General features: G+C 70.5%; 99 protein-coding genes, 4 tRNA genes and 3 pseudogenes (1 of these 106 cut by a window edge). 66 read left to right on the forward strand and 40 right to left on the reverse strand.

Annotation, left to right across the window (positions count from 1 at the left end):
• The first annotated feature begins 241 nt into the window (after nucleotides 1-241).
• Nucleotides 242-1093 carry a hypothetical protein gene (locus tag ACJX2R_RS27885; protein WP_413102389.1) on the forward strand — a complete coding sequence of 284 codons (852 nt, stop codon included), beginning with the start codon at nucleotides 242-244 and terminating at the stop codon, nucleotides 1091-1093.
• Between the two features lie 154 nt (nucleotides 1094-1247).
• Complete coding sequence (locus ACJX2R_RS27890) at nucleotides 1248-1661, forward strand: SsgA family sporulation/cell division regulator (protein ID WP_413102390.1); 414 nt, start codon at nucleotides 1248-1250, stop codon at nucleotides 1659-1661.
• A gap of 96 nt (nucleotides 1662-1757) precedes the next feature.
• Here ACJX2R_RS27890 and ACJX2R_RS27895 read toward each other — a convergent pair whose 3' ends face one another.
• Nucleotides 1758-2480, reverse strand: a complete 723-nt coding sequence (locus tag ACJX2R_RS27895; RefSeq protein ID WP_413102391.1) for a LuxR C-terminal-related transcriptional regulator — start codon at nucleotides 2478-2480, stop codon at nucleotides 1758-1760.
• Nucleotides 2481-2887: 407 nt separating this feature from the next.
• Between ACJX2R_RS27895 and ACJX2R_RS27900 the strand changes: the two are divergent.
• Nucleotides 2888-3061: pseudogene (locus ACJX2R_RS27900) on the forward strand (IS1380 family transposase); the annotation flags it as partial.
• Between the two features lie 97 nt (nucleotides 3062-3158).
• Here the strand turns inward: ACJX2R_RS27900 and ACJX2R_RS27905 are convergent.
• Complete coding sequence (locus tag ACJX2R_RS27905; RefSeq protein ID WP_413102392.1) at nucleotides 3159-3854, reverse strand: glycoside hydrolase family 11 protein; 696 nt, start codon at nucleotides 3852-3854, stop codon at nucleotides 3159-3161.
• A gap of 485 nt (nucleotides 3855-4339) precedes the next feature.
• On the opposite strand from ACJX2R_RS27905, the gene ACJX2R_RS27910 reads away from it, so the two are divergent.
• The 4 genes from ACJX2R_RS27910 (at nucleotide 4340) to ACJX2R_RS27925 (ending at nucleotide 8711) form a co-directional block, all read left to right on the forward strand.
• A complete protein-coding gene (locus ACJX2R_RS27910) occupies nucleotides 4340-5005 on the forward strand; it encodes a DUF4232 domain-containing protein (protein WP_413102393.1) in 666 nt (221 codons plus the stop codon).
• A gap of 191 nt (nucleotides 5006-5196) precedes the next feature.
• On the forward strand, nucleotides 5197-5922 hold the full coding sequence (locus ACJX2R_RS27915) for a DUF899 domain-containing protein (protein WP_262705230.1): 726 nt from the start codon (nucleotides 5197-5199) through the stop codon (nucleotides 5920-5922).
• Nucleotides 5923-6082: 160 nt separating this feature from the next.
• Complete coding sequence (locus ACJX2R_RS27920; protein ID WP_413102394.1) at nucleotides 6083-6550, forward strand: GNAT family N-acetyltransferase; 468 nt, start codon at nucleotides 6083-6085, stop codon at nucleotides 6548-6550.
• Between the two features lie 973 nt (nucleotides 6551-7523).
• Nucleotides 7524-8711 (forward strand): response regulator transcription factor, encoded by a 1188-nt coding sequence (locus ACJX2R_RS27925; RefSeq protein WP_413102395.1) that lies wholly within the window; start codon nucleotides 7524-7526, stop codon nucleotides 8709-8711.
• A 72-nt stretch (nucleotides 8712-8783) separates the two neighbouring features.
• On the opposite strand, the gene ACJX2R_RS27930 is transcribed toward ACJX2R_RS27925, so the two are convergent.
• The 7 genes from ACJX2R_RS27930 to ACJX2R_RS27960 form a co-directional block, all read right to left on the reverse strand.
• On the reverse strand, nucleotides 8784-9530 hold the full coding sequence (locus tag ACJX2R_RS27930) for an FG-GAP repeat domain-containing protein (protein ID WP_413102396.1): 747 nt from the start codon (nucleotides 9528-9530) through the stop codon (nucleotides 8784-8786).
• A 71-nt stretch (nucleotides 9531-9601) separates the two neighbouring features.
• A complete protein-coding gene (locus tag ACJX2R_RS27935; RefSeq protein WP_413102397.1) occupies nucleotides 9602-10291 on the reverse strand; it encodes a DUF4232 domain-containing protein in 690 nt (229 codons plus the stop codon).
• A gap of 183 nt (nucleotides 10292-10474) precedes the next feature.
• Nucleotides 10475-11458, reverse strand: a complete 984-nt coding sequence (locus ACJX2R_RS27940) for a cyclase family protein (RefSeq protein ID WP_413102398.1) — start codon at nucleotides 11456-11458, stop codon at nucleotides 10475-10477.
• A gap of 38 nt (nucleotides 11459-11496) precedes the next feature.
• Nucleotides 11497-12246, reverse strand: a complete 750-nt coding sequence (locus ACJX2R_RS27945) for an IclR family transcriptional regulator (protein ID WP_413102399.1) — start codon at nucleotides 12244-12246, stop codon at nucleotides 11497-11499.
• Between the two features lie 114 nt (nucleotides 12247-12360).
• The gene (locus ACJX2R_RS27950; RefSeq protein WP_413102400.1) at nucleotides 12361-12678 is read right to left on the reverse strand and encodes a hypothetical protein; all 318 of its coding nucleotides are present in this window, start codon (nucleotides 12676-12678) and stop codon (nucleotides 12361-12363) included.
• 26 nt (nucleotides 12679-12704) lie between these two features.
• Nucleotides 12705-14042 (reverse strand): TRAP transporter large permease subunit, encoded by a 1338-nt coding sequence (locus tag ACJX2R_RS27955; protein ID WP_413102401.1) that lies wholly within the window; start codon nucleotides 14040-14042, stop codon nucleotides 12705-12707.
• Nucleotides 14039-15580, reverse strand: a complete 1542-nt coding sequence (locus ACJX2R_RS27960) for a DUF1932 domain-containing protein (protein ID WP_413102402.1) — start codon at nucleotides 15578-15580, stop codon at nucleotides 14039-14041. The genes ACJX2R_RS27955 and ACJX2R_RS27960 overlap by 4 nt, the downstream gene beginning before the upstream one ends.
• A 183-nt stretch (nucleotides 15581-15763) precedes the next feature.
• Between ACJX2R_RS27960 and ACJX2R_RS27965 the strand changes: the two genes are divergently transcribed.
• From ACJX2R_RS27965 to ACJX2R_RS28010, 10 genes are all read left to right on the forward strand, one after another.
• Nucleotides 15764-16024, forward strand: coding sequence for a CopG family transcriptional regulator (locus tag ACJX2R_RS27965; protein ID WP_413102403.1), 261 nt, complete (start codon nucleotides 15764-15766; stop codon nucleotides 16022-16024).
• Entirely contained in the window at nucleotides 16021-16464 is a 444-nt protein-coding gene (locus ACJX2R_RS27970) for a PIN domain-containing protein (protein ID WP_413102404.1), read from the forward strand. Before ACJX2R_RS27965 ends, ACJX2R_RS27970 begins: the two co-directional genes overlap by 4 nt.
• A gap of 439 nt (nucleotides 16465-16903) precedes the next feature.
• Nucleotides 16904-18190: a cation:proton antiporter gene (locus ACJX2R_RS27975; protein ID WP_413102405.1), complete on the forward strand. Its 1287-nt coding sequence runs from the start codon at nucleotides 16904-16906 to the stop codon at nucleotides 18188-18190.
• On the forward strand, nucleotides 18177-18647 hold the full coding sequence (locus ACJX2R_RS27980) for a CBS domain-containing protein (protein ID WP_413102406.1): 471 nt from the start codon (nucleotides 18177-18179) through the stop codon (nucleotides 18645-18647). Before ACJX2R_RS27975 ends, ACJX2R_RS27980 begins: the two co-directional genes overlap by 14 nt.
• Nucleotides 18640-19938: an ArsB/NhaD family transporter gene (locus ACJX2R_RS27985; protein WP_413102407.1), complete on the forward strand. Its 1299-nt coding sequence runs from the start codon at nucleotides 18640-18642 to the stop codon at nucleotides 19936-19938. Before ACJX2R_RS27980 ends, ACJX2R_RS27985 begins: the two co-directional genes overlap by 8 nt.
• A 44-nt stretch (nucleotides 19939-19982) precedes the next feature.
• Nucleotides 19983-21095 carry a PucR family transcriptional regulator gene (locus tag ACJX2R_RS27990; RefSeq protein ID WP_413102408.1) on the forward strand — a complete coding sequence of 371 codons (1113 nt, stop codon included), beginning with the start codon at nucleotides 19983-19985 and terminating at the stop codon, nucleotides 21093-21095.
• A gap of 141 nt (nucleotides 21096-21236) precedes the next feature.
• A complete protein-coding gene (locus ACJX2R_RS27995; protein WP_413102409.1) occupies nucleotides 21237-21671 on the forward strand; it encodes a hypothetical protein in 435 nt (144 codons plus the stop codon).
• A 377-nt stretch (nucleotides 21672-22048) separates the two neighbouring features.
• Nucleotides 22049-23263: a hypothetical protein gene (locus tag ACJX2R_RS28000; protein ID WP_413102410.1), complete on the forward strand. Its 1215-nt coding sequence runs from the start codon at nucleotides 22049-22051 to the stop codon at nucleotides 23261-23263.
• On the forward strand, nucleotides 23260-23847 hold the full coding sequence (locus ACJX2R_RS28005; RefSeq protein ID WP_413102411.1) for a hemerythrin domain-containing protein: 588 nt from the start codon (nucleotides 23260-23262) through the stop codon (nucleotides 23845-23847). The genes ACJX2R_RS28000 and ACJX2R_RS28005 overlap by 4 nt, the downstream gene beginning before the upstream one ends.
• Before the next feature lie 57 nt (nucleotides 23848-23904).
• On the forward strand, nucleotides 23905-24813 hold the full coding sequence (locus ACJX2R_RS28010; protein WP_413102412.1) for an antibiotic biosynthesis monooxygenase: 909 nt from the start codon (nucleotides 23905-23907) through the stop codon (nucleotides 24811-24813).
• Here ACJX2R_RS28010 and ACJX2R_RS28015 read toward each other — a convergent pair.
• From ACJX2R_RS28015 to ACJX2R_RS28025, 3 genes are all read right to left on the reverse strand, one after another.
• Nucleotides 24701-25972, reverse strand: coding sequence for a multidrug effflux MFS transporter (locus ACJX2R_RS28015; RefSeq protein ID WP_413102413.1), 1272 nt, complete (start codon nucleotides 25970-25972; stop codon nucleotides 24701-24703). The two genes, ACJX2R_RS28010 and ACJX2R_RS28015, sit on opposite strands and share 113 nt — an antisense overlap.
• Nucleotides 25973-26022: 50 nt before the next feature.
• The gene (locus ACJX2R_RS28020) at nucleotides 26023-26550 is read right to left on the reverse strand and encodes a MarR family winged helix-turn-helix transcriptional regulator (RefSeq protein ID WP_413102414.1); all 528 of its coding nucleotides are present in this window, start codon (nucleotides 26548-26550) and stop codon (nucleotides 26023-26025) included.
• A gap of 88 nt (nucleotides 26551-26638) precedes the next feature.
• Nucleotides 26639-28072, reverse strand: a complete 1434-nt coding sequence (locus ACJX2R_RS28025; protein ID WP_413102415.1) for an MFS transporter — start codon at nucleotides 28070-28072, stop codon at nucleotides 26639-26641.
• Between the two features lie 74 nt (nucleotides 28073-28146).
• Here ACJX2R_RS28025 and ACJX2R_RS28030 point away from each other — a divergent pair, with 74 nt between their 5' ends.
• Nucleotides 28147-28761, forward strand: coding sequence for a TetR/AcrR family transcriptional regulator (locus tag ACJX2R_RS28030; RefSeq protein WP_413102416.1), 615 nt, complete (start codon nucleotides 28147-28149; stop codon nucleotides 28759-28761).
• Between the two features lie 44 nt (nucleotides 28762-28805).
• Here the strand turns inward: ACJX2R_RS28030 and ACJX2R_RS28035 are convergent, their stop codons facing one another.
• Nucleotides 28806-28961: a hypothetical protein gene (locus ACJX2R_RS28035; protein ID WP_413102417.1), complete on the reverse strand. Its 156-nt coding sequence runs from the start codon at nucleotides 28959-28961 to the stop codon at nucleotides 28806-28808.
• An 83-nt stretch (nucleotides 28962-29044) separates the two neighbouring features.
• On the opposite strand from ACJX2R_RS28035, the gene ACJX2R_RS28040 reads away from it, so the two are divergent.
• Complete coding sequence (locus ACJX2R_RS28040) at nucleotides 29045-29260, forward strand: hypothetical protein (protein WP_413102418.1); 216 nt, start codon at nucleotides 29045-29047, stop codon at nucleotides 29258-29260.
• 97 nt (nucleotides 29261-29357) lie between these two features.
• Here ACJX2R_RS28040 and ACJX2R_RS28045 read toward each other — a convergent pair whose 3' ends face one another.
• Both ACJX2R_RS28045 and ACJX2R_RS28050 read right to left on the reverse strand, forming a co-directional pair.
• Nucleotides 29358-30014, reverse strand: a complete 657-nt coding sequence (locus ACJX2R_RS28045; protein WP_413102419.1) for a hypothetical protein — start codon at nucleotides 30012-30014, stop codon at nucleotides 29358-29360.
• Nucleotides 30015-30190: 176 nt separating this feature from the next.
• Nucleotides 30191-31048 carry a LysR family transcriptional regulator gene (locus ACJX2R_RS28050; protein ID WP_413102420.1) on the reverse strand — a complete coding sequence of 286 codons (858 nt, stop codon included), beginning with the start codon at nucleotides 31046-31048 and terminating at the stop codon, nucleotides 30191-30193.
• A 70-nt stretch (nucleotides 31049-31118) separates the two neighbouring features.
• Between ACJX2R_RS28050 and ACJX2R_RS28055 the strand changes: the two genes are divergently transcribed.
• Nucleotides 31119-31850 carry an SDR family oxidoreductase gene (locus ACJX2R_RS28055; RefSeq protein ID WP_413102421.1) on the forward strand — a complete coding sequence of 244 codons (732 nt, stop codon included), beginning with the start codon at nucleotides 31119-31121 and terminating at the stop codon, nucleotides 31848-31850.
• A gap of 151 nt (nucleotides 31851-32001) precedes the next feature.
• On the opposite strand, the gene ACJX2R_RS28060 is transcribed toward ACJX2R_RS28055, so the two are convergent.
• The 6 genes from ACJX2R_RS28060 to ACJX2R_RS28085 form a co-directional block, all read right to left on the reverse strand.
• A complete protein-coding gene (locus ACJX2R_RS28060; protein WP_413102422.1) occupies nucleotides 32002-32514 on the reverse strand; it encodes a transposase in 513 nt (170 codons plus the stop codon).
• Nucleotides 32433-32837: a hypothetical protein gene (locus ACJX2R_RS28065; RefSeq protein WP_413102423.1), complete on the reverse strand. Its 405-nt coding sequence runs from the start codon at nucleotides 32835-32837 to the stop codon at nucleotides 32433-32435. The genes ACJX2R_RS28060 and ACJX2R_RS28065 overlap by 82 nt, the downstream gene beginning before the upstream one ends.
• Nucleotides 32815-33093 (reverse strand): hypothetical protein, encoded by a 279-nt coding sequence (locus ACJX2R_RS28070; RefSeq protein WP_413102424.1) that lies wholly within the window; start codon nucleotides 33091-33093, stop codon nucleotides 32815-32817. Before ACJX2R_RS28070 ends, ACJX2R_RS28065 begins: the two co-directional genes overlap by 23 nt.
• A gap of 426 nt (nucleotides 33094-33519) precedes the next feature.
• Nucleotides 33520-33783: a hypothetical protein gene (locus ACJX2R_RS28075; protein WP_413102425.1), complete on the reverse strand. Its 264-nt coding sequence runs from the start codon at nucleotides 33781-33783 to the stop codon at nucleotides 33520-33522.
• Entirely contained in the window at nucleotides 33780-34133 is a 354-nt protein-coding gene (locus ACJX2R_RS28080) for a DUF6247 family protein (RefSeq protein ID WP_413102426.1), read from the reverse strand. Before ACJX2R_RS28080 ends, ACJX2R_RS28075 begins: the two co-directional genes overlap by 4 nt.
• A gap of 490 nt (nucleotides 34134-34623) precedes the next feature.
• Nucleotides 34624-36834, reverse strand: coding sequence for a tetratricopeptide repeat protein (locus ACJX2R_RS28085; protein WP_413102427.1), 2211 nt, complete (start codon nucleotides 36832-36834; stop codon nucleotides 34624-34626).
• Nucleotides 36835-37432: 598 nt separating this feature from the next.
• On the opposite strand from ACJX2R_RS28085, the pseudogene ACJX2R_RS28090 reads away from it, so the two are divergent.
• Nucleotides 37433-37930 (forward strand): annotated as a pseudogene (locus ACJX2R_RS28090) (tyrosine-type recombinase/integrase); the annotation flags it as partial.
• 51 nt (nucleotides 37931-37981) lie between these two features.
• On the opposite strand, the gene ACJX2R_RS28095 reads toward ACJX2R_RS28090, so the two are convergent.
• Nucleotides 37982-38055 (reverse strand) — tRNA-Gly (locus ACJX2R_RS28095).
• A gap of 598 nt (nucleotides 38056-38653) precedes the next feature.
• Between ACJX2R_RS28095 and dcd the strand changes: the two genes are divergently transcribed.
• Both dcd and ACJX2R_RS28105 read left to right on the forward strand, forming a co-directional pair.
• Nucleotides 38654-39229: a dCTP deaminase gene (gene dcd, locus ACJX2R_RS28100; RefSeq protein ID WP_037954192.1), complete on the forward strand. Its 576-nt coding sequence runs from the start codon at nucleotides 38654-38656 to the stop codon at nucleotides 39227-39229.
• Nucleotides 39230-39234: 5 nt separating this feature from the next.
• Nucleotides 39235-39732, forward strand: a complete 498-nt coding sequence (locus ACJX2R_RS28105; protein ID WP_413102428.1) for a phosphoribosyltransferase — start codon at nucleotides 39235-39237, stop codon at nucleotides 39730-39732.
• Nucleotides 39733-39851: 119 nt separating this feature from the next.
• On the opposite strand, the gene ACJX2R_RS28110 is transcribed toward ACJX2R_RS28105, so the two are convergent.
• The gene (locus ACJX2R_RS28110) at nucleotides 39852-40808 is read right to left on the reverse strand and encodes a Yip1 family protein (protein ID WP_413102429.1); all 957 of its coding nucleotides are present in this window, start codon (nucleotides 40806-40808) and stop codon (nucleotides 39852-39854) included.
• Between the two features lie 199 nt (nucleotides 40809-41007).
• Complete coding sequence (locus tag ACJX2R_RS28115) at nucleotides 41008-42576, reverse strand: VCBS repeat-containing protein (RefSeq protein WP_413102430.1); 1569 nt, start codon at nucleotides 42574-42576, stop codon at nucleotides 41008-41010.
• A gap of 782 nt (nucleotides 42577-43358) precedes the next feature.
• On the opposite strand from ACJX2R_RS28115, the gene ACJX2R_RS28120 reads away from it, so the two are divergent.
• On the forward strand, nucleotides 43359-46232 hold the full coding sequence (locus ACJX2R_RS28120) for a SpoIIE family protein phosphatase (protein WP_413102431.1): 2874 nt from the start codon (nucleotides 43359-43361) through the stop codon (nucleotides 46230-46232).
• 65 nt (nucleotides 46233-46297) lie between these two features.
• On the opposite strand, the gene ACJX2R_RS28125 is transcribed toward ACJX2R_RS28120, so the two are convergent.
• Nucleotides 46298-48565 carry a (Fe-S)-binding protein gene (locus ACJX2R_RS28125; RefSeq protein WP_413102432.1) on the reverse strand — a complete coding sequence of 756 codons (2268 nt, stop codon included), beginning with the start codon at nucleotides 48563-48565 and terminating at the stop codon, nucleotides 46298-46300.
• 311 nt (nucleotides 48566-48876) lie between these two features.
• Between ACJX2R_RS28125 and dnaK the strand changes: the two genes are divergently transcribed.
• The 6 genes from dnaK (at nucleotide 48877) to proP (ending at nucleotide 55323) form a co-directional block, all read left to right on the forward strand.
• Nucleotides 48877-50745, forward strand: a complete 1869-nt coding sequence (gene dnaK, locus ACJX2R_RS28130) for a molecular chaperone DnaK (RefSeq protein WP_138914664.1) — start codon at nucleotides 48877-48879, stop codon at nucleotides 50743-50745.
• Entirely contained in the window at nucleotides 50742-51395 is a 654-nt protein-coding gene (gene grpE / locus ACJX2R_RS28135) for a nucleotide exchange factor GrpE (protein WP_413102433.1), read from the forward strand. The genes dnaK and grpE overlap by 4 nt, the downstream gene beginning before the upstream one ends.
• A gap of 45 nt (nucleotides 51396-51440) precedes the next feature.
• Complete coding sequence (gene dnaJ / locus ACJX2R_RS28140) at nucleotides 51441-52625, forward strand: molecular chaperone DnaJ (protein WP_086883960.1); 1185 nt, start codon at nucleotides 51441-51443, stop codon at nucleotides 52623-52625.
• 1 nt (nucleotide 52626) lies between these two features.
• A complete protein-coding gene (locus ACJX2R_RS28145) occupies nucleotides 52627-53100 on the forward strand; it encodes a heat shock protein transcriptional repressor HspR (protein WP_044572246.1) in 474 nt (157 codons plus the stop codon).
• A gap of 186 nt (nucleotides 53101-53286) precedes the next feature.
• The gene (locus ACJX2R_RS28150; RefSeq protein ID WP_413102434.1) at nucleotides 53287-53658 is read left to right on the forward strand and encodes a cupin domain-containing protein; all 372 of its coding nucleotides are present in this window, start codon (nucleotides 53287-53289) and stop codon (nucleotides 53656-53658) included.
• A gap of 129 nt (nucleotides 53659-53787) precedes the next feature.
• Nucleotides 53788-55323: a glycine betaine/L-proline transporter ProP gene (gene proP, locus ACJX2R_RS28155; RefSeq protein ID WP_413105959.1), complete on the forward strand. Its 1536-nt coding sequence runs from the start codon at nucleotides 53788-53790 to the stop codon at nucleotides 55321-55323.
• Nucleotides 55324-55377: 54 nt separating this feature from the next.
• Here the strand turns inward: proP and ACJX2R_RS28160 are convergent, their stop codons facing one another.
• Nucleotides 55378-55782: a pyridoxamine 5'-phosphate oxidase family protein gene (locus ACJX2R_RS28160; RefSeq protein ID WP_413102435.1), complete on the reverse strand. Its 405-nt coding sequence runs from the start codon at nucleotides 55780-55782 to the stop codon at nucleotides 55378-55380.
• A gap of 138 nt (nucleotides 55783-55920) precedes the next feature.
• On the opposite strand from ACJX2R_RS28160, the gene clpB reads away from it, so the two are divergent.
• Both clpB and ACJX2R_RS28170 read left to right on the forward strand, forming a co-directional pair.
• Complete coding sequence (gene clpB / locus ACJX2R_RS28165; RefSeq protein ID WP_262703492.1) at nucleotides 55921-58512, forward strand: ATP-dependent chaperone ClpB; 2592 nt, start codon at nucleotides 55921-55923, stop codon at nucleotides 58510-58512.
• 180 nt (nucleotides 58513-58692) lie between these two features.
• The gene (locus tag ACJX2R_RS28170; RefSeq protein WP_020869726.1) at nucleotides 58693-59229 is read left to right on the forward strand and encodes a YbjN domain-containing protein; all 537 of its coding nucleotides are present in this window, start codon (nucleotides 58693-58695) and stop codon (nucleotides 59227-59229) included.
• 39 nt (nucleotides 59230-59268) lie between these two features.
• Here the strand turns inward: ACJX2R_RS28170 and ACJX2R_RS28175 are convergent, their stop codons facing one another.
• The 3 genes from ACJX2R_RS28175 to ACJX2R_RS28185 form a co-directional block, all read right to left on the reverse strand.
• Nucleotides 59269-60498 carry a hypothetical protein gene (locus ACJX2R_RS28175; protein WP_413102436.1) on the reverse strand — a complete coding sequence of 410 codons (1230 nt, stop codon included), beginning with the start codon at nucleotides 60496-60498 and terminating at the stop codon, nucleotides 59269-59271.
• A 190-nt stretch (nucleotides 60499-60688) separates the two neighbouring features.
• Nucleotides 60689-61870: a pyridoxal phosphate-dependent aminotransferase gene (locus ACJX2R_RS28180; RefSeq protein WP_413105960.1), complete on the reverse strand. Its 1182-nt coding sequence runs from the start codon at nucleotides 61868-61870 to the stop codon at nucleotides 60689-60691.
• Nucleotides 61871-61933: 63 nt separating this feature from the next.
• Nucleotides 61934-62314, reverse strand: a complete 381-nt coding sequence (locus tag ACJX2R_RS28185; RefSeq protein ID WP_413102437.1) for a VOC family protein — start codon at nucleotides 62312-62314, stop codon at nucleotides 61934-61936.
• 195 nt (nucleotides 62315-62509) lie between these two features.
• Here ACJX2R_RS28185 and ACJX2R_RS28190 point away from each other — a divergent pair, with 195 nt between their 5' ends.
• From ACJX2R_RS28190 to ACJX2R_RS28295, 22 genes are all read left to right on the forward strand, one after another.
• Nucleotides 62510-63454, forward strand: a complete 945-nt coding sequence (locus ACJX2R_RS28190) for a DUF5996 family protein (protein ID WP_413102438.1) — start codon at nucleotides 62510-62512, stop codon at nucleotides 63452-63454.
• Between the two features lie 137 nt (nucleotides 63455-63591).
• Nucleotides 63592-64437: an SGNH hydrolase domain-containing protein gene (locus tag ACJX2R_RS28195; RefSeq protein WP_413102439.1), complete on the forward strand. Its 846-nt coding sequence runs from the start codon at nucleotides 63592-63594 to the stop codon at nucleotides 64435-64437.
• Between the two features lie 16 nt (nucleotides 64438-64453).
• Nucleotides 64454-65632 carry an acyltransferase family protein gene (locus ACJX2R_RS28200; protein ID WP_413102440.1) on the forward strand — a complete coding sequence of 393 codons (1179 nt, stop codon included), beginning with the start codon at nucleotides 64454-64456 and terminating at the stop codon, nucleotides 65630-65632.
• A 135-nt stretch (nucleotides 65633-65767) separates the two neighbouring features.
• Nucleotides 65768-66466 (forward strand): response regulator transcription factor, encoded by a 699-nt coding sequence (locus ACJX2R_RS28205; protein WP_413102441.1) that lies wholly within the window; start codon nucleotides 65768-65770, stop codon nucleotides 66464-66466.
• Nucleotides 66463-67914 (forward strand): ATP-binding protein, encoded by a 1452-nt coding sequence (locus ACJX2R_RS28210; RefSeq protein ID WP_413102442.1) that lies wholly within the window; start codon nucleotides 66463-66465, stop codon nucleotides 67912-67914. The genes ACJX2R_RS28205 and ACJX2R_RS28210 overlap by 4 nt, the downstream gene beginning before the upstream one ends.
• Nucleotides 67911-68444, forward strand: a complete 534-nt coding sequence (locus tag ACJX2R_RS28215; RefSeq protein ID WP_413102443.1) for a hypothetical protein — start codon at nucleotides 67911-67913, stop codon at nucleotides 68442-68444. The genes ACJX2R_RS28210 and ACJX2R_RS28215 overlap by 4 nt, the downstream gene beginning before the upstream one ends.
• A gap of 191 nt (nucleotides 68445-68635) precedes the next feature.
• Nucleotides 68636-69556, forward strand: a complete 921-nt coding sequence (locus ACJX2R_RS28220; RefSeq protein WP_413102444.1) for an alpha/beta fold hydrolase — start codon at nucleotides 68636-68638, stop codon at nucleotides 69554-69556.
• A gap of 121 nt (nucleotides 69557-69677) precedes the next feature.
• Complete coding sequence (locus tag ACJX2R_RS28225) at nucleotides 69678-69959, forward strand: hypothetical protein (protein WP_413102445.1); 282 nt, start codon at nucleotides 69678-69680, stop codon at nucleotides 69957-69959.
• Between the two features lie 381 nt (nucleotides 69960-70340).
• Complete coding sequence (locus tag ACJX2R_RS28230) at nucleotides 70341-70967, forward strand: DUF2617 family protein (RefSeq protein ID WP_413102446.1); 627 nt, start codon at nucleotides 70341-70343, stop codon at nucleotides 70965-70967.
• A gap of 120 nt (nucleotides 70968-71087) precedes the next feature.
• Nucleotides 71088-72662 carry a polyamine aminopropyltransferase gene (locus tag ACJX2R_RS28235; RefSeq protein WP_413105961.1) on the forward strand — a complete coding sequence of 525 codons (1575 nt, stop codon included), beginning with the start codon at nucleotides 71088-71090 and terminating at the stop codon, nucleotides 72660-72662.
• A 330-nt stretch (nucleotides 72663-72992) separates the two neighbouring features.
• Complete coding sequence (locus tag ACJX2R_RS28240) at nucleotides 72993-73904, forward strand: SRPBCC domain-containing protein (protein WP_413102447.1); 912 nt, start codon at nucleotides 72993-72995, stop codon at nucleotides 73902-73904.
• A gap of 25 nt (nucleotides 73905-73929) precedes the next feature.
• The gene (locus tag ACJX2R_RS28245; RefSeq protein ID WP_413102448.1) at nucleotides 73930-74763 is read left to right on the forward strand and encodes an aldose 1-epimerase; all 834 of its coding nucleotides are present in this window, start codon (nucleotides 73930-73932) and stop codon (nucleotides 74761-74763) included.
• Between the two features lie 43 nt (nucleotides 74764-74806).
• Entirely contained in the window at nucleotides 74807-75346 is a 540-nt protein-coding gene (pyrE, locus tag ACJX2R_RS28250) for an orotate phosphoribosyltransferase (protein ID WP_413102449.1), read from the forward strand.
• Between the two features lie 213 nt (nucleotides 75347-75559).
• Nucleotides 75560-76582 (forward strand): class II fructose-bisphosphate aldolase, encoded by a 1023-nt coding sequence (gene fbaA, locus ACJX2R_RS28255; protein WP_164433204.1) that lies wholly within the window; start codon nucleotides 75560-75562, stop codon nucleotides 76580-76582.
• A 109-nt stretch (nucleotides 76583-76691) separates the two neighbouring features.
• Nucleotides 76692-78269: an MFS transporter gene (locus ACJX2R_RS28260; RefSeq protein ID WP_413102450.1), complete on the forward strand. Its 1578-nt coding sequence runs from the start codon at nucleotides 76692-76694 to the stop codon at nucleotides 78267-78269.
• 48 nt (nucleotides 78270-78317) lie between these two features.
• A complete protein-coding gene (locus tag ACJX2R_RS28265) occupies nucleotides 78318-78731 on the forward strand; it encodes a DUF3151 domain-containing protein (protein WP_385208100.1) in 414 nt (137 codons plus the stop codon).
• A 288-nt stretch (nucleotides 78732-79019) separates the two neighbouring features.
• A complete protein-coding gene (locus tag ACJX2R_RS28270) occupies nucleotides 79020-79862 on the forward strand; it encodes a tryptophan 2,3-dioxygenase family protein (RefSeq protein ID WP_413102451.1) in 843 nt (280 codons plus the stop codon).
• Nucleotides 79863-79917: 55 nt separating this feature from the next.
• The gene (gene kynU, locus ACJX2R_RS28275) at nucleotides 79918-81141 is read left to right on the forward strand and encodes a kynureninase (protein WP_413105962.1); all 1224 of its coding nucleotides are present in this window, start codon (nucleotides 79918-79920) and stop codon (nucleotides 81139-81141) included.
• A gap of 3 nt (nucleotides 81142-81144) precedes the next feature.
• A complete protein-coding gene (locus tag ACJX2R_RS28280) occupies nucleotides 81145-82083 on the forward strand; it encodes an alpha/beta hydrolase (protein ID WP_413102452.1) in 939 nt (312 codons plus the stop codon).
• 124 nt (nucleotides 82084-82207) lie between these two features.
• Nucleotides 82208-83635: a sensor histidine kinase gene (locus tag ACJX2R_RS28285; protein ID WP_413102453.1), complete on the forward strand. Its 1428-nt coding sequence runs from the start codon at nucleotides 82208-82210 to the stop codon at nucleotides 83633-83635.
• Nucleotides 83632-84336 (forward strand): response regulator, encoded by a 705-nt coding sequence (locus ACJX2R_RS28290; RefSeq protein ID WP_413102454.1) that lies wholly within the window; start codon nucleotides 83632-83634, stop codon nucleotides 84334-84336. The genes ACJX2R_RS28285 and ACJX2R_RS28290 overlap by 4 nt, the downstream gene beginning before the upstream one ends.
• A gap of 171 nt (nucleotides 84337-84507) precedes the next feature.
• On the forward strand, nucleotides 84508-85731 hold the full coding sequence (locus tag ACJX2R_RS28295; protein WP_413102455.1) for a cytochrome P450: 1224 nt from the start codon (nucleotides 84508-84510) through the stop codon (nucleotides 85729-85731).
• A gap of 97 nt (nucleotides 85732-85828) precedes the next feature.
• On the opposite strand, the gene ACJX2R_RS28300 is transcribed toward ACJX2R_RS28295, so the two are convergent.
• The gene (locus tag ACJX2R_RS28300; RefSeq protein WP_413102456.1) at nucleotides 85829-87481 is read right to left on the reverse strand and encodes an ABC transporter permease; all 1653 of its coding nucleotides are present in this window, start codon (nucleotides 87479-87481) and stop codon (nucleotides 85829-85831) included.
• Complete coding sequence (locus ACJX2R_RS28305) at nucleotides 87478-88395, reverse strand: ABC transporter ATP-binding protein (protein ID WP_044572200.1); 918 nt, start codon at nucleotides 88393-88395, stop codon at nucleotides 87478-87480. The genes ACJX2R_RS28300 and ACJX2R_RS28305 overlap by 4 nt, the downstream gene beginning before the upstream one ends.
• Before the next feature lie 92 nt (nucleotides 88396-88487).
• Here ACJX2R_RS28305 and ACJX2R_RS28310 point away from each other — a divergent pair, with 92 nt between their 5' ends.
• Complete coding sequence (locus tag ACJX2R_RS28310; protein ID WP_413102457.1) at nucleotides 88488-89042, forward strand: GbsR/MarR family transcriptional regulator; 555 nt, start codon at nucleotides 88488-88490, stop codon at nucleotides 89040-89042.
• Nucleotides 89043-89100: 58 nt separating this feature from the next.
• On the opposite strand, the gene ACJX2R_RS28315 is transcribed toward ACJX2R_RS28310, so the two are convergent.
• On the reverse strand, nucleotides 89101-90159 hold the full coding sequence (locus ACJX2R_RS28315) for a hypothetical protein (RefSeq protein ID WP_413105963.1): 1059 nt from the start codon (nucleotides 90157-90159) through the stop codon (nucleotides 89101-89103).
• 214 nt (nucleotides 90160-90373) lie between these two features.
• Between ACJX2R_RS28315 and ACJX2R_RS28320 the strand changes: the two genes are divergently transcribed.
• Entirely contained in the window at nucleotides 90374-91657 is a 1284-nt protein-coding gene (locus ACJX2R_RS28320; protein ID WP_044572196.1) for an adenylosuccinate synthase, read from the forward strand.
• A 66-nt stretch (nucleotides 91658-91723) separates the two neighbouring features.
• Here the strand turns inward: ACJX2R_RS28320 and ACJX2R_RS28325 are convergent, their stop codons facing one another.
• Entirely contained in the window at nucleotides 91724-93535 is a 1812-nt protein-coding gene (locus tag ACJX2R_RS28325; RefSeq protein ID WP_413102458.1) for a protein kinase domain-containing protein, read from the reverse strand.
• A 1926-nt stretch (nucleotides 93536-95461) separates the two neighbouring features.
• Nucleotides 95462-96823, reverse strand: a pseudogene (locus ACJX2R_RS28330) (serine/threonine-protein kinase); the annotation flags it as partial.
• Between the two features lie 391 nt (nucleotides 96824-97214).
• On the opposite strand from ACJX2R_RS28330, the gene ACJX2R_RS28335 reads away from it, so the two are divergent.
• From ACJX2R_RS28335 to ACJX2R_RS28345, 3 genes are all read left to right on the forward strand, one after another.
• Nucleotides 97215-98576, forward strand: coding sequence for an aspartate aminotransferase family protein (locus ACJX2R_RS28335; RefSeq protein WP_413102459.1), 1362 nt, complete (start codon nucleotides 97215-97217; stop codon nucleotides 98574-98576).
• Nucleotides 98577-98763: 187 nt separating this feature from the next.
• A complete protein-coding gene (locus ACJX2R_RS28340; protein ID WP_413102460.1) occupies nucleotides 98764-99498 on the forward strand; it encodes a GntR family transcriptional regulator in 735 nt (244 codons plus the stop codon).
• A 140-nt stretch (nucleotides 99499-99638) separates the two neighbouring features.
• The gene (locus ACJX2R_RS28345; RefSeq protein ID WP_014053817.1) at nucleotides 99639-100289 is read left to right on the forward strand and encodes a hypothetical protein; all 651 of its coding nucleotides are present in this window, start codon (nucleotides 99639-99641) and stop codon (nucleotides 100287-100289) included.
• Nucleotides 100290-100421: 132 nt separating this feature from the next.
• Here ACJX2R_RS28345 and ACJX2R_RS28350 read toward each other — a convergent pair whose 3' ends face one another.
• On the reverse strand, nucleotides 100422-101156 hold the full coding sequence (locus ACJX2R_RS28350) for an SLATT domain-containing protein (protein ID WP_413102461.1): 735 nt from the start codon (nucleotides 101154-101156) through the stop codon (nucleotides 100422-100424).
• Nucleotides 101157-101451: 295 nt separating this feature from the next.
• Here ACJX2R_RS28350 and purD point away from each other — a divergent pair, with 295 nt between their 5' ends.
• The 3 genes from purD to ACJX2R_RS28365 all read left to right on the forward strand — a co-directional run bounded on the left by purD (nucleotide 101452) and on the right by ACJX2R_RS28365 (nucleotide 106746).
• Nucleotides 101452-102717 carry a phosphoribosylamine--glycine ligase gene (gene purD, locus ACJX2R_RS28355; protein ID WP_413102462.1) on the forward strand — a complete coding sequence of 422 codons (1266 nt, stop codon included), beginning with the start codon at nucleotides 101452-101454 and terminating at the stop codon, nucleotides 102715-102717.
• Nucleotides 102718-103094: 377 nt separating this feature from the next.
• Entirely contained in the window at nucleotides 103095-104972 is a 1878-nt protein-coding gene (locus ACJX2R_RS28360; RefSeq protein WP_413102463.1) for a hypothetical protein, read from the forward strand.
• A gap of 274 nt (nucleotides 104973-105246) precedes the next feature.
• Entirely contained in the window at nucleotides 105247-106746 is a 1500-nt protein-coding gene (locus tag ACJX2R_RS28365; RefSeq protein ID WP_413102464.1) for a N,N-dimethylformamidase beta subunit family domain-containing protein, read from the forward strand.
• Between the two features lie 601 nt (nucleotides 106747-107347).
• On the opposite strand, the gene ACJX2R_RS28370 is transcribed toward ACJX2R_RS28365, so the two are convergent.
• The gene (locus ACJX2R_RS28370; protein ID WP_413102465.1) at nucleotides 107348-108799 is read right to left on the reverse strand and encodes a phytoene desaturase family protein; all 1452 of its coding nucleotides are present in this window, start codon (nucleotides 108797-108799) and stop codon (nucleotides 107348-107350) included.
• Between the two features lie 216 nt (nucleotides 108800-109015).
• On the opposite strand from ACJX2R_RS28370, the gene ACJX2R_RS28375 reads away from it, so the two are divergent.
• Complete coding sequence (locus ACJX2R_RS28375) at nucleotides 109016-109936, forward strand: phosphoribosylaminoimidazolesuccinocarboxamide synthase (RefSeq protein WP_262703463.1); 921 nt, start codon at nucleotides 109016-109018, stop codon at nucleotides 109934-109936.
• 119 nt (nucleotides 109937-110055) lie between these two features.
• On the opposite strand, the gene ACJX2R_RS28380 is transcribed toward ACJX2R_RS28375, so the two are convergent.
• From ACJX2R_RS28380 to ACJX2R_RS28395, 4 genes are all read right to left on the reverse strand, one after another.
• A tRNA-Gly gene (locus ACJX2R_RS28380) sits at nucleotides 110056-110128 on the reverse strand.
• 161 nt (nucleotides 110129-110289) lie between these two features.
• A tRNA-Gly gene (locus ACJX2R_RS28385) sits at nucleotides 110290-110365 on the reverse strand.
• Nucleotides 110366-110446: 81 nt separating this feature from the next.
• Nucleotides 110447-110518 (reverse strand) — tRNA-Gly (locus ACJX2R_RS28390).
• A 126-nt stretch (nucleotides 110519-110644) separates the two neighbouring features.
• Complete coding sequence (locus ACJX2R_RS28395) at nucleotides 110645-110962, reverse strand: histone-like nucleoid-structuring protein Lsr2 (RefSeq protein WP_037953281.1); 318 nt, start codon at nucleotides 110960-110962, stop codon at nucleotides 110645-110647.
• Between the two features lie 296 nt (nucleotides 110963-111258).
• On the opposite strand from ACJX2R_RS28395, the gene purS reads away from it, so the two are divergent.
• The 3 genes in view from purS to purL are tightly spaced (each overlapping or abutting the next) and all read left to right on the forward strand, a layout consistent with a single transcriptional unit that may run on beyond the window.
• Nucleotides 111259-111549, forward strand: a complete 291-nt coding sequence (gene purS, locus ACJX2R_RS28400; RefSeq protein ID WP_370467175.1) for a phosphoribosylformylglycinamidine synthase subunit PurS — start codon at nucleotides 111259-111261, stop codon at nucleotides 111547-111549.
• Complete coding sequence (gene purQ / locus ACJX2R_RS28405) at nucleotides 111546-112226, forward strand: phosphoribosylformylglycinamidine synthase subunit PurQ (RefSeq protein WP_262703462.1); 681 nt, start codon at nucleotides 111546-111548, stop codon at nucleotides 112224-112226. Before purS ends, purQ begins: the two co-directional genes overlap by 4 nt.
• Nucleotides 112223-113846: the 5' portion of a phosphoribosylformylglycinamidine synthase subunit PurL gene (purL, locus tag ACJX2R_RS28410; protein ID WP_413102466.1), read on the forward strand. The gene runs 626 nt beyond the window's last position; the window shows 1624 of its 2250 coding nt (coding positions 1-1624); it begins with the start codon at nucleotides 112223-112225; its stop codon lies off the right edge, out of view. Before purQ ends, purL begins: the two co-directional genes overlap by 4 nt.

The raw sequence follows: 113846 nt of genomic DNA on the forward strand, positions 1-113846 counted from the left end.
GGCCCGTCACGAAAGATCGAGGTTAAGACGCTTACCGACGCTTACCCCTGGCATCGATGCCCGCCCAGGAGAGCCGCCCCCTTCTTCATGGCCGCGTTGGGCCCGTGGGCCCTGTTCCGGGCTCCGCACTTCCGAGAGTCTCTTACCAGTCGCTCGCGCTGAGCGGCAGCGCAGCTCAGTAGAAGGCAAGAGCCGCGGGATGACACGGGCCAAGCCAAAGGCAGACCAGGAGGAGTTTTCGGTGGCACTCACGGAATTTGTCGAGCGTACCGAGGCGCCCTCACCGGTTCAGCCCGTTTCCGTACGCCCCGAGACCAGGCGCCCTGTATCGTTGCCTCGTAGTCTTCCTCAGCGTGAGAAGACGAACTGGATCCGGGTTGGGGTGCTGATGGCCGCGGGAGCCCTGCCGGTATTGGCAATCCCGCTTTACATCCTCGGCGTTCTGCCTATGAGCTGGGCGGCGCTCCTGGTGATTCCTCTGATGGCAGCAAAGGCCGTCCTCATCAAGCGGGGTTCATCGGAAGGCCGGTGGGCCGGCCAGGGAATGGTTGCCGGCCTTGTCGCGGTGACCGCCTACGATGGGCTGCGGCTTCCGATGGCTTATCTCTCAGGCCTCTGGCCCGACTTCATCCCGCGCCTCGGCGGCTGGATCACGGAAACCCATTCCGGGAACGTGCCGGTCGGGTATCTCTGGCGCTATATCGGTGACGGTGGTGGAATCGCGGTTGCCTTCTTCGTCTTCTGTGGTGCGCTGATGAACATCTGGCCCTCCCTGGTCTGCCGCCGCCCGGTCACTCTGGCCGTTGGTTACGGAGTATTCATATGGCTCGGGCTGATAGCCACCGTCGTCCTCCTGCCCCGCGGCGAGGAATTCCTGTTCGTCCCAACGGCGCCGATTCTCGTGCTCAGTCTCCTGGGCCACCTCATCTACGGCGCGGTACTGGGCGTCTTCCTCTCCCGGAGCGTGCGGCACATGGATATGGCCAAGCACGCCAAGACCACCACTGCCCGGCGTACCCTGCCGACTCAGCGCACCGGTTCGGACCGGACAGTGGGTGCCTCCGCCACTTCCGCCGCATCCGAACAGAAGTAGGACTCCTATGAAGCTCTTCCGGAAAACCAACGCCCCTCAAGTGGCTCTGCGAGCGGCACGGCCTGGCGATTGGGGCCGCCTCCTGAGGCAAGCACGACGCAGATCACTTGCACAACTCCGGGTCAGTCACCACTACCAAGATGGAGCCACAGTCATGGGAAAGCCTCACACGCAGGTGTGCGCCGAGACGGTTTTCGAAATCGTCGAGCCGGACGGAACCGCACCGGTGGACGTGGGACTGGTGTATGACACCAGGGACCCTTATGCGGTGGCTATGGAACTGGAAATCCGGGACAGCCGCCATCCGTCGGTTTGGGTATTGAGCCGCAGCATGCTGGCAGAAGGGCTGCTGGTGCCAGCGGGCCTGGGGAATGTGCAGATCACTCCAGCCACACCGGAGTTCGTTCTGCTCCAGTTGGGATCCGATGCCGAGCAGGCGTCCATGTGGATGCCTCTGCCGGAGATCGAGGAGTTCCTTGAGAGCACCTACGATGCGGTTCCGGTAGGCGAAGAGGAGTTGTGGCTGGAGGTCGACGCCACCTTGCAACAGATCCTCGATGCGGCATGAGGCAGGTGTATGACGACCGGCCCAACCCGCCGTACATCGTATCCATGAACAAGACCTCTGCGACCACTCAGAAGAATGGCTACAACACCTGGGTACTCAATGGTCAGTTCCCGAAGTCCATGCCAGCACGGCCTGGACGCGTGTCTGCACATTGAGCTTCGAGAAGATGCGGTTGATGTGATTCTTGACCGTCTTCTCCGTAAGCCCCAGAGAAGCAGCTACCTCGCCATTGGTTTGCCCACCGGCAATCAGGTTCATCACTTCGCTTTCCCTCTGCGACAAGGTCGCCCGCACACCGGACGCCCTGTCGGGCGGATCACCCACCAGATGCAATCGATGAGCGCGCGCGCCGGCATTGCGTTGCGGTCCAGTAGCCCGTTTCGGCAGGCTCGGCAGTGTGCCACCAATGTTCCGCGCATATGATGGCAACGGGCTTGGAATGGAAGCGATCTCCCCCGTCGAGGATGTGCTTGCGGCGGCAATCCGTACAGCACGCACAACATGAACATCCGACGACTCGTCGTACACGAGGACCTCAGCCGCTCCCCGATGTCGCGCAAGCCGTGCGAAGTTCGCATCGTGGCGCCTGGAGATCAGCACAACCTGGCTGTACTGGGTGAGAGCAGGCAGATGGGCAAAGCACTGTGCCGGAGTTCGCCCCATATCCAGAACGACGACCCTCGGGTGGTTTTTCGTAGTCGCCGCAACTGCCTCGGTGAGCGTAGTGGCTTCGGTCACGCTTATTGAGGAATCGCTCCACAGCTGGTGCTCAACCATCCAATGCAGGCCGCGCACCACGAAGATGTCCGCGCTGCTCACGACGACGTTGAAGCTATGCACGGGCCGCGCCGTCAGACTCCTGTCCGACAGATCGCGCTCGTTCGCCTGCGTTTCCGGGCGGGACGGAACGCGACCTCCTTCTTGTACTGCGTCATCGTTGCTGGATCGCCGTCCGACCGGCCCCGGACCGCCAAGATCGCTGACAGTACGTCGCGTCCGAAGCTGCTCGGGGGTTCCGGCAGCCCGCTCGTCCTCCACTGTGTGTGCCCACTCTCGTTCCCAAACTCTGTACTGCTGACCTCCAACGAACCCTGATCGCGAACGGTTCACCCATCGCCACGCACCCGTAGGGCAGCACAAGGTCCTCATCCGGACCGGAGAACCGATCGCCAAGGGCGGGAGGGCGCTGAAAAGTCCCGATGGTCATGCGGTGCTCGGCCGGACAGCTGCTGTGGCCCGGCAATGCGGGCTCCGACACCGCCGCCGACCACATCGAGGCCACGAAACTGGCCTTGGCCCAGCTGCCGTAACGTCTCCGGCGGGGGCGTCAGACACTGATCCAGCCCGACTCCGGCGGTGGCACCCATGAGTTCGTGGCCTGGCTCGCCCAGCATCCGCGACGGCGCCTGGACCGCCGAGATCAGAAGCCCCAGGCCGCCTGCCTGGGGCTTCCGGAGGAGCGGGCCAAGCGAATTGGCCCGTGTCTGGTCAGGACGTTCAGCCGCTCACGGTGAGATTCGAATTCCCGCTGCTCTGATATCCCTCAGTCGCGAGCATCATGTAGTACTTGAAGGTGCCCAGACCCATTCCGGAACGGGCCCATGCGTCGAAGTGATTGCCCGTGGTGATGGTTCCGCCCGTTTTCTTCGACTGCCGGACGCTCCAGTACTGGTTGAAGGTCCGGATGCCCTCGACCGAAGGGGCGTTGTACCGCGTCGTCTGGTAGATGTCGTACGTGCCGCCATCGCTGGTGACGGTGCCCTTGTAGGTCCCCGTGGGCCGGTATGTACCCCAGTTGTCGACGACGTAGTATTCCACGAGCGGGTTTGAGGTCCACCCGTAGAGACACAGATATCCGTTGCCGGACGGGTTGAAGCTGCCCGAGTACTGCACGTTCCTGCGGCCGCCGTTGCTCCAGCCCTTACCGCACACGAAATTGCCGCAGTTGGTCCATGAGGTCCGGTAACTGCCGCCCGACGAAAGCGTCATGGCGACCGACCCGCCGCCGTCGGTCCAGAACGAATAGTAGAAGCCGTTGTTGGTGCCGGTTTGGTTCGTGGTGATGGTGGTGTCGGCGCTCGCGGTTCCGATACTGGGCAGCGTCAGCCCGGACGTGACCAGCGTCAGGGCGCCGGCCCGGCCGATTAAGTTCCTGCGGCTGATCGGCCGGGCGGGGGTGTCGTCCCGGTGCATGCTTCCTCCTCCTCGGTTGTGGTGGGTGCCTGTTGGTGCGTCAGTGTTGGACTGGCGCGGTGGGGTGTCAACAGTTTCCGCAAGGATTACGGAAACTCCGCTAGGGCGGGTGATCTCTTGGAGGCGAGTATTTCCTGTTCAAGGCCTCTCCTTGTTGATCGAATCCGAGAGTGATCGATGTGGGGAAGGAGCGTGAGATCATTTCTGAGGTTATCTTCATCGAAAGTTTTCGGAACCCTTCCGGATCAATTAAGCGCCCGTGCGTCCGGCCGGACGAAGCGGACGATGCCGTATATGGCATAACTCGCGCTCATATTGAGCGGGTTCGTTCCACAAGCCGGTCGGGACGACGAAGTACCTGGTCAGAGCATTGCCAACCTGTTATCGGGGCGTTAGTGCCACGGCAGTAGATCGTCAGTGTCGACTGACAGTCTTGTTGTCATGACCCCGGGGGACGGGGTCGAGGCCCACGACAAAGAGGACTCATGTCACACCGCACCACCACTCTTCGCCATGCACGCAAGGCCGCCGCCGTGGCGGTCGTCGCTGTCGCCGCGTTCGGTCTGACCGCGTGCCAGGACAACGCGGACGCCAGCGGAAGCTCGTCCTCCTCGGCCGCGAGCGACTCCTCGGACTCGGGCTCCTCGGGCTCCTCGGGCTCCGGTTCGTCCGGTTCCGGCTCCTCGGACGGAGGCTCCTCGGGCTCCGCCGGAGGCGACCAGGGCAATGGCGGTGCGGGAGGCGGTGGCGGCGCCGGTGCGGGCGCCTGCAAGACCTCGCAGCTGGGGTTCAGGAGCTCGCACGGCATGGGTGAGGGCACTCTGATCGTCGACCTCAAGAACAACGGCTCCGCCCCCTGCACCCTCCAGGGCTTCCCCGGCGTGGACCTCAAGAGCAAGAACGGCTCGCTCAGCGCCGAGCGCAGCGACCTCGCGGCGCCGAAGACCAAGGTCAAGCCGGGCGAGGAGACCCGCTTCACGCTGTACTACCCGCCGAACAACTCCGGCGGCAGCGGCGAGACCTTCACCACCCTCGTCGTCACCCCGCCCAACGAGACCCACTCCCACTCGCTCCCCGTGAGCATCAACGTCCCCGTCACCGATGGCTCCGCCTCCGCCATCAAGGTGGACCCGGTCGGCACCGGCAAGTAGGGCGACGCAGCATGGCATCCTCAGGCTTCTGGCCTGGGGATTTGCTATGAGCAACGAGCACGGGCAACAAGACTGCCTGATCGATCGAACGTTCGACTTCCGGCGCACCGGCGTGCGCCCTCGCCCACGACGGCCGACCCTGGATGGCGGGGGCGGCGGAGCGTGGACCGGACTGGAAGGTGAACGTCACGATGGAGACACCCCCGATCGTTTCGGCGCAGGAGTGGGAGGCCGCGCGTCAGCGGCTGCTCGGCGAGGAGAAGCGGCTGACCCGCGCCCGTGACGCACTGGCCGCCAAGCGGCGGCGGATGCCGTGGCTGGCGGTGGAGAAGGCGTACGCGTTCGACGGACCCGAGGGCAGGGTGAGCCTGCTCGACCTGTTCGCGGGGCGTCGTCAGCTGATCCTCTACCGCGCCTTCTTCGAGCCCATCGTCTACGGCTGGCCCGAGCACGCCTGCCGCGGCTGCTCCATGGTCGCCGACCACGTCGGCCACCTCGCCCACCTCAACGCCCGCGACACCACCCTCGTCTTCGCCTCGCGCGCCCCGCAGCCGGAGATCGAGCAGGTGAAGGCGCGGATGGGCTGGACGATGCCCTGGTACACGATCACCGACGACTTCGACGCCGACTTCGACGTGGACGAGTGGCACGGCACGAACGCGTTCATCCGCGACGGCGACCGCGTGTTCCGCACCTACTTCATCAACGCGCGCGGCGACGAGGCGCTGGGCAGCACCTGGAGCTACCTCGACATGACCGCGCTCGGGCGGCAAGAGACCTGGGAGGACTCGCCCGAGGGCTACCCGCAGACCCCGCCGTACGAGTGGTGGAACTGGCACGACGCGTACGGCGACCCCGAACCGGCCCCGGAATGGCTGGCCCAAACCCGCCGGGGCCCCCGAGGCCAGCCCGCCTGACCGACGCCGTACCCCCAGGCCCCGCGACCAGCCGCCTGACCGACGCCGCCCCCGCGATCAGCCGTCTGCCCCCCGACCAGCCCGCCTGACCCCCCGACCAGGCCACCCGGCCCCCGCGACCAGCACACCTCGACGTCCGTATGCCGCACACTGTGGAGCCATGGACCACCCCATCCGCCCCGCGACGCCCGCCGAAGCCGACGCAGTGAAGGCCGTAGTCGACGCGGCATACCGCCCCTACGTCGCCCGGATCGGACTCCGCCCGGCCCCCATGGACGCCGACCACGCGGCCGACATCGCGGCGGGCCGCGTCTTCGTCACCGGCGACCCGGTCGTGGGCGTGCTGGTCCTGGTGGCCGAGCCCGACCACCTCGTCCTGGAGAGCATCGCCGTACACCCCGACGCCCACCGCCAGGGCGTGGGCAGGCATCTGCTCACCTTCGCCGAAACCCACGCACGCACCCTCGGCCTGCCGGAGATCCGGCTCTACACCAACGCCCTCATGTGGGAGAACCAGGAGATCTACCCGAGGTACGGATACGAGGTGACGGAGCGCCGCCAGGACGGCCAGTACGACCGCGTCCACTACCGCAAGCGCGTGACCGGGCCGACGTCCGACGAGCGGTGAAGGGGCAGCAACGGGGTCGCCGCCGTGGTGGCAAGCAGTACGACGACGGTGATGACCAGGCCCAATCGCCGCGACGGCCAGCGCGACGACGACCCGCCGTGCGGTGAACCCGTCGGCGCCGGCCTCGATCACGCCATAGGTCAGCCCGCCCATCGCCGCGACAGCGGCAATCACCTTGCTGGGCAGCCGACTTGGCCGACAGAGGTACCCGGTTGAACTTCCCGTCCACCGATCGGTGGACGGCACGGCCACTCGGGCAGCCCGCCGGTCGTGGACGACATGCTTCACGACGAGGGCGGAGGTCAGCCGCTGGACGCGGGCGCCGGAGCTACGTTGATTGCGGTGCCTTGCGGGGGCGCGCCGGCAGGCCGCACTGTGAGCGCATCACCCTGGGTGAGGGGGAGGACACGCCGATCGGCTTCCGACGCGGCATGGCCACCGCGTGCGGGTCGCGACAGCTCGCGATGGTCGCGGTCGCTGTCGAGAGGAGGTCGCCCGATGTGCCGAACCCCCGAGCCGGACAGCCCCGACACGGACACGGAGGAGAACGGGGGAGGGACGGAACGGAACCCCGCCCGCGCCCTCGGGACCGAGTCGTCGGCTGGGAGGTGGTACCTGCGGGAGAGCGCCTCGTGGGGGGTGGGACTGTGCATTGTGTCCGGTGTTCTGGACGCGGTCGCCGTCCTGACCCAGCATGAGGCCCTCGCCATAGTGGCGAGGGCTCTCCGCGCGATGGGGGATCGGATCGTCGACGCCGGACAGCACAGGCGATCGTGACTCCCCGGGCCCGGCTGTCGCGAGGCGGCCGGGCCGCACAATTCCAGGGAACCGCACACGTGGGGAAGAACCAAGAGACGCTAACTCTTTCGCACCCGAGCCGCGGCACGAAACGGATTACGTGCTCAACGTGCGTCACATGCCTGACGTGCCGGGGGCGACGGAGGTCGAGGACGGTTGAGGAGGAGGGCCGCACGTGGACGACGCCGCCGCGGACCGCTGCGAGGAGTGCGGATCGCCGCTGCCCACCCCCGCCAAGGTGGGGCGCCGCCGCCGCTACTGCTCCGACACCTGCCGTTCGGCCGCCCGCCGGGGCCGACGCCGGGCGGAGAACGTCTCCGCTCTCACGGCGGGCCCGTGCGCGACGGACATCGCCGGGCACTCCTGCGGCCGTACGGCGCGCTTCGCCATCGTGCTGAACCGCCGCGAGACCCGGCTGTGCGACACGTGCTACGAGACGGCTCTGGACTTCCTGGTCAGTCAGGGAGTGTCGGCCAGTGATGTCAGAACGGTCCGACTGACCGACCGGGACACCGCACAGCCACAGCCACCGGCACAGACACAGCAGCAAACAGAGGCACTGGTGCGGCCGCCGACACGTCGCCGTCCCCGTGTGCTGATGATCGAGGACGACGAGACCGTGGCCACCGCCATGGGGATATTGCTGCCCCGGCGCGGCGGCTACGAGTTCAGCCACGCGCGCGACGGATCCACCGGCCTCCGCGAGGCCTATGCGCAACGCCCGGACCTGGTCCTGCTCGACATCATGCTGCCGGGCATCGACGGAATCGAGGTACTACGTCGCCTGCGCAGCGTCAGTGACGTCCCGGTGATCTTCCTGACGGCGAGATCCGACGACCAGGACCTCGTGATCGGCCTCGCCGCGGGCGCCGACGACTACATCGTCAAGCCGATCAGCGTCACGGAGCTTCTGGCACGCATGGCGCGGGTGCTGCGCCGCCACGGCAGCACGGAGAGCCAGGAACCGGTCTACGAGGACGGGCTGCTGCGCCTGAACTCCCTCAGCGCGGAGGTCCACGTCGTGGGCAAACCGTTGCAACTGACGCCCATCGAGTTCCGCTTGCTGAACTGCCTGGTGCGCAACGCCGGCAAGGTACAGCCCTTCGAGCACCTCCTGGCCACGGCGTGGAGCGACCCCGGCGGACAGGCCTCCACCCGGGTGAAGTTCGCCGTCTCACGGCTACGGCGCAAGCTCGACGCCACGCCGCTGGGCGGTGACGCGATCGTCTCGGCCCGCGGCATCGGCTACGTCTACCGCGCCCCGTCCACCGCCCGGCCTACGGCCGACACGGAGACTCCCCGCCTGGGCCACGGCCACGCGGGCCGGATCCTGGACATCCTCAACAACCGCGAAAACACCTGAGACCGGGCGCCGAAACGACGCCGGGCGCCGCCGGTGCCCAAAGGAACCGGCGGCGCCCAGTCGCGGTAAGGATCAGGAGCAGGGCTCGTAGAACTGCTTCCAACCGTCGCTGGGCATGGCCGGCGGCTCGGCCTTGGACCCGAACTCGCCGTACTTCTCCTTCAGCGCGTAGTCGAAGTCCCCGGGGCCGCTGCCCGCGTACGACAGACGCACATCCCGGTCCAGCTGCCCGTCACCGGAGTTGTTGAGGATCGCGAGGTCCGGGTACGGGTCGTCGCCGTAGTTGGCGATCCGGAGCTGCTGGACCTCGCCGTGGTCGCCGATGTCGGAGTGCCGGGCGTCGGCGGAGCCCAGGTTCGACCGCTTGAGCGGGCCGGGGCGGTACTCCGCGACGCGCGCCGTCGAGGGGTCGTCCCCGCCGGACGGCTCGACGATGTTGACGATCATGTCCAGGGTGCCGTCGTTCTGGAAGTCGGCGACCGCGGCGGTCGCGACCTCCCCCTTCTTCGCGCCGAGAAGTTCGCTGACGGACTGCTTCGCGCCGAACGAGCCGTCCGCGTTGCCCCACTGGATCGTCATCTTGGTGCCGGTGTGCCCAGGATTCGCGATCTTGTCCGGGTTGCCGTCACCGTCGAGATCGCCGACCAGCGTCGTGGCATCGGCCAGACACGCGCCCGCCGCCTTGGTGACCTTCCCCGACCGCTCCGCGCCGCCCGAGGGCGACGACCCGGCCGCACTGGCGTGGTAACCCGCGACAGTCAGGGTCAGGGCGACAGCCGCGATCGGCGCGGCGATCAGACGTGACCGTTTGCGAAGCATCTACGAACTCCTCATGTTGTTGCTGCGTGAGATCCGCGGCGCGGAGCCGACCCTCTTACGGGGCTTACGGGCTACTGGTCCGTTCCTCCATCGAAGGGGACGGCGTCCGCGGCGGAGGTGTGCCAGTTGGTGACGATGGGCTCTTCCACGGTGGTGGTGCCGACCGGCAGGGAGACCGGGTTGGGGTCCTCATTACCGATCCCGACGATGATGCTGTCCAGCTCCTTGCCACCGTTTTCCTTGGTGGTCTTCGGGTTCACCCCGGCGTAGGCGGTCGTCCCCTTGCCCAGCGTGATCGCGGGCCCGACGGCCTGTTCCGCGGGACCCGCCTGGGTGCCGTCCGACCCGAAGGCGACGGTGGGGAGCGCGGCGGGCAGAGTGCAGGTGATCCCCGGCTTGGCCTTGGCGATGACCAGGATGTATCCACCGGCCTGCGTCTCCATCCTGGTGCTCCAGGAGATGTCATTGGCACCGCACGTCTGCCCGACCTTGCCCCGCTCACCATCCCCGGTGTCGGCGCCGGAACCATCCTGGGTCCCCTTGTCCTTCCCATCGGAGGACCCGGCCTCCGCCCCAGAGGCGTTGTCCTTGCCGTCCTCCGCCCCGGTCGAGCCCTTGGCCGGGGCCTCGGCGGAGGCGGAGGAGTCACCGGAGCTACTGCTCGTGTCGTCGGAGTTCTGGCAAGCGGTGGCGAACATCGCGGCCGTCACCAGCAGACTCGCACCGGCGAACGTACGGATCCGGGAGCGGTTGATAAGCATGGAATGACCCTCTTCGTCATCAGCGGAATCAGCGGAGTACTGCGCCCGGCGACGTTTCGCTCGGTGTGCCACCCACTCTGCCGCTGACCGCTACCGTTCCATTACCGCCCCGCTAACGATTCGCTGACGCGCCATCAACCGACCTGCCCGCCTTGCCGTTGGGCTGTGGCGGCGTCGTGTTCGTCAGCGCAGGGCGGTGGCGTTGGCGGGTGAGCCGACGCCGCCGGTGAGGTTGAGCGGCTTGACGGTCAGGAGGCTGGTCCAGCGCCCGGTGGCCCGGCAGTCAGCGGTCAGGGCAGTCAGGTTCCACAGCTCACCCAGCGGCAGACCGAGCTTGGCGATCAGTTCCTGGTGCATCATGCCGCCGTCCTCGGGCGCGCTGGCGTGGAAGTCGCTCTCGGGCACCACGGGGAGGACTTCGACGGCGAAGGTGTCCGTGGCCAGCAGCGCGATGCGGTGGTCCCAGCACCAGGCGACGAAGTCCCGGGACTGGACGAACCCGGTGGCGCGTCGCTCGGCGCGGACCGCGGCTCGTGCCCCGGGTTCGGCGGTGAGGTACCAGTGGGCCCAGCCGGTGTGGACGAGAACCAGATCGCCGGGTTCGACACGGCAACGCTGTGCCTCGAGTGCCGCGTCGAGCAGCTCGGGGCCGAGGGCGGGGCCCGCCGCGTGGTCGAGCGGTGTGCCACGGCCGCGGAGGAGGCCGTCGATGTCGATGAGGAGTGCGCGCCCGGCCAGCGGGGTCTCGGCCCACAACTGCACGCCCAGGCGTGGGCTTCGCGGCGCGATCTCATCGTCGGGCACGGCGTTGTAGAAGCCGTGCCCGGAGGCGCGGCGGTGGCGCAAGCCGTCGATCTGACTGCTGGCCTGGAGGAAGAAGTCCTCCAGGACGTCGTCGCGGGCCTGCTCGTGTTTGGCGGTGATGCGGTGGTGGGGGATGGAGCGGGCCCGGGACATGGGCGGGTCGAAGGCGTCGAGGGCGTGGTCGAGGTTGAAGGCGCGTCCGTCGTGGACCTCTTGCGCCGCCCGCCGGATCTGTCGCGGGCCCGCGAAGTTGGCCATGCCGCGTTCGGGCTGGTCGGCGAAGAGGTACCAGCTGGAGCCGGGTGGGGCGTCGGTGCGTCGCAGCAGCTCGTCATAGGTGAGGTACGGCAAGGGGTGGGGCAAGGGAAGGGCGCTTTCTGCTCAGGGACAGCGGGTTCTGCTCAGGGACAGCGGGCGGCGATGGCGGCGGCCGCCCGGCGTACTTCGGTGATGACGCGTGGGTGGTCGGCGGTGGGCAGGTCGCCGCTGGGCCCGGCGACGCTGAGCGCGCCGAGGACCTGTTCGTCCCGGTGGATGGCGGCGCTGATGGCGGTGACGTCCAGGACCCGTTCACTGAGGGAGACGGCGTGGCCGTTGTCCTTGGTGCGCTGGAGCTCGTCGCGCAGGTCTTCGGCGTTGACACGTTCGCCGGAGATCCGGGTGAAGGGGGTGACGCTGTCGACGTAGCCGCCGAGTTCCTCCTCGGGCAGCCAGGCGGCCAGGGATTTCCCGGCGCCCAGGTGCAGCGGGAGCTTTTCGCCGATGGGCAGTTGGTAGCGGAGGGGGTTGAGGCCCTCGACGCGGGCGATCAGCACGCGGGAGAGGCCGACGCGTACGTACAGGGTGGACGTCATGCCGGTGGTCGCGGCCAGTTCTTGCAGTACGGGCCGGGCGACCTGGCTGAGCCGGTTGTTGACCAGGAAGGCGTGGGCGGTGGCCACGGACGCCGGTCCCGCCACGTAACCGGGTTCTTCCTTGACGGCGTAGCCGCGGTCGACGAGGACGTTCAGGATGCGCTGAGCGGTGGCCACGTGGAGCTCGGAGCGGCGCGCGATCTCGCTCAGGCGCAGCGGGTGGCGGGCGTCCTCCAGCACGGACAGCACGTCGAAGGCTCGGTCGACCGAGCGCATCGGAGAGGCGGGGGTGGCCATGGGTCGGCTCCTGGGTGGTCTGCTCGGCTGCGGAATTTCCTGATAAGCGTTATCAGCATGCGAGCAGTGGCGTGGTGCGCACAAGATCCACCCGGAGACCAGGAGCGGTACGTCCTATTCCGGCTGCGGCGCGGTTTCGGCGGGCCGGGGCTCGGGTGTGGCTGTGCCCGTGGCTGTGCCCGCCGTGATCGTGTTCGTAGTCGTGGCCGGTTCCGGGTCGCCGGGACGGGCGTACGACAGGACGTAGGCGAGCAGGCCGGTGATACCGGCGGTGATGAAGGTCGGGGGCCCGGCGGTGGTCGCGACACCGTTGACCCAGGCGGCGTCGCCGAGAGCCAGCCCCAGCGTCTGGCCCGCGACGATGCACAGGCCGCCGAGCAGAAAGCCGAGGACGCCGAGGCGGAAGAGGATTTTGATCAGGTGGGTGGGCATGGCACGACCTCGTGTGGAAGGGCGGATCAGACGGGCAGCACGCCGGTGGCCACCGCGGCGCCGATCAGGAGGATCGGCAGGCAGTAGTAGCCGACGAGGGGAGCGAAGGTGCGGGCCGGGTTGACCCCGGCGATGCCGCTGGCCACGTAGATCGGGGCGCCGGACGGCGGCGAGGCGCCCTCGGTCGACGCGAAGATCAGCACGGCGACGCAGGCGGTGGCGGCCGGCACCCCGGCCTCGGCCAGGGACGAGACCGCGACCGGGCCGATGGCGGCCATGGTGGCACTGGCGGTGAGCGGGATGGCGACGGCGACGACGATCATCCCCACGATCAAGGTCATGGCCCACTTCGGTGCGTGCAACTGCGTCAGCACGTCGGTCAGCTGTTGCGGCAGGCCCAGGTCGCCGAGGACGTTCGAGGCGGAGAACGCGGCCACGATCGTGACGCCGATGACACCGAATTGCGGTACGGCCCCCTCCAGCAGCTGCCACCACCCGCGGCCGGCGCGGGGAAGATGGCGGCGGCCCAGGAACAGCACGATCGCGATGAGCAGGACCGGTATCCAGGTGATCAGGCTGATCGCGTCCGACATCGTGACACCGACGTAACGGCCCAGCTCACCGCCGGTCGGTCCGCGGGTCAGCAACAAGGGAACGATCATCCCGGCGAACAGGAACAGGCTGGTCCACCCCGCGCCCAGGCTGACCCGGAGCGGCAGCAGATCGGCCCGGTCCATGGGCTGGATCTTGTGGCGGCGGATCATCCAGAACGCCGCCAGCAGGCGGTAGCCCAGACACCACAGCCCACCCATGAACAGCGGCAGCACGATCTCGTCCTTGGAGACCAGCGCCGCCACCCCGGCCGAGCCCATCAGGATGAACATGGTGGAGCTGAACGGGAAGGTGACGCCCATACCCGCGCCACCGGCGGCGACGGTGGCGGCGAGTTCACCGCTGACCTTGGAGCGCTTCATCCACGGGATGGTCACCGAGCCGACGGCGGCGGTGACGGCCGCTCCGACGTGGGCGATGGCGCCGAAGACGCCCGCGGCGACGGTCGAGGTGTACACCGGTCCGCCCCGCGCCCGGCCGAGCAGGGAGTTGAGGATGTTCAGCAACTGATCCAGGACCGGCGTACGGCTCAGCAAGTAGCTCATGAACACGAAGGCCAGGGCGGCGAAGGTGACCTCCTCCTGCATCGCTTCGGCGAATCCGTCCCACATGACGTGAGCGATGTCGCCGCCCGCGAACAGGCCGGTCACCACGAATCCGACGAGGAGGGCCTCGCCGATGTTCCTCTTCAGTACGGCGTTCCAGACGATGATGGCCGTCATGTAGGAGACCAGGGCCCATATCGCGATCATGCTGCTTCTCCTGCCGGTGCTCCCGCGGCTCCCGCGGATTCTCCTGCCGGCCCGCCCGCGGCCTGTCCGGTCTGTCCAGCGCGTCCAGTCTGCCCGGTCCGTCCAGCCTCTTCGGCCCGCCCGGCCCCTTCGGCCCCTTCGGCCCCTCCGGCCCGTCCAGCCCGGATGCTGCTGCGGCGGCGCGCCTCGTCGGCCTCGATCTCGCGCGCCGCGACCAGTGTCGACTCCGCCTCTTCGGCGGGAAGGACGGCGACTCCATCGCCGTCCGCGACGACCAGGTCGCCCGGCCCGCACACCGCGCCGCCCACGGCGACGGCGACGTTCACCCTGCCGGGGCCGTCCTTGTAGGGGCCGGCGGGGGTGACCGCACGTGCCCAGACCGGGAAGCCGATCTCTTCAAGAACCTCCACATCGCGGGCGGCGCCGTCGAGCACCATACCGACCACCCCGCGAGCCTTGGCGCGCTCGGCGATCAGCTCGCCGATCAGGGCGCGGGAAGTGTCACCCTGACCGTCGACCACGATCAGGTCACCGGGCCCGGCGATCCGCAGCGCATCGTGGATGGCCTGGTTGTCCCCGGCCCGTGTCAACACCGTCAGGGCGCGGCCCACCGCGCGGGCACCGGTCCACAGCGGACTGATGCCGGAGTCGACCAGGCCCAGCCGGTCGCGCGCATCGCCGATGTTGGCGGTCGGCAGCCCCTCATACGCTGCCAGCAATGCCTCGGTCACCAGCGGTGTGGCACGCAGCCCATCCTGGCGGGCGGCCAGGGTGTGCAGCCTGCTGATGCCGCGGGCCAAGGCCGCGTCCAGGCCGAGATCCGCCATCAGGTCGGCCGCGGCGGCCACCTCTCCGGCCCGCCGCACCCCATGCTTGAACGTTCCTGCGTACAGGCGTTCCAATGTGGCCTCGCCATCGGCGAGCTCCCGTATGACCTGCTGACGCACCCACTGCTCATCACCGGCGGCACGACCGGCTTCCACCGTCTGCACGATGACGGCGGCCAGCCCCTTCATGAAGAGGCTGCGCAGCAGCTTGCGGGCCGACGCCGCCCCCGGCTCCCCGCCCAGGTCCTCCACGGGCGCACCCAGCGCTCGGAAGTGTTCCGCCACCGCCGAGGCCCCGCGGCCGCTGGCCACCAGGGCCGTACGGTGGCGGTACTTGGGAACCGAACCGATCACGGACACATCCGCGAAGATCGCCCGCCCGCCTTCGCTGACGACGGCGTCGATCGTCCGCTTGAGATCGGGCGCTCCGGCGTTCATGTCCGCGAAGACGACGTCGTCCCGCAGATGCGGCGCCGCCTCCACCGCCACCGCCGCGGCCGCTTTGGCCCCCGTCAGCCCCAGCACGAGATCGGCCCCGCCAACCGCTTCCGCCACACTGCCCGCCCGCATGACGCCGACCGGAGTCGGCACGTCACCGGGGTCGTACCCCGCCACGGACCAGCCGTTTTCCGCGAAACCTACGGCGTACAACGCCCCGGCCTCGCCCAGCCCAAGGATCCCCACACGCATCGACGCCCTCGCGTTTCTCATAGAGTGATAACTTCTCTCACAGAAGGTGGGAGGATGTTGCCCACGTGTGAATCGCGAGTCAAGGGCTGAGCACGGACCACTTGAACTTCGGGCAACCGTCAGGAGCGGTGGAATAGGCAGCGCAGACGGTGGAACAGGCAGCGCAGGCATACATCAATCTGGTACATGTGTTACTCTAGGTACATGTCCATGAAGCGCACCAACGTCTACGCCGACCCGGAAGACCTCGCCATCATCAAGGAGGCGGCCAAGCGCCGCGGCATCAGTGAGGCCGAGATCATCCGGCAGGGCATCCATCTCGCCGCGATGGCCAATCGCGTATGGGATGAGCCGTTGTTCTCCCGCACCTTCGCAGGCTCCGGGCGCACGCTTGCCAAGGACGAGGTCCGTGATGTCGTCGCTGACGCCGCCCAGCGAGAAACCGATTCAGGAACCGCTGCGTGATCATCGTCATCGCCGACACCTCCGGCCTGCTGGCCGCGCTCGATTCCACGCACCCGGAGCACGAAGCGGCCCAAGAGGCGATCATGGCTGCGGGTCTGCTCATCATGTCGCCACTGCTACTCGCCGAACTCGACCACGTGGCCACCCGCGAACTGGGCCGCGAGGCCGCGGTGAGCGCCCTCGACGACATCCGGGCCTGGATGCGTCGCGGCCGGGTCTCCGTACCCGAAATCACCGAAGGTCACCTCGGCATCGCTCAGACCGTCCGCTCCCGCTACCTGGCGCTCGACCTCGATCTCACCGACGTGGTGAACGTCGCCCTGGCGGCCGACTACGACACCGACGCGATCCTCACCCTGGACCGCCGGGACTTCCGCGCCGTACGCCCCCTCGGCCACCACAAGGCGTTCCGCGTCCTGCCTGACGATCTACCCCTCTGAATCCCCCACCCGCACCCGCACTCCGGAAGACCTCAAGGCCGGTCCCCCGCCATTCACGCGGAGTTGCCGACACGGGCTGGGTCGGTTTGTCCAGCGGTCCCGTACGTCGGTCTCCCGCAGCACCGTACGCGGCTCTCCGGCCAGCGCTTTGAGGTCCTCGGCGGCGGCGTCGCCCATCACGGCGAGTATTGCGTTCTGGCTGCTCTTCGGTGCGCTCGCCACCGGCCTCGGGGCCGCCTTCGGTCGGCGTGCCGTCGTCCTCGCCGCGACCGCGGTGATCGCGACCGCGGTGATCGGGGGCGCGTGGCGGGGCGGGCCATGACCGTCAATTCTCCGTAGGGATCGCATCAGGTTCCTGTAAGGTGCCTGGCGGAGTGCCGGGAAGTCTGGTCGGCGGACAGAGGATCATTCTCTTTGCCGATCGGGGGCGGAACGACCTATGGTGCTCATCGCGGTCTTCGGCGTGGCACTTCTCATCGCGGTTCTCGTCTCGGGGCTCGCGGCCCGTTCGGTGCTCTCCACCTCACTGCTCTTTCTCGTCGCGGGCGCGCTCGTCGGTGACGGGGCGCTCGACCTGATCCACATCACCGCGGACAGTCCGATCGTGGCGGTCACGGCCGATCTGGCCCTGTTCGCGGTGCTGTTCACCGACGGCATGCATGTCTCGTTCCCAGCGCTGCGCGGTGCCTGGCGGAATCCTGCGCGTGCGCTGGGTCTTGGCATGCCGCTGGCGTTCGTGGGGATGGCGCTGATCACCCACTTCCTGGTGGGGCTGGACTGGACGACGTCGTTCGTGGTCGGTGCGGTGCTGGCGCCGACCGACCCGGTGTTCGCGTCGGCGATCGTGGGCCGTAAGGAGGTCCCGGCGCGGCTGCGGCAGCTTTTGAACGTGGAGAGCGGGATCAACGACGGGCTGGCGCTGCCGGTCGTCCTGTTGCTGATCGCCGCTGCCGGTCCGACCTCCGGGGAGGCGCAGGCGTCGCCGTCGGTGATCGCCGCGGAGCTGGTCGGGGGCCTGGCACTGGGCGCCGCACTGCCGCTGCTGGTGAACGGGCTGGTGCGGATCCCGGTGCTCGGTGCCGAGCCGAAGTTGCAGCCGCTGCTGCCGCTGGCGACCGGTGTGATCCTCTACTCCACCTGCCATCTGACCCATGCCAACCCCTATCTGGCCGCTTTCTCGGCGGGAGCGGTGCTCTCCTCCGTCTCCCCGGACTCCGGCCGCGCGTTCGAGCCGCTGGGCGAGGCGGTGGCGGAGCTGAGCAAGTTCGCGGCGCTGCTGGTCTTCGGCGCGCTGCTGACGCCTCGGTTGTTCGGGGACCTGTCGGTCGGCGGGTACGTGGCCGTGGTGCTCGCCATCGTGCTGGTCCGCCCGGCGTCGCTGCTGGTCTCGCTGATCGGCACCCGCTTCGCCCGGCGGGAGAAGCTGGCGGCGGCCTGGTTCGGCCCCAAGGGCTTCGCCTCCGTCGTCTACGGCCTCCTCGTGCTCCAGTCCGGCATCCCGCAGGGGGAGGAGGCGTACACCCTGATCGCGGTGTGCATCGCGTTCTCCATCGCCGCGCACAGCAGTACGGACGTGCCGGTCGCCCGCCTCTTCGACGTCGAGGACCTCGTCGGCATCCCCGATGGCGATGCCGACGACCGTCACGATGAGGGCAGGGAGAAGCAGACCGCCGGGGTGGCCCGGCCGGTGCCCGGAGTGGAGGAGGACGGCGATGCGCGCACGTGATCTGGCCGTGGAGTACGAGTCGGTCCGCGTCGACGACGAGGCGCTGGAGGCGGCCCGCCTCATGGCCGAGCACCAACTGCCGGGGCTGCTGGTCCTGGACCGCGACGGGGAGCCGAAGGCGATCCTGCCCGCCTCCCAGGTGATCAAGGCGTTGGTCCCGGCCTATGTGATCGAGGACCCCGCGCTGGCGGCGGTCATCGACGAGAAACACGCCGACCGGCTCTGCGAGGCGCTGCGCGGCCGCCGCGTCGGCGACCTGCTGTCCGACAAGGCGGCCCGGCCGCCGATCGCCGCCCCCGACGACACGGCCCTGGAGGTGGCCGCGTTGATGGCGCAGGCGCGCAGCCCGCTGGTGGCGGTGGCCGACCGGGACAAGGCGGGCCTGAATCTGCTCGGGGTGATCACCGCCTCGCAGCTCCTCCATCGACTCCTCGGACATGCGGAGCCCTATGAGTGACTGGCACAGCTGGGCGGCGATCGCCGTCTTCGTCGTCGCCTACGTGGCGATCATCAGCGAACGTGTCCACCGGACGGCCGCCGCCCTGGCAGGGGCGGCGGCCATGCTCACGATCGGGGCGACCGACGACAAGGCCGCCTTCTTCGACGAACGCTCCGGGATCGACTGGAACGTCGTCTTCCTGCTGCTGGGGATGATGGCGATCGTCGGGGTGCTGCGGCAGACGGGGCTGTTCGAGTATCTGGCGATCTGGGCGGTCAAACGCGCCCACGGCAAGCCCTTCCGCGTGATGACCATGCTGATAGTCATCACCGCCTCCGCCTCCGCGCTGCTGGACAACGTCACCACGGTGCTGCTGGTCGCCCCGGTCACGCTGCTGGTGTGCGAACGCCTCGCGCTGCCTGCGGCGCCCTTCCTGATCGCCGAGGTGCTGGCGTCCAACATCGGTGGCACAGCGACGCTCGTCGGCGATCCGCCGAACATCATCATCGCCAGCCGGGGCGGACTGACCTTCAACGACTTCCTGATCCACCTCGCCCCGATCGCCGTGGTCCTGACCGCCGTACTGGTGGTGCTGTGCCGGGTGATGTTCCGCAAGGCGCTGGTGTACGACGAGGACCGGGCGGCTGAGGTGATGGCGCTGGAGGAGCGCGAGGCCATCCGCGATCACCGGCTGCTGTACCAGGGCCTGGCCGTCCTGGCCCTGGTGGTCGTCGGGTTCGTGGCGCACCCGGTCTTGCACTACGCGCCGAGCGTGGTCGCCCTGCTCGGCGCCGGGCTGCTCATCGCCATCTCCAAGGTGGAGACCGGTCAGGCGCTGAGCGAGGTGGAGTGGCCGACACTGGCGTTCTTCGCGGGGCTGTTCATCATGGTCGGGTCGCTCATCGAGACCGGGGTCATCGGGGAGATCTCCCGCGCGCTGGCGGACGCCACCGGCGGCAGCGAACTCGGTGCGGTGATGCTGCTGCTGTTCGGCTCGGCCGTGCTGTCGGGGGTCGTCGACAACATTCCGTACGTCGCGACCATGGCCCCCATCACCGCCGACCTGGCCCACGGCTTCGGCGGCGGCGGTGTCCATGTGCTGTGGTGGGCCCTCGCACTGGGCGCCGACCTGGGCGGCAATGCCACGGCCATCGGCGCCTCGGCCAACGTCGTCGTCCTCGGCATCGCCGAACGCAACCGCCAGCCCATCTCCTTCTGGCAGTTCACCCGGTACGGCCTGGTCGTCACCGCCGTGACGGTGACACTGTGCGCCGGATACCTGTGGCTGCGGTACTTCGCCCTGAGCTGACCGCCGAACTCCACGACGATCGACGATCACAGGGAGCGGACCGAATGAGACAGCCTCGGATACCTGAGGACTTCCTCGGCGGGTACGAGCGGATGCTCACCGACGTCGCCGAGACCGGCCGGCTGCTGCGCCGCCCCGAGCTGGACGAACTGCGCGATCTGGGGGAGCGGGCGGCCGAGGCGGGACACGGTCTCCGGCAACTGATCGCGCTGTACCTGGGTGAGACCCGCAGGCTGTGGGGCTCGCTGCCCGGCACCGTCCGGCCACCCGACGCGTCGGCGGCGGCCCGCACCGCCGACGCGCTGCTCGGCGCGGTGGACACCGCCGTGGCCGCTCTCGGCGAGGGGCACGAGCGGGCTCAGCGCCTGGCGGTGCGGCAGGAGGAGGCGGCACGAAGGGAGTTCGTGGACGACCTGTTGTACGGGCGCAGTGACGTGGGACGGCTGGCCGAGCGGGCGGAGCGGTTCGGGCTGCGGCTGGCGCGGAGCCACGCGGTGGCGGTCGCGGAGGGAGAAGAGCCGTACGACGACGTGCATCCGGTCGTACGGCGGGTCGAGCGGGAGCTGATCGCCCGGTTCGGGGAGCACGACGTGCTGCTGTCCACGAAGGGCGGGCGGCTGGTCTGTATCGCGGCCGGCGGTGAACGTGAGCGCGCGATCCTGGACGCCTTCGTGAGCTGGGTGCACGATCCCGGCAGCGGGTACGCGGGAGCGCGGCGGGTGGCCGTCGGCCGTGAGCACTCGGGCGCCGGCGGCGTGGTGAGCAGTTACGAGGAGGCTCTGGGCGCCCTGGAGCTCGCCGATCGTCTGGAGCTGCCCGGTCCTGTTCTGCGCTCCGCCGAGCTGCTGGTCTTTCCGGTGCTCCTCCGCGACCGGGCGGCCATGGCCGACTTGGTGCGTACGGTGCTCGGCCCGCTCACGCGGACCCGGGGCGGGGCCGGGCCGCTCCTGGAGACGCTCACCGCGTGCGCGGCGGCGGGGTACGTCAACGCCGAGGCGGCCAGGCGGCTGAACATCGGGGTCCGCACGCTCTCCTACCGGCTGGAGCGCATCAAGGCCCTGACGGGTTACGACCCGGGCGACGCGTTGCAGCGCTTCACCTTGGAGACGGCCGCCATGGGGGCGCGGCTGCTCGGCTGGCCGGGGATCCCGTTGTAGGCGCGCCGCTCCGCCGTCCGGTTCCGGTGTCACCAAGCCATCAGGAACGCGTAAAGATTGCCGGGATCCGGCAATGCGCGGCTCGTTGTCCCGGTGTCACGATGTGCCCGGCACCGAGACGGGGGAAGCGGGGGAAGCGCTGTGGCTGAGTTCCCGCGGGGCGCGCCGGAGCGTCCGGCGATCCCGCCCGGCCTGACGCTCCTCGTCGCGGCCGGGCATCGGCTGGCGGTGCGGATCGGCGGGGCCGGCGGCCGGGCTCACGGGGGAGACGGAGTCCGCGTCGGCACCGTCGGCACTGTCGGTACCGTCGGCACACGGCGCACCGCCGTGGTCGTGATCGGAATCGCGCTGGCCTGGTTCGTGGCGCTCGCCGGGGACGCGCTGACGGATCGGCACTGGCTGCGTATCGCCGTGCTGCCGGCCGTGGCGGGAGCGGGCTGGGCGGGTGTCAGGCTGCAACGACGGCTGAACCATCGCCTCCCGCCCGCTGAGCACGTACGGAAACGGAGCCTCGGACCGTCCGAGAGTCATCCGCGCCCCGCGGGCGGGCGCCGAGCTGGCCGACGTGGTCCTTGAGAACGGACCGGCAGCCGCCGTCGAGGTGCGGACCCACGGCACCGGGCTGGTCCGTGACAGCCGGGCGTTCGGTGTCGATCGCGTCGTGTCCGTGATGTGACGCACAACCACCCCCGGACCACGCCCCGGGTGGATCGCCGAAAGACTGGCCGCGCTCCGTTCCCGCGAAGGACGCGGAGAAAGCCAGGTGTGGCGCGCGGTGCGTAGCCGTTCGTCCGCTCGTGTGTGTCACTCGAACAGCCGTAGGCCCCAGATATGCGCGTGCGGTGCCGTGGCCCCCGGGTTACAGCTGGAGGGAAGCCGCAATCACGACACGTGCCGTGTCCCGCTTGGGGTACCTGGGCGGCGCACCGAACCCACGGGAGCTGGGAGTCGTCATGTCGTTCAACCCCTTGGAACAGCGGGGCATTCCGCTGGACCGGCAGATCCGCAACTGGCGTGAGCTGGACGTCGCCCCCATCGACCCGGACCACTGCGATCCGTACACGCGGTGCCGCATCATCACGATGAACGGGATCGAGGTCGAGGCGATCCTGTTCAGTCACCAGCTCGCCCGGCACTGCCCGGACATGGAGGTCAAGCGGCAGCTGGCGCGGACCCGTTACATCGAGGCGCAGCAGCAGAAGGCGGTCAACTGGCTGCTGCCCGGCGTGTCGTCCGTCCTGGAGACGACGATCGCCTACGAGCAGGTGGCGGTGGACCTCACGGCGTGGGTCGCCCGCATGGAGCCCGATCCGTACCTGACGCAGGCGTACCAGTTCGGTGTGCTGGAGGACTTCGACCACCTCTACCGGTACGCGAACCTGTACGAGGTGATCGAGCACCGCAAGGCGGAGAAGATCGTCGACGGGCTCACCGAGGTCATGCCCGGCCGCCCCACACCGATGCACCACCGCGACCCGGTGGACAACGTGCGCGAGCCGTACGACCGCGCCACCGTCGACCCGCTGTCGAGGCTGCACGCGCTGACCATCATGTCGGCCGAGCAGCAGACCATGAACTTCTACATGAACGTCGGCCCCACCTACATGGAGCCGATCGCCCGCCGGCTCTACCAGGAGATCGGGCTCATCGAGGAGGAGCACGTCACCCACTACGAGTCGCTGGTCGACCCGGGTGAGACGTGGTGGGAGCAGCTGGTCAACCACGAGTACAACGAGTGCTACCTGTACCACTCCTTCATGGAGCAGGAGAGCGACCCGAAGGTGAAGGCCATCTGGGAGCTGCACCTGAACATGGAGCTGGAGCACCTGCACATCGCCTGCGACCTGATGCGCCGGCACGACGGTCGGGACCCGGCCGAGATCCTGGCGCCCGAGCTGCCCAACGTGCTCACCTTCGAGCCCAACAAGGGCTACCTGAGGGAGCTGATCGCGGGCCAGCTCGACCTCACCACCCTCGGCACGGGTTACGTCCGCGAGGCCCATGAGCGGTTCGAGGCCATGCAGAACTCCCTGAACGGCGGCGAGCCGGTGCCCAGCGACGAGGTCCTCGTCCAGCACGACCACAAGATGGGCGGCGACTACCGCCTGGAGACCGAGGGCGAGCATCCCGTCGCAGCCCTTCGCTCGTCCAAAGGAGGACAGGCATGAGCAAGTACAGGCCCAGGCCGCAGGACCCCGCGGGCGAGGACGATGTCGTCGCTCTGCTCACGCACCAGCACGGCCAGATCCGCAACCTCTTCGACGAGGTCGAAGCCGCCACCGGCGCGGACCGGCGGGATGCGTTCCATCGCCTGGTGCGCATGCTCGCCATCCACGAAACGGCGGAGGAAGAGGTCGTACACCCCTTCGCCCGCCGCGCCTTCGGCGACGCGAGCGAGGTCGTCGCCGAGCGGCTGGAGGAAGAGCGCCAGGCCAAGGAACAGCTCAAAGCCCTGGAGGACATGGGCCCCGAGGACCCCGCCTTCCTGCCCGCGCTCCGCACCCTGCGCGAGGCCGTCACCCGGCACGCCCGAGCGGAGGAACGCTACGAGTTCGCTGCACTGCGCCGCACCGCCGACCCACAACGACTCGCCCGTATGGCCACCGCGGTCAGGGCCGCGGAAGCCACCGCGCCCACCCACCCCCACCCGGGCGTGGAATCGGGCGCGAAGAACCTCGCCCTGGGCCCCCTGGCCGCCGTGGTGGACCGCACCCGCGACGCCCTCCGCAAGGGCAATCGCGGCGACGGTTGACCTCACTCGCTCACCGGCCCGACCTGCTCGTGGTGTCTTACGGCGCACCCGCTGCGCATGATGCTCAAGACGCCCCCAGGGGCGTACGCGCCGCAGGACGGTACTGCGGCCGATCTCCGCGTGGGCGGTGAGTTCTTCGAGGGGGACGCGGTCGAAGCCGCGTTCGCTGAACAGGTTCAGCGCGGTGTTGACAGTCTTGGACTGAGTCTCATTTTCTTTCTGGTGGGCGGGTGCCCCGCTCGCTTCCGGTCCGTGGGGAGAGCTGTCGTGATCCGCCGTATCGAGACCCCGCCCGAAATCACCCGAACTGACGTCCAGGCTGTGGTGATCACTGTTCGGCACACGGGTGACGACACGAAGCAGCAGGCGACCGCCACTGCGGCGACCACCGCCCGGAGCGAGGCGTTTTGGCCGGGCGGGCTGTTGAGTTGGTCATTGTTCAGCAGCACCGATGGGCGGGCGTTGCTGGCGTACGAGCAGTGGGAAGGTGACGACGCCCTGGATGCGGCTCTGGCATTGCCGGTGCCGTATGTGCCAGGAATCCCCGGTACCGAGTCGTCAGCGCCGGTCCGCTACCGGCTGCACCGTTCCCACCTGGGCAGCACCGGAGAAGTGCCGGTGGGGTGTGTGGTGACTCCGGTATTCGATGTGGACGGGCCGGAGCGTCAACGGCACTTCATCGACGAGGTCTTCGCGATGACCCAGGACGTGGCACCGATGGCGGGTTCGATCGCCGCGCACTTCCACACCAGCACGGACGGCACCCGGGTGTTCAACTACGCGGAGTGGAGTGACGAGCAGGCGCACATCGACGCGGTTACCGCTGACGACCCGCAAGGTGTACGGCGCCGGATCACCGGGGAGATCGATGGGGTGCGGCCGTGCGGTTACCGCCGCTGGCACTTGCACACTTCCCTGGTGCCCACAGGACGGGAGGACGTCCGGCCCGGTGGGTCAGCCTGGTGACAGTGGCAGCGAGGGTGGCCAGAGCGAGGCAGACAGCCATGGCCGCTGCCATCGGCGCTGGGCTTTGGGTGCCGAACAGCCCGACCAGCGGGGAGACGGCGGCGCCGAAGAGGAACTGGCCGCCGCCCAGAAGGGCGGAGGTCGCTCCAGGCGCTGTGCGCCCGCGGCTTTGGGCGATGGTGACCACGGCGGGAAAGAAGACCCCGAACGCGGTGAGGGAGAGTAGAAGGCACAGCCACGTCACGGACAAGCTGCTGCCGACCGTCACCTGGAACAGCAACAGGGCTGCTGGGCCCGCCATCGCCAGCATGGCGCTGGCGACGAGGAGGGTTTCGGCGGATGAGCGTCTGGCCAGCCGTCCGTAGGCCAGGCTCCCGGCCATGTTGCCGACGGCGTTGACGCCGTAGATGAGACTGGTAAGCGTCGGGGCGAGGTGGTAGATGTCCTGGAAGACGAAGGTGGTCCCGGCGATGTAGGCGAAGACCGCTGCCCCGCCGAAGGCCAGCGTCAGCACCGGGGCGATAACGGCGGGCCGGGTGGCAACCTGTCCGATGACGCGGAGGCTGCCGGACAGACCCCCGGTCAGGCGGGCGTGCGGTGGATGGGATTCCGGTATCCACCGCAGTACACCCAGCGTGAGGAGCAGGCCGATGAGGGCGAGGACCGCGAAGACGTAACGCCAGGAAACCACCAGCAGCAGAGCTCCTCCTGCCAGTGGTGCCAGGACCGGGGCCGTGGCGCTGATCGCTCCTAACCGGGAAAAGATCGTGGCGAGTTCATCGTCGTCGAAGAGATCGGTGACGACCGCGCGGGCGATGACGATCCCGGCCGCTCCCGAGAAGCCCTGCCCGACCCGCGCCACATTCAGTACGGCCAGGCTGGGGGCCAGCGCGCACACAACGGAGAAGAGGGCGAACAGCATGGTCCCCGAGACGAGGACCGGACGGCGCCCTACCGCGTCACTGAGCGGGCCCAGGATGAGCTGTCCGGCGATGATGCCCGCCAGGAAGCCGGTCAGGGACATCTGTGCGCCGGAGGCGTCCGCCCTCAATGAATGTGCCAGGTCCGGAAGGCCGGGAACGTACATGTCGGTCGCCAGTGGGCTGGCTGCGCTCAGCCCGGCCAGCACCACCAGCAGCTGTGCCCGTTGCCGGGGCACGACGCGAGGGAGAAACGGCCGGGCCGCCTTCTCAGTTCGGTGAGGAGCGGTCATAGTGGCGGAGCCGCCCCTTCCGCATCCGCGGATCCGGGTGCCGGATTGCCTCGTGCCGTCGTGGAGTACTCCGTTGCGGCCACCTGTTCCAGCAGTCCGGCGGCGATCTGCAACACGCCGCGCTCGGCAGGCGACAGCGTCTGGCGCAGCGCCTCCGCCAGCCACATATTGCCGCCTTGGACATGCTCCCGCAGTGCGCCCTGCCCCGCGTCCGTGATCGCGATGTCCTGGCGGCGTGCGTCCACCGCACTGCGCGAACGGCGGATATGTCCCTGCTCCTCCAGCTCGTTGAGCACGCGGGTCAGGGACTGCACTTGAAGCCCTTCGATGGCGGCCAGTTCGGACGGAGTCAACGCGCCGCTGTGCCGAAGGTTCGCCAGCACCGAAGCAGCCAGCCGCGTCAGGGCCCGGCCGCTCCCCGGCTGCTCGGCCCGGAGCCGGGAAGCCAGTCGGGACACTCCCCACCGCAACGACTCGGCCAACAGCAGATCCGCCTGCGCTTGACTGTCTGTGTCACGATCCATATGTGCAAAGCTAAGGCTTGGTAATCATGGGCATCAAGCCCCATAGCGGCTCTATTTTAAGAAGCAAAAGCTTGCTTTTTAGGTGCCCTCACCGCTTGTCCTGCCCGGGTGGGGAAGGCAGCGCCAAGGCCAGGGCGGCAACGCCCGCGCACACGGCTGCGATGGTCAGGAACACCGCCCGGTAGGAGGTGGGCGCACTCGACGTGGCTGCTGCGACGGTGACCAGGGTGGCCAGGCCGAGGGCGCCGCCGATCTGCCGGGTGGCGTTCATCAGGCCCGAGGCCGCGCCGGCCTCCTGGGCGGGGATGCCGGAGGTGACCGTTGCCGTGATCGGGGTGATCAGCAGGCCCATCCCGGCGGACATGACGACCGCGGGCCCGAGCAGGCCCTCCAAGTAGCCGCTGTCCACCCCGATACGGCTCTGCCACGCGAATCCGGCGGCGGACAGCAGTGCGCTGCCCACGATCAGGGTTCGGGTGCCGGTGTGACGCATGGCGGCCGGTGCCAGGCGGGCGGCGGCGATTCCGGCCAGGGTGTGCGGCAGGAAGCCCACCCCTGTGGCCAGCGCCCCGTAGTGCAACTCGTCCTGCATGTAGAGCGACAGGAAGTACCACATGGGGATGAAGCAGCCCCCGGCCAGCAGCATCACCGCGTTGCCCGCCCAGACCGGGCGCATCCGGACCAGGCTCGGCGGCAGCAGCGGCGCCGTTGCGTACCGGGCTTCCACCACCGCGAACCCGGCCAGCGCGACAACGCCGAGGGCGAGGCCGGTCAGGGCTGTCGGTGCGCGCCAGCCGAGCGTACCGGCCTGGGTGACACCGTGGACGAGGGCGCTCACGCCGAGCGTCGCCAGCGCAGCCCCGGGCAGGTCGAGCTTCCCGGTCTTGCGTCGGGCGCTGTCGGCGGGCAGCAGCCGCGCGGCGGCGAGTACGGCTGCCGCGCCGATGGGGAGGTTGATCAGCAGGATCGATCGCCAGGTGAGGGTGTCGGTGAGGACGCCGCCGATCAGGTTGCCCGCGGCTCCTCCGGCGGAGCTGACCGCGGTCCAGGTGGCCAGGGCCCGGGTGCGGCCCGGCCCCTCGGCGAAGGTGGTGGTCAGGATCGTCAGCGTGGCCGGGGCCAGCACCGCCGCACCCAGCCCCTGCGCGGCCCGCATGGCGATCAGCAACCCCGGTGTGGTGGCCAGTCCGCCTGCCAGGCTGGAGCAGGCGAACAGCACCAGCCCCCACTGGAAGGCCCGGCGGCGGCCGTATAGGTCCGCCAGGCGTCCGCCGAGCAGCAGGAATCCGGCGAAGGCTAGCGCGTAGCCGCCGACGACCCATTGCAGGCCCACGGCGTCGAAACCCAGGGCGGTCTGGATCGAGGGGAGGGCGACGTTCACCACCGAGACGTCCAGCACCACCATGAACTGCGCGGCACACGCCGGCCACAGCACCCCTGATACCTGGCCTCTCGATGTGCCAGTCGGCTGGGTCGTGGTGTCCGGTGTGCCGCTGCCCTGATGCGCTCCGCGGAATTCCATGTCCCTCCCGTCGTCACCCCAGCTTTATCGTACAGCGGTACTATGAAACTGGTTGCGGACGGACGGGAGGCCGAGTGCCGAAGCGGGTCGATCACGCACAGCGACGTGCGCACATCACCGATGCGCTGGTCCACGTGGCCGCGGCCGAGGGGCTGCACGCGGTGACGATGCGCGGAGTCGCGGCGGAGGCGGGTATGTCGCTGAACCTGGTGCAGTACTACTTCGACTCCAAGGCGAAGCTGATGCACGCGGCGTTGGAGCGGCTGGAGCAGCAGAGTCATGAGCGATGGTCGTCCAGGTTGGCGGGCCTGCCGCAGCCGCCGACCGCGCACGCCTTCATCGAGGCTTTTTGCGCCGAGGCGCTGCCCAACGACGAGCCCAGCCGTGCTTTTCACCTGGTATGGACCTCGTACGCGGTGCTGGCGATGACTGATCCGGAACTGGCCGCACAGCCGTTCGTCGAAGGTCCCAATCGCCTGGAGAGGCAGCTCACGGACGTGCTGCGGCAAGCCCAGGCCGATGGTGAGCTGGCCGTTGACCTTGACGTGACGGTTGAGGCTGCGCATCTGCTGGCCATGAGCCACGGTTTGGGCACCAGCGTGCTGGTCGGCCAGCGCACCGCGGAGGCGGCAGAAGCCGTGATGCGCCATCACCTCACCGGGCTGTTCGGCTTGCCCGTCGAGATATGAGAACGAGGGCGGTGTCACCTGTCGGCCGGGCCTGTTGTAGTCGCTCAGATGGCCGTGAGCCGGGTGTTGTGGACAGTGCAGATCCACCACGCACCGTTCTTCTTGGTCAGTACCCAGGTGCCGGCGTTGACGCCGCGCTCCTGCGCCGTGACCCAGAGCTGCCGGGCGGACGCCACGGCGACATCGGCGGCCGGAAACACGATGTCGGGCGGGCATGCTCTGGGCCCAGGGGTGGTCGACCACGCGAACTCCTTGGATCAGCCGCCGCGAGTACGACCAGTACATGAGCGGAGCCACACAGGCGTCAGGCATCACGTTGAAGGAACCGGTGACCTTCGACGAGCCTGTACCGCTTGCAGCCCTGCGGGCTGCTGGCACCTTCCATCCACCCCAGAGCTACCGGTACCTGAAGGCCGACGACTTGCGCCAGGTTACGGCAGCGGCACCTATCGCCGACGCTGCGCTCAGCAAGGTGCTGAGCGACTTGGTGCCCGTCTAGGACTGCGTGCTTCGGCCCCCAAAAAGCCCTATGGCGCTATTCACCCGGAGCGCTCGGGCCCTTTCGGTTGTGGTCCGCCACCGGGCTGCCCTCAGGCTCAGAAGGGGCTGAGGTGCGGTGCGAGTGTGGCCTCCAACCGTCGCACCGCGTCTTCGTGGCCTCGTAGGCGTGGCTTCATGACCCACAGATCCTCGCGAAACGGTTCGAAGCCCAACGATTCCCATGTGCGTTGAACCGCGGCCTTCTCCCGAAGTACCCGAGCCTCGTCGTCGCGTTCGTCAACGGGGATGTCGATGGGGAAAGGGTGGGTTGCCACGATGGCGGCGTCCACTGATGTCCAGCGGAGCATACGAGCAATCAGCAGGCGTCCGACTCCACCGAGGCCGCGCCACGCCGATGCGATCCGGGCTCGGTCGATCCGGGCTCGGTCGATGATGACGACGTGTGTGCCTGTGACCAAGCAGTCGTCCAGATCCGGGTGGAGACCCAGATCCCCTGACGAGTCGAAGAGCCGGGCGAAATGCTCATAGTCGGAGTCGCGTGAGTCCAGCGAATCGTAGATGCGGCCGATGCGCGAAAGTTCCAAGGTAAGGCCGGACATGGAGAAGATGGTCAACTCCGTGCTGTCGTCGTGAGCAGTACGAGACAACGAGACGTCCTGAGCCAGAAGCTGCGAGGCGCTGGATTCGAAACGCAGTTGCAGACGATGGAGGACGGGCAGGAGGGCGGCTCCGGCTGGTGCGGCGGCGGTCATGGACCGTCACGCTAGTGGCTTGGCTCGGATTGTCGACCGCGTAATTGGTTCGCCGTCCGGTGCCCGTCATTCTGCCTCCAGGTGTGATCTCGACGGTGGCCGTGAGGGCGTCCTGGAGTGTTCGCACGCCGGCGAGCATGGGCGAGGGCGCCTCCCACCCCGCGTGTCTCCCCGCTCTACCCGCCGTGGCCCGTCGCCTTGCCCGCCACGGCGGCGGCCGCGCGGACGAAGGCGGCCAGGGCTGGGGAGGTGGCGTGCTCGGGCCAGGCGAGGACGAGCGTGGTGGGCTCGGCGTCATCGACTGGGACAGCGACCAGGTCGTCGCGGAGCTGGTCGCGGATGGAGGAGGGGAGGACGGCGACCATGCGGCGCAAGGCGATGAGGTGGAGAAGCTGCCCAAGGTCGTGGACCTCGGGTCCGTGTGAGCCACCCTCAGATGCGCCCGGCCAGCGCGGCAGGGGCTCCCCGGCGAGGTCGTTCAGGCAGACCCGGGTACGGCCCGCGAGGCGATGCGAACTCGGCATCACGAGAAGTTGAGTCTCGGTCAGGAGGTCCTGGGTGTCCAGGCCGGTGAGGTCGTGGTGGGGGCGGTGAAGCAGGGCGGCGTCGGCACGACCCTCCCGCAGGAGGATCTCACGCTCGCCGAAGCTGCACACCAGCTCGACCGGCAGCGCACCCGGCTCAGCCTGATAGGCGTCGAGGATCGCGGGCAGCAGGCCACCGTCGCCGCCCGGCTTGATGACCAGGACCAGACGCGGGTCGGCGCGGCCGGCCCGCCGGGTGCGGCGCGCCGCGGCCGACGCGGCGTCGAGCACCGTACGGCTCTCGCGGAGCAGGACGGCCCCCGCCTCGGTCAGTGCGACCCGGCGACTGCCACGTTCCAACAGGGCTACGCCCAGCCGTCGTTCGAGCTGCTGAATGGCGCGGGAGAGCGGCGGTTGGGTCATCCCTAGCCGGGCGGCCGCCCGACCGAAGTGCAGTTCTTCGGCGACAGCGGTGAAGTAGACGAGCTCGCGGACCTCCGGTCTTTCCATACCCGCACGGTATCGCTGCGTACCTGGTCGGTGTTGGAACTCCCGGCCGCCCCCGTGGTTGGCTGAACGCATGACAGAGACCACGATTGCCCTGGTCACCGGTGCCAACAAGGGCATCGGGCGCGAGGTCGCAGCCCGGCTCGCCTCGCTCGGCACGAGCGTCCTGCTGGCCTCGCGCGACCCGCACCGCGGTGCGGCAGCCGCAGCCGACCTGGGCCCGCGGGTGTACCCGGTCACCCTGGACGTCACCGACCGCGCCAGCGTCCTATCCGCCGCCCGCTGGATCGAGGAGCGCTTTGGCCGGCTGGACATCCTGGTCAACAACGCCGGCATCTCTGGCGACCTCGCCGCCCAGAGCCCTGGCAGTGTCGAACTGCCCGCTGTACGCGAGGTGTTCGAGACCAACGTGTTCGGCGTGATCAGCGTGACCACCACGATGCTGCCGCTGCTCGCCCGCTCCCCCGCCGCCCGGATCGTCAATGTCAGCAGTGGACTGGGCTCCATCGCCCGGATGACCGATCCCGAGGACTACTTCACAACCCGGCCCCCGTTGGCCGCGTACGTCCCGTCCAAGACCGCACTCAACTCGCTGACCGTGCAGTACGCCAAGGAACTGCGCAGCCGCAACATCCTGGTCAACGCCGCCGATCCGGGGCCGTGTGCGACCGACTTCACCACCGCGTTCCCCGGCCTCACCCGCACCGCGGCCGACGGCGCGGCCGTGGTCGTCCGGCTCGCCACGCTGCCCGATGACGGGCCGACCGGCGGCTTCTTCGACGAGCACGGCCCGGTTCCATGGTGAGCTGCCTGTCAGGGAACCGAGGGACGGCGTGGTGGGGGTCAGCCCGGACGGGATGGGCGAGCCGGAGACCGCGCCGGCGCCCGACGGGCCGCAGCGCCCGGGTTACCCGCCGGACCGCCCCGGCAACAGCCGACGGAAGGGTAGCGGACCGTCAGGCAGCCTTGGCCGGGTACTCGGTCCAGGTGCGGATGGGTGAGTCGGGGGCAAAGCTGGTCTTCGGTTCGGCGCGGGCATCTCGCCAGCGCACGTAGGCGCCGATGGCGGCGTTCTGTTCGCCATGGCTGCGGTGGTCGGTGCCGTTGAGGGCGAAGTAGCGCAGGGCGGCGAACTCGGACTCGATCCAGTTCAGCCACGATCCGTAGGTCGGCAGGAAGACCAGCTCGATGTCGTTCGCCGCGGCCCACGCGCGGACGTTCGGGTGCTTGTGAGGGGAGAAGTTGTCCAGGACGACGTAGAGCTTCTCGCCGGGCCAGCGGATGCGCAGGGACTTGAGTGGGGACAGGAACTCGCACCACCGTTTGCGGGGCCGGATGCGGTAGTACATCTTGCCGGTGGCCAGGTCGAGGACGGCAAGCATGTGCATCACGCCGTCGTAGCGGCTGTAGGTGGCCCGCAGACGACGTGGTGAGCGGTGCGGGCGCCATGCCTTGCCTTTGCGGGGCATGAGGTTGAGCGGCCCGAACTCGTCCACACAGACCACCCGGCCGTCGGTCGGCGGGAGTCGTAGAGCGCCAGGATCCGATGCATCTTGGCGATGAAGTCTGGGTCGTTCGAGGACTTCCAGGTCGTGCTGGTCTGCCAGGAGACCCTGCCCTCGCGCAGTATCCGTCGCAGTGTCTCGCGGCTGACGGCGGGGACCACGTTCTGCTTGACCAGGTGTTCGGCGAGCTTGGTCAGGCTCCTGGTGGAGAACGCGGAGATCTTCCAGTCGGCGGGGGACGTCCGGGCGATCAGGCAGATGTGCTCACGCACCTGGCTGCTGATCATCCTGGAGCGGCCCCCGCTCCATTTTGGGTCCAGCGCCTCGATCAGCATCGGCCTCGCCGAGCTCCTCGCGAGCGATGTCCTTGGCGCGAGCTCCAAGGTTGTCCGACGGCCCGTCGAAGCTTCGCAGGACGCGGAAGCGGCTCGGCGGAGGCGTCTTCACCAGGCGCAGGGCGTGCCGACGCAGCTCCTCGACCTGCTCGGGCTCAAGTCGCCCGATGATGTCGTACAGATCGCTGTAGTCATGGGCGGCAGTCATCGCGGCTCTCCCTCTTGGCCGTCTCTACCGCCACGATAGCCCTCGACCACGGAGTCCGCCGAAGGCTTCACACAGGGCACGCAACGGGCACGGGAGGCGCGGAGTGGAGCAGGCAACAAACAAGCCCCGGGCCGCTGGCCTGGGGCTTCTGTCTGGAGCGGGTGACGGGAATCGAACCCGCGCTCTGAGCTTGGGAATCACGTGTTGATCGGGCTGACTAGGCTGCTGACCAGCGCAAAAGAGGGCTTGCGGCAAGTCACCGGCCTTTCGCAGTTCCCGGCATTGACCGTTGTTGACCGCCGTATCTGGTGCGCTTCTGGTGCGGCGGACGCCACCGTGGCCGAACTGGTCCCAGGTGCGCCTAGCCGGGCTCGCCTCGCGGCAGCCAAGGGCCGATCGTGTGCGGGCTTGCGCCGTAGCGACTGATCAGCCGAGCCACGTGACGCGAGTGATCACGACCAGCTCGAGGCGTTCCAGCGCCATGAACATAAAGAAGCCTCGCCCTCCGAAGATGTCCTGTGTCCGCAAACCTCCGCCGTGCGCATTTCCGCGGCCGACATCGACCGCGTCGCAACCCAGCACCGTCAGCTGCTCAGCCAAGCGCTCTACCTCGGCCACGACTTCGTGGGGCAGGCCGCCTACGACGTGCTCGGCGTCGGGGTCGTAGTCCCAGGTCCAGGTATCGCTCACGAGGAGATCTCGTGGTGGGCCAGCTCGGTGATCTGCCGGATCTCGGAGAGTGCGGAGCGAAGGGTCTCGCGGTCGGTGGCCTCTTCCGCCAGGATCTCCAGCTCGCGCAGGCGTGCGGCGCGGGCCGGGTAGCGCTGGATGGCGACGAACTCGCCCCACCATTGCAAGAAGGTGCGCAGCGGAGTGATGGTGCTCTGGGTGGCGGCTTGTTCGACCGCGCGGTCGAGGTGCTCGACGAAAGATGGCAGCTGGGCGGGGGCGATCTGGGCGACCGCTGCACGGAGTGCTGCCGGAGTGAGTGCCGGCATGGGGATCAGGGGCCCGTCGGGGGCAGAAGGCTGTTCGGTCATCGACGTCTCCTGGGCGGCGGTCTACGAGATCATCATGCGCCTGGCCGTTGGTGCGATCGCTGGGCTGAGCCTACGCCCGCGCCTCGTCCACCACACAACACCCGCCGCGTCTCGATCGCTTTGGCCCAAGGCTGATCGCGTTGTGCTGGATCTTGGTGCGGTATCGCGGGTTGAGGGAGAGGCTAGGCACCACGCAACAAAGAAGCCCCGGGCCGTTGGCCTGGGGCTTTGTGGTGGAGCGGGTGACGGGAATCGAACCCGCTCTGAGCTTGGGTATCACGAGGCATGGAGAGCCAAACCTGCTCTCACCTGCTGGAACGGGCCTACGTGGGGGTTCGGGGGTTCGTCGAAGACTCTGATTGACCGTGGATCACCGCCCGATCGGGCACGCTTGTCCACGTCACGAGGCACCGATCTTGCATGGTCAGCTGGCCATCGCCGCTTTTCTCATGGGCTTATGCATGTTAGTGACAGATATCCAGTGCACGGCTTATTCTTCTTCAAGAATTGCAGACTTCAGCAACAGAAGCGCCGCCTCCGAGTCCCCGGATTCAGCGGCTCGATAGAGCCATCGCCGTGCCCGATCAGGGCGCCCCTCCTCGATGAAAACCATACCCAGGTTTCTGGCAGCTTCGACGTCCCCGGCTTCGGCGGCACGGTAGTACCATTGCTTGGATTCCGACAGGTGCCCTGTTTTGGCGAATATTGCACCGAGGTTATATGCGGCGTCAGGGTAATCGGCTTCTGCTGCTATCTTCAAATAGGGAACGGCTTGATCGAGCTTATCTAGTGTAGGGAGTAGTTCCCCTAGTGCGTTAGCCGCATCGGTGTCGCCCATATCTGCGGCTTTGCGTAGCCATTCCTCTGCTTCAGCGGGTCGTTCATTCACGGCCAGGAAGAGACCGAGTCGCCGGATGCTGTCCAGGCACCCAGCGTGAGCGCCACGGCGATACCAGCTCTCAGCATCGTCCGATCGCCCGGAACGCTCGAGAAGCATACCCAGGTTATACGCTGCGGCTGAATAACCTTCAACGAAGGACTTGCTGTACCATTCCTCAGCCTCCGATGTCCGGCCGCAGCGGGAGAATCGGCAGCCTAGATTGAACGCCGCCCAGGCCGATCCTTTCTCGGCGGCGAAGCGAAACCAGTGTTCTGATTCGTCGTCATGGTTGGAATTTGAAAAATGAACGCCTAGATTGAATGCCGCATGGTGGTCCCCAGCTTCTGCCGCGACGCGATACCATCGCAGTGCCTCGTCAAATCTTCCCGCATTATTCAGAAGATTCCCAAGGTTGCATGCGGCCTTGCTGTTGCCCGCTTCTGCGGCCCGGCGATACCATTCCTCAGCTTCGTCGTTTCGCCCTTCCTTCGACAGGTCAAGCCCTAGGTGAAATTGAGCTCGCGCAAAACCTCGCTCTGCAGCCTGGCGATTCCACTGCTGAGATTCTTCTTTGTTCCCTTCCTGCTCAAAAAGTACACCAAGATTAAATGAGGCGGCAGCGTCTCCCGATTCTGCTGCATTACGGAAAACTTCTTTTGCCTCGACAACGCGATCTGTCTCTACGTACAACACGCCTAGGTTGTACGCCGCCATAGGTGCACTGTCTGCGATCAGTGACTTGAAGGCGCGCTCAGCGACAGCATGTGACTCGATCGTTGCCGACTCTGCTGCATTTATTGCGACGCTCATCAGTGCGACTTTATCTTTGACGTTACTTAGAGCATAAGGCCATATGAAGTCGGGAATGGTGGCGTGCGGCGCCGCATTGTCGACCTGATCGATAATGTAATCAAATACGTGCACGGTGTTTTCTGGTGCGGGGATAAGAAGGCTAGTCACGCCTAGCCGAACTTGCGTTGCCCACTGCATTGCGTCCTCGACGCTCTCAGGTCGTACAGCCGGGCCACCCAATGCGCTTAGATAGTGCTCATGCAGTTCGAGCAGTAATCGCTGCTCATACGGAGATGGTAACCCTGTGCGGGCCAAGTCGACGGCAGCAGCCACGAGCGCGAATCCTCGCGGATGTCCGTCGATGCCGGCCGATCTTTGCCATTCTGACCAAAGAGCTGGACCGGCGGCCAGGTACTCGGCTACACCATAGGGGCCATGATGCGCTACAGCCTCAGAGATCCGTGAGTCGCCGTGGGCTCGCGCACGTTGCAGTTCAGACTCACTCCACGTTCTTGACAGAAGTATGGGCTCGGCGCGACTGAGGATTCGGGCCCCAACGCGCACTGTCATCCGTGTGTGGATATCTAGGTGTTGAGCGGGTTCTGGCTGGATGCGCGAACTAAAGATCTCGAATTGCCGTGTGCGCATTGTGGCAAGAATCGGCACACCCAAGCGTTCAAATTCCGATAATGTTTCCTCGTCTAATGCTCCGGGGCTGAGAAATGCTTCGAGGTCGTCTAGCCATACCAGGCAGCGGACTTTAGCGTGCGTGATTGTTTCGATTGCCAATGGTAAGTGGCTGCCGGAGCTTGGTGCTAAGACACGATGCTCTGGGAATATGGTGACCATCGCCTCGAAAGCCGCTCGAGATTTGCCTGCTGTGGAATCGCCAATGATCAGGACAAGCCCGCCATTGTTAGCGGCAATTGTTAGCCGGGCGCGTAGTTGTTCGTCGATGTCGCGCGCGATGTAGGGCGGCACGCTACTGCCATCGTCACCCGGCCGGGCGCGATGCGCTCCAGCAGCCAAGGCGTTCCATGTGCTCGCAGTGGGCCATCGCTCGGCATTACTTAGGTAGGGAGGGGTCGGCTGCCCATCAGTCACTAACGTGACGGGCCCGTTGATCTGACCAGCCTGTACTACTGGTCCGGAGTGTGATCCGCCACGGATCTGGTTGGTGATGTCTAGCTCAGACATCAGCTGGCCGGTTGTGTAACGCGCCTCCACCCCGAAGCTGCTTCCCCGCAGCCTCATCCGGGAACGGCAAGCGCGTCTCCACTGCAACCTTCAACCCAGGGCCCCCTCGTCCACGCTCAGGGATCTGTTTTGACTCAAGTTTGCCTTATAAGAGTCTACTTGCGACCTCTTCCCCGAAAGGTCGGCGGAGCGGGTTTGGGCGGTGGCCTGCCCGACGCGGGACCCGGACCGGGGAGGTGCCTAAAGCCGTGGAGCCGACCGCCCCAGCCACGATGTACCCCATTCTCTGACATCAGGCGGCTGCCTGCTGTGAGCGCGGTACGGACACCGGCCGGGCTGGAGCGGGGCGGAGACAGGAGCGCAGGCCCGGCCGGGGGCCGGGCCGCGCGCGGTGAGCGGAGCGAGCCGCCTCGAAACGGTCGGTGTGTGGGTGCGCCGTGCGGCTCCCGAGCTGACAACCGGCCGGCGGGTGGTGGGCGATACGAAGTCCGAGGCGGGGAAGCGGTTCATCGTGTTGCCCGGCTTCATGCGGAAGGACCTGGAGCGGCATGTGAAGTGGTTCGCCGAGAAGGAGCCGAACGGGCTGCTCTTTGTTGGCGAGAAGGGCGCCCCGTTCCGGCGGTCGACGTTCGGGTGGAAGTGGCGGAAGGCTCGGACCAAGGTCGGGCTCCCGGAGAACTTCCGTTTCTACGATCTTCGTCACACCGGGCACACCCTCTCGACTCAGTCCGGCGCGACGCTCAAGGACACCATGGTGCGCGCCGGGCAGTCGTCCACGCGGGCCGCGCTCATCTATCAGCACTCGCCTCTGGAGCGACAGAAGGAGGTGGCGGCCGGGATCGACGCTCTGGTGCGTGCCGACCGGCAGAAGGGCGCTGAGCAGGGCGGCGCCAAGCCTTCTGGTGCGGATCTGGTGCAGGACGCCTAGAGAGGTCTAGACAACAAACAAGCCCCGGGCTGCTGGCCTGGGGCTTTGTGCTGGAGCGGGTGACGGGAATCGAACCCGCGCTCTGAGCTTGGGAAGCTCATGTTCTACCATTAAACTACACCCGCGAGAGGCGCCTGATCTCGGCGCCGCATCGTCGGACACTTTACCCCATGGCTGACCCCCGGCGCATTCGTCGTGGGGTCTTCGTGCTGTTCGGGGTCCGGTCGGGGTCGAGACGGGGCCGAGGCGGGGGGTGAGGTGGGGTGGGTTCGGGGGTGTTTTGAGGGGGGCTTGGGGTGGTTTTGGGGTGGATTTTCGGGGGTGTCCATGGGGTGGAAGCGGCTGTTGGGGTGCGGGAGTTGGGCGTACGGTGGGGGTGCGGAGTGCCGCGTGGAGTGGTGGGTGGTTGATCCCCTAATGTGGCTTTTGTCGTCCACGCCGTCCACGTTCTTGGGGAAGGGACTCAATGGAGCGCACCGTCGTCCGTTGTGCTGAAGGGCATGTGTTCAGCACCTCCTCGTTCCCGATGCAGCACCTCACCGTCGATCGCATCGGCCCCGGCCGGTTGCTGCGGTGTCCGCGTTGCGCTCGGCTTCGGCACGCGGTGCCGGTGGGAGCCGATAAGCGGTGAGCGGTAGCTGATGAAGTCGCAGGGTGCGGGCCCGGTCCGGTGGGACCGGGCCTGTGCCGTGGGGGTACCTGTGATGTGCGTATCCTCTTCAGGTGCTTCTCTCAGACAAGGACATCCGGGCCGAGATCGACGCCGGGCGGGTGCGGATTGATCCGTACGATCCGGCGATGGTGCAGCCGTCGAGTATCGATGTAAGGCTGGACCGGTTCTTCCGGGTGTTCGAGAACCACCGCTATCCGCATATCGACCCGGCGGTGGAGCAGCCCGATCTGACGCGGCTGGTGGAGCCTGAGGGTGAGGACGCGTTCATCCTGCATCCGGGGGAGTTCGTGCTCGCCTCGACGTACGAGGTCGTGACGTTGCCGGATGACATCGCATCGAGGCTCGAGGGGAAGTCGAGCCTCGGGCGGCTGGGGCTGCTGACGCACTCCACGGCGGGGTTCATCGACCCGGGGTTCTCCGGGCATGTCACGCTCGAGCTGTCGAATGTCGCGACGTTGCCGATCAAGCTCTGGCCGGGGATGAAGATCGGGCAGCTGTGCATGTTCCGGCTGACGTCGCCCGCGGAGCATCCTTACGGTTCCGCCCGTTACGGCTCCCGCTATCAGGGGCAGCGCGGGCCGACGCCCTCGCGGTCGTTCCAGAGCTTCCACCGGACGAAGGTGTGAGCGGCGTGGGTGAGGAGCGCGAGAACCTTACGTATGAGCGGTTCGGGGGCGCGGTCCGTGAGCTGGCGGAGAAGGTCGCCGGTGACGGCTATGAGCCCGACGTCGTGCTCTCCATAGCCCGCGGCGGGGTCTTCGTGGCCGGTGGGCTGGCCTACGCGCTCGACTGCAAGAACATCCACCTGGTGAACGTGGAGTTCTACACGGGCGTGGGGACCACCCTCGACATGCCCGTGATGCTCGCGCCCGTGCCCAACGTGATCGACTTCTCCGACAAGAAGGTGCTGATCGCCGATGACGTGGCGGACACCGGCAAGACGCTGAAGCTGGTCCGGGACTTCTGCCTCGGCACGGTCGCCGAGGTGCGCAGCGCGGTGATCTACGAGAAGTCGCAGTCGCTGGTGAAGTGCGAGTACGTCTGGCAGCGCACCGATCAGTGGATCAACTTCCCGTGGAGCGTGGAACCGCCCGTCGTGCGGCGGGAGGGGCAAGTGCGGGACGCCTGATACCGGTGGCGATGGCGCGTGGATGCGCTGATGGCGCGTAGATGAGGGGCCCGCCTGTGCGGGCCCCTTGGTCGTGCGGGCTGTGGGGCTGTGGTGCGGGCTTTACGGCGTTCTCCGCTTCACAGCGTTCCCAGCTTCAGCAGGCTCAGCAGCGCGATCAGCTGGAGCGCCGACGCGCCCAGTGCCTTCTGCCACGGCAGGTCGTGCGACTTGCTCACCATCGAGGTGAAGAGCGCGCCCGCCGCCAGCCAGGTCACCCAGCCCAGCACCTTCACCAGCGAGCTGTCCCCGCCCAGGAAGAGCGCGAACACCAGCCGCGGCGCGTCCGTGATCGACATGATCAGCATCGACAGGCCGATGGTCGGCGCCCAGGTGCCGTCGCCGCCCAGCTGGCGGGCGAGGGTGTGGGTGACGGCGCCCAGGATCAGTCCACTGATCAGCATGGCGACGCCCGCGGTGAGCACCCACGGGATGCTGTTGGACATGGGGGCGTTGAGGACGTCCTTACGGGCGTCATCGAAGCTGAAGACCGCCAGCAGACCGTAGACGAAGGTCACGATCAGCGCCGGGCCCCACACCGCGTAGTCCCGCATCTGCCAGAAGGTGGCCGACGGGCGCAGCACGATGCCGCTCAGCAGCTGTTGCCAGTGCAGCCGGGGGCCGGCGGGCGGGGCCGTGGAGGAGCCGGTGCGGTATGTCTGCCCGCCGTAGCCGTCGTCGTACGAACCGGGGCCCTGGCCGTACGGGTCGTACGCGTCGGGCGCCTCGCCGACGCTGAACTGCTGTGTATGGCCCGAGTTGTTGTCGGCGTAGTTGCCGCCGCCCGGTCCGTACGGTCTCTGCCCCTGGCCGTAGCCTCCGGGGCCGGGGCCCTGCCCGGGCCCGGGGCCGTAGTGCGGGTCCTGGCCGCCGAAATACTCCGGCTCTCCCTGTGAGGAGGGCTGCTGCCACTGCGGCTGCTGCTGACCGCCGTACGGGTCGTTCTGTCCGTACGGCGGCTGCGGCGGCCGCTGCCGCTGCCCTTGTTGCGCGGAGTGGGAGTCCCGTCCGCGTCCGATCCTGAATCCAGCCACCATTCGAACGTACCCGGTCGTCGCGGGCCGGGTGCGGGAGCTGTGTGGGCGGACCGGGCATTGCGGCCGAGCTGTGACATCCCCTAGGGGGTCCCTTATGGGTTTTCCCCCGGTGATGGGTGGGGGCGGCTGGTTTGACCCCGGCGTTGGCCCTGCGTTCGCCCGTCCTGTCCGCGTTCTAGTTCGCCTCCTGGGCCGCGTCCTAGTTCGTGTCCGCCGCGAACGGCTTGCTGCTGAAGGCCGTCTTGTCGGCCGTGCCGTCCGTGATCCACCACCACTCGGGACGTTCGCCGTACCGCGAGAAGGCCAGACCGGGGCCCCACGCCAGGACGACCTCGTCCTTACCGTCGTGATCGAAGTCCGCGACGCCGTAGAGCCGGGCCGCGCGCTCGCCCTTACGGATGGTCTTGCCGTCCACGACGGCTGGTGCCGCGCGGGTCAGCAGATGGCGCCCGGCGACCCGGGTCGTGGTGGGGTGGGAGCCCCGCAGGGTGAGCAGCTCGACGCCGCCCCGCCCGAGCGAGACGGCCAGTTCATCGGTGCCGTCGCCATTCGTATCGGCGGCGGCCAGGGTGCCCGACATGCCGGGCACCCTGAGGGGGCGCGGAACCGAACCGGACGTCCGCGCCGCCCCCTTGTGGTAGACGCTCACCGTCTTGCCGATGTCCGGCCGCTCCGTCTCCACGCCCGGCTCGTCGTTACGGGTGCCGCTGTCGCCGACCGCGACATCGCGGCGGCCGTCGCCGTCGAAGTCGCCGAAGGCGATCGAGTTGCCCTCGCGCAGTCTGCGGCCCGTGTGGCCGAGGCCGTGGGACCCGGCGGCGAGGAGGGTGGAGCCGGACTGGTCGTTGTCGTTGAGCGCGTGCACCACCAGATCGGTGGCGCGGTGGCCGTCGGCGGTGTCCGCGATCGTGTCGGCGATGAGATCGCCGATCTCGCCGTGCCCCTCCAGCGGGCTCGCGTACGGCACGGTCCGGGCGGCCTTGCCCGCCCGGTTGAACGGTCCGTACAGCACCAGCAGCGAGTGCCGGTCCGCGCGGACCAGGGCCAGGTCGTGGTGGCCGTCGCCGTTGAAGTCGCCGACGGTGGGGCGCTGGGCGTCCACGCCGTCGTCCGGGCCGGTCAGCTGGACGCGGGCGGCGGAGCGGGTGCCCTGGGGGCCGCCGGGGCCGCCCCAGGAGATGTAGGGGACGGTACGGACGGTGGCCTGGGTGCGTTCGGTCTCCTGCTTGCCGAGCGCCTCGCCCGCCGTGGTGGTGACGTCGGCGTAGCCGTCGCCGTCGAGGTCCGCCGTCGCCACCTCGGTCGCGCCCGCGACGGTGACGTCCTGGGACGGCAGGCCGAGGTCGCGGTGGCGGAGCACGGTGCGGGTGGCGGGATTCAGGCCGTGGGACGAGCCGTGGACGAAGGCGATCCGGCTGGGCAGCCCCCCTTTGGCGGACGGGACGGGGACGCGCAGATCGGGGTAGCCGTCGCCGTTGACGTCGTCCGGCAGCCGGCTGCCCTTGCCGTGGGGGACGGGTGCGGTCGCGGTGGGGGTGATGACGGACCCGGTGGCGGAGCCGTCGCGCTCGCCCCGTGCGCCGTCGTCGGGGCCGCAGGCGGTGAGCAGCAGCGCCAGACAGGCCGTACCGGCGGCGACGGCGGTGGTGAGGGAAGTGACGGCAGAGGCGGCTGAGGCGGGGGAGACGCGGGGGATGCGGGGGAGGGAGCGGCGGTGGGGGCCCGGGACGCGGCCGGGTGGTGCTGTGGGGGGAGGTGCTGGCGTCATCGGGCCACCTCAACCCATCAGGGCGGCTGAGGCCATGGGGCACGGCACTTCGTTACGAGGGTGATGCCTGGCGCTCCGGCGGGCCGTGCCTCGGTGATCTTTCCGGCGGATGCGGGATCGATCAGTCCGCTTGACTGTAAAGATGACCTTTGGAGCACAAGGGCCGTCCAGGACATTTACGGATGTCGCGTTGGGCATGATCCTGTAGGGAATTCGCAACGTCGTTGTGAGAAGGGATACTTCACGGCCAGTATCGGTACGTCCGGCGGGGAACTTCGATGCGGAAAAACGGGGGCAACCATGTGCTTAACGCACGGTGTGCGGATGACGGGTGAGGCGACGAGACCGGTGGAAGAGGGCGCGGGCGGGGTGTAGTCGCGATGTCGGACGGGAGTGCTCGGCCAGCGGCGGAGGACGCCGCTCGCCTGCCGCTGAGCGAGGGTGCTAAAAATAGCGACATGGCCGGACTTTTCGGTCGACCACGGGTTCCGCTGGCCCGCACGATGACCGACTGGCGCCCACGCGGTCGGCGTGAGGGGCCCCGCTCGGCATGGGAGCGACGTGGGCGGCGCGTTCAGCAGGACACGCGGGACCGACAGGACCGACAGGACCAGCGAGGCCAGCGAGACGAGCGAGACCGGCGAGGTCAGCGCGATCAGCGGGATCAGCGAGGTCAGCGCGACCAAGCCGATCCGCAGGGCCCGCCGGGCCCCCATGACCGCTGGGGTCCGCAGGGTCGGCAGAGCGCGTACGCCCGGCTGAGCCCGTCTGGGAGGCCGCCGGTGCGCACCAGCTGGAGCGGCCGTGGACCGGGCCCCGGCTCCGGCCCCGGCGGCGGTCCCGGCGATCCCCACGGCCGCGGTCCCAACGGCCGCGGTCCCCACGGCCGCGGCTATGGGCGGCGGCCCCGCTGGAGCCCGGTGCGCGGCGTGCGCACCGTGGCCGGGCAGGTCTTCGTCCTCCAGGTCGGCGTCGTGCTGCTGCTGGTCGTCGCCGCCGTCGTGGCGCTCGTTCTCCAGTCCCGCTACGACAGCGAGCGGGAGGCCCGTAACCGGTCCATGGCGGTCGCCGAGAGCTTCGCGAACGCGCCGGGCATGGTGAGCGCGCTGCGCGGCCACGATCCCAGCGCCGTGCTCCAGCCGCTCGCCGAGCGGGCCCGTAAGGGCTCCGGGGTCGATTTCGTCGTGGCCATGACGCCGCAGGGGATCCGCTACACCCACCCCAACCCGGCCCGGATCGGCAAGCACTTCATGGGCAGCATCCGCCCGGCGGCCGAGGGCCGGACGGTCCAGGAGACCTTCACCGGCACGCTCGGCCTGTCGGTACGGTCCGTGGTGCCCGTCAAGGACGCCCAGGGGAAGGTCGTCGGCCTGGTCGCGGCCGGTATCACGATCAAGAAGGTGAGCGGCGCCGCCGACCACCAGCTGCCGTTGCTGTTCGGCGCGGCCGCGGCCGCCATGGCGCTCGCCACGGCGGGCACGGCCCTGGTCAGCAGGCGGCTGCGGCGCCAGACCCACGGGCTGGACCCGTCCGAGATGACGCGGATGTACGAGCACCATGACGCGGTGCTGCACTCGGTCCGCGAGGGCGTGCTGATCGTGGGCGGCGACGGACGCCTGGTGCTGGCCAACGATGAGGCGCGCCGGCTCTTCGACCTCCCGCCGGACGCCGAGGGCCGCCTGGTGTCCGAGCTCGGCTTCGATCCGCACACCGCCGCGCTGCTGGCGTCCGGGCGCCCCGCCACCGACGAGGTCCATACGGCGGGTGAGCGGCTGCTGTCCGTCAGCCACCGCCCCACCGACCGCGACGGCGGCCCGCCCGGCAGCGTCGCCACCCTGCGCGACACCACGGAGCTGCGCGCGCTGTCCGGCAAGGTCGACCTCGCGCGCAACCGCCTCAAGCTGCTCTACGACGCGGGCGTCTCCATCGGCACCACGCTGGACGTGGTGCGCACCGCCCAGGAGCTGGCGGAGTACGCGGTGGCCCGGTTCGCCGACTACGTCTCGGTGGACCTCGCGGACTCGGTGCTGCGCGGCGAGGAGCCCCCGGACGGGGTCTCGGGCCTCGGCGGCCCGGATGCGGGCTCGTGGGCCGCCGTGGCGGCCGCGGACGGCGGCCGTACGGTCCTGCGCCGTACGGCCCTCAGCGGCATCCGCGACGACGGCCCGCTCTACCCGCTCGGCATGCTGATCGAGTTCGGTCCGAGCGCGCCCCAGGCCCGGGGCTTCCGCAGCGGGGCGGTCACGGTCGAGCCGGTCCTGGGCGACTTCGGCGGCTGGCAGGAGCAGGACCCCGAGCACGCCCGCCGGATCGTGGACTACGGCATCCATTCGATGATCACGGTCCCGCTGCGGGCCCGGGGCGTCGTCCTTGGCGTGGCCAGCTTCATGCGCGCGGAGAAGCCGGAACCCTTCGAGGAGGACGACGTCTCCCTCGCGGAGGAGCTGGTCACCCGGGCCGCCGTCAGCATCGACAACGCCCGTCGCTACACCCGCGAGCACACCATGGCGGTGACCCTCCAGCGCAGCCTGCTGCCCCGGATGCTGCCGGAGCAGAACGCGCTGGATGTGGCGTACCGCTATCTCCCGGCGGAGTCCGGCGTCGGGGGTGACTGGTTTGACGTCATTCCGCTGCCGGGGGCGCGGGTGGCGCTGGTGGTGGGGGATGTGGTGGGTCACGGCTTGCACGCGGCGGCGACGATGGGGCGGTTGCGGACGGCGGTGCACAACTTCTCCACGCTCGACCTTCCGCCCGATGAGATCCTCTCTCACCTGGACGATTTGATCGCCCGGATTGACCAGGACGAGGGTCCTGGTGGGCCGGACGGCGACGGCAGCGCCGGCGGGGGTGGCAGTGAGGGGATCACCGGGGCGACGTGTCTGTACGCGATCTACGATCCGGTGACGCGGCGTTGCACGATGGCGCGGGCCGGTCATCCGCCGCCCGCGCTGGTGCGTCCGGACGGCTCGGTGGAGTTCCTGGACCTGCCCGCGGGGCCGCCGCTGGGCCTGGGCGGGTTGCCGTTCGAGACGGCGCAGCTGGAGCTGCCCGAGGGCAGCCATCTGGTGCTCTATACGGACGGGCTGATCGAGAAGCGCGACCGGGACATCGACACCGGTCTGGAGATGTTGCGCGGCGCCCTCGCCCACCCCGGCCGGACGCCTGAGGACGCCTGTACGGCGGTGCTGGACGCGCTGCTGCCCGATCGCCCGAGCGATGACATCGCGCTCATCGTGGCCCGTACGAGGGTGCTGGAGCCCGGTCTGACCGCTGACTGGGAGGTGCCGTCCGATCCGGCGCGGGTGGCCGGGGTGCGTGCCGCGGTGGCCCGGAAGCTCGCGGAGTGGGACCTGGGCGATGTCGCGTTCACGACCGAGCTCATCCTCAGCGAGCTGATCACCAACGCGATCCGCTACGCGACCGGCCCGATCCGGGTACGGCTGCTCTGCGACCGCAGCCTGATCTGCGAGGTCTTCGACTCCAGCAGCACCTCCCCGCATCTGCGGTACGCGGGGACGACGGACGAGGGCGGCCGGGGGCTCTTCCTGGTCTCGCAGTTCGCCGACCGCTGGGGCACCCGCTACACCGCTGACGGCAAGGTCATCTGGACCGAGCAGGCGCTGCCGCTGTCGAAGAACGGCAAGCCGCGACCGTAGACGTACGAAGCGAGGCCCGCCCGCGCAGTGCGCGGGCGGGCCTCGTCATGGCCGACGCGGGGGCGTCACTTCACCGGCGCGGGCTCCGGGGCCTCGGTCGACTCGCCGTCGCCCTCCGGCTCGGCGGGGGTCTTCACCGAGTCCAGGAGCAGCTGCGCCACGTCCACGACCTGGAGCGCCTCGCTGACCTTGCCGTCGTTCTTCTTGCCGTTGACGGAGTCGGTCAGCATCACCAGGCAGAACGGGCAGGCGGTGGAGACGATGTCCGGGTTGAGGGACAGCGCCTCGTCCACGCGCTCGTTGTTGATGCGCTTGCCGATCCGCTCCTCCATCCACATCCGGGCGCCGCCCGCGCCACAGCAGAAGCCGCGCTCCTTGTGGCGGTGCATCTCCTCGTTCCGCAGCCCCGGCACCTTGGCGATGATCTCGCGCGGCGGGGTGTAGACCTTGTTGTGGCGGCCGAGGTAGCAGGGGTCGTGGTAGGTGATCAGACCCTCGACCGGGGTGACCGGGACCAGCTTGCCCTCGTCGATGAGGTGCTGGAGCAGCTGGGTGTGGTGGATGACCTCGAACTCGCCGCCCAGCTGCGGGTATTCGTTGGCGATCGTGTTGAAGCAGTGCGGGCAGGTCGCGACGATCTTCTTCGATGACTTCGGCTTCTTCGACGATTCGTCTTCGTCGTCCTCGCCGAAGGCCATGTTCAGCATCTCGACGTTCTGCTGGCCGAGCTGCTGGAAGAGGAACTCATTGCCCAGGCGGCGGGCGGAGTCACCGGTGCACGCCTCGTCGCCGCCCATGATCGCGAACTTGACGCCCGCGATGTGCAGCAGCTCCGCGAAGGCCTTGGTGGTCTTCTTGGCCCGGTCCTCCAGGGCGCCCGCGCAGCCGACCCAGTACAGGTAGTCGACCTCGGTGAGGTCCTCGATGTCCTTGCCGACGACCGGCACCTCGAAGTCGACTTCCTTGGTCCACGCCAGCCGCTGCTTCTTGGCCAGCCCCCAGGGGTTGCCCTTCTTCTCCAGGTTCTTGAGCATCGTGCCCGCCTCGGACGGGAACGAGGACTCGATCATCACCTGGTAGCGGCGCATGTCCACGATGTGGTCGACGTGCTCGATGTCCACCGGGCACTGCTCGACACACGCACCGCAGGTGGTGCAGGACCACAGCACATCGGGATCGATGACGCCGTTCTCTTCCAGCGTCCCGATCAGCGGGCGCTCGGCCTCCGCCAGCGCGGCCGCGGGCACCTCGGCGAGCTGCTCCTCGCTCGCCTTCTCCTCGCCCTCCGCCGTCTTGCCGCCACCGGCGAGCAGATACGGGGCCTTGGCGTGGCTGTGGTCGCGCAGCGCCATGATCAGCAGCTTGGGCGAGAGCGGCTTGCCGGTGTTCCACGCGGGGCACTGCGACTGGCAGCGGCCGCATTCGGTGCAGGTGGAGAAGTCGAGGATGCCCTTCCAGGAGAAGTGCTCGATCTGCGAGACACCGAACTGGGCGTCCTCGTCCGGGTCCTCGAAGTCGATCGGCTTGCCCTCGCTCACCATCGGCTGGAGCGCGCCGAGCGCGACCTCGCCGTCCGCGTTCCGCTTGAACCAGATGTTGGGGAAGGCGAGGAAGCGGTGCCAGGCGATGCTCATGTCGAGGTTGGTGCTGACCGTGATCATCCAGATCATGGTCGTGCCCAGCTTGATCATCGCGAAGAAGTAGGTCAGGTTCTGCACCGTGTCCACGCTGAGCCCGTCGAAGAGCTGGACCAGCGGATACGAGGCGAAGTACGCGGGCTCGTAATGGTCGACGTGGTGCAGTGCGCCCTCGGTGCCGCGCAGCGCCATGATCGCCAGACCGATGATGAGGATGACGTACTCGACGAAGTACGCCTGCCAGGCGGTGGATCCCGCGAACCGGGACTTGCGGCCGGCCCGGCTGGGCAGGTTCAGCAGCCGGATCGCCATCAGCGTCAGGATGCCCAGCGTGGTCATCGTGCCGATGAACTCGATATACAGCTCGTAGGGGAGGAAGCCGCCGAGGACCGGCAGCGTCCAGTCCGCCTGGAAGAGCTGGCCATAGGCGTTGATGATGGTCGGTGGCAGGGTCAGGAAGCCGATCGCCACGAACCAGTGGGCGACGCCGATGACGCCCCACTTGTTCATGCGCGTGTGCGCGAGGAACTCCCTGACCAGGGTCACGCTGCGCTGCCAGGGATTGTCGGTCCTGGCCCCTGCCGGGACCGGCGCGCCGAGCTTGAAGAAGCGCACGAACTGTGCGACGGCCCGGCCGAGCAGGGCAACGCCGACCGCGGTGAGGACCAGCGACACGATGATCGCGGCGAGTTGCATAAGGGGCTCCTCGAACCTGCGAGAGCTGGATTACTAAGCAGTACTCGATTACTAAGCAGTAACTTAATGTGGCTTGACCGAGATTACCCGCCCGGACGGGCACCCATGTAGTCGACGAGCTGGTGATCTGTGTCGCTCACTTGGCCCCTCCCCTCCTTCACTTGGTCCCTCCTCCGCCTCTTCCGTGACCGCTTGGGCGTAAGCCTCATATAAAACTTGAGCCCTGTCGACTCAGGTCTGTTGACAGCGACAGATCGGGTGATGCACGCTTGAGCCTGTTCCACTCAATGCTGTAGCTGGAGGATCCCGAAATGGCACGTGCGGTCGGCATCGACCTGGGTACGACGAACTCCGTCGTCAGTGTTCTCGAAGGCGGTGAGCCCACCGTCATCACCAACGCCGAGGGCGCCAGGACCACGCCGTCCGTTGTGGCGTTCGCGAAGAACGGCGAGGTGCTGGTCGGCGAGGTCGCCAAGCGCCAGGCGGTGACCAACGTGGACCGCACCGTCCGCTCGGTCAAGCGCCACATGGGCACGGACTGGAAGATCAACCTCGACGGCAAGGACTTCAACCCGCAGCAGATGAGCGCCTTCATCCTGCAAAAGCTCAAGCGGGATGCGGAGTCGTACCTCGGCGAGAAGGTCACGGACGCGGTCATCACCGTCCCGGCGTACTTCAACGACGCCGAGCGCCAGGCGACCAAGGAAGCCGGTGAGATCGCGGGCCTCAACGTCCTGCGTATCGTCAACGAGCCTACTGCCGCCGCGCTCGCCTACGGGCTGGAGAAGGACGACCAGACCATTCTGGTCTTCGACCTCGGCGGCGGCACCTTCGACGTCTCGCTGCTGGAGATCGGCGACGGCGTGGTGGAGGTCAAGGCCACCAACGGTGACAACCACCTCGGTGGTGACGACTGGGACCAGCGCGTCGTCGACTACCTGGTCAAGCAGTTCAACAACGGCCACGGCGTCGACCTGTCCAAGGACAAGATGGCCCTCCAGCGCCTCCGCGAGGCCGCTGAGAAGGCGAAGATCGAGCTCTCCAGCTCGTCCGAGACCACCATCAACCTGCCCTACATCACGGCGTCCGCCGAGGGCCCGCTGCACCTGGACGAGAAGCTCACCCGCGCCCAGTTCCAGCAGCTCACCTCCGACCTGCTGGAGCGCTGCAAGACCCCGTTCCACAACGTCATCAAGGACGCGGGCATCTCGCTGTCCGAGATCGACCACGTGGTCCTGGTCGGTGGCTCGACCCGTATGCCCGCCGTCGCCGAGCTCGTCAAGGAGCTGACCGGCGGCAAGGAGGCCAACAAGGGCGTCAACCCGGACGAGGTCGTCGCCATCGGCGCCTCCCTCCAGGCCGGTGTCCTCAAGGGCGAGGTCAAGGACGTCCTGCTGCTGGACGTCACCCCGCTGTCCCTCGGCATCGAGACCAAGGGCGGCATCATGACCAAGCTGATCGAGCGCAACACGACCATTCCGACCAAGCGCTCGGAGATCTTCACCACGGCCGAGGACAACCAGCCGTCCGTGCAGATCCAGGTCTACCAGGGCGAGCGCGAGATCGCGGCGTACAACAAGAAGCTCGGGATGTTCGAGCTGACCGGGCTGCCGCCCGCGCCGCGCGGGGTGCCGCAGATCGAGGTCACCTTCGACATCGACGCCAACGGCATCATGCACGTCGGCGCGAAGGACCTCGGCACCGGCAAGGAGCAGAAGATGACCGTCACCGGCGGCTCCGCGCTGCCGAAGGACGACATCGACCGCATGATGCGCGAGGCCGAGCAGTACGCGGAGGAGGACCACAAGCGCCGCGAGGCCGCCGAGACCCGCAACCAGGCCGAGCAGCTGGTCTACCAGACGGACAAGTTCCTCAAGGACAACGAGGACAAGGTCCCGGGCGAGGTCAAGACCGAGGTCGAGGAGGCCCTCACCGAGCTGAAGGAGAAGCTCAAGGGCGAGGACACCGCCGAGATCCGCACCGCGACCGAGAAGGTCGCCGCGGTCAGCCAGAAGCTGGGCCAGGCCATGTACGCCAACACCGAGGCGGGCGCGGCCGACGCCGGTGCCGCCGGTGCGGCGGGTGCCGAGGGCGGCCAGGCCAAGGCCGATGACGATGTGGTGGACGCCGAGATCGTCGACGACGACAAGGCCGACAAGGGTCAGGGTGGTGCCGCGTGACGGAGGAGACCCCGGGCTTCGAGGAGCAGCCCGACGTCCCCTCCGAAGCCGCGCAGACCCCCGACGACGCGGCGAAGGGCGCCGGGTCCGCCGACAAGGCGGGCCCGGCGGCCCCGGCCGGGGACCTCGAGCAGGTAGCCCTTCAGGCACAGCTGGACCAGGTCCGTACCGCGCTCAACGAGCGGACGACCGACCTCCAGCGGCTCCAGGCGGAGTACCAGAACTATCGGCGCCGGGTCGAGCGGGACCGGGTGACGGTCAAGGAGATCGCGGTGGCGAGCCTCCTGTCCGAGCTGCTGCCCGTGCTCGACGACATCGGCCGCGCCCGTGACCACGGCGAGCTCGTCGGCGGCTTCAAGTCGGTGGGCGACTCCGTGGAGGCGGTGGTGGCCAAGCTGGGCCTCCAGCAGTTCGGCAAGGAGGGCGAGCCCTTCGACCCGCTGATCCACGAGGCCCTGATGCACTCGTACGCGCCGGATGTCACCGAGACCACGTGCGTGCAGATTCTCCAGCCGGGGTATCGAATCGGCGAGCGTACGATCCGCCCGGCGCGGGTCGCCGTCGCCGAGCCCCAGCCGGGAGCCGCCTCCGGCAAGGAAGGCGAGAGCGCGGCGTCGGACGAGGAGAGCGGTGGCCCGGAAGAGGGCTGACGTGACGGTGACCGCGAGAGCAGCAGGAGAGGAGGGACGTCGGGGATGAGCACCAAGGACTTCGTGGAGAAGGACTACTACAAAGTCCTCGGCGTCCCCAAGGACGCCACCGAGGCGGAGATCAAGAAGGCGTACCGGAAGCTCGCCCGCGAGTACCACCCGGACGCCAACAAGGGCGACGCCAAGGCGGAGGACCGGTTCAAGGAGATCTCCGAGGCCAATGACATCCTCGGGGACCCCAAGCGGCGCAAGGAGTACGACGAGGCCCGCGCGCTGTTCGGCAACGGGGGCTTCCGCCCCGGGCCGGGCGGACCGGGCGGCACCGGCAGCTTCAACTTCGACCTGGGCGACCTCTTCGGCGGTGGCGCGCAGGGCGGTGGAGGTGGCGGCGCCGGCGGCTTCGGCGGCGGGCTCGGGGATGTCTTCGGCGGGCTGTTCGGCCGCGGCGGCACCACCCGTGCCCAGCCGCGCCGGGGCCAGGACATCGAGTCCGAGGTGACGCTCAGCTTCACCGAGGCCGTCGAGGGGGCCACCGTCCCGCTGCGGATGTCCAGCCAGGCCCCGTGCAAGGCCTGCTCGGGCACCGGCGACCGTGACGGCACCCCGCGGGTCTGCCCGACCTGCGTCGGCACCGGCCAGGTCAGCCGGGGCGGCGGGGGCGGCTTCTCGCTCACCGACCCGTGCGTGGAATGCCGCGGCCGCGGGCTGATCGCGCAGAACCCGTGCGAGACCTGCAAGGGCAGCGGACGGGCCCGTTCCGCCCGCACCATGCAGGTCCGTATCCCCGCGGGGGTCAGCGACGGCCAGCGGATCAGGCTGCGCGGCAAGGGCGCTCCGGGCGAGACCGGCGGCCCGGCCGGCGATCTGTACGTGGTCGTGCACGTCGACCCGCATCCGGTCTTCGGCCGCAAGGACGACAACCTGACCGTCACCGTGCCCGTCACCCTTCCCGAGGCGGCGCTCGGCGGCGAGATCAAGGTCCCGACCCTGGGCGGCCCGCCGGTCACCCTGAAGCTGCCGCCCGGCACGCCCAACGGACGGACCATGCGCGCCCGGGGCAAGGGCGCGGTACGCAAGGACGGCACCCGCGGGGACCTGCTGGTCACCGTCGAGGTCACGGTGCCGAAGGACCTGAGCGACCCGGCGCGTGACGCACTGGAGTCGTATCGCGAGGCGACCGTGGGAGAGGACCCACGGGCGGAGCTGTTCAAGGCCGCGAAGGGAGCTTGAGATGGACGGCCGAGGAGGAATCGGAGGCAGGGCCGCTGGCCGACCCCGCAACCCCTATGAGCTGACCGAGGATTCGCCGGTCTACGTCATCTCGGTGGCCGCCCAGCTCTCCGGGCTGCACCCGCAGACCCTGCGTCAGTACGACCGCCTCGGCCTGGTCTCCCCGGACCGTACCGCCGGCCGCGGCCGGCGGTACTCCGCGCGCGACATCCAGCTGCTCCGCCAGGTCCAGCAGCTGTCCCAGGACGAGGGCATCAACCTCGCCGGGATCAAGCGCATCATCGAACTGGAGCACCAGGTCGCGGCCCTCCAGGCCCGGGTCGCCGAGCTCCAGGCCGCGGTCGAGGGTGCCGCGACGGCCATGCAGCAGCGCGAGGCCCAGGTCCACGCCTCCTACCGCCGCGACCTGGTCCGCTACCAGGACGTCCAGCAGAGCAGCGCCCTGGTGGTCTGGCGCCCCAAGCGCCCGGAGTAGAACCCGGCGCAGCGCCCGGAGCAGCGCCCCGGCGCGCGGCTCGATCGCGACATGAGCGCGGGCCCGGTGACCGTCCTTACGGTCAGCGGGCCTTCCGCATGCCCGGGACATGCCCGGGACCCCTTGGCCGGGCGCGCCGATGGCGCGACCCGGGCGCACCATGGAGATATGGGAGGAGGTATCCCAATGGTGGAAGTCAAGACGATCGAGAAGCCGGACGAACGGCGTGACTTTCCCGGAGGCCATATCGAGGCCCTGCATCTGACCGGGCTGGATTTCGCCGTGGGCACCTTCGAGCCCGGATGGCGCTGGCGGGAGTCGGTGCGGCCGATCGTGGGGACCGATCTGTGCGAGGTGCACCACAGGGGGATCGTGGTCCAGGGCCGGATGCGGCTGCGTACGGCCGATGGCGCGGAGGCCGAGGTGGGGCCCGGGGACGCGTATGTGGTGCCGCCCGGCCATGACGCCTGGGTGATCGGCGATGAGCAGGTCGTGGTGTACGACGTCGGCGGGCAGATGGCGGAGACCTACGCGAAGTCCAGCGATGCCGGGGCGTGAGCCCGGGGGCGGGAGCGGCGTCGGGTAGCGGTTCAGCCGGCGGCAGGGGACGAGATGACTACCGGTCCGAGACCACCGCGCGGCCCCCGCCGCGGAGGATGGCCGCACGGCAGTGCCCGTACCGACCAGCTGATCCGGACGCTGCTGCGCCGCCGCAAGGAGTCGCTGGCGATCGAGGACGTCACCGTCGTCGACAAGCCGGGGATGCGCCGCGCCGTCGCGGCGACGGCCATCGGCAACACCATGGAGTGGTTCGACTTCGGCGTCTACGCGTATGTCGCGGTCACCCTCGGCCATGTCTTCTTCCCCGCCGACGACCCCGCCACCCAGGTGGTCTCCACGTTCGCCACCTTCGCCGTGGCGTTCCTGGTGCGGCCGCTGGGCGGGCTGGTTTTCGGGCCGCTGGGCGACCGGATCGGGCGGCGGCGAGTCTTGTCCACCACCATGATCATGATGGCGGCGGGCACCTTCGGGGTGGGCCTGCTGCCCGGTTACGACGCGATCGGCTTCGCCGCCCCGCTGCTGCTCCTGGCCTGCCGGGTGGTGCAGGGCTTCTCGACCGGCGGTGAGTACGCGGGGGCGACCACGTACATCGCCGAGTTCGCGCCCGATCAGCGCCGTGGCTTCCTCGGCAGCTGGCTCGACTTCGGCACCTTCATCGGCTATTCGCTGGGCTCCGGCCTGGTCACCGTGCTCACCGCGGCCATCGGTGAGACCGGGATGGTGGACTGGGGCTGGCGGGTGCCGTTCCTGGTGGCGGGGCCGCTGGGACTGATCGGTCTGTATATGCGGCTGCGTCTTGAGGAGACCCCGGCGTTCCAGCAGGAGGCCGAGCGGGCGGCCGAGGCGGCGGAGGCGGCGGCGGCCCATGGCGAGCCCCGGCCGGTGGAGGAGGCGCGCCAGTCCGGGCGGGGGCGGCTGAAGGAGATCTTCACCCGGCACTGGCAGGCGGTGCTGATCTGCATGGGGCTGGTGCTGATGTACAACGTCACCAACTACATGGTGACGTCGTACCTGCCGACGTTCATGACCTCCACGCTCGGCGACGACGCCACCAAGGCCCAGGTGCTGGTGCTGGGCACCATGCTGTTCGTGGTGCTGGCGATCACGGTGGTCGGTCGCACGTCCGACCGCTGGGGGCGGCGGCCGCTGTTCCTGTTCGGCAGCGTGGGCATGATCGTGCTGGCCGTTCCGGCGGTGGTGCTGATCCGGGAGGGCGGCGTTCTGCTGCCCGTGATCGGCTGTCTGATCCTGGGCGCGATGCTGGTCACCTTCGCGGGGACGAGCGCCGCGACGCTCCCGGCGCTGTTCCCGACCCGGCTGCGCTACGGTGCGCTGTCGATCTCGTACAACCTCTCGGTGTCGCTGTTCGGCGGGACGACACCGCTGCTGGCCTCGTGGCTGGTGGCCACCACGCACAACACGCTGGTGCCCGCCTTCTACCTGATGGTGGCGGGCGTCATCGGGCTGATCTCCACGGTGTTCCTGCACGAGACGGCGGGGAAGCCGCTGCGCGGTTCGGGGCCCATGGTGGAGACCGAGGAGGAGGCGCGTACGGCGGTGGCCGAGAGCCGCACGGCGGCCGGGCGGCGCGCCCGCGACGTCTGGATCCGGCTGCGCCACCCCTGGGCGGGGGCGGGTCACCGGAAGGAGGACGAGGAGTGAGAGACCTCAGGCCAGAAGGGGTGGCGGCCCTCGCGCCAGGAGGAGTGAGAGACCTCAGGCCCTTCCCATGGCCCGGGTGAGGGCGATCTCGATGACGACGCGGTCCGGGTTGGGGCGGGGGGTGCGCTGGTAGCGCTCGGCGTAGCGGCGTTCGGCGTCCGCGATCAGCTCGGGCTCCTCCCGTATCACCGCGAGCCCCTCCAGCGTGGCCCACCGCCTGCCCGCCAGCTGGCAGACCGCGACCCGCGCACCGCCCTCGCCCGCCGCCCGGACATGGGCGACCTTACGGCTGTGACGGTTCGCGATGACGCGGGCGAGCCCGGCCTCGGGGTCGTAGGTGACGCCGACCGGGACCACATGCGGGGTGCCGTCCGGGCGTGGGGTGGTCAGGGTGCACACATGGCGTTCGCGCCAGAAAGCGAGGTACTCGGGATCGGGGTTGCGGGGATCGACGGACATGGCCCAGAACCTAAGGCATGGTCCGGAACCCAAGGCCAGAGGGGATGGCGTTCGCGAGGTTGAGTGGAATAGACTCAACTTTACGGAGGTTGGGTAGGGCAGGGATGGGAAGATCGGAGCGAGGAGGAGCACAGGGACGTGGATGCCGAGCTGACCAACAAGAGCCGGGCGGCGCTGAGCGCCGCCAATGACCGGGCGGTGTCCTCCGGGCATGCGGACATGACGCCCGCGCACCTTCTGCTCGCCCTGCTACAGGGCCAGGACAACGAGAACGTGATGGATCTGCTGGCCGCCGTAGAGGCCGACGCGGCCCTGGTGCGCGACGGCGCCGAGCGGCTGCTCGCCGCCCTGCCCAGCGTCCAGGGCTCCACCGTGGCCCCACCGCAGGCCAGCCGCGACCTGCTGGCCGTCATCGCGGACGCCACCCAGCGGGCCAGGGAACTCGGGGACGACTACGTCTCCACCGAGCACCTCCTCATCGGCATCGCCGCCAAGGGCGGCCAGGCCGGGGAGCTGCTCGACCAGCAGGGGGCGGGCGCCAAGAAGCTGCTCGCCGCGTTCGAGAAGGTCAGGGGTGGACAGCGGGTGACGACGCCCGATCCGGAGGGCACGTACAAGGCGCTGGAGAAGTTCGGCACGGACTTCACCGCCGCCGCGCGCGAGGGCAAGCTGGACCCGGTCATCGGCCGGGACCAGGAGATCCGCCGGGTGGTGCAGGTGCTCTCCCGGCGCACCAAGAACAACCCGGTGCTGATCGGCGACCCGGGCGTCGGCAAGACGGCCGTCGTCGAAGGGCTCGCCCAGCGCATCGTCAAGGGCGATGTGCCCGAGAGCCTGCGCGACAAGCGCCTGGTCGCCCTCGACCTCGGCGCGATGGTCGCGGGCGCGAAGTACCGCGGTGAGTTCGAGGAGCGGCTGAAGACCGTCCTGGCCGAGATCAAGTCCAGCGACGGCCAGATCATCACCTTCATCGACGAGCTCCACACCGTGGTCGGCGCGGGCGCCGGCGGCGACTCCGCGATGGACGCGGGCAATATGCTCAAGCCGATGCTGGCCCGCGGTGAGCTGCGCATGGTCGGCGCCACCACCCTCGACGAGTACCGCGAGCGGATCGAGAAGGACGCCGCGCTCGAGCGCCGCTTCCAGCAGGTGCTGGTGGCCGAGCCGACCGTCGAGGACACCGTCGCCATCCTGCGCGGGCTCAAGGGCCGCTACGAGGCCCACCACAAGGTGCAGATCGCCGATGGCGCGCTGGTGGCCGCCGCCGCCCTCTCCGACCGGTACATCACCTCCCGCTTCCTGCCGGACAAGGCCATCGACCTGGTGGACGAGGCGGCCTCCCGGCTCCGGATGGAGATCGACTCCTCGCCCGTGGAGATCGACGAGCTCCAGCGGTCGGTGGACCGGATGCGGATGGAGGAGATGGCCCTCGCCCGGGAGACCGACGAGGCCAGCAAGCAGCGGCTGGAGAAGCTGCGCCGCGACCTCGCCGACAAGGAGGAGGAGCTGCGCGGCCTCACCGCCCGCTGGGAGAAGGAGAAGCAGGGCCTCAACCGGGTCGGTGAGCTGAAGGAGAAGCTGGACGAGCTGCGCGGCCAGGCCGAGCGCGCCCAGCGCGACGGCGACTTCGACACCGCCTCCAAGCTGCTGTACGGGGAGATCCCGGCGGTCGAGCGGGAGCTGGCCGAGGCGTCGGAGGCCGAGGCCGAGGTCCAGGGGGACCGCCCGACGATGGTCAAGGAGGAGGTCGGCCCGGACGACGTGGCCGATGTGGTCGCCTCCTGGACCGGCATCCCCGCGGGCCGGCTGCTGGAGGGCGAGACCCAGAAGCTGCTGCGCATGGAGGACGAGCTGGGCAAGCGGCTGATCGGCCAGACCGAGGCCGTACGGGCCGTCTCGGACGCCGTGCGCAGGACCCGGGCGGGCATCGCCGACCCGGACCGGCCCACCGGTTCGTTCCTCTTCCTCGGCCCCACCGGCGTCGGCAAGACCGAGCTGGCCAAGGCGCTCGCCGACTTCCTCTTCGACGACGAGCGGGCCATGGTCCGCATCGACATGAGCGAGTACGGCGAGAAGCACAGCGTGGCCCGGCTGGTCGGCGCCCCGCCCGGATACGTCGGCTACGAGGAGGGCGGCCAGCTCACCGAGGCGGTGCGCCGCCGCCCGTACAGCGTGGTGCTGCTGGACGAGGTGGAGAAGGCCCACCCCGAGGTCTTCGACATCCTGCTCCAGGTCCTGGACGACGGGCGGCTCACCGACGGCCAGGGCCGGACGGTGGACTTCCGCAACACCATCCTGGTGCTCACCTCCAACCTGGGCAGCCAGTACCTGATGGATCCGCTGCTCGGTGAGGAGGAGAAGAAGCAAAGCGTGCTGGAGACCGTGCGGACCTCCTTCAAGCCGGAGTTCCTCAACCGCCTGGACGACCTCGTGGTCTTCTCCGCGCTCAGCGGCCCGGAGCTGGCCCGGATCGCCGAGCTCCAGATCGCCATGCTGGCCCGCCGCCTCGCCGACCGCAGGCTCACCCTCGACGTCACCCCGGCCGCGCTGGAGTGGCTCGCCGAGGAGGGCAACGACCCGGCGTACGGGGCGCGCCCGCTGCGCCGGCTGATCCAGACCGCGATCGGCGACCGGCTGGCCAAGGAGATCCTCGCCGGGGAGGTCCGGGACGGCGACAAGGTCCGGGTGGACCGGATCGGCGACGATCTGCTGGTGGGCCCCGCGCAATAGGGGCCCGGGGCCGCTCGGCACCCCCGGTCCGGCCGGTCCTCGCGGCCGTCGTTCGGGCTGTCGTTTCGCCTGGCGTCTCGGCTGTCGTTTCGGCCGGATCGGGCAATGTACGGCCGGGGTTGCACGGCGGGGGCGGGTGTGAGGGAGGATGGCGGTATTCCATACGAAGGGAAATCCACGGTGAGCATCGACCCGTCCTCGATTCCGAATTTCGGGGGTCAGCCCGAGCCCGAACCGACGGGTCCGAGCGGCCCCGTGCTGCCAGACCAGGACCTGGTCAAGCAGCTGCTGGAGCAGATGGAGCTGAAGTACGTCGTCGACGAGGAGGGGGACCTCGCCGCGCCGTGGGAGCAGTTCCGCACCTACTTCATGTTCCGCGGTGAGGAGGAGCAGCAGGTCTTCTCCGTCCGCACGTTCTACGACCGTCCGCACGGCATCGATGAGAAGCCGCGGCTGCTCGAGGCGATCGACGACTGGAACCGCCGCACCCTGTGGCCGAAGGTCTACAGCCACACCAATGACGACGGCACGGTCCGGTTGATCGGCGAGGCGCAGATGCTGATCGGCACCGGCGTCAGCCTGGAGCACTTCGTGTCCTCCACGGTCAGCTGGGTGCGGGCTTCGATCGAGTTCGACCGCTGGCTGGTCGAACAGCTCGGTCTGGAGGCCGACATCGAGTCGGACGGCGACGACAAGCCGGGCGACGACGAGGCCTGAGCGGCCGAGCCGCACATCGGCCGGAAAGGCCGTTCGCGGTCAGACCGGGCTGGTCGCCATGGTCAGCAGATACGTCCCGTAGAGACAGGAGAGCCCGGCCAGCGCGCCGCCCACCAGGACGGCGGTGCGCGGCCGGGCTCTTGCCATCGCCAGCGCCGCCGGGAGCAGCAGCGGGAAGGCGGGCAGCAGGAAGCGCGGCTTGGACGCGAAGTAGTTGGCGCCGGCGAGGGCGATGAACACCACGACGAGGGTGTAGACGGCCAGCGGCAGGGGCGGTGGCCGCAGCGCGAGCCCGACCAGGGAGATCAGCGAGGCGCCGACGACGAGCAGCGCCATGTAGTGCGCCAGATGGCCGCTCCCCATGATGTGCGGCGGATGGCCGTTCCCCATGATCAGGGAGCGGGCGGAGCGGAAGCCGCTCGCACCGAGGTCGAGATACGTGCCCCAGTCGGCCTGGACGTCCAGATAGCCGCGCCAGGTGCCGCGCCGCACCCCGACCCACGCGGCGTAGCCGAGCCAGCCCAGCGGTGACAGCGCGGCCCCCGCCCACACCCGCCAGGACGTACGCCCGCCGCGGCGCCGGATCTCGGCGGCCGCGCAGACGCACACGGCCGCCGCGACCGCGATCCCGTTGGGCCGGGTGGCCCCCGCGCACAGCGCGAACGCCCCGGCCGACACCCAGCGCCCGGTCAGCAGCGCGTATAGCGACCAGGCCTCCAGCGCCGTCAGCAGCGACTCGGTGTACGCCATGGACTCGACGACCGCATGCGGCAGCAGCCCCCACAGCGCGACCAGCGCCAAGGCCACCCGCCGTCCGTATAGCCGCTCCCCGACCGCGTGGATCCCCCAGGCCGCCAGCCCGGCCGCGGCCCAGGCGATCAGCAGCCCGGCCGTCACCGCGCTCATGGGGACGATGTCGGCGACGGCCCGGATCAGCGCCGGGTAGAGCGGGAAGAACGCGAGATCGCTGAAGCTCAGGCCGGGGTGGGTGACGGAGGGGCGGCTGGTGCCGTAGCCGTGCTGGGCGATGCCCACGTACCAGAGGCTGTCCCAGTAGTGCCCGAGCCGCGTCCGCGGATGCTCCCCGGCGTGCCGGGCGCCCAGCGCCACGCAGCCGATCCCGGCGGCCCGCACCGTCGCGTACACCGCGAGCGCGAGCCACGCCCGCCCCAGTGACGCCCCGATCCGCCCCAGTACCCGCCGCCGTTCCGCCGCCTGCCGCCGGGGCGGCTCCGGGGTCCGTGTGGACGCGGCGGTGTCGACGGACACGGAGACCTCCGGTGCGGGCACACGACGGGCACGCGATGGGCGCGCTACGAGCACTCGACGGACCTGCGCCGAGCCCCCGGGAGGGGACGGACCAGGGGGCTCGGCGGACACACCGACCATCCGCCAGGCCGCGGACGCCCGCGACCGGGGGAAGTCCAACCGGGGGAGCGGGGCGACCGGCGGTGGCGCGTCAGCCCTGGGCGAGGGTCTTGAGGCGGGCCACGGCGTCCGTAAGGACCTCTTCACGCTTGCAGAAGGCGAACCGGACGAAGGGGGAGCCCTGGTCCTGGTGGTCGTAGAAGACCGCGTTCGGGACCGCGACCACACCGCAGCGCTCGGGGAGGGAACGGCAGAAGGCGAAGCCGTCGGTCTCGCCGAGGGGGCGGATGTCGGTGGTGATGAAGTAGGTGCCCGAGGGGCGGAAGACGTGGAAGCCCGCGTCGGTCAGGCCGTAGGCCAGCAGATCGCGCTTGGCGCGCAGATCGTCCCGGATGCCGTGGAAATAGGCGTCGGGGAGGGCCAGCGCCTCGGCCACCGCGTACTGGAAGGGGCCCGCCGAGACATAGGTGAGGTACTGCTTGGCCGAGCGCACCGCCGTGACCAGCTCGGGGGCGCCGGTCACCCAGCCGACCTTCCAGCCCGTGAACGAAAAGGTCTTTCCACTGCTGCTGATGGTGACCGTCCGCTCGCGCATCCCGGGGAAGGAGACGAGCGGGGTGTGCCCGGCGCCGAAGACGAGGTGCTCGTAGACCTCGTCGGTGACCACCAGCAGATCGCGCTCGACGGCGAGCTCGGCGACCGCGGCCAGCTCATCGCGGGTGAGCACGGTGCCGGTGGGGTTGTGCGGGGTGTTGAGCAGGATGAGCCGGGTGCGGTCGGTGACGGCGGCGCGCAGCTCGTCCAGGTCCAGCCGGAAGGCGTCCCCGTCCGGGCGCAGGGTGACGGGCACGCGGACGCCGCCCGCCATGGCGACACAGGCGGCGTACGAGTCGTAGTACGGCTCCAGCGCGATCACCTCGTCGCCCGGCTCCACCAGTGCCAGCAGCGACGCCGCGATGGCCTCGGTGGCGCCCGCGGTGACCAGCACCTCGGTGTCGGGATCGAAGCCCAGGCCGTACCAGCGCCGCTGGTGCTCGGCGACGGCGTTACGCAGCTCGGGCACGCCGGGGCCGGGCGGATACTGATTCCCCCGCCCGTCCCGCAGCGCACGGACGGCGGCCTCGCGCACCTCCTCGGGGCCGTCGGTGTCCGGAAAGCCCTGCCCGAGGTTGATCGCGCCGGTGCGCACGGCGAGGGCGGACATCTCCGCGAAGATCGTGGTGCCGAAGGCGGCCAGTCGGCGGTTGAGCGGCGGTCGTCCCATGGCGCCCATACTCCGCCGAACCATCGGCCTCCATCAACTCTGCCCCTGCCCGGCGTGGGGTAAAGGGCGACGTCAGGGCCAGACGTTGGCCTGTGCCCGAAATGCCTCGGGGTCGCTTTCCACGGGCAGCACGCACACCAGGTGGCCACCGGGAACTCGTAGCACCCGGCACTCCTGCCACCGCGAGATCTGCTCGGCACCCAGGGCGAGCAAGCGCGTGGTTTCCGCCTCGACGTCGTCGGTCTCGATGTCCAGGTGGATACGGGGTGCGTCGTCGACCGCTTGGACGGCGGTGACCAGCCCCGGCAGTGCCTCATGAAGCGTGGTGAACTGCGGCTCCGGCGCAAACGGCTCAGCGGTGACGCCAAGAGCCGCCGACCAGAAGGCGATCGCCCGGGCGGCCTCGGCTTCGGGCGTGTCGAGCAGGACGGCGTACACACGGCTCCGATGCATGTACGGCAACTACCCCCATGAGCCGAAAGCCAGTCGCGGCGCGCTCACCGCATAGCGCGGTCGGCTGACGGTGGCGGGGCGCACTCGCTAGTTTTCTGCGGTCGTTTTTGGCCTCGAGGAATGCGGGTACTCGGCCGGGCCGGAATCCAACGACCGCGCGTTGTCGCCAGAGCGGTGAGTTCCGCGGGAGGCGAGATGGCCGAGCAGAGGACACAGCAGGTCGGCGCCTGGCCGCGGCTTCGGCTGGAGGACTGGGCCGAGACCCGGGACACGCTGCACATGTGGACCCAGATCGTCGGCAAGATCCGGCTGGACCACGCGCCACCGGCCAATCAGTGGTGGCAGGTGACCTTGTATGTCACCCCGCGCGGGCTGAGCACGTCCACGGTGCCGTACGGGACCGGGGCGTTCGATATCGAGTTCGATTTTATCGAGCACCGGCTGGGGATCCGGGTCAGCGACGGAAGCCGGCGCGAGCTGGCGCTGGAGTCCAAACCGGTGTCCCAGTTCTACTCGGAGATCATGGGCTTGTTGGGGGACCTGGGCATCCAGACCCGGATGTATCCCCGGCCGAACGAGGTGCCCGTGGCGATCCCGTTCCCGGAGGACCACCGGCACGCTGCGTACGACCCGTACGCCGCACGGCTCTTCTGGGGGCAATTGCTGAACGCGCACCGGGTGTTCGGGGAATTCCGGTCCCATTTCGTCGGCAAGGCCAGCCCCGTGCATTTCTTCTGGGGGGCGATGGACCTGGCCGTCACCCGTTTCTCCGGCCGCACCGCGCCGCCGCATCCCCCCGGCGGGGTGCCGAACCTGCCGGACCGGGTGACGCGGGAGGCGTACTCCGTCGAGCTGTCCAGTTGCGGCTTCTGGCCCGGCGGCGGGGAGGAGGGCGGCTTCTACTCCTACGCCTACCCCGAGCCCGCCGGTTTCGCCGACCAGCCGGTCCGGCCCGCGACGGCCTCGTACCGGCGGGATGTCGGCGAATTCGTGCTGCCCTACGAGGCGGTGGCCACCGCGCCCGACCCGGACCGGACGCTGAGCGAATTCCTGCACAGCACCTATGAGGCGACCGCCGAACTGGCCGACTGGGACCGCGCGGTCCTGGAAGCCGACCCCGTTCACTGGGAGCACCGCTAGGCCCGGTCCGGCCCGGCTCGGGGCGAGCTCGCTGACACGCTTCCGGCTTCGCGCGCTTCATGAGCGTCTGTTGCCCGCTGTATGAGCAAATGATGACGGCGGGCAGAAGGCGCCATCCGAGCTGTTCTGCTGGGCGCATGAACAGCAACCACACATCCCGTTTCGGGTATCGGTGTACGTACTCCCGGCGCCCCTCCCGCCACGTCCTGACCACGGTGGCCGCGGCCGCGCTCGGTGCCGCCCTGGTCGGGTGCGGCGGCGGCCCGGACACCGGTGCTCGGGCGGAGGGGAAGAGCACGACGACGGACGAGGTGAGGCGGACCGGTACGAAGGTGCTGTGGATGGGCGACTCCATTGCGGGCGCCGAAGGCCCTGCCCTGGGCGCGGCCCTGAAGGCCGGCGGCGTGGAGTTCAAGGACGCCTCGTCCGACGGCGGGGGCACGATTGTCGCCAGCCACGAGAAGATCACGAAGATGATCGCTGCCGACACCTGGCGGCGACTGGCCAAGGACGCCGAGTCGTTCCGGCCCACCGTGGTGGCCTACCAGGTCACCACGTACGACTGGGGAAGCCGGGATCAGCAGCGCGCCGCCTACGAAAAGCTCGTCAGGACGGCCAAGGACGCCGGGGCCAAGACGGTGTTCGTGCCGACCCCGCCCATCAAGATCGACGGGTTCTACAAGAAGTACGCGTCGCAGATGCGTACCGCTTCCCCGGTAGCCAAGGAGGTCGCCGACAACAGCGGCGGCGCGGCGGGGTTTCTCGATGCCGCGCGGCTGTGGGGCACCGATGCCTCGGTGAAGAAGGCTCAGCGCGCTTCCGACGGGATCCACAACTGCCAGCAGGGAGCGGCTTCCTTCGCAGCCTGGTTCACCACGGAGCTCGGCAAGAAGGAGGGCTTCACACCCGCGGCCGTGGAGACATGGGCCAACGGTTCGTGGACCGGTGATGACCGGTTCGCCAGGCTCAAGTGCGACGGCTGAGGAAGCGGCGCATCGTATGAGTGAGCGTCGTGCGCACATCGCCGCCCTCGACGGGTTGCGCGGGTTCGCGGTCGCGGCCGTGTTGCTCTTCCACGCCGGGCTTCTGCGCGGCGGCTTCCTCGGGGTCGATCTGTTCTTCGTGCTGTCCGGGTTCCTGATCACCGGGCTGCTCCTCGGTGAGGCGGCGGGGCGCGGCCGGATCGCCCTGGGCGCGTTCTGGGGCCGCCGTGCCCGTCGGCTGCTGCCCGCCCTGGTCTGCGTGGTGGTCGTGACCATGGTGGCGATGTGGGCCTGGGGCGCCCCGGCCCAACTGCGGTTCGCACTCGACGACGTGCCGTGGGTCGGGGCCCAGGCCGTCAACTGGCACTACATCGCCGAGCAGATCGGTTACTGGAATGACTCCGACAGCCGGGCCTTCGCCCATCTGTGGAGCATCGGCGTGGAGTGGCAGTTCTATCTGGCCTGGCCGCTGGTGGTGACGGTGGCGGCCCGGGGCCGGTACGGCGAGCGGATCGTGGCCCTGCTCGCCGGGTCGGGTGCCCTGGTCTCCCTCGCCCTCACCGTCTCGCTCGGCGCCGCGGTGGACACCACCCGCGCCTACGAGGGCACGGACACCCGCGCGGCCGCGCTGCTGCTCGGGGCGCTGGTGGCCACCGCGCCGGTACGCGATCTCGTGCGCCAGGTGCCGCGCCGCACGGCCGACCTGGTCTGCCTGGCCTTGGCCGGCGCGCTCGCGGTGGCGTGGGCGATGACCGGGGGTGAGAAGGCACCGCTGCTCTTCCAGGGCGGCCTCTTCCTGCACTCCCTGGCCGCGGCGGTGCTGATCGTCCTCATGGCCCGGATACCGGGCAGCCGCGCGGCCCGGATCGCCGGCGGCCGCCTGCCCCGCCGCATGGGTGAGGTCTCCTACAGCCTGTACCTGTGGCACTGGCCGGTGTATCTGCTGCTGTTGCCCCGGCTCTCCGGGCTCGGGGACTGGGGCGCCGCCGCCGTGGCGATCGGGGTGTCGCTGGTGGCCGCCGCGGTGACGAAGCGGCTGATCGAGGATCCGGTACGGTTCCGCTCGGGTTGGGCATGCGGCCGGCGCGGCCAGGCCGCGGTGGCGGCACTGGCCCTCGCAGGGGTCGCGCTGTGGATGGCGATCCCGGTACCGGTGCTGGGCGCGGGTACCGTCGACATCAGCCGGCTGCGGTGATGATCCACGCGAACGGGCGGCGGCAACGGGCGGCGGCTTGGCCGCACCATGGGCGACTGCCCGATACCTCCTCGATGCCGGATCGCCGCACGCTGATGCCGGTTTTCCGCACGCTCTGTGGAAGGAGCCCTGTCCATGCCCCGCGTCCTGTTGATCGAGGACGATCCGGCCGTGCGCCGCGGTGTCGTCCTGGGCCTGTCCCGCAACGGGCATGAGACCGAGGCGGTCGGCACCGGCGAGGACGGTCTGGAGGCGCTGGCCGCCTTCAAGCCCGACCTCGTGCTCCTCGATCTGATGCTGCCCGGCATGAGCGGCCTGGAGCTGTGCGGCCGTATCCGCGAGACCAGCCGCCTGCCGATCGTGATCCTGTCCGCGCGCGGCGACGACATGGACGTCGTGATCGGCCTGGAGGCAGGCGCCGACGACTATGTCGTCAAGCCCGCGAGCGCCGCGGTCATCGAGGCCCGTATGCGCGCGGTGCTGCGTCGCGTCGCGCCCGCCCAGGCCGACACCGGCGCGGCTGCCGGCTGCACCGTCGTGGGCGATCTGGAGATCGACCGCGACGCGCTGATCGCCCGCAAGCGCGGTGCGGAACTCCCACTCGCCCCATCCGAACTGAAGCTGCTGCTCTTTCTCAGCGCCGCGCCGAAGCGGACCTTCAGCCGCCAGCAGTTGCTCGAAGACATCTGGGAGCACAGCTACTACGGGGACGCCCGTCTGGTCGACGCCTGCGTGATGCGGCTGCGCGCCAAGATCGAGGAGGACCCACGCCACCCGGTGTACGTCCAGACCGTGCGCGGCTTCGGCTACCGCTTCGGCCCGCTGCCCGCATGAGACTCGCGCTCCCGCGCGGCCTGCGCTCGCGCACGGTCGTCGCATTCCTCCTGGTCGCCGCGCTCAGCGCGCTCATCACCGCCGCGCTCACCTTCCGCCAGGCCCGCAGCGCGATCCTGGACCGCACCCAGAACAGCGCCGTCCACGACCTGCGCCTCCAAGTCGACTCGCTCGTGCCCAATCTGCCGCCCGACCCCACCCCCACAGACCTGCGCACCTTCGCCCGCCAACTGGACCGCGCCTCGGGATCGCGCGGCTGGCACACGGCCGTCTCCCGCGACGGCGGCCCGCCCATCGGCACCGCGGACGAGATCAGCGGCGCCCTGCGCGCCGCGACAAAGCGCGGCGACACCACCTTCTACGAGCGCGTGGCACCCTCCGGTGATCCCCGGCTGCTCATCGGCATGCCGGTGACCTACACGAGCCGGGGGGATGGAGCGGGACAGCCGTCAGGGCTCGTCGTCTACGCGGTTCTCTCGTTGCACGGCGAACGGGCCGATATCTCCGCGCTGATCACCGCGGCCTGGGCGGGAGCCCTCCCCACCCTCGCCTTCGCCGTCGTCCCCGCCCTGTTCGCGGTCCGCCGCGTACTGCGTCCGGTACGACAGCTGCGTACCGCCGCCCAGAAGATCACGTCGGGGGCCCTTGACACCCGCCTGGACGTCGTCGGCAAGGACGAACTCGCCGCGCTGACCAGCACGTTCAACACGATGGCCGCCACGTTGGAACGAGACGATGCCGAACTACGGCGTATGGAAGCCAACGCCCGCCGATTCGCCGCCGACGTCTCGCACGAGCTGCGCACCCCGCTCGCCGCGATGGCTGCCGTCACCGACGCCCTCGACGAGGACGCCCGCTCCGGCACGCTCCCCCCGGATACCGCCGACGCGGTCCTCCTCATCAGCGACGAGACCCGCAAGCTGGCCGTCATGGTGGAGGACCTGATGGAGATATCCCGCTTCGACGCGGGCTCGGCGGTTCTGCACCTGGACGACGTGAGCCTGCGCACCCTCATCCACAAGACACTTCAGCTGCGCGGCTGGCGGGAACCGGACGAGGTGATCGCCGAGCTTCCCGAGGACGATCCGCGCATCCGGGTCGACGCACGCCGCATCGACGTCGTCCTCGCCAATCTGATCGGCAACGCGCTGCGGCATGGCACCGCGCCCGTCACCGTCCGGGCGACCTCCGCACAGGAGGCTGTCGTGATCGAGGTCGCCGACCACGGCCCCGGCATCCCGGATGATGTCCTGCCCCGCGTCTTCGACCGCTTCTACAAGGCGGATGCCGCGCGGACCCGCTCTGAAGGCAGCGGCCTCGGACTCGCCATCGCGACGGAGAACGTCCGGCTGCACCACGGCACCCTCACCGCCGCCAACCTCCCGGATGGTGGCGCCGTCTTCACCGTGACCCTCCCGCACAGGCCCACACCGGAGGACCCGTCATGAAACGTCAACTGGCGAACGTCGCTGTGCTGTTGGCCTTCTGCTCGGCCGGGTGCGGGGTCGGTTCCGCCGGCCCGGCCCCGGCCGGCGCCCCGGCCTCCGGTCTGCACAAGGGTTCCGTGTCCCCCTACGCCCGCCTCTACTTCGTCGGCCCGTACGGCCTGCGGGCCGCAATCCGTGAAGTGGACGCCCCCGTGACCCCGCAACAGGCCCTCGACCTCCTCCTCAAGGGCCCCGACACGGCCGAGCGGGCCCGTGGCCTGAGCTCCGAGGTGTCCCCGGATCACGGGCGCCTGATCGCGCGGGCCGCCGACGGCGCCGTGGACCTGTACCTCCCGGTGACCGTGGCGGACATGACCGGAGGCGGCAGCCTCGGCCTCAGCCAGATCATCTGCACGATGGCCAACGCCGACCTACCCGGCGGCAAGCGGCCCCCCGACGTGGACGTACGGGTCCATGAGCCGAGCTACGCGACGGCATGGACAGTGCGATGCGACGCGGCGGGCAATGTCGTCCCCCTGCCGAGAAGCTGAGCTGCTCAGATGGCTAGGCGTATGGCTAGGTGCGCTGACCGGAGAGGTTGGGGACGCGGCGGGCGGGCTGTCCCCCGGGCGAGCTACGGGCGGGTGCGCTCTGTGCGGTGACGATTCCGGGGCTCCGGGTCCATAGCGTCTGAGAGGCCCGCGGGGAGCGGGTGACCCAGACTCTCTCAGGGGGAAGAACGATGATCCGCAGTGCCCGGGTGCCCGCCGTGATCGCGCTGTCCTGTGCCGTGGCCGGTGTGGGGCTCGTCGGCTGTGAGGATTCCAAGAAGGCGGATTCCGAGACGTCCGCCACCACGTCCGCCACCGCTTCGGAGAAGGCGGGCGAGCAGGACCTGCTCACTGGCACCAAGAAGATCGAGGTCGGCGGCCAGTTGGTGAACGTGTCCTGTTCGGGGACTTCGGCGGACGGCGGGCCGGTCATCATGCTGCTGGCCGGGGGTGGCGACGGGCTGGACAAGGTGGCCGGGATCCAGAAGACCCTGAGCAAGAAGAACCGGGTCTGCTCCTACGACCGGCTCGGCGAGGGCGCCAGCGACAAGCCCAACGGGCCGCAGACCCTCAAGAGCACGGGGAAGGTGCTGACCGCGGTGCTCGACCAGGTCGCCGGTGACGCTCCGGTCGTCCTGGCCGGGCATTCGCTGGGTGGGCTGATCGCCGCCCGGTACGCCCCCGACCACCAGGACAGGATCAAGGGGCTGGTCCTGATGGACGCCACCTCGCCGACCCAGACCGCCGATCTCAACAAGGGGATCCCCGAATCCGCCACCGGCCCGGCGGTCGAACTGCGTGAGCAGACGCTGGCGATCCTGCACGGAGGGGAGCCGGAAAAGCTCACGGTGCCCGACGGGGAGGTCCGTTCCGCCGGGGACATCCCTGTGGAGGTGATCCACCACGGGAAGCAGTACCTCGCGGAGGTGCCCGACTACGGGCCGGGCCTGGAGCGGGCGTGGACCAAGGGCCAGCGCAAGTGGCTCGCGGTCTCCAGCCGCTCCAAGCTGAGCACCGCCAAGACCAGCGCCCACTACATCTACGTCGACCAGCCGGATGTCGCCGTGCGGGCGATCGAGCGCGTCACCTCCCAGGCCGCGGACCGCGCATAGGGCGCACGCTGAACCTCTGGACTTCCTCAACTCCGCTTTGACCCCGCATGAGGTCGGGCATGGGACCCGGCAGGTACGAAGCGGTACCTCGCTACGGGGGATTGGAAGGAGAGTGAGGACCATGGGTCCTGTTGTCATCTTTGTCGTGCTGGCATTCACGTTCGCGGCGCTCGCCGCGCTGGGCGCCGGTCGGTCGAAGGGGTACAGCGGGCGGCGCAAGCGGTCCTGGGGGGCCGGTTCCAGCGGGGCCGCCGGTGGCGGCTGGTGGGCCGGTGGCGACGGCGGCGGTGGCGGTGGTCACCACGGCGGCGGTGGCTGCGGCGGTGGGAGCGGCTGCGGTGGCGGGGGTGGCTGCGGTGGCGGCGGTGGTGGCGGTGGTGGCGGCTGCGGCGGGGGTGGCTGACCCGCGGTTTCCGCGGCCTTTACGGTCGCCGCGCGGCCTTACGGTCGTCATGCCGTTCTTACGGTTGCCATGTCGGTTGGCATTTCCTTCTTACGGTTGCCACGCCGTCCTTACGGCAGTGAAGCGATGAGCCAGCGCCCGGCGCGCCAACGTGCGCCGGGCGCTGGCTTGTTGAACACTTGCCCTAAGGAGCGCCCTAGGGGGTGGAAACCCGGCGAAGGTGGGTAAAAACGATGTGGCGCCCAGCATTTCATGATTCCGTATACCACCAATCGACCTTACGGCCCCACGTGGGCACGAGCCGCCGTATGCGCATGCCCCTGGTCCCCCGCGGGGCGAGCTGGCCCAACTTTTTCCACTGCGTGCTTGCGGAGCCGATCCATGCTCACGACCCTCAAGACTGCCTACACCGATACCCGCGCCGCTGACCTCGCCTGGGGCCTGGGACGGGAACCGCTTCCCGCCCTCGCTGTGCTCGATCTTCAACTTCATGACTTCGCCGTCCAGTTGAGGCTTCTGGGAGCCTCCCACCAGGTCCTCCTCGAGGGGGAGGGCAGCCGTTGCTCGGAGACCGTGGCCTGTATGTCCGGCAACAGCACCCCGCTTCCGCTGGGGGTTTCCACCCTCGTCGACGGCCGCGAGTACGAATTCGCGGCGCGCGTCGAGGAGTTGTCGCAAGGGGCCTTCGCCGGGCGCGCGCAGGAGCTGCTCGCGCTGGTGGCCGACCATCCGCACGGTCTGGCCGGTACGTTCCCCGGCAGCCCGAACGCCTTCACGGCGCTGCTCGCGCAGTGGAACGAGGGCGCGGTGGGCTGGCGGACCTGGCATGCCTACCCCCAGGAGGGGCGGTTGGTCACCACCCGCACCTGTGTCGGGGCCCGGGTGCCGGCCGCGCTCCGGCCGCCGGGCGCGGGTGGACTCGATATGAGTGGCCTGCCCGGTGGCCTGCCGGACGGGCTGTCGGGCGGGCTGTCGGGTGGGGTGCCGCCCCAAGTCCCCTGCGTCTGAAGGGGATCGCGTGTGGCCGAGAGGTCATCAATGCCAGATGTGCGAACGGCAATGCACCCGTGTGGGGGACGAGACGTAAGCGATATGTGACGTAGCGTTCCCTTTGTGATCGATTCGCCCATGTCCGCCGTCTCGGATGCGCCGTCGTCGCCGGAATCCGGCCCTCCGGCGCGGCTGCCCGTGCGGGCGGGGCTCGGCCGCTTTCTCGTGCTCGGCACGGTCTTCGTCTGCGCCGCCTGCGGGCTCGTCTACGAGCTCGAACTCGTCGCCCTCGCCTCGTACTTGGCGGGTGACTCGGTCACCCAGGCATCCGTGGTGCTGTCCGTGATGGTCTTCGCCATGGGCGTCGGCTCGCTGCTGGCCAAGCGGCTGCGCTGCCGGGCCGCCGTGGGCTTCGGCGCCATCGAGGCGGTGCTCGCGCTCGTCGGCGGCTGCTCGGCGATGGCGCTGTACGCGTGCTTCGCGTGGGGCGGTCACTCGCGCTCCGCGCTGGTCGGCTTCTCGTTCGCCATCGGTGTGCTCATCGGGGCCGAGGTGCCGCTGCTGATGACCCTCATCCAGCGGGTGCGCCGGCAGGACGCGGGCGGCGCGGTGGCCGATCTGTTCGCGGCGGACTACGTGGGCGCACTGGTCGGCGGGCTCGCCTTCCCCTTTCTGCTGCTGCCCGCGTTCGGCCAGCTGACCGGCGCGCTGGTCACCGGCGCGGTCAACGCGGTCGCGGGCGGCGCGCTGGTGCTCTGGCTGTTCCGCCGCGATCTGAGCGTACGGGCGCGGTGGACGCTGATCGTCGCCAATGGGCTGGTGCTCGTCGCGCTGGCCGTCGGTGCCGTGCTGACCCCCTCCTTCGAGCGGGCCGCCCGACAGGCCGTCTACGGACCGGGGGTGCGGGTCGCGCTGCGCACCGGCGAGCAGGAGATCGTGCTGGTGGGCGGGGGGACGAGCGGGCGGCCGCTGTCGCTGTTCCTCAACGGGCGGCTGCGGGTCAGCGGGCGCGACGAGGTCCGCTACCACGAGGCGCTGATCCACCCGGCGATGGCCGCCGGACCGCACGGCCGGGTGCTGGTGCTGGGCGGGGGCGACGGGCTCGCGGTGCGCGAGATCCTGCGGTACGCGGGGGTCCGCTCGGTGACCGTCGTGGAGCGGGACGCTGAGGTGGTGCGGCTGGCCCGGCGCGATCCCGGGCTGTCCGCGCTCAACGGCGGCGCCTACCGCGATCCGCGGGTGCGGGCGGTGACGGCGGACGCCTTCGACTGGCTGCGCCGGTCCATGGCGTACGACGTGGTGGTGTGCGATCTGCCCGCCCCCGAGCTCACCCCGAGCACCAAGTACTACTCCCAGGAGTTCTACGGCCTGGCCGAGCGGGTGCTGGCGCCCGGCGGTCGGCTGGTGGTCCACGCCGGGCCGCTGCGGCCCGATCCGCGGGCGTTCTGGACGGTGGACGCGACGATGCGCTCGGTCGGGCTGCGGACCACTCCGTATGTGATCGGCGCCCCGCGCCCCGGGCGCGGCAGCCCGCACGACTGGGGGTTCGTCCTGGCGGCGCGCTCCCCGGTCGGGCTGCGGCTGGCCCCGCACCGGCCGCGGCCGCGCTCGCTGACGGAGGAGGGGCTGCGGGCGGCCCGCCGCACGGCAGAGCGCGCTCGGGAGAGGGGCCTGTCCCCGTCGACGCTCATGCGTCCGCGCTATGGGGAGTGACGCCCCGGCCTGTGGGGTGTGTCCGACGGATCGTGACGCCTGTGGTGGATCTTTCCCCTACCCGCTCCTTCCCGCTATCAGGGGCTTCGCCCCTGGACCCGGCCCCCGGGGTCTGGGGCAGAGCCCCAGTTCCGGGGAGGGGCGGGTAGGGGAAAGCCTCGAGACGCCACGGCGGGTCCGGTAGTGGGGCGGGCATGGCGGCGGGTGCCCGCCCGCGTGCGGGGCGTGTCCGCGCGCCGGGGGCTCGCGTCGGCGGCGTACGTCAGCGGCGCGCGGAAAGTTGCGCGGGAACGGGTCTCAGCGAACGTGCGATGGGTACTGTCTTGAGCTATGGAGCATGAGGTGTTCGTTCCGTTTCCCGTCGACACCGTCCGGCTGGCGCTCGCGGAGCCCGCCCGCGTCGCTCGTTGCGTTCCCGGGCTCCAGCAGGACGCCGATGAGGCCGCCGGTCCGCTCGCCGGCCGGCTGCGGCTGCGCATCGGCGGGTCCACCATCACCTATCGCGGCGCGCTGCGCGTCGTCCGGCGCGCCGATGCCTTCGAGGTCGAGGGCGAGGGCGGCGAGGCGCGGGGCAGCGGCTCGGTGAAACTCGCGCTGACCATCACGCCGAAGCCCATCGAGGGCGGTACGCGGCTGAACTGCTCCGGGACGGTCCACAGCGACGGACGGCTGGCCGAGTTCGACGACGAGGCGGTCACCACCGTGGCCCGCCGGATGCTGGACCGGTTCGCCGCGGCGCTCACGGCCGGGCTGGAGACGTCCCCGATCGGCGCGCCCACGGAGGACGAGGCTCCCGGCCAGGCCGCTGACGAGGGCACTGACGAGGCCGTCGGCGAGGGCACCGACGCGGCGGCTGACGCGGGTGCGGCCGCCGCCGCGGACGAGACCGGCCTGCCGACCGAGGCCGAGCTTCCGCTGTCGGCCGACGACATGGACATCGAGGACGTCGGCGACCTCGAGGATCTGGACGAGGTGGACGGCGTCGAGGAGCCGGTCGGCTTCGGCGATCTCGACGACCTCGACGAGGAGCCCCCGGCCGAGGCCGCCCACGCCCGCCGCACGATGATCGGCCGCTCCACCGAGGAGGTCGACCACGCCCCGCCGCGCGGCCGCTACGCCCCGGTACCCGCGCCCGAGACCGTCTCCACCAGCGCCACACTGCGCTGGGCCGCGCCCGCCGCGGCCGTCGTGCTCGCCTCGGTCGTCGTCGTGGGCCGTCGCGTACTTCGCCGCCGCCGATGACCCCGGGCGCATAGGCTCGGTGTTTGTGACCACCGAAGACACAACGGAGACCAAGGGCGTACGGCTGACCGCCGGGGACGCCGAGCTGACCGTCTCGCCCGAGAACGGCTGCCGCATCGGTTCATTGCGCATCGGCGGTACGGAGGTGCTGCGACAGGGCCCGCGGTTCGGGTCGTTCCCGATGGTGCCGTGGTGCGGCCGTACCGGTCTCGGCCGGTTCCGCAACGGCGGGCGGATCCACCAACTGCCCATCAACTCCCCGCCGCACGCGATCCACGGGACCGGCCGGAACGTCGAATGGGCCCCCGTCAGCACGGGCCAGTCCAGCGCGGCCTTCACATACGACCTCGCCGACCCCTGGCCGTACGAGGGCCGGGTCACCCAGAACTTCGAGCTCTCCCCGGACAGCCTGACCGTCACCATGAGCGTGGAGACCGAGGGCGATTCCTTCCCGGCGCAGGCGGGCTGGCATCCATGGTTCCTGCGGAACCTGGGCGACGGCGGCCCCGATGACGAGGTCGGCCCCGATGTCGAGATCGCCTTCGATGCCGCATGGCAGGAGGAGCGCGGCGAGGACCACCTCCCCACCGGCCGCCGGATCGCACCGAAGCCCGGCCCCTGGGACGACTGCTTCGGGATGCCGCAGGGGGTGGATGTCACGCTCACCTGGCCCGGCCGACTGGAGCTGAAGGTCACCAGCCGGACGGAGTGGGTGGTCGTCTACGACGAACAGGCGGAGGCGGTGTGCGTCGAACCGCAGTCCGGCCCGCCCAACGGACTCAACCTCCTGCCGCGCCTGGTCACCCCCATCGAGCCGCTGGAGATCGCCATGACCTGGAGCTGGCGCACCCTGGCCTGACGCGGTCGGGATGACGCGGTCGGTCTCGCATAAGCTCAAGCGCATGAGCGATGCGCGTGACGCCCTGCTTCAGCAGATCAAGGACAAGGCCGTGGTCCACGGCAAGGTGACCCTCTCCTCCGGGCGTGAGGCCGACTACTACATCGACCTGCGCCGGATCACTCTGGACGCCGATGCCGCGCCGCTGGTCGGGCAGGTCATGCTCGAGACCACGGCCGATCTGGAGTACGACGCGGTCGGCGGGCTGACGCTGGGCGCCGACCCGGTGGCCACGTCCATGCTGCACGCCGCCGCCGCGCGCGGGCGCCGGCTCGACGCCTTCGTGGTCCGCAAGGCCCAGAAGACGCACGGTATGCAGCGGCGGATCGAGGGCCCGGACATCGCGGGCCGCCGGGTGCTGGTGGTCGAGGACACCTCCACCACCGGCGGTTCCCCGCTGACCGCGGTGGAGGCGGCACGGGAGGCGGGTGCGGAGGTTGTCGCGGTCGCGACGATCGTCGAGCGCGGCGCCGCGCCCGCGATCGCGGACGCCGGGCTGCCGTACCTCCCGGCGTACTCGCTCACCGACCTCGGGCTGAGCTGAATCAGGAGCTGAACCAGAAGCTGAACCAGGAGCTGAGTCATGCAGGCTGGGGAGGTGGGAGGTTTCACGTGAAACCACCCACCCCCGTCCGTGTGGTCTCGGCGTGCGCCGTGTGGAGCAATCGGCGGAGTCTGGGATTATGGCCCCCGACGATGACGTCGCCCCTAGGTCAGGGCCATGTACGACTAACCCGCACATACAAGGAGCGGTCAGATGCCCATCGCATCCCCTGAGATCTACAACGAGATGCTCGACCGGGCGAAGGCGGGCAAGTTCGCCTACCCGGCGATCAACGTGACCTCGACGCAGACTCTGCACGCCGCCCTGCGCGGTTTCGCCGAGGCGGAGAGCGACGGCATCGTCCAGATCTCCACCGGTGGTGCCGAGTTCCTGGGTGGCCAGTACAAGAAGGACATGGTGACCGGTGCGGTCGGCCTCGCCGAGCTCGCGCATGTCGTGGCCGAGAAGTACCCGGTCAACATCGCCCTCCACACCGACCACTGCCCGAAGGACAAGCTGGACGGCTATGTCCGTCCGCTGCTCAAGGTCTCGCAGGAGCGCGTCGCCAAGGGTCAGAACCCGCTGTTCCAGTCCCATATGTGGGACGGTTCCGCCGAGACCCTCGCCGACAACCTCGACATCGCGCAGGAGCTGCTGGCCGAGGCGGTCAAGGCGAAGATCATCCTCGAGGTCGAGATCACCCCGACCGGTGGCGAGGAGGACGGCGTCACCCACGAGATCAACGACAAGCTGTATACGACGGTGGACGACGCCCTGCGCACCGCCGAGGCCCTGGGCCTGGGCGACAAGGGCCGCTACCTGCTGGCCGCCTCCTTCGGCAACGTCCACGGCGTCTACAAGCCGGGCAATGTCGTCCTCCGCCCGGAGCTGCTGCGTGACCTCCAGGACGGTGTCGGCGCGAAGTACGGCAAGCAGGACCCGTTCTTCTTCGTCTTCCACGGCGGCTCCGGCTCCACGGAGCAGGAGATCCGCACCGCGCTGGAGAACGGCGTGGTGAAGATGAACCTCGACACGGACACCCAGTACGCCTTCAGCCGTCCGATCGCGGACCACATGTTCCGCAACTACGACGGGGTGCTGAAGGTGGATGGCGAGGTCGGCAACAAGAAGACGTATGACCCGCGGAGCTGGGGGAAGCTGGCCGAGACGGGGATGGCTGAGCGGGTCACCAAGGCCTGTGCGGATCTTCGGTCTACCGGGACGAAGCTGAAGTAGTTCTTCGGCTCGCCCCTTCGGGCCCGGCTTCTCGCCTTGCGGCGAGTTTGCCGGGCCCGTTCGCGTTCTGGGCTGGCCCCGGGGGCGCCGCCCGGGGCATGATCCAGGTATGGCAGGTGTGCGACTGTCCGTGCCGGCCGGGCGGTGGTTGGTGTTCACCACCGTGCTGGGGTCCGCCATGGCCCTGCTCGACAGCACCGTCGTCAATGTCGCCCTGCCGCGCATCGGCCTCGACCTGGGCGCAGATCTCCCCGTACTCCAGTGGACCGTCAACGCCTACATGCTCACCCTCGCCGGGCTGATCCTGCTCGGCGGGGCGCTGGGGGACCGGTTCGGGCGGCGGCGGGTGTTCGTCATCGGGGTGGTGTGGTTCGCGCTGGCCTCGCTGGTGTGCGGGCTTGCGCCGAACGCCGGGGTGCTCATCGCAGCGCGGGCGTTCCAGGGCATCGGCGGGGCGCTGCTCACCCCCGGGTCGCTGGCGCTGATCCAGTCCGTGATCCACCCCGATGACCGGGCGCGGGCGATCGGGCTGTGGTCCGGCTTCGGCGGTATCGGGGCGGCGATCGGGCCGTTCCTCGGCGGCTGGCTGGTGGACGGGCCCGGCTGGCGCTGGGTGTTCTTCATCAATGTGCCGCTGGCGGCGGTGTGCGTGCCGGTGGCTTTGCGCCACGTACCGGAGACCCGTGATCCGCGGCCGCGCGGCCGGTTCGACGTCCTCGGCGCCGTGCTGGGGGCGGCGGCCCTCGCCCTGGTCACCTATGCGCTGATCGCCGCGCCGCAGAAGGGCGCCTCGCCCGCCGTGGTGGTTCCGGGCGTCGCCGGGCTGGCGCTGGGGGCGGTCTTCATCGTCGTGGAGCGGAGGCTGCGCGAGCCGATGCTGCCGCTGTCCATCTTCGCCTCCCGCCAGTTCAGCGCCGTCAATGTGGTGACCCTGTGTGTCTACGCGGCCTTCGGCGGCTTCTTCTTCCTCTCGGTGCTCGACCTCCAGGTGGTGGTGGGCTACTCCGCCCTCGCCGCCGGTACCGCGCTGCTGCCCACGACCACGCTGATGCTGCTGCTGTCGGCCCGTTCGGGGGAGCTGGGCAAGCGCATCGGCCCGCGGATCCCGCTGACCCTCGGCCCGCTGCTGTGCGCGGCGGGGATGCTGCTGATGACCCGGGCCGGGGTGGGGGCGGTGTACTGGCGGGACATCCTGCCCGCGCTGTTGGTGCTGGGCCTGGGCATGGTCGTGGTGGTCGCCCCGCTCACCGCGACCGTCCTGGCCTCGGTGGACGTCGCCCGCGCGGGCCTGGCCAGCGGGGTGAACAACGCGGCGGCGCGGGCGGCCGGGCTGGTCGCGGTGGCGGCGCTGCCGCTGCTCGCGGGGATGGGCCCGGAGGCGTACCGATCGGCGGACGCCTTCTCGAGCACCTTCCGGCGGGCGATGCCGATCTGTGCCGGGGTGCTGGTGCTGGGGGCGCTCCTCGCCTGGCGCACGGTGCGCTCGGACGCGCTGGAGCAGGCGGGCGCGGAGGTGGCGGCGGAGCCGGAGCGGGCCGGGGCCGCGGTGCCGGCGGAGGGCGCCGAGGGCGCCGCGCGGGCGGCCGGGCCGCCGTGCCGCCCCGAGTGCGCCTACCACTGCGGGGTGTCCGCGCCGCCCCTGGACCCGGGCGAACGAAGCCCCCGTACCCGACCCGCGTCCTCCTGATGGCTTGAGCGTGTCGGGTGGGGCCCCGGACCAGGCAGACTGGAACCCATGGCCATTCACGAGAACCTGCTCGGGGGACCGCCCCCGACCCATCTGCCCGACGACCCGGAGCCGCGCGAGCTGCTCGCCTCCGGCGCGGCCCCGGCCGAGGTCGCCGCGAAGTACCCGGCCTCCTCGCTCGCCTGGGCGCAGCTCGCCGACGAGGCGTTCGAGGCCGGCCGGGTGGTCGAGTCCTACGCGTACGCCCGCACCGGCTACCACCGCGGGCTCGACGCCCTGCGCCGCAGCGGCTGGAAGGGCCACGGTCCGGTGCCCTTCGAGCACGAGCCCAACCGGGGCTTCCTGCGCGCCCTGCACGCGCTCGCGCGCGCCGCGCAGTCCATCGGCGAGGAGGAGGAGTACGAGCGCTGCTCGACCTTCCTGCGTGAGAGCTCCCCGACCGCGGCGGACACGCTCTCCTGACGCGCGTCTCCTGATGCGCGTCTCCTGATGCGCGTCTTCTGACGCGCGTCTTGTGATCCACGTTTCCTGATCCCGCCTCCCCTGATCCGCTGGGACAGGGCGAGGCGCACCGGGCCTGTGGGGTGTCGTATGCCCCACGGGCCCCTTCCGTACTTGCCGATCGTCCGCGCTGCGCGGATGATGCGGTGCGGGGCCCCTTCGGCTGTGGGCCCCGAGGGGACCGGGGCTCCGAGACCGAAGGGAAGGGGCGGACCGCTACCCGGTAGCGAGCAGTACTCAGGAGATGCGATGTCGCAGCAGCCTGTCCCTCAGCATGCCGAGTCCGACGCCCCGAATCTGGACTTCGACGGCACCACGCCGTACGAGGACTACGTCCGGGCGTCCGTGCTCACCCACCTCCAGCACCCCCTCTCCGACGACCCCGGAGAGATGGTCTTCCTGGTCACCACCCAGGTCATGGAGCTGTGGTTCACCGTGATCGTCCATGAGTGGCAGACCGCCGCGCAGGCGCTGCGCGAGGACGATCTGCCCACCGCGATGGCCGCTCTCCAGCGCTCGGCCTACGAGCTGGAGTCGCTCAACGCCTCGTGGACACCGCTGGCCCATCTCACCCCCGGCCAGTTCAACGCGTACCGCTCCGCGCTCGGCGAGGGCTCCGGCTTCCAGTCGGCGATGTACCGGCGGCTGGAGTTCCTGCTCGGCGAGAAGTCCGCGTCCATGCTCGTCCCGCACCGGGGCGCGCCGCGGGTCCACGCCGAGCTGGAGAAGGCGCTGACCGAGCCCAGCCTGTACGACGAGGTGCTGCGCCATCTCGCGCGCCGCGGCCTCGCCATCCCGGCCGCGGTGCTGGACCGCGACCCCGCCCTGCGCCATGAACCGGATCCCGGGGTGGAGCGGGTCTGGGAGGAGATCTACTCAGGCCCGAGCGACAGCGAGCTGATCCGGCTCGGCGAGGCGCTCACCGAGGTCGCCGAACTGGTGTGGCGCTGGCGCAATGACCACCTGGTGGCGACCCGGCGGGCGATGGGCTCCAAGACCGGCACCGGGGGCTCGGCCGGGGTCGCCTGGCTGGAGAAGCGCGCGGCCAAGAACGTCTTCCCCGAGCTGTGGACGGCGCGCAGCCATGTCTGACGCGACGATTCCCACGGGGTCGGCTGGTACCGAGCCGACCGAGCCCGGCCCGTCCATGAACGGTCTCCCCGAGGCCGCTCCGGCCGACGAGGCCGCCAGGCTCGACGCGGCCGACCCGCTGCGCGCCAAGCGCGACGCCTTCACCCTCGACGACACGATCTACCTCGACGGCAACTCGCTGGGCGCGCTGCCCCGCGCCGTCCCGCCCCGGCTGGCCGACGTAGTCGCCCGCGAATGGGGTGAGCTGCGCATCCGTTCCTGGGAGGAGAGCGGCTGGTGGACCGCGCCGGAGCGGATCGGCGACCGCGTCGGCCGGCTCATCGGCGCCGCCCCCGGCCAGGTCGTGGTGGGCGACTCGACGAGCGTGAACGTCTTCAAGGCGGTCGTCGCGGCCGTACGGATCGCCCAGGAGCGCGGCGCCCACCGGGACCAGATCCTGGTGGACGAGGCCACCTTCCCCACCGACGGCTATATCGCCGAGTCCGCCGCCCGGATGACCGGCTGCACCGTGCGGCCGGTGGCCGCGGGCGACGTCCCGACCGCCGTCGGCGCGCGCACCGCCGTCGCGCTCGTGAACCATGTGGACTACCGCACCGGCCGCCTCCACGACCTGCCCGGGACCACGGCCGCCGTGCACGCGGCGGGCGCGCTCGTGGTGTGGGACCTGTGCCACAGCGCGGGCGCCCTGCCGGTCGGGCTGGACGCCCATGGGGTGGACCTCGCGGTGGGCTGCACCTACAAGTACCTCAACGGCGGGCCCGGCGCGCCCGCGTATCTGTATGTCGCGCGGGCCCATCAGCCACGCTTCGACTCGCCGCTGCCCGGCTGGAACTCGCATGCCGATCCCTTCGGCATGGCCTCCGCCTACGCCCCGGCCGACGGCGCGGTCCGCGGCCGCGTCGGCACCCCGGACATCCTCTCGATGCTGGCGCTTGAGGCCGCGCTCGAGGTGTGGGACGACGTGCCGGTCGAGGACGTCAGGGCCAAGAGCCTGGCGCTGACGGACTTCTTCCTCCGCTGCGTCGAGACTTACGTCCCGGCGGGCCGGGTCCGGTCGATCACCCCCGTCGCGCACGCCGAGCGCGGCAGCCAGGTGGCGCTGCGGTGCGCGGCGGCGGGGGAGGCCGGGGAGGTGATGGCGGAGCTGGTGCGGCGCGGTGTCGTGGGCGACTTCCGCCGCCCCGATGTGCTGCGCTTCGGCTTCACCCCGCTCTATACGGGCTTCGCCGAGGTGGAGCGGGCGGCGCGGGTGCTGGCCGATGTGCTGAAGGAGGGCTGACCGGTGGGCGGGGCGACGGCGGGGGCGGCGGCCGAGGAGACGTCGGTCTTCGGGCTCGCGCCCGTGGCACCGGCCCGGACCGCCGCGTACGGCGAACACCCGGACCAGGTGGTGGACTTCTATCTGCCGCCACCCGGCACGGACGGGGCCGCCCGCACCGCCCCGCTGGTCCTCCTCTTCCACGGCGGCGCCTGGCGCGCCCCTTACGACCGCCGCCATGTCTCGCCGTTCGCCGCCTTCCTGGCGGGGCGGGGGCTGGCGGTGGCGTCCGTCGAGTACCGCCGTGGTGGGGCTGACCCCGCGCGGGCCGGGCGGTGGCCGGAGACGTTCGACGACATCGCGGCCGCCGTGGACGCCGTGCCGGGCCTCGTCCGGCAGCTCGGGCTCCCCGGGGCCGACCCGGACCGCGTGGTGCTCACCGGGCACTCCGCGGGCGGGCACGCCGTGCTGTGGGCGGCGGCCCGGCACCGGCTGCCGTCCGGCACTCCCTGGCATCTGCGCTCCCCCTCCCCGCTCCGCGGCGTCGTCGCCCTCGCCCCCATCGCCGACCTCACCACCGCCCGTGCGCTGGACGTCTGCTCCGGCGCCGTCGACGAACTCCTCGGCGAACTCCTCGGCGAAGGCGCTGACGAAGGCGAAGGCGCGGGCGGTGGTGGCAGCGGTGGTGGTGGCGATGAGCTGACGGTCCGGCTGGGCCTCGCCGACCCCGCCGCGCTGCTGCCCACCGCGGTCCCCACCACCATCGTGCAGGGCGGCACCGACATCGATGTGCCACCGGCGGTCGCGGAAGCCTTCGCGGAGGCGGCGGTCCGCGCCGGACAGGACGTGCGGCTGATCAGGACCGATGGCGGCCACTTCCCGCCCATCGACCCCACGACCCCCGCCGCGCACACCGTCGCCGAGGAGATCGCCCGCCTGGCGGGGGCGCACCCGGCCACGTAACACCGAGCCGGACCCCGCCGCGTAACCCCGAGCCGGACCCCGCCGCGTAGTACTTGAGACGGACACCGCACAATCCACATTCCCGGGGACGACGCCGCGGGGCCCGCTCCCTACCGTTGACGGCGTGACTGAGACGATTCCGCGGACTGAACTCCGCACCATCCGCCGGGTGTTCTCCGATCTGCGGAAGGACTTGATCACCGGCGCCTTCGCCCTCCGCCCCGTGCCGCCCCTCGGCGATACGCATCCGCTGGTGCGCAAGATGCCCCCGTCGGCCCTGCCCTACGCGCCGTGGCTGCCGCATGCCGCGCTCACGGCCTTCGCCTTCTACCTCATGGCCGTGGCGGTCGAAATCGAGGGCGCGGGTCTGGCCCTACTCAGCGGTGTGCCACTGCTGTTGGCGCTCTACCGGCCGATCGGCGCCTGGTGGCTGTCGTTCGGCGGGAGCGTCGTCTGGGGTCTGGGTATCACCGACACGAGTGCGGGTGGCATGTGGCCCTGGCCGCCGACCTTGTTCGCCTCGTATATCGCGGTGATGGTGATCGTCGCGTTCCAGAACCGCCCCCGCGTGGCCGGACAGATGCTGCTGTTCACGGCCGTGTTCGGGTTCGCCTACGATCTCTCCGCGGATTGGCGGCAGACGAACGCCTTCCCGATGGTGGCCACCTCCTGTGTCATCGTGGGCGCCGTCGTCGCCCGGCGCAGTCTGCGCGAGACCAAGCAGCAGGTCGCCGTGCAGCAGTCGGCCACCCATGAGGAGCGCTCCCGCCGCACCCTGCTGGAGGAGCGCGCGACCATCGCCCGTGAGCTGCACGATGTGGTCGCGCACCACATGTCCGTGATCGCCATCCAGGCGGAGGCGGCGCCCTACCGGGTGGCGAACCCGCCCGAGGAGCTGGCCACCAGCTTCGCGACCATCCGGGAGAACGCGGTCGCCGCGCTCACCGAACTCCGCCGCGTCCTCGGCGTCGTCCGCGCCGACGACCCCGACGCCTACGCCGACGCCGACCCCGAGGCGCCCCAGCCGACCCTCGCCACGCTCGACACGCTCTTCGCGGGGGTCCGGGCGGCGGGGCTGACCGTCGAGCACATCACCACCGGCGCCGTACGGCCGCTGCCCTCCGGGGTGGAGCTGTCCGCGTACCGGATCGTCCAGGAGGCGCTGTCCAACGCGCTGCGGCACGCGCCCGGCAGCACCGCCCGCGTCGAAGTCGCGTACGTCCTCGGCGGTCTGGGCCTGCGGATCGTCAACGGCCCGCCCACCCAGACCGTACGGCCCTCGCCGGGCATGGGCCATGGGCTGCTCGGGATGCGGGAGCGCGTGGCCATGCTGGACGGGGAGATGACGGCGGGCGCGGTGGAGGAGGACGGCGGTTACGAGGTCGCGGTCTTCATCCCGGCCGCCGCGGTCCCCGAAGCGGAGGCGTCCGGACCGGATCCATCGGCACCGAAGCAGGGGCACGCGCCGGATGCGTCGGGCCAGGCACCGGAGTTGAAGAAGTCGGGGCTGGAGAAGGGGCCCGCCCCGGAGGGGGAGACGATGACGCCATGACCACCGACGCCCCCTCCCTCCCCTCTCCCATCCGCGTGCTGATCGCCGACGACCAGGTGATGGTCCGCGAGGGCTTCTCCGTGCTGCTGAACGCCCAGCCCGATATCGAGGTCATCGGCGAGGCGGTCGACGGGCGCCAGGCCATCGCCCAGGTGGCCGCGCTGCGCCCCGATGTCGTCCTGATGGACATCCGGATGCCGGAGATCAACGGCCTCGAGGCCACCCGCGAGATCGTCGCGGCGGACGCGGACGCCAAGGTGCTCGTCCTGACCACCTTCGACCTGGACGAGTACGTCTACCAGGCGCTGCGTGCCGGAGCGAGCGGCTTTCTGCTCAAGGACGCCTCCGCCCGGCAGCTCGGCGACGCGGTACGTGTCGTCGCGGCGGGCGAGGCGCTGCTGGCCCCGGCCGTCACCAAGCGCCTGATCAGCACGTTCTCGCGGATCGGTGAGGCCGCCGGGTTCGGTGGTCCGCTTCCCTCCCCACGGGGGCGGCTGGCCGAGCTGACCGAGCGGGAGAACGAGGTCCTGGTGCTGGTCGCCCAGGGCTGCTCCAACGCCGAGATCGCCGAGCGGCTGATCGTCGCCGAGTCGACGGTGAAGACGCACGTCAGCCGGATCCTGGTGAAGCTGGGGCTGCGCGACCGCACCCAGGCGGCGGTGTTCGCCTACGAGGTCCGCCTGGTGACGCCCGGAGGCTGACGCCCACCGGCCCGGCGAGCCCCCGGGACCGCACCTGGAGGCAGCCGGCGGCCTCTGGGTGCATCTGGCGTCCTCTCGGGGCAGCGGGGCGACCTCTGGGTGCATCTGGCGGCCTCTGGGGGCAGTCGGCGGCCTCTGGAGGGCGAGCCGGACCGGCGGTACCGTCCGGGGATGAGCAGCAGTGCGGAAGCCCCCGCCTTCGACCCCTGGCGGCCGTCGTTCGTCGCGGACCCGTATCCGGCCTACGCCGAGCTGCGCGAGCGCGGCCGCGCGCACTGGTTCGAGCCCTCCCGTCAGTGGCTGATCCCGCGTCACGCGGATGTCGGCGCCCTGCTGCGGGACCGCAGGCTCGGCCGCACCTATCTCCACCGCTTCGGCCATGAGGAGTTCGGCCGCACCGCGCCGCCGCCCGAGCACGAGCCGTTCCACACCCTCAACGACCACGGCATGCTCGACCTGGAACCGCCGGATCACACCCGGCTGCGCCGGCTCGTCTCCAAGGCGTTCACCCCGCGGACGGTCGAGGCGCTGGTCCCGACGATCCAGCGGCTCGCGGCGGAACTCGTCGACTCCCTCGTCGCCTCGGGCGGCGGCGATCTCATCGAGACCGTCGCCGAACCGCTGCCGGTCGCCGTGATCGCCGAGATGCTGGGCATTCCGCCCGCCGACCGCCCCGCCCTGCGGCCCTGGTCGGCGGATATCTGCGGGATGTACGAGCTGAGTCCGGGCGAGGAGACGGCGCGCCGGGCCGTGCGCGCGTCCGTCGAATTCTCCGCGTATCTGCGCGAGTTGATCGAGGCGCGCCGCAGGGCCCCGGGGGACGATCTGATCAGCGGGCTCATCGCCGCGTACGACGAGGGCGACCGGCTCACCGAGCAGGAGATGATCTCCACCTGTGTGCTGCTGCTCAACGCGGGCCATGAGGCCACGGTCAACACCACCGGGAACGGCTGGTGGGCGCTCTTCCGCCATCCCGAGCAGCTCGCCCTGCTCCGTGCCGATCCCGACGCGCTGCTGCCCACCGCCGTGGACGAGCTGCTGCGCTATGACACCCCGCTCCAGCTCTTCGAGCGCTGGGTGCTGGAGGACATCGAGGTCGGCGGCACGGTCATCCCGCGCGGCAGCGAGGTCGCGCTGCTCTTCGGCTCGGCCAACCGCGACCCGGCCCGCTTCGACCGCCCCGACACGCTCGATCTCTCCCGCACGGACAACCCCCACATCAGCTTTGGCGCCGGGATCCACTACTGCCTGGGCGCCCCGCTGGCCCGGCTGGAGCTGATCGCCTCCTTCGGCGCGCTGCTCCGCAAGGCGCCCGGACTGCGGCTGGTCAAGGAGCCGGAGCGGGGGGCGAACTTCGTCATCCGCGGTCTGCGGGAGCTCCAGGTCGAGCTCTGAGCACAAAGACCTGGCACGCCGGACAAACAAGCCCCCTGTTGTCCACAGCCTGTGGACAACAGGGGGCGGTTGCCGGGGTGTGGTGGGCCGACGGGGGTCAGCCGCCGATGTCACGGCGGCGCATACCCACCAGTCCTCCGGCGGCGAGAACGACCGAGAGGAGCAGCAGCCACAGGAACGGCGCTGCCGTCACCTCGTCGCCCGGCAGCTTCGGCAGATGGCTGAAGGGCGAGGTGTCCATGACGGAGTCGGACAGCTCCAGCGCCGGGCCCATCCAGCCCAGCGCGACCACCCAGCCGACGAACGCCCAGGCCGCGGACGAGTACTTCGGCACCACGCCCACGAGGAAGAGCGTCACGCTGGTGAGCGCCCACACCGCCGGGAGCTGGGCGAGTGTGGCGCCCAGGCAGCGCGGGAGCTGGTCGGCCAGATCGCCCGCCGCGATGCCGTAGCCCAGCCCCAGCGCCAGACCGCCGATCGCCAGGATGACCACCGGGCCGAGGTACGCGATGACCAGGTGGCTCCCGGCCCAGCGCAGTCGGCCGACGGCGTTGGCCAGCAGGGGCTCGGCGCGCTGGTCGGTCTCCTCGCCGCGCAGCCGCAGCACGGAGGTGGCGGTGTAGACGGTGAGGATGGTGCCGAGGACGCCGACCATGGCGGCCAGGAACGCGTCGTTGAGCCCCTGGGCGCCGCCCATCCGCTGGATGATGTCGCGGGTCTTGTCGCTGTCGCCGAGGAAGTCGTTCGCACCGTCGGAGATGCCGCCGAAGATGGCGCCCGCGAAGACGAAGCCCGCGGCCCAGCCGAACAGGGCACCGCGCTGGAGCCGCCAGCCCAGGCCGTAGACGCCGCTCAGCAGCGGGCCGGCGGCCGGCGGGCCGGGACGGGTGGCGTAGAAGCTGGCGCCCACGTCGCGACGCCCGGCGAGGGAGTACGCGAGGGCGATCGAGGCTGCGGCGAGCACGGCGATCAGCAGCAGCGGCCACCAGCGCTCGTCCGCGTACGGCCGGGCGTACTCGGCCCAGCCCAGCGGCGAGAGCCAGACCAGGACATGGCCGGAGCCCTTGCTGCCGTCCTCGGCGGCGTCACCCGCCATGCGCAGCACGAAGGCGACGCCGACCGCGGCGGAGCTCAGGCCCCTGGCCAGCCGTGCGTTCTCCGTGAGCTGGGCGGCGACGGCGGCCAGGCCGCCGAAGGCCATACCGGACAGGCCGACGGCGAGGCCGAGGGCCAGCGCGCCGGTGCCGCCCTGGCCCGCGAGACTGCCCGCGATGAGCAGGGTCACCGCGCCGTTGGCGATGGCCACGGCGAGCAGGGCCGAGGTGAGCCCCGCGCGGCGGCCGACCATGCCCGCGGAGAGCGCCTCCTGGCGGCCGGTCTCCTCCTCCTCACGGGTGTGCCGGATCACGATGAGCAGGCTCATGATCGCGGCGAAGACCGTGAGGAAGGCACCCACGCGCCAGACGGTCAGCGCGCCGAGCGTGTCGTCGAAGGCGGCGCCGAACAGGGCCCGGGTCGAGCCGTTCCCATTCATGTCCTCGACGAGGCTGGCGCGGCGGGCGGGGGTGTCGTACGCGCTCTTCAGACGGCCGACGGTGCTGCTGGCCGTGAGCCCCAGGCACAGCACCCACACCGGCATCATGATCCGGTCGCGGCGCAGGGCGAGCCGCAGCAGCGTGCCCGTGCCCGCCAGATCATGGGCCGATCCGCGGGCGCGGGGTGAGACCCGGGCGTCGGCTACGGCGGTCATCGGGCGATCGCCTCGGCTTCCGTGCGCGTGATGTCGTCCTGGTAGTGGCGCAGGAAGAGCTCTTCCAGGGTGGGCGGGGTGGAGATGAGGCTGCGCACCCCGACCTGGGTGAGCTGCCGCAGCACGGCGTCCATCTTGTCGGAGTCGACCTGGAGCTTGACCTGGCTGCCCTGGATGTCCACGTTGTGCACACCGGGGAGGCCGGACAGGCCGTTGGGCTCGCCGGCGAGCTCGGCGGTCACCGACGTACGGGTCAGATGGCGCAGCTCGGTGAGGGTGCCGGACTCCACCCGGCGGCCCTTGCGGATGATGCTCACCCTCCGGCAGAGCGCCTCGACCTCGCTGAGGATGTGGCTGGAGAGCAGCACCGTACGGCCGCGGTCGCGCTCCTCGGCGACGCACTCGCGGAAGACCTCCTCCATGAGCGGGTCGAGCCCGGAGGTCGGCTCGTCGAGGATCAGCAGCTCCACTTCGGATGCGAACGCGGCGACCAGGGCGACTTTCTGGCGATTGCCCTTGGAATACGTACGGCCCTTCTTGGTGGGGTCGAGCTCGAACCGCTCCAGGAGCTCGGCGCGGCGTGCGGTGTCCAGACCACCGCGCAGCCGCCCGTACAGGTCGATGACCTCTCCACCGCTCAGGTTGCGCCACAGGGTGACGTCTCCGGGGACGTACGCGATGTGGCGGTGGAGGTCGACCGCGTCGTGCCAGGGGTCCTTGCCGAGCATCTGCACCGCGCCGGAGTCGGCGCGGAGCAGCCCGAGGAGGACCCGGATGGTCGTGGACTTCCCGGCGCCGTTGGGCCCGAGGAAGCCATGGACCTCACCTGCCTCGACTTCGAGGTCGAGGCCGTCCAACGCGTGGGTCCGGCCGAAGGACTTGTGGAGGCCGGACACGGAGATTGCCGTTTTCATGATTTCGAAGCTACGCTAGTTTCACAAATTTGTGAAGTTAAGGAACCATATAAACTTATGATGATGTGACGAAGAGAGGAGATGATGAAGCGGTGAGGGAGACGATCGAACCAGGGGGCGCGCCCGAGGACACGCGCGGTGAAGCGGCGCGTGACGAGGCGGCGGTGTCCAGGTTCGTCGAGCGGTTCGCGGCCGATCTGGCCGAGGCCGGGATGCAGCGCATGGCGGCGCGGGTCTTCGCGGCGCTCCTCGTCTCCGACTCCGGGGCCCTCACCTCGGCGGAGCTCGCCGAGCGGCTGCGGATCAGCCCGGCCGCCGTCTCGGGCGCGATCCGCTATCTGTCGCAGGTGGACATGGTGGTGCGGGAGCGCGAGCCGGGCTCCCGCCGCGATCGCTACCGGCTCTACAACAACGGGGTCTGGTACGAGACGCTGACCCGCCGGGACCAGATACTCGCCCGCTGGGAGAGCACCATGCGCGACGGCGCGAAGGTGCTCGGCCCCGCCACCCCGGCGGGTATGCGGATCACCGAGACCGCCGACTTCTTCGAGTTCGTCCAGCGGGAGCTGCCCAAGATGCTGGAGCGCTGGCGCACCCAACAGGCCGAGCGCCGCGCCGCCGAGGCCCGCGAGGCCGAAGCGGGCTGACGACCCCACCCGCGCCGCCGCCCGGCCCCACCGGGCCCGGGGGCGGCGCGAGCGGGACTCAAGGGCGGTGCGGGAGCATCAGGCTCCAGGCCTCGGCCAGGACCGTCCAGGTGCGGCTGCGGACCGGGCCGCGGATCAGCGCGTCCGCGTGGTAGCGGAAGTCCGGGCCGGAGACGGTGACGGCCCGTGCCCGGGTGCGCAGTGGGCCGCCCGCCGCATGGGGGTGGACCACGATCTCGGCCAGCCCGCCGCCCGGCGCGGCCGTCGAGACCGAGACCCGCTCCACCGGCCGGTCCAGGTCGGTCAGCAGCACCCCGTCCGCCTCGATCCGCAGCCGCTGCGGCGGCGGATGCGCCGGCCGCCGGGCGCCGCCCGCCAGGCCGATCACCGGCAGCGAGAGCAGCGTCAGGGCCGTGCGGGCGGTGCGGGCCGCCGGGCTCCACCACGGCCGGTGGCCATCGCCTTCCCCGCCGGGGCCGTCCCGGTCATGGCCGGGCGGGCCCGCGCCGTCGCGGCCGTCCTCGCCGTCCTCGGCCCGGCGGGGGTCGTGGACGCGGGGGTCGCAGCCGCAGTCCCGGCCCCTCGCCCCGTCGCCGTGCGGCCCCGGTCCGCGCCCGTCCGTCGCGTCCGCCCCGGCCATTCCGTCCGGCCCGGCCGCCGCGCCGCGGCCGCCGCCCGGCATCCCGTCGTGCGCACCGTGCGGAGCGAGCCCGGAGGGGATCCGCAGACCGCCGAGGACCACTCCGCCGCTCTCGTCCACCAGCAGGTCACGCGGGCGCGCGGTCCCGTCGAGGACCGTACGGGCCGCGGCGACCGCGTCCGTCGGCACCCCGAGGGAATGGGCCAGGGCGACCGTGGCGGAGCCGCCGACCGGGACCACCGACAGCGCGGCGTCCGCCAGCTCCCGCCGCCGGTGCAGCAGCTCCACCATCCGCAGCAGGGCACGGTCGTCGCCCACCAGCACCGGCCGGCGGGCGCCCCGGCGGGCCAGCGCCCGCTCGACCTCCTCCGGGCCTTCCGGCAGGCAGATTTTCGTCTGCGCGCCCGCACACAGCACATCCTTCGCGATCCGCACCGACTCCCCGTCCGTGCGGCGGGCGTTGGGGTCGATGACCATGAGCAGCGGGCGCCCCCGGGCGGTGTCCGGCGCAGGGGGCCGGGGATCTGGAGCCGACACCTCGGTCCTTCCTCAGGTAATCTCTCGGTGCAAGAGCCCCTGTCGCTGTTGCGCCAGGGGCTTCGTCTATCCGGGGCACCGGTTCGACGGCTCTTGTGGTGGCGCACGTCACCATGCACGTTGGACATGCCCCGCCCGGAAGGGGTGTACGCCTGTGCCCGCACTTGTGCTGCTCGGTGCTCAGTGGGGTGACGAGGGCAAGGGAAAGGCCACCGATCTGCTCGGTGGCTCCGTGGACTATGTAGTGCGCTACCAGGGCGGTAACAACGCGGGCCACACGGTGGTGGTCGGCGACCAGAAGTACGCGCTGCACCTCCTCCCATCCGGAATCCTCTCGCCCGGGTGTACCCCGGTCATCGGCAACGGCGTCGTCGTGGATCCCGCGGTCCTGCTCTCCGAGCTGAGCGGTCTCGCCGACCGCGGCGTCGATACGTCCAAGCTGCTGATCAGCGGTAACGCCCATCTGATCACGCCGTATCACACGACCCTCGACAAGGTGTCGGAACGATTCCTCGGCAAGCGGAAGATCGGCACCACGGGCCGCGGCATCGGCCCGGCCTACGCGGACAAGATCAACCGGGTGGGCATCCGGGTCCAGGACCTCTTCGACGAGTCGATCCTGCGGCAGAAGGTCGAGGCGGCCCTGGACAACAAGAACCAGGTGCTGGCCAAGCTCTACAACCGCCGCGCCATCGCGGTCGATCAGGTCGTCGAGGAGCTGCTGGGCTACGCGGACCCGCTCAGCGGCTATGTCGCCGACACCACCCTGCTGCTCAACAACGCCATCGACCAGGGCCAGGTCGTGCTCTTCGAGGGCGGGCAGGGCACCCTGCTCGACGTCGACCACGGCACGTACCCCTTCGTCACCTCCTCCAACCCGACCGCGGGCGGCGCCTGCACCGGCACCGGAGTGGGCCCGACGAAGATCAGCCGCGTGATCGGCATCCTGAAGGCGTACACCACCCGCGTCGGCGCGGGCCCGTTCCCCACCGAGCTCCTCGACGAAGACGGCGAGAAGCTGCGCACGATCGGCGGCGAGCGCGGTGTGACCACCGGGCGCGACCGGCGCTGCGGCTGGTTCGACGCGGTCATCGCGCGCTACGCGACCCGGGTCAACGGTCTGACCGACTTCTTCCTCACCAAGCTCGACGTGCTCACCGGCTGGGAGCGGATCCCGGTGTGCGTGGCGTACGAGATCGACGGCAAGCGCGTCGAGGAACTGCCGTACAGCCAGACCGACTTCCACCACGCCAAGCCGATCTACGAGACGCTGCCGGGCTGGTCGGAGGACATCACCAAGGCCAAGACCTTCGACGAGCTGCCGAAGAACGCGCAGAAGTACGTCCAGGCGCTCGAGGAGATGTCGGGCGCCCCGATCTCGGCGATCGGCGTCGGGCCCGGCCGTGACGAGACCATCCAGATCAACTCGTTCCTCTGACCACTCGGCGGGAGGGCGGCTCCCGGGAGCCCGGCTCCCGGGAGCCCGGCCCGCGCGCCGGCGTCACTACGCCGCGGGCGGGCCGAACACCCCGGCGGGCTGCTGCGCTTGAGCGGCGGGCCGCGCGGCCCGCTGCTCCTGCATCTTGGTGATCCGCCGCACCACGGCGATGGCCAGCAGCGCGGTCAGGATGCCGATCGAGTCGTCGACGATGCTGATGATGACGCTGGGCCGCTGCTCCCTGACGTTGTCGCCGACGATCTCGCTGATCCCGTTCACCGGGAACATCAGGAACATCATCACGAAGAACGTCCACCACCAGTGCAGCACCGCGCGGCCGCCGCGGCCGGGCCCCGGCGGGGTGCTGGAGGTCCAGACGTCGTTGGCGATCTGCTTGGGCAGCCACAGCTGGGCGATCGGGATGAACCAGGCGCCCACGGAGTAGCCGCTGCCGAACCGCTGCCGCCCGGGGTTGAGCACCGTGGAGTTGATGTAGGCGGTGCGGAACCAGACCAGCCACAGCACGACGAGCACGAGCGCGGCGACACCGGTGCCGCTGTCCATCGCCTCGACGTCGCTCCGCTTGGTCTGGAGGTCCTCGGAGACCGCGCCGGACCCGAAGTACGCGTCGAGCAGCGAGATGTTCAGCGCCATGTCGAGGAGCGTCAGCACCAGCCAGATGCCGAACATGCTCATCAGCGCGGTGGCCAGCCCCCGGATCGGCCTCAGCCGGGTGCCCGGGGCGGGGAAGCCCATCGGCGTCTGATAGCCGCCCTGCCAGGGCTGGGTGGTGGGCTGGGACATCTGGTACGGCGAACCCCCGGCCGCGTGGGCGTGCGGGGTCGCGTACGCGGACGGCTGCGGCGTGCCGTACGCGGAGGGGCCGGGCGGGGTGTGCGCGGCGGCCTGGGGGTGGCCGTACGCCGACGGGCCCTGCTGCGGCGCCACGGCGTCCGGCTGGGCGTTCTCGGCCTCCACCTCCAGCAGCTGGAGCGCGTCCCGCCCCAGCCGGGCGAGCAGTCCGCCCGGCAGCCAGGGCTCGCCGTCGTCGGTCACCGGTTGGGTGGCGGCCACCAGCTCGTCCACCGAGGGCCGCTTGGCCGGGTCCTTGTTCAGGCACGCGGTGACCAGCCCGCGCGCGCCGTCGGGGAGCCCCTCCAGATCGGGCTCCTCCTGGGCTATTCGGTACATCAGGGCGTGGATGCCGCTGTCCAGGTTGCCGAACGGCTGACGTCCGGTGGCGGCGAAGGCGAGCACCGAGCCGAGGCAGAAGACATCGCTCGCGGCCGTGACCGGCTCGCCCCGCACCTGCTCGGGGGACATGAACCCGGGCGAGCCGACGACCGCGCCGGTCATCGTCAGATTGCCGCCCGTGGTGGTGCCCACGGCGTCCAGGGCGCGCGCGATGCCGAAGTCGATGACGCGCGGACCGTCGATGGTGACGAGGATGTTGGACGGTTTGAGGTCGCGGTGGACCAGCCCGGCGCCGTGGATGTCGCGCAGCGCGAGGGCCAGTCCGTTCGCCAGGATCCGCAGCGAGCGCTCGGGCAGCGCCCCGAAGTCCTCGGCGACGACGCTGTGCAGGGACGGACCGCCGATGTAGCCGGTGGCCACCCACGGCACCTCGGCCTCGGTGTCGGCGTCGAGCACGGGGGCGGTCCACTGCCCGCCGACCCGTCTCGCCGCCTCCACCTCCCGCTTGAAGCGGCCGCGGAAGTCGGCCTGGCGTGCGAGTTCGGCCTGTACGAGCTTCACCGCTACGGTGCGGCCGCGGGCGGAGCGGGCGAGATAGACCCGGCCCATTCCGCCCTCGCCCAGCTTGCCGAGCAGCCGGTACTCGCCGATCCACCGCGGGTCCTGGGCCCCGAGGTTCTCCATCGCGGTGTGGCTCCTGTCCCTGTGCCGATAGTCCCTCTGCCGATCGGCCGATCAGTCGAGGCGGGTGAACGTCTGTGTCATCGTCTCATCGCTGTAATCGTCCGGGTCGTCATATTCGACACGCAGCTTGTCATGTCCGGAAGATGTGAACGTGAGTGACGTGCCGGGCCCGCAGAGATTCTTGGGAGTCCCCCCGGTGAACTTCGAAGGGCTGAGGACCAGTCCCTTCTCCACCGAGGCCAGGATCCGGTCACCCTCGCAGTGGTACTTCTTGCTGTCCGCGACCTCCTGGCCCACCACGGAGCCGATCGCGCCCTGCTTGATGGTGATCTTCAGCGTGGCGTCGGGCTTCCCGAACGCGTCCTTGGCCAGCCAAGTGCCCACGTAACCGGAGGGGATGGGCTTGCCGCCGCTCTTGGAGGGGCGCAGCGTCGCCTCGGAGGAGCCGTCCGTGGTGCTCCAGGCGAGGGTGCCGTCGTTGCCGATCCGCAGCGTCTGTTCGCCGACCGCGCTGCAACTGTCCTCCGGGATGCTGGTGGACACCTCCTCGTCCTCGATGAGGAGCAGGCTGTCCACCGACTTGAGCTTGGCGGAGTCCTGGCAGAACGAGTCCGAGTCGGAGGTCAGGGTCTCGGCGACGACCGCGCCGACCGGCCCCTGCGAGAGCACGACCCGGCGGATCTTGCCGGTCGATCCGCCGCTCTCCTTGATCTCGCCCTCCCAGGCGCCCAGATACTCGGTGGGCACGTCGCCCGACGTCTCCAGCTTGGTCGCGGACGGATCGGGGCCGTCCGAACCCCCGGCGGAGCCCTTGGAGTTGCCGCCGCCCGATCCGCCCGATCCGCCCGATCCGCCCGGGGTGGGCGGGGTGTGGGTCGCCTTGTCGTAGTCGGTCTTGGCCTGGTCGCCCTTGTCGTCGTTCCCCTTGACGATGACGAGCGCGGCGACCCCGGCTATGAGGGCGGTGGCGACGGCGGCGGACACGACGATGAGCGTCTTACGGCGTCGTCGGTTCGGCTTCGGGGACGTCTGCGACGGGCCGCCCCCGGGCCCGCCCGGCGCCCCTGGCCCACTCGGTCCGCCGGGTCCGGCGGGTCCGCTCGGTCCGCCTGGTCCGCTCGGTCCGCCGAACCCGGCGGAAGGCGACCCGGAGGCCGCCCCGAACGAGGTGACCGCGGGCGGCCCAAAGCCGTGCGATGGCGTCGGCGGCTCGCCCTCCGCGCCCGCCTGCGGCGTCTGCGGCGTCTGCGGTGGCGTGGCGTGCGACGGGTAGCCGTACGTCCCGGGGGCGTACGGCCCGCCGGAACCGGGCGAGTTGGATGCGGCGGCACCCGGGCCTGCCTGCGGCGGGGTGGCGCCTCCGGGCGCGCCATGGCCGGGCGTGCCCGCGTGCGGCGCGGCGGAGGGCCCGCCGGGTGTTCCGGGCGCGGCGGCGTGCGGAGTGCCGTGGCCGGGCGCGGCGCTACCGGGCGCGTTGGGCGGGGTGGCGGGTCCTCCGGCCGCGCCTGCCTGTGGCGGGGTGGCGCTTCCGGGCGTGCCGTGGCCCGGCCCGGCCTGCCCCGCGTCCGCCCGAGGCGCGGCGGGGGATCCGCCGGGTGTCGCGGGTGGGGCCGAGTGTGGGGCGCCATGGCTCGGCGCGGCGCCCCCGGACGCCTGCGGTGCACCTGCCTGGGGTGCACCTGCCTGCGGCGTGGCGGACGGTCCGCCGGGTGTCGCGGGTGGGGCCGAGTGTGAGGCGCCGTGGCCCGGTGCGGCCCCACCCGATGCGTTGGACGGCGTGGCGGCCGCGCCTGCCTGTGGCGGGGTGGCGCTTCCGGCCGCGCCGTGGCCCGGCGCGGCCTGGCCCGCGCCCGCCTGAGGCGCGGCGGACGGTCCGCCCGGTGTGGCGCCACCGGACGCGTTTGGCGAGGCGGCGGCCCCGGCTGCCCCTCCCTGCGGCGGGGCGGCGCTTCCGGGTGCGTCGTGGACCGCTCCAGCCTGTGGCGTACCCGCCGATGGCGGGGCGGCCTCCGGGCCCGCGGCCGCCCCGCTGGGGTCTGGCGCGGCGGCCTGCGGGGCGCCGGACCGGCGTGGGTCGGCCGACGCCGGGCCGCCTGCCGGTGGCCCGGCGGCTGGGCCGGGGTCGCCCTGGTCCTCGCCCGTCTGCGGCGCGGCCGGGTGCCCGCCGCCCTGGGCCGGGCCCGTCGAGGGCGGAGTGGACGGGGCCGGGGGGAGCGGGGCCGCCGAGGGGCGGGGCGGGGTGACCGGTGGCGGGGGAGCGGGGGGTTCCGCCGGGGCCAGGGGGTACGACGTGGCCGACGGCGGCGCGGCGGGCGGCGGCGGGACGGCGGGGCCCGCCGCCCCGGCCACGGGCGGTACGGCCGGGCGAGCGGGCACCCCCGGCCCGGCGGGCGTCTCCACCTCGAGCAACTGCACCGCGTGCCGCCCGAGCTGGGCGACGAGCGTGCCCGGCAGCCACGGCTCGCCGTCGTCGTCCGCCCCGGCCGTACGCTCCAGCAGCGCCTCCAGCGAGGGCCGGTCGTCCGGGGCCTTCTTCAGGCAGTCGGTGACGAGGTCCCGCAGCCCCTCCGGCAGTCCCTCCAGGTCCGGCTCCTCCTGGGCGATGCGGTACATCACCGCGTGCACCCCGCTGTCGGCCGTGCCGAAGGGCTGGCGTCCGGTCGCCGCGTAGGCGAGCACCGAGCCGAGGCAGAAGACGTCGCTGGCGGGGGTGACCCGCTCGCCGCGCACCTGCTCGGGGGACATGAAGCCGGGCGAGCCGACGACGGCGCCGCTGCGCGTGAGGATGCCGTCGGTGACGGTCTCCAGCGCCCGTGCGATACCGAAGTCGATGACGCGCGGACCGTCGATGGTGACCAGGACGTTGGACGGTTTGAGGTCACGGTGGACCAGACCGGCGTCGTGGATGTCGCGGAGCGCCTGCGTCAGGCCGTGCGCCAGGATGCGGACGGTCCGCTCGGGCAGCAGGCCCGACTCGGCGACGATCGCGTGCAGGGAGGGACCGGCGATGTAGCCGGTGGCGACCCATGGGGTGGCGGCCTCGGTGTCGGCGTCCAGCACCGGCGCGGTCCACGCGCCCCCGACCCGCTGCGCGGCCCGCACCTCCTGTTTGAACCGCCGCCGGAATTCGGCCTGTTGGGCGAGCTCGGTCTGGACGAGCTTCACCGCCACCGTGCGCCCGCGTGATGAATGAGCCAGGAACACCCGGCCCATGCCACCCGCGCCAAGACGCCGGAGCAGCCGGTAGTCACCGATCCAGCGAGGGTCCTCGGCCCCCAGGTCTTCCATGCGTCGATCGTCCCTTCCCCGTGAATCCCCCTGATCAGCCCCCCGGAGAGAATAAGGGCGGCTGAGAGCGAAGTGGACGACGCGGACGATCCGTTATCGGTTCCGTATCCGTCCTGTGTCACTCCCGAGCCGGAGACCCGTGTCACTCCCGAGCCGGAGAACGGAATCCCGGGCCCCGGAGGAGAACGGAATCCCGGAGCCCTGGAGGGGGAACCGCCGGGAGCGAAATCCGGACAGCCGCCCCCCGACCACCGGCGACGGCCACAGCCCCCACCGCCCGGCAGGATGTCGGCGTACGACCCGAAACCCGGACAGGCTGTCGGTGCCGGGCGCGGGGCCGGGGTCCGTACGCTGGTCCCGCCCCGACCCGCGAGCGATCCGAGGTACGAACGTGTCCGTGCAGCCCAGCCCCGACCACGCGGCCGGCGCCGCCGTCAAGGCCGCCGACCGCGCGCATGTCTTCCACTCCTGGTCCGCGCAGGGCCTGATCGATCCCCTCGCCATCGCGGGCGCCGAAGGCTCGTACTTCTGGGACTACGACGGCAACCGCTACCTCGACTTCTCCTGCCAGCTGGTGAACACCAACATCGGCCACCAGCACCCCAAGGTCGTGGCCGCGATCCAGGAGCAGGCCGCGAAGCTGTGCACCATCGCGCCGGGCTTCGCCGTGGACGTGCGGTCCGAGGCGGCGCGGCTGGTGGCCGAGCGCACCCCCGGCGACCTCGACAAGATCTTCTTCACCAACGGCGGCGCCGAGGCGGTGGAGAACGCGGTCCGCATGGCCCGGCTGCACACCGGCCGCGCCAAGGTGCTCTCCGCCTACCGCTCGTACCACGGCGCCACCGCCGCCGCGATCAACCTCACCGGCGACCCCCGCCGCTGGCCCTCCGACACCGCCTCCGCGGGTGTGGTGCACTTCTGGGCGCCGTTCCGCTACCGCTCGCCCTTCCACTCCGACAGCGAGCAGCAGGAGTGCGAGCGCGCGCTGCGCCACCTCGAGGACACCATCGCCTTCGAGGGCCCGCGGACCATCGCCGCGATCATCCTGGAGACCATCCCCGGCACCGCCGGGATCATGGTTCCGCCGCCCGGCTATCTGGCCGGGGTCCGGGAGATCTGCGACCGCTACGGCATCGTGTTCATCCTGGACGAGGTCATGGCGGGCTTCGGCCGCACCGGCCACTGGTTCGCGGCCGACCACTTCGGCGTCACCCCGGACCTGCTGACCTTCGCCAAGGGCGTCAACTCCGGCTATGTGCCGCTCGGCGGCGTCGCGATCTCCGCCGAGATCGCCGCGACCTTCGACCAGCGCCCCTACCCGGGCGGGCTCACCTACTCCGGCCACCCGCTGGCCTGCGCCTCGGCCGTCGCGACGATCAACGCGATGGCGGAGGAGGGGATCGTGGAGAACGCCGCCGCGATCGGCGAGAACGTGATCGGCCCCGCGCTGCGGGAGATCGCCGAGCGCCACCCCTCGGTCGGCGAGGTGCGCGGCCTGGGCGTCTTCTGGGCGCTGGACCTGGTCAAGGACAAGGAGACCCGCGAACCGCTGGTGCCGTACAACGCGGGCGGAGCGGACAACCAGCCGATGGCCGACTTCGCGGCGGCCTGCAAGCGCGGCGGTCTGTGGCCCTTCGTGAACATGAACCGCACCCATGTCGTGCCGCCGTGCACCGTCACCGAGGCCGAGGCCAAGGAGGGTCTGGCGATCCTGGACGAGGCGCTGAACGCGGCCGACGCGCATACGGCGTAGCGGCCTTCGGGTACCGGCTTCCCGGCCCTGCCCGTTTGCTTCCCGACACGGCCCGACCGCTGCCCGACGGCTGCCCGGTGTAGACCACCGCCGCACTCTGCGTGTTCCGCGCAACGGCCCTCGCATATCGTGATGCGAGGGCCGTCCGCTTTCTTACACCGACGGCCGTGGAAGGAGACGGTCCTCGATGCCCGTGCCCGGCACCAGCCCGGTCAAGCGGAACACCCTGCGGCAGCAGATCGCCGACGCGCTCTGTGACGAGGTGCTCGCGGGCAGGCTCCCTGCGGGGCGCCAGTTCACCGTCAAGGAGATCGCCCAGCAGTACGGCGTCTCCGCGACCCCCGTCCGGGAGGCGCTGCTGGACCTGTGCTCCCAGGGGCTGCTCGATGTCGAGGAGCACCGGGGCTTCAAGGTCCACGAGTTCACCATCGACGACTTCCGGCACATGGTGGACGCCCGCACGATGGTGGTGGAGGGCGTCTTCCGGCACTACGTCGAGCAGACGCTGAGCAGCATGACCCCGCAGGTGATGGCCTCGGTGCGGCGGCGGGCCGAGGAGGCCGAGCGGGCCGCCCGCTCCGGTGATCTGGACATCCTCATCGGCTACGACCTGCGCTTCTGGCGGGAGATCTGCGGGCTGGTCGGCAATCCGTACGTGCTGGACTTCCTTCAGCGGCTGCGGGTGCAGACCTGGGTGTTCACGGTGCCGTATCTGCGCCGCGTACCCGATCTGCGGGGGCTGCTGTGGACGGGGCACTGCGAGCTCACGGCGGCGGTCACCCGTGGGGACCCCCATGACTCGGAGCGCCTCATAGCGGCGTACAACACGCATTTCCGTGCGCTGATCGAGCGGTTGGTGGCGGGGGAGGAGACGCGCTCGCGGAACCGGACGGGGGCCGAGCCGGAAGTCAACTCCCCCTGATCGCCCCCTGGACTCTTCGCGAACTCCACCTGGTCCACGGCCCCGCCCGCCAGCCCCGGCGTCCTGCACTCTTCGCGCCGCGTACGTGGGGCATTACGCTGGGCCGACCATCGACCGTACGGATACGAGAGTGAGATCGCGTGGCATGTGACCTCTGGCTGGTCCCCCTCGTCGATGTGCTGTGCCACAGCCCCGACAACCCCTTCGCCGAAGAGATCGCCGCGTACGACAAGGCGCTCAGTGACGCCGGTCTGCCGCCCGTGCCCGTCTTCAGTTATATGCCGGGTCTTTCCGGGGATGTCGCTCCGGTGGCCGGTTTCGACTACGACGCGCTGCACTTCCTCCGCCGTGCCTATCTGCTCCAGCTGTGCGGACTCGCGGTGACGCCCGTGGACGAACTCGGCGGGGACTACGAGCAGTTGCTGGAGATGTTCGAGCCCACGGCCCAGCAGTCGCATCTGGTGTGGCACTACGACCACGCGGGTGCGTACGTCCCCGTCGACTTCCAGAGTCCGCTGTCCAACGACGAACTCCTCGAGGGCGGCGGCCCGTTGGGCTCCAGCCATGGACTGCTGCGCGAACTGGAGGCGGTCGCCCCGGCGCTCGGCATCGACCCGTCCAACCCCCCGGCCGCCCCCGCGCCCCCGGCCCGCCCCACGAGCCTGGAGGAGCCGGCGGCGTCGGTCCCGTACGAGGACAGCCCGTTCGCGCGGGAGCGCCATGTGTGGCTGGGCCTGCACGCGGCGGCGACGCGCAGCCTCGGCCAGGGCTCGATGATCGTCTTCAGCTGACCGCCGGGCGGACGGACCACTGGGCGGACCGCCGGGCCGACCGCCGCCGGGCCGACCGCCGCCTGACCGCCGGGCCGATGGCCGCCTGACCGCCGGGCCGACCGCCGTCTCCGAGAGGCCCCGCGGCCGTCATCAGCGGGGCGGCTCGGGAGGGCGCTGCCGCGGCATATTGGGCCGGGCGGGGCTCGGCGGCAGCGGAAAGCGGCTCGCGGGGCTCCCGCTGTCCGGACGGGAGCCCTGGGCCATCAGCGACTGCGTGACCAGCGGCGCGGAACCGGATCCGAAGTCCACCATCCAGCCCGCCGTCTCGGCCCGCACCAGCTCCGACACGTCCTCGCAGAACCGCCGCAGCACCGACAGACACCGCTCCACGGCCTCGCTCGCGGTGCCCTCGGTCGGGCCCAGCACCTCCCGCACGCTCTCCGACGCCCAGTCGAACTGAAGCACCTCCAGCCGCCGCTGCACCGCCTGCGCCGTGGCCATGTCCCGCATCCAGCCGGACGTCAGCCCGAAGAACCGGTCGCCGCCGACGCACGCGACCGCCAGCAGCAGCGCCAGCGCGCCCCATCCGGCGCCGCCGTCCAGCGTTCCGTTCAGATCCAGCAGCGGCAGTACGGCCCCCACGACCCCCGCCACCGCGGCCCCCGCCCGCAGCACCCGGGCGGCCCGCCGCTTCCACACCCGGTCGGCGAGGTACCACCCGGCGACCTCCAGCGCGCCCTCCTCCACCCACTGGTACAACTCGTCGAGCCGCTCCGCGGGCTCCCCCCAGTCGCCGTGCGGGAAGGGCCGTCCGAGCAGGTCACCCTGTTTCCTCGCACCCTCCGGCCGAGGGAGCCCCTCGGGCTGCATCTCCGGCTGACTCACCGTGCGACTCCCTCTGCGGCGGCGTCTCTCCTGCGCGCGGCTGACGCGCGACCACCATTCCTACCGCCGAACGGCTGGCCACGAGGACTCGATCACCGGATTTCAGCCCGTAAGGGCTGTCCCATCGGGTATAGGACCGCCCACTCCTCACCCAAAAGAGTGGCCCCGCTCACGGCGCAGGGGCTCGCACGGGACTCCCGCCCGGACCGAGCCGAGCCGCTCTCGGACCGCCCCCGGACCGGGTCGCGGCCCCCGCCGCACAGTGCCCGCCGCCCCAGGCAATAGGCTGCCTACCGTGAAGGTCCTCGTCATCGGCGGCGGCGCCCGCGAACATGCCCTGTGCCGCGCTCTCTCCCTCGACCCCGACGTCACCGCACTGCACTGCGCCCCCGGCAACGCCGGCATCGCCGAGGTGGCCGAGCTGCACGCGGTCGACGCGCTCGACGGTGCCGCCGTCGCCGACCTCGCCGCCTCCCTGGGGGCGGGCCTGGTGGTCGTGGGGCCGGAGGCCCCCCTCGTGGCGGGGGTGGCCGACGCCGTGCGCGAGCGCGGGATCCCGGCTTTTGGACCGTCCGCGGAGGCCGCGCGGCTCGAGGGCTCCAAGGCGTTCGCCAAGGACGTGATGGCGGCGGCGGGCGTGCCCACCGCCCGCGCCTATGTGTGCACCAGCCCCGCCGAGGTCGACGAGGCGCTGGACGCCTTCGGCCCGCCGTACGTCGTCAAGGACGACGGCCTCGCCGCGGGCAAGGGCGTCGTGGTGACCGAGGACGTCGAGGCCGCCCGCGCACACGCGCTGGCCTGCGGCCGGGTGGTGATCGAGGAGTTCCTGGACGGCCCGGAGGTCTCGCTCTTCGCGATCACCGACGGCGAGGCCGTGGTCCCGCTCCAGCCCGCCCAGGACTTCAAGCGCGCCCACGACGGCGACGAGGGCCCGAACACCGGCGGCATGGGCGCGTACTCCCCGCTGCCCTGGGCGGACCCCGCCCTGGTGGACGAGGTCGTGGCCACGGTCTGCCAGCCGACCGTCGACGAGCTGCGCCGCCGCGGCACGCCCTTCTCCGGGCTGCTGTACGCGGGCCTGGCGATCACCTCGCGCGGTGTGCGCGTGATCGAGTTCAACGCGCGCTTCGGCGACCCGGAGACCCAGGTGGTGCTGGCCCGGCTGAAGACCCCGCTGGCCGCGGTGCTGCTCGCCGCCGCCACCGGCCGTCTGGAGGCCGAGCCGCCGCTGCGCTGGAGCGACGGCGCCGCCGTGACCGTGGTCCTCGCCTCGCACAACTATCCGGGCACCCCCCGCACCGGCGACCCGATCACCGGGCTGGACGAGGTGGCCGAGAAGGACGGCCCCAGGGCGTACGTCCTGCACGCGGGCACCAAGCGGGACGACGCGTCCGGCGAGGTGGTGAGCGCGGGCGGCCGGGTGCTCTCCGTCACCGCGACCGGCTCCGACCTGGCGAAGGCGCGCGAGCGGGCGTACCGCGCGGTGGGCCGGATCGGCCTGGAGGGCTCCCACCACCGCTCCGACATCGCGGCGAAGGCGGCCGCCGAAGCGGGTTCGTAGAGCGCGTTCGTGAAGCGGGTCCGTGGAGCGCGTTCGTGAAGCGGGTTCGCAAGCAGAACCGGGGACGGCTGTAAGAAGTGTCTCAACCGGGGGCTCCAGCGGGCCGGTGAACGGTCCGGAAGGCCGCTTCCGCCTGTTCACACGGGGCCCGGCGTCGCCATCGCGAAGTTCCCGGTTTTACCCAAGGCCATTCCATTGGGTGAGCGGTTCCGCATCCTGCTGACGCACGCCCGGCCCCCAACTAGTGTGCCGCTCAGGCGAGGTGCGGCAACTGGCCCACCGGCATTGCGGAGTCGGCGGCCGGTGCGACAGTGGGTGGGGAGAAAACAACGCCGCCGTCGTCCGCTGTTCAAACACCGGCCGGACAGTAGGGGGTGATGAGAACCGTGGCAGGTCCCGAAGCAGGTGCCCTGGAGGCGCGTGCCCGCGCCCTCGCGGTACTGCGCATCCGGAGCACCGCGCTCGCGGTCGCACTCCTCCCGGCCGCCGCCGCCGTCGTGCTGCTGGCCGGAAGCGCCACCGGCAGCATCGGAGGCTCCCAGGACGAGGGCTGGACGGCCCTGCGCTGGGTGGTGACCGGGGCCGCCCTGGTGGTCCTGCTGCTGGCGGCGGCCGTGGCCGCCGTGGTCGTCCGGGCCAGGCCCGCGCTCACCCCGACGGTGCCCATCGCCGAGGAGACCGCGCCCGACCTCTACCAGCTGGTCCGCGATCTGGCCGAGCGCCTGGAGGTCCCCGCGCCCTCGGCCATAGCGCTCACCCCCGACTGCGACAGCTGGCTGGAGGACCGTACGCATCCGGCGCACGCCCAGCGCCGGGAGCGCCGGGACCGCGGCGCCCTCGCGGTCGAGGAGCCCCGTCCGGTGCGCGGCGCCAGAGGGACCGGCCCGGGGGCCGGCGCGGACCGGGTCGTGGACCGCTCCGAGCGGGGCGCCCCGCGGGCGCCGGTGCTGGTGATCGGCTCGCCGTTCCTGTGGTGGATGCGGGTCGCCGAGCTGCGCGCGCTGCTCGCCCCCGTGGTGGCGGGCACCGGCCCGTCCGTCCACCCCGACATAGCCGCCGCCCGCCGCTTCGTGCGCGGTCTTGACGCCGCCGTGGCCGTCGCGGCCCGCGGCGGCGAGCCGTCGTCCGGGCCCGCGCCCGCCCTGGTGGCGGCGGTGCGCCGGCCCGCCTTCGGCTTCGTCGGCTGGGTGGCCCGGCTGCTGCTGCGCGGCTGCCGGGACCAGGCGGCCGAGATGGAGCGCGCGGTCGCCGCGGCCGCCTCAGAGCGGGCCCAGACGGTCGACTACGGGCTGCGGATCGTCGCCCAGGAGCAGGTGGGCCTCGCCTACGCGGGCTGGGACCGGCTGCTGACCCGGGTCGCGCTGCCCGCCTGGCGGATGGGCCGCTGGCCCTCCCGGCTGGACGCGGGCGTGGTCTCGGCGCTCACCGAGCTCTCCCGCCGCGACCGGCTCGCCGAGGGGTTCACCTCCCGGCTGAGCGAGCGCCCGGCCTGCGACCTGCTGGAGGAGCCCGGGGTGATGGACGAGGCCACCTCGCTGCTGGCCGCCCGCCTCTTCCACGGCGGCCCGCCGGAGCCGGGCCCCGACTGGTCCCCGGTCGACTGGGGCGCGTATCCGGAGGAGGTCGTGGACCGCAAGTGGCGGCAGGAGGCCGCCCGGCTGAACCGGCTCCTGGACGAGCGGGACGACGCCCACGAGCCGGTCGGCGCCGCCCCCGTCCCGGCCCGCGCCCCGGCCACCCTGGCCCGGGTCATCGACCGGCTCACCGCCGCCCCGGCCCACCCCGCCGAGGGCTCCGACGGCGGCACCGACGGTGGCACCGACGGCGGCACCGACGGTGACGCCCCCCGCCTGGCCGCCCGGCTCAGTGTCGAGGTGGCCCGGGAGGAGGCCGCCGCCACCCGGGCGCACGGCCAGGGCCCCGCGGCGGGGGCCGAGGGGCCCGCGGGCGGCTCCGGCGGCGACCCGTGGATCGACGGCTTCGCCCCGGCGTTCCCGCTCCAGCCGCCCCGCACCGGCCGTGAACTGCTCGCCGACCATGTCACCGCCATGGTCTGCTGCGCCGCCGTGGACACCGCGGGCGCGGCCCCCGGCCTCGACTGGCTGGACGGGCCCGCGCTGCTCGTCGGCGGGCGGCGGCGGGCCGATCTGGCCCATCCGGTGCTGAGCCTGGTGGAGGACGGCGACGACGGGCCGCTGCGCGCCTGGCTCGGCGAGGTGGGGGTCCGCCCGGAGAAGCCCGTACGGCTGGTGTAGCGGCGCGGAGCCCGCCGAATACCGCTCCTATGTCCACCCTTGTCGCGCGTTCGGTGTCTGTTCCGGCAATTTAGCGACTATCGGTGACGAAGTAGGTGCGTAATGTGATGTGCTTGGACCGGTCGCTGTCGCCCGGCCCAGGAGTTCCGGCCCAACCGGCCCGAACCGCAGGACCGCCCCCGCAGCCCGGCCCACAAGGCCGGACCCGCGGCGGTGCGGTGCGCGAGGACAGCGAGGCGCGGCGCCGCCGGGTACGCAGGGGAGGGGAACAGTTGTGGGGACGGACCAGATCCGGCGCTGGGAATCGGGAGCGCTCGCTCACGCGGTGACGGATCCTTTCGGCCAGGGCCCGCTGCCCTGGCTGCGCGACAGTGAGAACTACTTCGACGACACCGGCCGGGTGGTCCCGTGGTACGTCGACGACGTCCATCTCTCCGGGGTCGACGTCCGGGCGGCCGAGCGGCTCGGCGCGAGGGGCCCCGCCAGGATCCCCGGCCCGCGCACCGCGGACGACGTCAACCGGCAGATCAAGGGCTTTCCCTCCACCTCCGCGGCGGCCCCCGGCGAGGCGATCGACTTCCGGATCACGGTGGACCCGCCCCAGCAGTTCAGCGTGGACATCTACCGCATCGGCTACTACGACGGCACCGGCGCACTGAAGATCACCACCAGCCCCCGGCTGTCCGGGATCGTCCAGCTGCCCCCGCTCACCGCCGACCGCACCGTCTCCTGCCACCACTGGTGGCTGTCCTGGCGGATGCAGATCCCCTCGTACTGGAAGCTCGGCGCGTACGTCGCGGTGCTGACCACCCTGGACGGCTACCGCAGCCACATCCCCTTCACCGTCCGCGACAGCCGCCCCGCCGACCTCCTCCTCGTCCTGCCCGACCTCACCTGGCAGGCGTACAACCTCTACCCGGAGGACGGCCGGACCGGCGCCAGCCTCTACCACGCCTGGGACGAGCGGGGAAAGCTGCTGGGCGAGTCGGAGGCGGCCACCACGGTCTCCTTCGACCGGCCGTACGCGGGCGCGGGGCTGCCCCTCCATGTGGGGCACGCCTACGACTTCATCCGCTGGGCCGAGCGCTACGGCTACGACCTGGCCTACGCCGAGATGCGCGACCTGCACGCGGGCAGCGTCGACCCCTCCCGCTACCGGGGGCTGGTCTTCCCCGGCCATGACGAGTACTGGTCGGCGCCGATGCGCCACACCGTGGAGGCGGCCCGCGACAGCGGCACCTCGCTGGTCTTCCTCTCCGCGAACACCATGTACTGGCAGGTCGAACTCGCCCCCTCGCCCTCCGGCCCGGCCCGCCTGCTGACCTGCCGCAAGCGCCGTGGCCCCGGCCGCTCGGCGCTCTGGCGGGAGACCGCGCCCGAGCAGCAGCTCATCGGCATCCAGTACGCGGGCCGGGTGCCCGAGCCGAGCCCCCTGATCGTGCGCAACGCCCGCCACTGGCTGTGGGAGGCCACGGGCGCGGAGGAGGGCGACGAACTGCCCGGCCTGGTCGCCGGCGAGGCCGACCGCTACTTCCCCCGCACCGCCCTCCCCGACCACCTCCGCCGCATCCTCCTGGCCCACTCCCCGTACGAGGACACGGAGGGGACGATCCGCCACCAGGAAACGTCCCTGTACCGGGCCCCGAGCGGCGCGCTGGTCTTCGCGTCGGGGACATTCGCGTGGTCGCCCGCGCTGGATCGGCCGGGTCATACGGATGAGCGGGTTCAGCGGGCGACGGCGAATCTGCTGGATCGGATCTGCAAACGGGGCTGAGGCAGCGTCCGGCGAACCCCGGATGCCAGGGCCTCCGCCCCTGGCCCGGAGGCCCGCCACGCGGGGGAGCCGCATGTCGATGCTCAGTCCGCCGTGGGCGTCGCGGTCCGTCGGGCGTCGGTTGGCCTGTGGCGGGTGGTGGGGGGCTTTCCCCTCCCCGCCCCTTCCCGATACCAGGGGCTTCGCCCCTGGACCCCGGGCCCTGGCCCGGAGGCCCGCCACGCGGCGGGGCCGCATATCGATGCTCGCCGCACGCCGGGCGTCGGTTGGCCTGTGGCCGGTGCGGGGGCTTCTCCCTCCTCGCGCCGTTACCAGGGGTTCGCCGTCCCTGGGACCCCGGGGTCTGGGGCTGGGCCCCAGTTTCGGGAAGGGGCGGGGTGGGGAGCAGCCTGCCGCGGGCGTCACGGTCCGTCGGGCGTCGGTTGGCCCGTGGGCGGTGCGGGGGCTTCTCCCTCCCCGCGCCGCTGCCAGGGGTTTGCCGTGCCTGGGGCCCGGGGGCTGGGACGGGGCCCCACGCGGCGGAGCCGCATATCGGCAGGCGTCGGGAAGGGGCGGGTAGGGGAGCAGCCCGCCGCAGGCGTCGCGGTCCGTCGGGCACCCCCTACGCCACCGGGGCCAGGGGCGGCGGCTTCCGGATGCCGAAGCGGTGCCGTAGCGCCGACAGGGCCGCCAGGTAGCCGCACATCCCATGGACCCCCGGCCCCGGCGGGGTCGCCGATGAGCAGAGGAAGAGGCCGGGCAGCGGGGTGCGGTACGGGTCGAGGCGGGGAACCGGACGGGCGAGGCTCTGCCGGATCGTCATCGCGCCGGAGCCGATGTCCCCGCCCACGTCGTTGGGGTCGTACGCCTCCAGGTCCCGCCCCGACATCCCGCGCGCCGCGAGCACCGTGTCGCCGAAGCCGGGCGCGTACGTCTCGATCCGGGAGCGGATGAGCTCCACCGGGTCGGTGTCGTCGCCGTTCGGCATATGGGCGTAGGCCCACACCGGGCGCCTGCCGGGCCGGGCCCGCCCGGGGTCGGTGACGGCCGGGTCGACGAGCAGCACGAAGGGCGCCGGGCTGCGGACCCCGCGTACGGTCCGGTTCTCCTCCCGGACCAGCTCGGCATGGGTGCCGCCCAGGTGTACGGTCCCGGCGCGACCCACGGCGGGGTCGGCCCACGGAATCGGCTCGCTCACCAGGAAGTCGGCCTTGGCGGCGGCCGGCCCGTAGCGGAACCGCCGCAGCGCCCGGGCGTAGCGGTCGGGCAGCGCGCGCCCGGCGATGTCCAGCAGCCCGGGAACACCGGTGTCGAGCAACACCGCGCGATATCCGTCCAGCTCACGGAGGTCGCTGATCGCGCGCCCGGTGTGGAAGGTGCCGCCGTGCGCGCTGATGTCGTCCACCATGGCCTCGGCGATCCGGGCGCTGCCGCCGCGCGGCAGCGGCCAGCCGGGGCCATGGGCCAGATGCCCGAGCAGGGCCGCCACCGCGCCGCCGGCCAGGCTGGGCAGTTCACCCACGGCATGGGCGGCGACCCCGGTGAGCAGGGCGGGCGCCGCCTCACCGGTGAAGCGGGCGGCACCGAACCTGGTGCCGTGGACGAGGATCCGGGGGGCCAGCAGCAGCGGTGCCACCGGATCGCGGGGGAGGGCGCGCTGCCCGGAGAGGATGAAGTCGGCCACACCCTCGCTGTGCCGCACCAGCGGCGCCATCAGCCGCCGCCAGCGCCCCCCGTCCGGGCCGAGCCCGGCGCAGGTGGTCTCCAGATCGCGGTGGGCGAGCGCGGCGCGGCCGCCGTCCAGCGGATGGGCGTACGAGACCTCGGGCGTCAGCAGCTCCACCCCGCGCGCGGCCAGGCCGAACTCGCGGAAGAAGCGGGAGGCGGGCGCCATGGGGTGGACCGCCGAGCAGATGTCGTGGGCGATCTCCGGGTCGAAGAGCGGCTGGGTGCGCAGCCCGCCGCCGATGTCGGCGGCGGCCTCGTACACCGTCACCCGCAGCCCGGCGCGGGCCAGGGTGACGGCGGCAGCGAGCCCGTTGGGCCCGCTGCCCACGATCGCCGCGTCGGCCATCCCGCACCTCCCCACCGCCCGACCGCCCCCATGAGTGCCCTGGCATGCGTGCCCTGGTCTGTGTCCTGCCGCACGAGTTCCTCGTACGACGTCTTCCAACCGGTCGGAAGCGGAACCCGGCACCCCGCACCCCTGCGGTCCCGCGCCCCGCCGCAGGTCGCCGCCGTTCAGTGCGGCAGAATCGAGGGGGCTTGGACAAAAACACCAGGAGGAAGCGTGTCCGGATTCGTCGAGAAGCCCGAGCCGGTCGAGGTTCCGGGCCTTCAGCACCTGCACACCGGCAAGGTGCGCGACCTCTACCGGAACGAGCGCGGTGAGCTCGTCATGGTCGCCAGCGACCGGATCTCCGCCTACGACTGGGTTCTGCCGACCGAGATCCCCGAGAAGGGCAAGATCCTCACCCAGCTCTCCCTCTGGTGGTTCGATCTGCTCGCCGACCTCGTCCCCAACCACGTCCTGTCCACCGAGCTGCCCGCCGGCGCCCCGGCCGACTGGGCGGGCCGGACCCTGGTGTGCCGGTCGCTGCGGATGGTCCCGGTCGAATGCGTGGCGCGCGGCTATCTGACCGGCTCCGGCCTGGCCGAGTACCGCGAGACCCGTACGGTGTGCGGAATCGCCCTCCCCGAGGGGCTGACCGACGGCTCCGAGCTGCCCTCGCCGATCTTCACCCCGGCCACCAAGGCCGAGGTCGGCGAGCACGACGAGAACGTGGCGTACGAGGAGGTGGCCCACCGCATCGGCGCCGAGCCCGCCGCCCAGCTGCGCCAGGCCACCCTCGCCGTCTACAACCGGGCGCGGGAGATCTCCCGCGCCCGGGGGATCATCCTCGCCGACACCAAGTTCGAGTTCGGCTACGCGGAGGCGACGCTGGGCGCGGAGAGCGCCGAGCCGGTGCTCGCCGACGAGGTTCTGACCCCGGACTCCTCCCGCTTCTGGCCCGCCGACCAGTGGGAGCCCGGCCACGCGCAGCCGTCCTTCGACAAGCAGTACGTCCGCGACTGGCTGACCTCCCCGGCCTCCGGCTGGGACCGCAACGGCGAGCAGCCGCCGCCCCCGCTCCCGGCGGAGGTCGTCGAGCGGACGCAACGGAAGTACGCGGAGGCTTACGAGCTGCTGACCGGCACCAGCTGGAAGTAGGCCGGAAGCCCGCCAGCGAGAGGCCCCGCCAGAGAGAAGCCCGCCAGAGAGAGGCCCCCAAGGAGACGGAGGAACGACCGAGGGCCCCGGCCAACCGGCCGGGGCCCTCGCGTTCACTGAGCGGACGACGAGGCTCGAACTCGCGACCTCAACCTTGGCAAGGTTGCGCTCTACCAACTGAGCTACGTCCGCCTGTGCCGAACTTTTCCGGTTCGACGCGCCTCTACTATAACCAAACCCTCGACCGGTGAACTACCACCCCGAGCGTGGAGCCCGCTCCGGGGCCGCCCCGCACGGCGGCACGCGCCCGAAAACGCCCGAGGCGCCGGTCGATTCGACCGGCGCCTCGGATCTGGAGCGGACGACGAGATTCGAACTCGCGACCCTCACCTTGGCAAGGTGATGCTCTACCAACTGAGCCACGTCCGCATGCCTCCGACCGGCCTTCACCGATCGGCGCGTGCATCACTCTACCTGATCCTCGTCAACACGAGACCGATAGGCGATGAGAGCGGGTGACAGGGATCGCACACTGCGCCTCCCCCTTGGAAAGGGGGCGCTCTACTACTGAGCTACACCCGCATGGTGTCTTCCTCGGGGTTTCGGCCTTTCGGCCTCGCCCCTCGGCGTGCTCCAGACTTTAGCGGACCACCCGGGGTGGAGTGCAACTCGGCTGAACGGGGGTGCCTCAGGCCGAACGCGGGTGCCTCAGGCCGACTCGTCGAAGGCTTCGTAGACCTTCTTGGGGATCCGGCCGCGCGGAGGCACCTCCATGCCGTTCGACCTGGCCCAGGCGCGCACCGCGGCCGGGTCCGGGGCGACGGCGGTGCGGCGGTACGTCTTGCCCGAGCGGGCCCGCTTGCGGCCTGCCTCCACGTACGGCGCGAGGGCGTCGCGCAGTTTCGACGCATTGGCAGAGTTGAGGTCGATCTCGTACAACTTGCCGTCGAGTCCGAACGTGACCGTCTCTTCCGCTTCGCCTCCTTCGAGGTCGTCGGAGAGCGTGACTACTACGCGCTGCGCCACGGATATCGGTCCTTTCGGGCTGCATCGTTGCGTTGACGTGCAAAGATGTCAGCTGTCCAGTTGTGTCCAACAATGCTTTTTCATTTGTACAGTGACTGGCATTGCATTGTGAACCCCAGTAATTCCATCCGCGTGTCACGCCGTGATCGGGACCGTACGTTTTTCCCCGACCTTTCCCCGTCAGTTGCCGCCGACGATGCTTAAACGTGACCGAACCTCTGCATATCTACTCGCGTAGATTTTTGCCCGGGGTACGCTTGGGCACCGCCTTACGCACCAGCACCACACCACCGGGAGTGCCAGTGGCACGCGTCGTAGTCGACGTCATGCTCAAGCCGGAGATCCTCGACCCCCAGGGTCAGGCGGTGCAGCGAGCACTGCCCCGCCTCGGTTTCGAGGGGATCGCCGACGTCCGTCAGGGCAAGCGCTTTGAACTCGAGGTGGAGGGCCCGGTCGATGACGCCGCCCTCGCCCGTATCCACCAGATCGCCGAGACCTTTCTGGCGAACACCGTGATCGAGGACTTCTCCGTGAAGGTCGAGGTCGGCGAGGGTGCCGACGCCACTGCCGTGAAGGCGGAGTCGTGACCGCACGCGTCGGAGTCATCACCTTCCCCGGCACGCTCGACGACCGCGACACCCAGCGCGCGGTCCGCACCGCCGGGCTGGAAGCCGTACCGCTGTGGCACCGCGACAAGGACCTCAAGCAGGTCGACGCGGTGATCCTGCCGGGCGGCTTCTCCTATGGCGACTATCTGCGGGCCGGGGCGATCTCCCGCTTCTCCCCGGTAATGGACTCGGTGATCGACCAGGCGAAGGCCGGTATGCCGGTGCTTGGCATCTGCAATGGCTTCCAGGTACTCACCGAGACCCATCTCCTGCCCGGTGCGATGCTGCGGAACAACCATCTGCACTTCATCTGCCGTGATCAGAAGTTGCGAGTGGAAAACGCGGAGACGGCCTGGACGCGCTCCTATGAGCGGGGCCAGGAGATCAACATCCCGCTGAAGAACATCGACGGCCGCTATGTCGCCGATGAGCGCGTCCTCGATGAACTCGAGGCCGAGGGCCGCGTGGTCTTCCGCTATCAGGAGCTCAACCCCAACGGCTCGCTCCGCGACATCGCCGGTATCTGCAATGCGGCGGGCAATGTCGTCGGCCTCATGCCCCACCCCGAGCACGCCGTCGAACCGCTGATCGGCACCGGTCGCACCGACGGTCTCGGATTCTTCACCTCGATCCTCAAGAGGCTGGTCAGCGCATGACCCTGGACACCACCAAGCACGCGGCGCAGACCCCGGAGGCCGAGCAGCCCTGGGCCGAGCTCGGTCTCAAGCAGGACGAGTACGAGCGCGTCCGGGCCATCCTGGGCCGCCGCCCCACCGGCGCCGAGCTCGCGATGTACTCCGTCATGTGGTCCGAGCACTGCTCGTACAAGTCGAGCAAGGTCCATCTGCGGCAGTTCGGCGAGAAGGCCCCCGAGAGCGACGCGCTGCTCGTCGGCATCGGTGAGAACGCGGGTGTGGTCGACGTCGGCCAGGGCTACGCGGTCACCTTCAAGGTCGAGTCGCACAACCACCCCTCGTACATCGAGCCCTACCAGGGCGCGGCCACCGGCGTCGGCGGCATCGTCCGCGACATCCTCGCCATGGGCGCCCGCCCGGTGGCCGTGATGGACCCGCTGCGCTTCGGCGCCGCCGACCACCCCGACACCAAGCGGGTGCTGCCCGGTGTGGTCGCGGGCATCGGCGGCTACGGCAACTGCCTGGGCCTGCCCAACATCGGCGGCGAGGTCGTCTTCGACCCCTGCTACCAGGGCAACCCGCTGGTCAACGCGTTGTGCGTGGGTGTGATGAAGCATGAGGACATCCACCTCGCCAAGGCGTCAGGCACCGGCAACAAGGTGATCCTCTACGGCGCCCGCACCGGCGGCGACGGCATCGGCGGCGTCTCCGTGCTCGCCTCCGAGACGTTCGATGACAGCAAGCCCGCGAAGCGCCCCGCCGTCCAGGTCGGCGACCCCTTCCAGGAGAAGCTGCTCATCGAGTGCACCCTGGAGGTCTTCAAGGAGGACCTGGTCGAGGGCATCCAGGACCTCGGCGGCGCGGGCCTGTCCTGCGCCACCAGCGAGCTGGCCAGCGCCGGCTCCGGCGGAATGCGGGTCGAGCTCGACACCGTGCCGCTGCGCGACTCCTCGCTCTCCCCCGAGGAGATCCTGATGAGCGAGTCGCAGGAGCGCATGTGCGCGATCGTGAAGCCCGAGAAGGTCGACCGCTTCCTGGAGATCTGCGAGAAGTGGGACGTCATCGCCACCGTGATCGGTGAGGTCACCGACGGCGAGCGGCTGGAGATCTACTGGCACGGCGAGCAGATTGTGGACGTCCCGCCGCGCACCGTCGCCCACGAGGGCCCGGTCTACGAGCGCCCCTACGCCCGCCCCGAGTGGCAGGACGCCCTCCAGGCCGACGACGCGGGCAAGCTGCCGCGCCCGGCCACGGCGGAGGAGCTGCGTGAGCAGATCCTGAAGGTGATCGGCTCCCCGAACCAGTCGTCCAAGTCCTGGATCACGGACCAGTACGACCGCTTCGTGCAGGGCAACACGGTGCTCGCCCAGCCCGAGGACTCCGGCATGGTCCGGGTGGACGAGGAGACCGGCCTGGGCGTGGCCGTCGCCACGGACGGCAACGGCCGCTACGCCAAGCTGGACCCGTACGCGGGGGCGCAGCTCGCGCTCGCCGAGTCGTACCGCAATGTGGCCGCGTCCGGCGCCAAGCCGCTGGCCATCTCCAACTGCCTCAACTTCGGCTCGCCGGAGGACCCCGCGGTCATGTGGCAGTTCGCGGAGGCCACCCGCGGCCTCGCGGACGGCTGTCTGACCCTGGGCA

The sequence above is a fragment of the Streptomyces sp. Inha503 genome (assembly GCF_047215865.1).
Classification (GTDB): domain Bacteria; phylum Actinomycetota; class Actinomycetes; order Streptomycetales; family Streptomycetaceae; genus Streptomyces; species Streptomyces lycopersici.

What these genes read in the sequence shown, in the direction of transcription:
- ACJX2R_RS27890 (WP_413102390.1), top strand. Translation starts at nt 1,248, where the DNA reads ATGGGAAAGCCTCACACGCAGGTGTGCGCCGAGACGGTTTTCGAAATC.
- ACJX2R_RS27905 (WP_413102392.1), bottom strand. Translation starts at nt 3,854, where the DNA reads ATGCACCGGGACGACACCCCCGCCCGGCCGATCAGCCGCAGGAACTTA.
- ACJX2R_RS27910 (WP_413102393.1), top strand. Translation starts at nt 4,340, where the DNA reads ATGTCACACCGCACCACCACTCTTCGCCATGCACGCAAGGCCGCCGCC.
- ACJX2R_RS27915 (WP_262705230.1), top strand. Translation starts at nt 5,197, where the DNA reads ATGGAGACACCCCCGATCGTTTCGGCGCAGGAGTGGGAGGCCGCGCGT.
- ACJX2R_RS27920 (WP_413102394.1), top strand. Translation starts at nt 6,083, where the DNA reads ATGGACCACCCCATCCGCCCCGCGACGCCCGCCGAAGCCGACGCAGTG.
- ACJX2R_RS27930 (WP_413102396.1), bottom strand. Translation starts at nt 9,530, where the DNA reads ATGCTTCGCAAACGGTCACGTCTGATCGCCGCGCCGATCGCGGCTGTC.
- ACJX2R_RS27935 (WP_413102397.1), bottom strand. Translation starts at nt 10,291, where the DNA reads ATGCTTATCAACCGCTCCCGGATCCGTACGTTCGCCGGTGCGAGTCTG.
- ACJX2R_RS27945 (WP_413102399.1), bottom strand. Translation starts at nt 12,246, where the DNA reads ATGGCCACCCCCGCCTCTCCGATGCGCTCGGTCGACCGAGCCTTCGAC.
- ACJX2R_RS27950 (WP_413102400.1), bottom strand. Translation starts at nt 12,678, where the DNA reads ATGCCCACCCACCTGATCAAAATCCTCTTCCGCCTCGGCGTCCTCGGC.
- ACJX2R_RS27955 (WP_413102401.1), bottom strand. Translation starts at nt 14,042, where the DNA reads ATGATCGCGATATGGGCCCTGGTCTCCTACATGACGGCCATCATCGTC.
- ACJX2R_RS27960 (WP_413102402.1), bottom strand. Translation starts at nt 15,580, where the DNA reads ATGAGAAACGCGAGGGCGTCGATGCGTGTGGGGATCCTTGGGCTGGGC.
- ACJX2R_RS27965 (WP_413102403.1), top strand. Translation starts at nt 15,764, where the DNA reads ATGTCCATGAAGCGCACCAACGTCTACGCCGACCCGGAAGACCTCGCC.
- ACJX2R_RS27975 (WP_413102405.1), top strand. Translation starts at nt 16,904, where the DNA reads ATGGTGCTCATCGCGGTCTTCGGCGTGGCACTTCTCATCGCGGTTCTC.
- ACJX2R_RS27980 (WP_413102406.1), top strand. Translation starts at nt 18,177, where the DNA reads ATGCGCGCACGTGATCTGGCCGTGGAGTACGAGTCGGTCCGCGTCGAC.
- ACJX2R_RS27985 (WP_413102407.1), top strand. Translation starts at nt 18,640, where the DNA reads ATGAGTGACTGGCACAGCTGGGCGGCGATCGCCGTCTTCGTCGTCGCC.
- ACJX2R_RS27990 (WP_413102408.1), top strand. Translation starts at nt 19,983, where the DNA reads ATGAGACAGCCTCGGATACCTGAGGACTTCCTCGGCGGGTACGAGCGG.
- ACJX2R_RS28000 (WP_413102410.1), top strand. Translation starts at nt 22,049, where the DNA reads ATGTCGTTCAACCCCTTGGAACAGCGGGGCATTCCGCTGGACCGGCAG.
- ACJX2R_RS28005 (WP_413102411.1), top strand. Translation starts at nt 23,260, where the DNA reads ATGAGCAAGTACAGGCCCAGGCCGCAGGACCCCGCGGGCGAGGACGAT.
- ACJX2R_RS28010 (WP_413102412.1), top strand. Translation starts at nt 23,905, where the DNA reads ATGATGCTCAAGACGCCCCCAGGGGCGTACGCGCCGCAGGACGGTACT.
- ACJX2R_RS28020 (WP_413102414.1), bottom strand. Translation starts at nt 26,550, where the DNA reads ATGGATCGTGACACAGACAGTCAAGCGCAGGCGGATCTGCTGTTGGCC.
- ACJX2R_RS28025 (WP_413102415.1), bottom strand. Translation starts at nt 28,072, where the DNA reads ATGGAATTCCGCGGAGCGCATCAGGGCAGCGGCACACCGGACACCACG.
- ACJX2R_RS28040 (WP_413102418.1), top strand. Translation starts at nt 29,045, where the DNA reads ATGAGCGGAGCCACACAGGCGTCAGGCATCACGTTGAAGGAACCGGTG.
- ACJX2R_RS28045 (WP_413102419.1), bottom strand. Translation starts at nt 30,014, where the DNA reads ATGACCGCCGCCGCACCAGCCGGAGCCGCCCTCCTGCCCGTCCTCCAT.
- ACJX2R_RS28050 (WP_413102420.1), bottom strand. Translation starts at nt 31,048, where the DNA reads ATGGAAAGACCGGAGGTCCGCGAGCTCGTCTACTTCACCGCTGTCGCC.
- ACJX2R_RS28055 (WP_413102421.1), top strand. Translation starts at nt 31,119, where the DNA reads ATGACAGAGACCACGATTGCCCTGGTCACCGGTGCCAACAAGGGCATC.
- ACJX2R_RS28060 (WP_413102422.1), bottom strand. Translation starts at nt 32,514, where the DNA reads ATGCCCCGCAAAGGCAAGGCATGGCGCCCGCACCGCTCACCACGTCGT.
- ACJX2R_RS28065 (WP_413102423.1), bottom strand. Translation starts at nt 32,837, where the DNA reads ATGATCAGCAGCCAGGTGCGTGAGCACATCTGCCTGATCGCCCGGACG.
- ACJX2R_RS28070 (WP_413102424.1), bottom strand. Translation starts at nt 33,093, where the DNA reads ATGACTGCCGCCCATGACTACAGCGATCTGTACGACATCATCGGGCGA.
- ACJX2R_RS28080 (WP_413102426.1), bottom strand. Translation starts at nt 34,133, where the DNA reads ATGACCGAACAGCCTTCTGCCCCCGACGGGCCCCTGATCCCCATGCCG.
- ACJX2R_RS28110 (WP_413102429.1), bottom strand. Translation starts at nt 40,808, where the DNA reads ATGGTGGCTGGATTCAGGATCGGACGCGGACGGGACTCCCACTCCGCG.
- ACJX2R_RS28115 (WP_413102430.1), bottom strand. Translation starts at nt 42,576, where the DNA reads ATGACGCCAGCACCTCCCCCCACAGCACCACCCGGCCGCGTCCCGGGC.
- ACJX2R_RS28125 (WP_413102432.1), bottom strand. Translation starts at nt 48,565, where the DNA reads ATGCAACTCGCCGCGATCATCGTGTCGCTGGTCCTCACCGCGGTCGGC.
- dnaK (WP_138914664.1), top strand. Translation starts at nt 48,877, where the DNA reads ATGGCACGTGCGGTCGGCATCGACCTGGGTACGACGAACTCCGTCGTC.
- dnaJ (WP_086883960.1), top strand. Translation starts at nt 51,441, where the DNA reads ATGAGCACCAAGGACTTCGTGGAGAAGGACTACTACAAAGTCCTCGGC.
- ACJX2R_RS28145 (WP_044572246.1), top strand. Translation starts at nt 52,627, where the DNA reads ATGGACGGCCGAGGAGGAATCGGAGGCAGGGCCGCTGGCCGACCCCGC.
- ACJX2R_RS28150 (WP_413102434.1), top strand. Translation starts at nt 53,287, where the DNA reads ATGGTGGAAGTCAAGACGATCGAGAAGCCGGACGAACGGCGTGACTTT.
- ACJX2R_RS28160 (WP_413102435.1), bottom strand. Translation starts at nt 55,782, where the DNA reads ATGTCCGTCGATCCCCGCAACCCCGATCCCGAGTACCTCGCTTTCTGG.
- ACJX2R_RS28180 (WP_413105960.1), bottom strand. Translation starts at nt 61,870, where the DNA reads ATGGGCGCCATGGGACGACCGCCGCTCAACCGCCGACTGGCCGCCTTC.
- ACJX2R_RS28185 (WP_413102437.1), bottom strand. Translation starts at nt 62,314, where the DNA reads ATGCATCGGAGCCGTGTGTACGCCGTCCTGCTCGACACGCCCGAAGCC.
- ACJX2R_RS28190 (WP_413102438.1), top strand. Translation starts at nt 62,510, where the DNA reads ATGGCCGAGCAGAGGACACAGCAGGTCGGCGCCTGGCCGCGGCTTCGG.
- ACJX2R_RS28195 (WP_413102439.1), top strand. Translation starts at nt 63,592, where the DNA reads ATGAACAGCAACCACACATCCCGTTTCGGGTATCGGTGTACGTACTCC.
- ACJX2R_RS28200 (WP_413102440.1), top strand. Translation starts at nt 64,454, where the DNA reads ATGAGTGAGCGTCGTGCGCACATCGCCGCCCTCGACGGGTTGCGCGGG.
- ACJX2R_RS28205 (WP_413102441.1), top strand. Translation starts at nt 65,768, where the DNA reads ATGCCCCGCGTCCTGTTGATCGAGGACGATCCGGCCGTGCGCCGCGGT.
- ACJX2R_RS28210 (WP_413102442.1), top strand. Translation starts at nt 66,463, where the DNA reads ATGAGACTCGCGCTCCCGCGCGGCCTGCGCTCGCGCACGGTCGTCGCA.
- ACJX2R_RS28215 (WP_413102443.1), top strand. Translation starts at nt 67,911, where the DNA reads ATGAAACGTCAACTGGCGAACGTCGCTGTGCTGTTGGCCTTCTGCTCG.
- ACJX2R_RS28220 (WP_413102444.1), top strand. Translation starts at nt 68,636, where the DNA reads ATGATCCGCAGTGCCCGGGTGCCCGCCGTGATCGCGCTGTCCTGTGCC.
- ACJX2R_RS28225 (WP_413102445.1), top strand. Translation starts at nt 69,678, where the DNA reads ATGGGTCCTGTTGTCATCTTTGTCGTGCTGGCATTCACGTTCGCGGCG.
- ACJX2R_RS28230 (WP_413102446.1), top strand. Translation starts at nt 70,341, where the DNA reads ATGCTCACGACCCTCAAGACTGCCTACACCGATACCCGCGCCGCTGAC.
- ACJX2R_RS28235 (WP_413105961.1), top strand. Translation starts at nt 71,088, where the DNA reads ATGTCCGCCGTCTCGGATGCGCCGTCGTCGCCGGAATCCGGCCCTCCG.
- ACJX2R_RS28240 (WP_413102447.1), top strand. Translation starts at nt 72,993, where the DNA reads ATGGAGCATGAGGTGTTCGTTCCGTTTCCCGTCGACACCGTCCGGCTG.
- pyrE (WP_413102449.1), top strand. Translation starts at nt 74,807, where the DNA reads ATGAGCGATGCGCGTGACGCCCTGCTTCAGCAGATCAAGGACAAGGCC.
- fbaA (WP_164433204.1), top strand. Translation starts at nt 75,560, where the DNA reads ATGCCCATCGCATCCCCTGAGATCTACAACGAGATGCTCGACCGGGCG.
- ACJX2R_RS28260 (WP_413102450.1), top strand. Translation starts at nt 76,692, where the DNA reads ATGGCAGGTGTGCGACTGTCCGTGCCGGCCGGGCGGTGGTTGGTGTTC.
- ACJX2R_RS28265 (WP_385208100.1), top strand. Translation starts at nt 78,318, where the DNA reads ATGGCCATTCACGAGAACCTGCTCGGGGGACCGCCCCCGACCCATCTG.
- ACJX2R_RS28270 (WP_413102451.1), top strand. Translation starts at nt 79,020, where the DNA reads ATGTCGCAGCAGCCTGTCCCTCAGCATGCCGAGTCCGACGCCCCGAAT.
- kynU (WP_413105962.1), top strand. Translation starts at nt 79,918, where the DNA reads ATGAACGGTCTCCCCGAGGCCGCTCCGGCCGACGAGGCCGCCAGGCTC.
- ACJX2R_RS28290 (WP_413102454.1), top strand. Translation starts at nt 83,632, where the DNA reads ATGACCACCGACGCCCCCTCCCTCCCCTCTCCCATCCGCGTGCTGATC.
- ACJX2R_RS28295 (WP_413102455.1), top strand. Translation starts at nt 84,508, where the DNA reads ATGAGCAGCAGTGCGGAAGCCCCCGCCTTCGACCCCTGGCGGCCGTCG.
- ACJX2R_RS28300 (WP_413102456.1), bottom strand. Translation starts at nt 87,481, where the DNA reads ATGACCGCCGTAGCCGACGCCCGGGTCTCACCCCGCGCCCGCGGATCG.
- ACJX2R_RS28305 (WP_044572200.1), bottom strand. Translation starts at nt 88,395, where the DNA reads ATGAAAACGGCAATCTCCGTGTCCGGCCTCCACAAGTCCTTCGGCCGG.
- ACJX2R_RS28315 (WP_413105963.1), bottom strand. Translation starts at nt 90,159, where the DNA reads ATGGTCATCGACCCCAACGCCCGCCGCACGGACGGGGAGTCGGTGCGG.
- ACJX2R_RS28325 (WP_413102458.1), bottom strand. Translation starts at nt 93,535, where the DNA reads ATGGAGAACCTCGGGGCCCAGGACCCGCGGTGGATCGGCGAGTACCGG.
- ACJX2R_RS28340 (WP_413102460.1), top strand. Translation starts at nt 98,764, where the DNA reads ATGCCCGTGCCCGGCACCAGCCCGGTCAAGCGGAACACCCTGCGGCAG.
- ACJX2R_RS28360 (WP_413102463.1), top strand. Translation starts at nt 103,095, where the DNA reads ATGAGAACCGTGGCAGGTCCCGAAGCAGGTGCCCTGGAGGCGCGTGCC.
- ACJX2R_RS28370 (WP_413102465.1), bottom strand. Translation starts at nt 108,799, where the DNA reads ATGGCCGACGCGGCGATCGTGGGCAGCGGGCCCAACGGGCTCGCTGCC.